Origin of the sequence: Microcoleus sp. B9-D4 (assembly GCF_036705105.1) — a bacterium.
In the GTDB taxonomy this organism is placed as follows: domain Bacteria; phylum Cyanobacteriota; class Cyanobacteriia; order Cyanobacteriales; family Microcoleaceae; genus Microcoleus.
This window is the reverse complement of record NZ_JAUBTS010000011.1, coordinates 1-111,957: the sequence shown is the minus strand read 5'-3', so window position 1 is coordinate 111,957 and position 111,957 is coordinate 1. Positions and strand designations below refer to the sequence as shown.

The 111,957-nt window shown below is 45.2% G+C and carries 128 protein-coding genes, 2 pseudogenes and 1 CRISPR repeat array (1 of these 131 only partly in view); of the genes and pseudogenes, 48 read left to right on the top strand and 82 right to left on the bottom strand.

The window, feature by feature from the left end; genetic code table 11:
• The 19 genes from QUB24_RS09700 to QUB24_RS09610 all read right to left on the bottom strand — a co-directional run.
• Positions 1–62, bottom strand: the 5' portion of a protein-coding gene (locus tag QUB24_RS09700; protein ID WP_333152855.1) for a hypothetical protein. 172 nt of this gene lie to the left of the window's left edge; the window shows 62 of its 234 coding nt (coding positions 1–62); it begins with the start codon at positions 60–62; its stop codon lies beyond the left edge, outside the window.
• A gap of 4 nt (positions 63–66) precedes the next feature.
• Positions 67–663: an SLOG family protein gene (locus tag QUB24_RS09695; RefSeq protein WP_333152853.1), complete on the bottom strand. Its 597-nt coding sequence runs from the start codon at positions 661–663 to the stop codon at positions 67–69.
• A gap of 43 nt (positions 664–706) precedes the next feature.
• On the bottom strand, positions 707–1,060 hold the full coding sequence (locus QUB24_RS09690; RefSeq protein WP_333152851.1) for a DUF4326 domain-containing protein: 354 nt from the start codon (positions 1,058–1,060) through the stop codon (positions 707–709).
• Positions 1,061–1,128: 68 nt separating this feature from the next.
• Positions 1,129–1,731: an alpha-ketoglutarate-dependent dioxygenase AlkB gene (locus tag QUB24_RS09685; protein ID WP_333152850.1), complete on the bottom strand. Its 603-nt coding sequence runs from the start codon at positions 1,729–1,731 to the stop codon at positions 1,129–1,131.
• Between the two features lie 138 nt (positions 1,732–1,869).
• Positions 1,870–2,379 carry a hypothetical protein gene (locus QUB24_RS09680; protein ID WP_333152848.1) on the bottom strand — a complete coding sequence of 170 codons (510 nt, stop codon included), beginning with the start codon at positions 2,377–2,379 and terminating at the stop codon, positions 1,870–1,872.
• Between the two features lie 167 nt (positions 2,380–2,546).
• The gene (locus QUB24_RS09675) at positions 2,547–2,843 is read right to left on the bottom strand and encodes a hypothetical protein (protein ID WP_333152846.1); all 297 of its coding nucleotides are present in this window, start codon (positions 2,841–2,843) and stop codon (positions 2,547–2,549) included.
• Positions 2,844–3,049: 206 nt separating this feature from the next.
• Positions 3,050–3,457 carry a hypothetical protein gene (locus QUB24_RS09670; RefSeq protein ID WP_333152844.1) on the bottom strand — a complete coding sequence of 136 codons (408 nt, stop codon included), beginning with the start codon at positions 3,455–3,457 and terminating at the stop codon, positions 3,050–3,052.
• Between the two features lie 171 nt (positions 3,458–3,628).
• Positions 3,629–4,051: a hypothetical protein gene (locus QUB24_RS09665; RefSeq protein WP_333152842.1), complete on the bottom strand. Its 423-nt coding sequence runs from the start codon at positions 4,049–4,051 to the stop codon at positions 3,629–3,631.
• A gap of 233 nt (positions 4,052–4,284) precedes the next feature.
• Entirely contained in the window at positions 4,285–4,671 is a 387-nt protein-coding gene (locus QUB24_RS09660; RefSeq protein WP_333152840.1) for a hypothetical protein, read from the bottom strand.
• Between the two features lie 109 nt (positions 4,672–4,780).
• On the bottom strand, positions 4,781–5,077 hold the full coding sequence (locus QUB24_RS09655) for a hypothetical protein (protein ID WP_333152838.1): 297 nt from the start codon (positions 5,075–5,077) through the stop codon (positions 4,781–4,783).
• A complete protein-coding gene (locus QUB24_RS09650) occupies positions 5,074–5,502 on the bottom strand; it encodes a hypothetical protein (protein WP_333152835.1) in 429 nt (142 codons plus the stop codon). The genes QUB24_RS09655 and QUB24_RS09650 overlap by 4 nt, the downstream gene beginning before the upstream one ends.
• Before the next feature lie 75 nt (positions 5,503–5,577).
• Entirely contained in the window at positions 5,578–5,943 is a 366-nt protein-coding gene (locus QUB24_RS09645) for a hypothetical protein (RefSeq protein WP_333152833.1), read from the bottom strand.
• 62 nt (positions 5,944–6,005) lie between these two features.
• A complete protein-coding gene (locus QUB24_RS09640) occupies positions 6,006–6,419 on the bottom strand; it encodes a hypothetical protein (protein ID WP_333152831.1) in 414 nt (137 codons plus the stop codon).
• A gap of 812 nt (positions 6,420–7,231) precedes the next feature.
• Positions 7,232–7,390, bottom strand: a complete 159-nt coding sequence (locus QUB24_RS09635) for a hypothetical protein (protein ID WP_333152829.1) — start codon at positions 7,388–7,390, stop codon at positions 7,232–7,234.
• 74 nt (positions 7,391–7,464) lie between these two features.
• Positions 7,465–8,160, bottom strand: a complete 696-nt coding sequence (locus QUB24_RS09630) for a hypothetical protein (RefSeq protein ID WP_333152827.1) — start codon at positions 8,158–8,160, stop codon at positions 7,465–7,467.
• A 275-nt stretch (positions 8,161–8,435) separates the two neighbouring features.
• Entirely contained in the window at positions 8,436–8,618 is a 183-nt protein-coding gene (locus QUB24_RS09625) for a hypothetical protein (protein WP_333152825.1), read from the bottom strand.
• A gap of 147 nt (positions 8,619–8,765) precedes the next feature.
• Complete coding sequence (locus QUB24_RS09620; RefSeq protein ID WP_333152824.1) at positions 8,766–8,888, bottom strand: hypothetical protein; 123 nt, start codon at positions 8,886–8,888, stop codon at positions 8,766–8,768.
• Positions 8,879–9,196, bottom strand: a complete 318-nt coding sequence (locus QUB24_RS09615) for a hypothetical protein (protein WP_333152822.1) — start codon at positions 9,194–9,196, stop codon at positions 8,879–8,881. The genes QUB24_RS09620 and QUB24_RS09615 overlap by 10 nt, the downstream gene beginning before the upstream one ends.
• Positions 9,197–9,252: 56 nt before the next feature.
• Positions 9,253–9,666 (bottom strand): hypothetical protein, encoded by a 414-nt coding sequence (locus tag QUB24_RS09610; RefSeq protein ID WP_333152820.1) that lies wholly within the window; start codon positions 9,664–9,666, stop codon positions 9,253–9,255.
• Positions 9,667–9,758: 92 nt separating this feature from the next.
• Between QUB24_RS09610 and QUB24_RS09605 the strand changes: the two genes are divergently transcribed.
• Together QUB24_RS09605 and QUB24_RS09600 are read left to right on the top strand one after the other, a co-directional pair.
• On the top strand, positions 9,759–10,577 hold the full coding sequence (locus QUB24_RS09605) for a DNA cytosine methyltransferase (protein WP_333152818.1): 819 nt from the start codon (positions 9,759–9,761) through the stop codon (positions 10,575–10,577).
• Positions 10,578–10,603: 26 nt separating this feature from the next.
• On the top strand, positions 10,604–11,737 hold the full coding sequence (locus tag QUB24_RS09600) for a hypothetical protein (protein WP_333152816.1): 1,134 nt from the start codon (positions 10,604–10,606) through the stop codon (positions 11,735–11,737).
• Between the two features lie 24 nt (positions 11,738–11,761).
• Here QUB24_RS09600 and QUB24_RS09595 read toward each other — a convergent pair whose 3' ends face one another.
• Complete coding sequence (locus QUB24_RS09595) at positions 11,762–12,193, bottom strand: hypothetical protein (protein WP_333152814.1); 432 nt, start codon at positions 12,191–12,193, stop codon at positions 11,762–11,764.
• A gap of 108 nt (positions 12,194–12,301) precedes the next feature.
• On the opposite strand from QUB24_RS09595, the gene QUB24_RS09590 reads away from it, so the two are divergent.
• From QUB24_RS09590 to QUB24_RS09575, 4 genes are all read left to right on the top strand, one after another.
• Positions 12,302–12,739 carry a ribonuclease H gene (locus QUB24_RS09590; RefSeq protein WP_333152812.1) on the top strand — a complete coding sequence of 146 codons (438 nt, stop codon included), beginning with the start codon at positions 12,302–12,304 and terminating at the stop codon, positions 12,737–12,739.
• Between the two features lie 92 nt (positions 12,740–12,831).
• Positions 12,832–14,250, top strand: a complete 1,419-nt coding sequence (locus QUB24_RS09585) for a hypothetical protein (protein WP_333152810.1) — start codon at positions 12,832–12,834, stop codon at positions 14,248–14,250.
• A 1-nt stretch (position 14,251) separates the two neighbouring features.
• On the top strand, positions 14,252–16,945 hold the full coding sequence (locus QUB24_RS09580; RefSeq protein ID WP_333152808.1) for a hypothetical protein: 2,694 nt from the start codon (positions 14,252–14,254) through the stop codon (positions 16,943–16,945).
• A gap of 152 nt (positions 16,946–17,097) precedes the next feature.
• Positions 17,098–17,673, top strand: a complete 576-nt coding sequence (locus QUB24_RS09575) for an HU family DNA-binding protein (protein WP_333152806.1) — start codon at positions 17,098–17,100, stop codon at positions 17,671–17,673.
• Between the two features lie 127 nt (positions 17,674–17,800).
• Here the strand turns inward: QUB24_RS09575 and QUB24_RS09570 are convergent, their stop codons facing one another.
• From QUB24_RS09570 to QUB24_RS09535, 8 genes are all read right to left on the bottom strand, one after another.
• A complete protein-coding gene (locus QUB24_RS09570; protein WP_333152804.1) occupies positions 17,801–18,640 on the bottom strand; it encodes an ATP-dependent DNA ligase in 840 nt (279 codons plus the stop codon).
• 15 nt (positions 18,641–18,655) lie between these two features.
• A complete protein-coding gene (locus QUB24_RS09565) occupies positions 18,656–19,486 on the bottom strand; it encodes a hypothetical protein (protein ID WP_333152803.1) in 831 nt (276 codons plus the stop codon).
• Positions 19,487–19,494: 8 nt separating this feature from the next.
• Positions 19,495–21,645, bottom strand: coding sequence for a hypothetical protein (locus QUB24_RS09560; RefSeq protein WP_333152801.1), 2,151 nt, complete (start codon positions 21,643–21,645; stop codon positions 19,495–19,497).
• A 135-nt stretch (positions 21,646–21,780) separates the two neighbouring features.
• The gene (locus tag QUB24_RS09555) at positions 21,781–22,326 is read right to left on the bottom strand and encodes a hypothetical protein (protein WP_333152799.1); all 546 of its coding nucleotides are present in this window, start codon (positions 22,324–22,326) and stop codon (positions 21,781–21,783) included.
• Between the two features lie 116 nt (positions 22,327–22,442).
• Positions 22,443–22,739: a hypothetical protein gene (locus QUB24_RS09550; protein WP_333152797.1), complete on the bottom strand. Its 297-nt coding sequence runs from the start codon at positions 22,737–22,739 to the stop codon at positions 22,443–22,445.
• A gap of 47 nt (positions 22,740–22,786) precedes the next feature.
• Positions 22,787–23,080 (bottom strand): hypothetical protein, encoded by a 294-nt coding sequence (locus tag QUB24_RS09545; protein WP_333152795.1) that lies wholly within the window; start codon positions 23,078–23,080, stop codon positions 22,787–22,789.
• Positions 23,081–23,084: 4 nt separating this feature from the next.
• Positions 23,085–23,573, bottom strand: coding sequence for a hypothetical protein (locus tag QUB24_RS09540; protein ID WP_333152793.1), 489 nt, complete (start codon positions 23,571–23,573; stop codon positions 23,085–23,087).
• Between the two features lie 200 nt (positions 23,574–23,773).
• Positions 23,774–23,998, bottom strand: a complete 225-nt coding sequence (locus QUB24_RS09535) for a hypothetical protein (protein ID WP_333152791.1) — start codon at positions 23,996–23,998, stop codon at positions 23,774–23,776.
• A gap of 451 nt (positions 23,999–24,449) precedes the next feature.
• Here QUB24_RS09535 and QUB24_RS09530 point away from each other — a divergent pair, with 451 nt between their 5' ends.
• From QUB24_RS09530 to QUB24_RS09515, 4 genes are all read left to right on the top strand, one after another.
• Positions 24,450–25,004, top strand: coding sequence for a GIY-YIG nuclease family protein (locus tag QUB24_RS09530; RefSeq protein WP_333152789.1), 555 nt, complete (start codon positions 24,450–24,452; stop codon positions 25,002–25,004).
• A 58-nt stretch (positions 25,005–25,062) separates the two neighbouring features.
• Positions 25,063–25,536, top strand: coding sequence for a hypothetical protein (locus tag QUB24_RS09525; protein ID WP_333152787.1), 474 nt, complete (start codon positions 25,063–25,065; stop codon positions 25,534–25,536).
• A gap of 82 nt (positions 25,537–25,618) precedes the next feature.
• Entirely contained in the window at positions 25,619–25,981 is a 363-nt protein-coding gene (locus QUB24_RS09520; protein WP_333152785.1) for a hypothetical protein, read from the top strand.
• A gap of 235 nt (positions 25,982–26,216) precedes the next feature.
• The gene (locus QUB24_RS09515) at positions 26,217–27,437 is read left to right on the top strand and encodes a hypothetical protein (protein ID WP_333152783.1); all 1,221 of its coding nucleotides are present in this window, start codon (positions 26,217–26,219) and stop codon (positions 27,435–27,437) included.
• A 103-nt stretch (positions 27,438–27,540) separates the two neighbouring features.
• On the opposite strand, the gene QUB24_RS09510 is transcribed toward QUB24_RS09515, so the two are convergent.
• Both QUB24_RS09510 and QUB24_RS09505 read right to left on the bottom strand, forming a co-directional pair.
• Positions 27,541–27,669: a hypothetical protein gene (locus QUB24_RS09510; protein ID WP_333152781.1), complete on the bottom strand. Its 129-nt coding sequence runs from the start codon at positions 27,667–27,669 to the stop codon at positions 27,541–27,543.
• Between the two features lie 119 nt (positions 27,670–27,788).
• Positions 27,789–28,559, bottom strand: coding sequence for a hypothetical protein (locus QUB24_RS09505; RefSeq protein WP_333152779.1), 771 nt, complete (start codon positions 28,557–28,559; stop codon positions 27,789–27,791).
• A gap of 146 nt (positions 28,560–28,705) precedes the next feature.
• Between QUB24_RS09505 and QUB24_RS09500 the strand changes: the two genes are divergently transcribed.
• A complete protein-coding gene (locus tag QUB24_RS09500; protein ID WP_333152777.1) occupies positions 28,706–28,903 on the top strand; it encodes a hypothetical protein in 198 nt (65 codons plus the stop codon).
• A 108-nt stretch (positions 28,904–29,011) separates the two neighbouring features.
• On the opposite strand, the gene QUB24_RS09495 is transcribed toward QUB24_RS09500, so the two are convergent.
• On the bottom strand, positions 29,012–29,761 hold the full coding sequence (locus QUB24_RS09495) for a hypothetical protein (protein WP_333152775.1): 750 nt from the start codon (positions 29,759–29,761) through the stop codon (positions 29,012–29,014).
• Positions 29,762–29,916: 155 nt separating this feature from the next.
• On the opposite strand from QUB24_RS09495, the gene QUB24_RS09490 reads away from it, so the two are divergent.
• The 4 genes from QUB24_RS09490 to QUB24_RS09475 all read left to right on the top strand — a co-directional run bounded on the left by QUB24_RS09490 (position 29,917) and on the right by QUB24_RS09475 (position 33,162).
• A complete protein-coding gene (locus QUB24_RS09490) occupies positions 29,917–30,114 on the top strand; it encodes a hypothetical protein (protein ID WP_333054159.1) in 198 nt (65 codons plus the stop codon).
• 289 nt (positions 30,115–30,403) lie between these two features.
• Positions 30,404–31,837, top strand: coding sequence for a transposase (locus tag QUB24_RS09485; RefSeq protein WP_333152773.1), 1,434 nt, complete (start codon positions 30,404–30,406; stop codon positions 31,835–31,837).
• Positions 31,838–31,866: 29 nt separating this feature from the next.
• Complete coding sequence (locus QUB24_RS09480) at positions 31,867–32,298, top strand: nuclease A inhibitor family protein (protein WP_333152771.1); 432 nt, start codon at positions 31,867–31,869, stop codon at positions 32,296–32,298.
• A 54-nt stretch (positions 32,299–32,352) separates the two neighbouring features.
• Positions 32,353–33,162: an SAM-dependent methyltransferase gene (locus QUB24_RS09475; RefSeq protein ID WP_333152769.1), complete on the top strand. Its 810-nt coding sequence runs from the start codon at positions 32,353–32,355 to the stop codon at positions 33,160–33,162.
• Between the two features lie 41 nt (positions 33,163–33,203).
• Here the strand turns inward: QUB24_RS09475 and QUB24_RS09470 are convergent, their stop codons facing one another.
• From QUB24_RS09470 to QUB24_RS09400, 15 genes are all read right to left on the bottom strand, one after another.
• Positions 33,204–34,109 carry a DNA/RNA non-specific endonuclease gene (locus QUB24_RS09470; protein WP_333152767.1) on the bottom strand — a complete coding sequence of 302 codons (906 nt, stop codon included), beginning with the start codon at positions 34,107–34,109 and terminating at the stop codon, positions 33,204–33,206.
• 485 nt (positions 34,110–34,594) lie between these two features.
• Entirely contained in the window at positions 34,595–34,843 is a 249-nt protein-coding gene (locus tag QUB24_RS09465; RefSeq protein ID WP_333152765.1) for a CopG family transcriptional regulator, read from the bottom strand.
• Positions 34,840–35,430: a ParA family protein gene (locus QUB24_RS09460; protein ID WP_333152762.1), complete on the bottom strand. Its 591-nt coding sequence runs from the start codon at positions 35,428–35,430 to the stop codon at positions 34,840–34,842. Before QUB24_RS09460 ends, QUB24_RS09465 begins: the two co-directional genes overlap by 4 nt.
• A gap of 212 nt (positions 35,431–35,642) precedes the next feature.
• Entirely contained in the window at positions 35,643–36,128 is a 486-nt protein-coding gene (locus QUB24_RS09455) for a hypothetical protein (RefSeq protein ID WP_333152760.1), read from the bottom strand.
• 138 nt (positions 36,129–36,266) lie between these two features.
• Positions 36,267–36,452 (bottom strand): ParA family protein, encoded by a 186-nt coding sequence (locus QUB24_RS09450; RefSeq protein ID WP_333152986.1) that lies wholly within the window; start codon positions 36,450–36,452, stop codon positions 36,267–36,269.
• 260 nt (positions 36,453–36,712) lie between these two features.
• Positions 36,713–37,273, bottom strand: coding sequence for a nuclear transport factor 2 family protein (locus QUB24_RS09445; RefSeq protein WP_333152758.1), 561 nt, complete (start codon positions 37,271–37,273; stop codon positions 36,713–36,715).
• Positions 37,274–37,422: 149 nt separating this feature from the next.
• On the bottom strand, positions 37,423–38,253 hold the full coding sequence (locus tag QUB24_RS09440) for an oxidoreductase (RefSeq protein WP_333152757.1): 831 nt from the start codon (positions 38,251–38,253) through the stop codon (positions 37,423–37,425).
• 280 nt (positions 38,254–38,533) lie between these two features.
• On the bottom strand, positions 38,534–39,433 hold the full coding sequence (locus tag QUB24_RS09435; RefSeq protein WP_333139682.1) for an alpha/beta fold hydrolase: 900 nt from the start codon (positions 39,431–39,433) through the stop codon (positions 38,534–38,536).
• 68 nt (positions 39,434–39,501) lie between these two features.
• Positions 39,502–40,371 carry an alpha/beta hydrolase gene (locus tag QUB24_RS09430; protein ID WP_333152754.1) on the bottom strand — a complete coding sequence of 290 codons (870 nt, stop codon included), beginning with the start codon at positions 40,369–40,371 and terminating at the stop codon, positions 39,502–39,504.
• Between the two features lie 29 nt (positions 40,372–40,400).
• Positions 40,401–40,958 (bottom strand): thioredoxin domain-containing protein, encoded by a 558-nt coding sequence (locus QUB24_RS09425; RefSeq protein WP_333152752.1) that lies wholly within the window; start codon positions 40,956–40,958, stop codon positions 40,401–40,403.
• A gap of 111 nt (positions 40,959–41,069) precedes the next feature.
• Entirely contained in the window at positions 41,070–41,645 is a 576-nt protein-coding gene (locus QUB24_RS09420) for a TMEM175 family protein (RefSeq protein ID WP_333152750.1), read from the bottom strand.
• Positions 41,646–42,165: 520 nt separating this feature from the next.
• Positions 42,166–43,212, bottom strand: coding sequence for an NAD(P)-dependent alcohol dehydrogenase (locus QUB24_RS09415; protein ID WP_333152748.1), 1,047 nt, complete (start codon positions 43,210–43,212; stop codon positions 42,166–42,168).
• A 375-nt stretch (positions 43,213–43,587) separates the two neighbouring features.
• A complete protein-coding gene (locus QUB24_RS09410) occupies positions 43,588–44,055 on the bottom strand; it encodes a cupin domain-containing protein (protein ID WP_333152746.1) in 468 nt (155 codons plus the stop codon).
• 389 nt (positions 44,056–44,444) lie between these two features.
• A complete protein-coding gene (locus QUB24_RS09405; RefSeq protein WP_333152983.1) occupies positions 44,445–45,074 on the bottom strand; it encodes a response regulator transcription factor in 630 nt (209 codons plus the stop codon).
• An 8-nt stretch (positions 45,075–45,082) separates the two neighbouring features.
• A complete protein-coding gene (locus tag QUB24_RS09400; RefSeq protein WP_333152744.1) occupies positions 45,083–51,064 on the bottom strand; it encodes an AAA family ATPase in 5,982 nt (1,993 codons plus the stop codon).
• A gap of 115 nt (positions 51,065–51,179) precedes the next feature.
• Between QUB24_RS09400 and QUB24_RS09395 the strand changes: the two genes are divergently transcribed.
• The 9 genes from QUB24_RS09395 (at position 51,180) to QUB24_RS09355 (ending at position 60,084) form a co-directional block, all read left to right on the top strand.
• Positions 51,180–51,515: a hypothetical protein gene (locus QUB24_RS09395; RefSeq protein ID WP_333152742.1), complete on the top strand. Its 336-nt coding sequence runs from the start codon at positions 51,180–51,182 to the stop codon at positions 51,513–51,515.
• A complete protein-coding gene (locus tag QUB24_RS09390; protein WP_333152740.1) occupies positions 51,512–51,919 on the top strand; it encodes a hypothetical protein in 408 nt (135 codons plus the stop codon). The genes QUB24_RS09395 and QUB24_RS09390 overlap by 4 nt, the downstream gene beginning before the upstream one ends.
• 531 nt (positions 51,920–52,450) lie before the next feature.
• Positions 52,451–52,576 (top strand): hypothetical protein, encoded by a 126-nt coding sequence (locus tag QUB24_RS09385; protein WP_333152738.1) that lies wholly within the window; start codon positions 52,451–52,453, stop codon positions 52,574–52,576.
• A 141-nt stretch (positions 52,577–52,717) separates the two neighbouring features.
• On the top strand, positions 52,718–52,843 hold the full coding sequence (locus QUB24_RS09380; RefSeq protein ID WP_333152736.1) for a hypothetical protein: 126 nt from the start codon (positions 52,718–52,720) through the stop codon (positions 52,841–52,843).
• A 145-nt stretch (positions 52,844–52,988) separates the two neighbouring features.
• Positions 52,989–53,114, top strand: coding sequence for a hypothetical protein (locus QUB24_RS09375; RefSeq protein WP_333152734.1), 126 nt, complete (start codon positions 52,989–52,991; stop codon positions 53,112–53,114).
• A 137-nt stretch (positions 53,115–53,251) separates the two neighbouring features.
• Positions 53,252–53,380, top strand: a complete 129-nt coding sequence (locus tag QUB24_RS09370; protein WP_333152732.1) for a hypothetical protein — start codon at positions 53,252–53,254, stop codon at positions 53,378–53,380.
• 428 nt (positions 53,381–53,808) lie between these two features.
• On the top strand, positions 53,809–55,353 hold the full coding sequence (locus tag QUB24_RS09365; RefSeq protein ID WP_333152730.1) for an HlyD family efflux transporter periplasmic adaptor subunit: 1,545 nt from the start codon (positions 53,809–53,811) through the stop codon (positions 55,351–55,353).
• A 243-nt stretch (positions 55,354–55,596) separates the two neighbouring features.
• A complete protein-coding gene (locus tag QUB24_RS09360; RefSeq protein ID WP_333152728.1) occupies positions 55,597–57,756 on the top strand; it encodes a peptidase domain-containing ABC transporter in 2,160 nt (719 codons plus the stop codon).
• 384 nt (positions 57,757–58,140) lie between these two features.
• Complete coding sequence (locus tag QUB24_RS09355) at positions 58,141–60,084, top strand: tetratricopeptide repeat protein (protein ID WP_333152726.1); 1,944 nt, start codon at positions 58,141–58,143, stop codon at positions 60,082–60,084.
• Between the two features lie 137 nt (positions 60,085–60,221).
• On the opposite strand, the gene QUB24_RS33585 is transcribed toward QUB24_RS09355, so the two are convergent.
• The 13 genes and pseudogenes from QUB24_RS33585 to QUB24_RS09300 all read right to left on the bottom strand — a co-directional run bounded on the left by QUB24_RS33585 (position 60,222) and on the right by QUB24_RS09300 (position 75,068).
• Positions 60,222–60,533: a transposase gene (locus tag QUB24_RS33585; RefSeq protein WP_445300394.1), complete on the bottom strand. Its 312-nt coding sequence runs from the start codon at positions 60,531–60,533 to the stop codon at positions 60,222–60,224.
• 36 nt (positions 60,534–60,569) lie between these two features.
• A complete protein-coding gene (locus QUB24_RS09350; protein WP_333152724.1) occupies positions 60,570–60,935 on the bottom strand; it encodes a hypothetical protein in 366 nt (121 codons plus the stop codon).
• A 135-nt stretch (positions 60,936–61,070) separates the two neighbouring features.
• Positions 61,071–62,717, bottom strand: a complete 1,647-nt coding sequence (locus QUB24_RS09345; protein ID WP_333152722.1) for an IS1182 family transposase — start codon at positions 62,715–62,717, stop codon at positions 61,071–61,073.
• A 341-nt stretch (positions 62,718–63,058) separates the two neighbouring features.
• A CRISPR array of direct repeats spans positions 63,059–64,388; the repeat unit is 36 nt; unit sequence GTGCTCAACGCCTAACGGCATCAAAGGTTTAGGAAT.
• 262 nt (positions 64,389–64,650) lie between these two features.
• The gene (gene cas2, locus QUB24_RS09340) at positions 64,651–64,944 is read right to left on the bottom strand and encodes a CRISPR-associated endonuclease Cas2 (protein ID WP_333054142.1); all 294 of its coding nucleotides are present in this window, start codon (positions 64,942–64,944) and stop codon (positions 64,651–64,653) included.
• Between the two features lie 9 nt (positions 64,945–64,953).
• Positions 64,954–66,624 (bottom strand): type I-MYXAN CRISPR-associated endonuclease Cas4/Cas1, encoded by a 1,671-nt coding sequence (locus QUB24_RS09335; protein ID WP_333152720.1) that lies wholly within the window; start codon positions 66,622–66,624, stop codon positions 64,954–64,956.
• A gap of 128 nt (positions 66,625–66,752) precedes the next feature.
• A complete protein-coding gene (locus QUB24_RS09330; protein ID WP_445300395.1) occupies positions 66,753–67,283 on the bottom strand; it encodes a CRISPR-associated protein Cas5 in 531 nt (176 codons plus the stop codon).
• Positions 67,284–67,307: 24 nt separating this feature from the next.
• Positions 67,308–67,415, bottom strand: a pseudogene (gene cas5, locus QUB24_RS33580) (CRISPR-associated protein Cas5); the annotation flags it as partial.
• The gene (gene cas7i / locus QUB24_RS09325; RefSeq protein WP_333152718.1) at positions 67,415–68,275 is read right to left on the bottom strand and encodes a type I-B CRISPR-associated protein Cas7/Cst2/DevR; all 861 of its coding nucleotides are present in this window, start codon (positions 68,273–68,275) and stop codon (positions 67,415–67,417) included. The gene cas7i and the pseudogene cas5, both read right to left, overlap by 1 nt.
• Positions 68,276–68,314: 39 nt before the next feature.
• Positions 68,315–69,799: a type I-MYXAN CRISPR-associated Cas8a1/Cmx1 gene (gene cas8a1 / locus QUB24_RS09320; RefSeq protein WP_333152716.1), complete on the bottom strand. Its 1,485-nt coding sequence runs from the start codon at positions 69,797–69,799 to the stop codon at positions 68,315–68,317.
• Positions 69,800–69,802: 3 nt separating this feature from the next.
• Positions 69,803–72,052 carry a CRISPR-associated helicase Cas3' gene (gene cas3, locus QUB24_RS09315; protein WP_333054136.1) on the bottom strand — a complete coding sequence of 750 codons (2,250 nt, stop codon included), beginning with the start codon at positions 72,050–72,052 and terminating at the stop codon, positions 69,803–69,805.
• Positions 72,042–72,698, bottom strand: a complete 657-nt coding sequence (gene cas6, locus QUB24_RS09310) for a type I-MYXAN CRISPR-associated protein Cas6/Cmx6 (RefSeq protein WP_333054135.1) — start codon at positions 72,696–72,698, stop codon at positions 72,042–72,044. Before cas6 ends, cas3 begins: the two co-directional genes overlap by 11 nt.
• Positions 72,695–73,675, bottom strand: a complete 981-nt coding sequence (locus QUB24_RS09305) for a YafY family protein (protein ID WP_333152713.1) — start codon at positions 73,673–73,675, stop codon at positions 72,695–72,697. Before QUB24_RS09305 ends, cas6 begins: the two co-directional genes overlap by 4 nt.
• Positions 73,676–73,988: 313 nt before the next feature.
• Positions 73,989–75,068, bottom strand: coding sequence for a competence protein CoiA family protein (locus QUB24_RS09300; protein ID WP_333152712.1), 1,080 nt, complete (start codon positions 75,066–75,068; stop codon positions 73,989–73,991).
• A gap of 52 nt (positions 75,069–75,120) precedes the next feature.
• Between QUB24_RS09300 and QUB24_RS09295 the strand changes: the two genes are divergently transcribed.
• The 4 genes from QUB24_RS09295 to QUB24_RS09280 all read left to right on the top strand — a co-directional run bounded on the left by QUB24_RS09295 (position 75,121) and on the right by QUB24_RS09280 (position 78,108).
• The gene (locus tag QUB24_RS09295) at positions 75,121–75,945 is read left to right on the top strand and encodes a tyrosine-type recombinase/integrase (RefSeq protein WP_333152710.1); all 825 of its coding nucleotides are present in this window, start codon (positions 75,121–75,123) and stop codon (positions 75,943–75,945) included.
• Between the two features lie 76 nt (positions 75,946–76,021).
• The gene (locus QUB24_RS09290) at positions 76,022–77,065 is read left to right on the top strand and encodes a GIY-YIG nuclease family protein (RefSeq protein ID WP_333152708.1); all 1,044 of its coding nucleotides are present in this window, start codon (positions 76,022–76,024) and stop codon (positions 77,063–77,065) included.
• 177 nt (positions 77,066–77,242) lie between these two features.
• A complete protein-coding gene (locus QUB24_RS09285) occupies positions 77,243–77,614 on the top strand; it encodes a hypothetical protein (RefSeq protein WP_333152706.1) in 372 nt (123 codons plus the stop codon).
• 11 nt (positions 77,615–77,625) lie between these two features.
• Positions 77,626–78,108 carry an Hsp20/alpha crystallin family protein gene (locus QUB24_RS09280; RefSeq protein ID WP_333152704.1) on the top strand — a complete coding sequence of 161 codons (483 nt, stop codon included), beginning with the start codon at positions 77,626–77,628 and terminating at the stop codon, positions 78,106–78,108.
• Between the two features lie 122 nt (positions 78,109–78,230).
• Here QUB24_RS09280 and QUB24_RS09275 read toward each other — a convergent pair whose 3' ends face one another.
• From QUB24_RS09275 to QUB24_RS09265, 3 genes are read right to left on the bottom strand one after another with little or no spacing between them, the layout of a single operon-like run.
• The gene (locus QUB24_RS09275; protein ID WP_333152702.1) at positions 78,231–78,494 is read right to left on the bottom strand and encodes a hypothetical protein; all 264 of its coding nucleotides are present in this window, start codon (positions 78,492–78,494) and stop codon (positions 78,231–78,233) included.
• On the bottom strand, positions 78,491–78,832 hold the full coding sequence (locus tag QUB24_RS09270) for a HepT-like ribonuclease domain-containing protein (RefSeq protein ID WP_333152700.1): 342 nt from the start codon (positions 78,830–78,832) through the stop codon (positions 78,491–78,493). Before QUB24_RS09270 ends, QUB24_RS09275 begins: the two co-directional genes overlap by 4 nt.
• A complete protein-coding gene (locus QUB24_RS09265) occupies positions 78,829–79,137 on the bottom strand; it encodes a nucleotidyltransferase domain-containing protein (protein ID WP_333152698.1) in 309 nt (102 codons plus the stop codon). The genes QUB24_RS09270 and QUB24_RS09265 overlap by 4 nt, the downstream gene beginning before the upstream one ends.
• Positions 79,138–79,313: 176 nt before the next feature.
• Here QUB24_RS09265 and QUB24_RS09260 point away from each other — a divergent pair, with 176 nt between their 5' ends.
• Positions 79,314–80,108: a tetratricopeptide repeat protein gene (locus QUB24_RS09260; RefSeq protein ID WP_333152696.1), complete on the top strand. Its 795-nt coding sequence runs from the start codon at positions 79,314–79,316 to the stop codon at positions 80,106–80,108.
• 229 nt (positions 80,109–80,337) lie between these two features.
• Here QUB24_RS09260 and QUB24_RS09255 read toward each other — a convergent pair whose 3' ends face one another.
• The 3 genes from QUB24_RS09255 to QUB24_RS09245 all read right to left on the bottom strand — a co-directional run bounded on the left by QUB24_RS09255 (position 80,338) and on the right by QUB24_RS09245 (position 83,040).
• Positions 80,338–81,342, bottom strand: a complete 1,005-nt coding sequence (locus QUB24_RS09255) for an NADP-dependent oxidoreductase (RefSeq protein WP_333152694.1) — start codon at positions 81,340–81,342, stop codon at positions 80,338–80,340.
• Between the two features lie 106 nt (positions 81,343–81,448).
• Positions 81,449–82,432 carry an aldo/keto reductase gene (locus tag QUB24_RS09250; RefSeq protein ID WP_333139762.1) on the bottom strand — a complete coding sequence of 328 codons (984 nt, stop codon included), beginning with the start codon at positions 82,430–82,432 and terminating at the stop codon, positions 81,449–81,451.
• A 158-nt stretch (positions 82,433–82,590) separates the two neighbouring features.
• Complete coding sequence (locus QUB24_RS09245; RefSeq protein ID WP_333139764.1) at positions 82,591–83,040, bottom strand: pyridoxamine 5'-phosphate oxidase family protein; 450 nt, start codon at positions 83,038–83,040, stop codon at positions 82,591–82,593.
• Between the two features lie 728 nt (positions 83,041–83,768).
• On the opposite strand from QUB24_RS09245, the gene QUB24_RS09240 reads away from it, so the two are divergent.
• From QUB24_RS09240 to QUB24_RS09225, 4 genes are all read left to right on the top strand, one after another.
• Entirely contained in the window at positions 83,769–84,119 is a 351-nt protein-coding gene (locus tag QUB24_RS09240) for a hypothetical protein (RefSeq protein WP_333152692.1), read from the top strand.
• Between the two features lie 12 nt (positions 84,120–84,131).
• Positions 84,132–84,329: a hypothetical protein gene (locus QUB24_RS09235; protein ID WP_333152690.1), complete on the top strand. Its 198-nt coding sequence runs from the start codon at positions 84,132–84,134 to the stop codon at positions 84,327–84,329.
• On the top strand, positions 84,311–84,547 hold the full coding sequence (locus QUB24_RS09230; protein WP_333152689.1) for a DUF6753 family protein: 237 nt from the start codon (positions 84,311–84,313) through the stop codon (positions 84,545–84,547). Before QUB24_RS09235 ends, QUB24_RS09230 begins: the two co-directional genes overlap by 19 nt.
• Before the next feature lie 152 nt (positions 84,548–84,699).
• Positions 84,700–85,287, top strand: coding sequence for a hypothetical protein (locus QUB24_RS09225; protein ID WP_333152687.1), 588 nt, complete (start codon positions 84,700–84,702; stop codon positions 85,285–85,287).
• Between the two features lie 181 nt (positions 85,288–85,468).
• Here QUB24_RS09225 and QUB24_RS09220 read toward each other — a convergent pair whose 3' ends face one another.
• Positions 85,469–85,606 carry a hypothetical protein gene (locus tag QUB24_RS09220; protein ID WP_333152685.1) on the bottom strand — a complete coding sequence of 46 codons (138 nt, stop codon included), beginning with the start codon at positions 85,604–85,606 and terminating at the stop codon, positions 85,469–85,471.
• 278 nt (positions 85,607–85,884) lie between these two features.
• Between QUB24_RS09220 and QUB24_RS09215 the strand changes: the two genes are divergently transcribed.
• From QUB24_RS09215 to QUB24_RS09175, 9 genes are all read left to right on the top strand, one after another.
• Positions 85,885–86,187 carry a hypothetical protein gene (locus tag QUB24_RS09215; protein ID WP_333152683.1) on the top strand — a complete coding sequence of 101 codons (303 nt, stop codon included), beginning with the start codon at positions 85,885–85,887 and terminating at the stop codon, positions 86,185–86,187.
• 210 nt (positions 86,188–86,397) lie between these two features.
• Complete coding sequence (locus QUB24_RS09210; protein WP_333152681.1) at positions 86,398–87,087, top strand: VWA domain-containing protein; 690 nt, start codon at positions 86,398–86,400, stop codon at positions 87,085–87,087.
• On the top strand, positions 87,087–87,833 hold the full coding sequence (locus QUB24_RS09205) for a PP2C family serine/threonine-protein phosphatase (RefSeq protein WP_333152679.1): 747 nt from the start codon (positions 87,087–87,089) through the stop codon (positions 87,831–87,833). Before QUB24_RS09210 ends, QUB24_RS09205 begins: the two co-directional genes overlap by 1 nt.
• Complete coding sequence (locus tag QUB24_RS09200) at positions 87,830–89,227, top strand: protein kinase domain-containing protein (protein ID WP_333152677.1); 1,398 nt, start codon at positions 87,830–87,832, stop codon at positions 89,225–89,227. Before QUB24_RS09205 ends, QUB24_RS09200 begins: the two co-directional genes overlap by 4 nt.
• Positions 89,227–92,559: an AAA domain-containing protein gene (locus QUB24_RS09195; RefSeq protein WP_333152675.1), complete on the top strand. Its 3,333-nt coding sequence runs from the start codon at positions 89,227–89,229 to the stop codon at positions 92,557–92,559. Before QUB24_RS09200 ends, QUB24_RS09195 begins: the two co-directional genes overlap by 1 nt.
• Positions 92,522–94,111 (top strand): hypothetical protein, encoded by a 1,590-nt coding sequence (locus QUB24_RS09190; RefSeq protein ID WP_333152673.1) that lies wholly within the window; start codon positions 92,522–92,524, stop codon positions 94,109–94,111. Before QUB24_RS09195 ends, QUB24_RS09190 begins: the two co-directional genes overlap by 38 nt.
• Positions 94,112–94,135: 24 nt before the next feature.
• Positions 94,136–96,523, top strand: coding sequence for a hypothetical protein (locus QUB24_RS09185; protein WP_333152671.1), 2,388 nt, complete (start codon positions 94,136–94,138; stop codon positions 96,521–96,523).
• A 2-nt stretch (positions 96,524–96,525) separates the two neighbouring features.
• Entirely contained in the window at positions 96,526–98,637 is a 2,112-nt protein-coding gene (locus tag QUB24_RS09180) for a hypothetical protein (RefSeq protein ID WP_333152669.1), read from the top strand.
• 259 nt (positions 98,638–98,896) lie between these two features.
• Positions 98,897–99,247, top strand: a complete 351-nt coding sequence (locus tag QUB24_RS09175; protein WP_333152667.1) for an HNH endonuclease — start codon at positions 98,897–98,899, stop codon at positions 99,245–99,247.
• Here QUB24_RS09175 and QUB24_RS09170 read toward each other — a convergent pair.
• The 3 genes from QUB24_RS09170 to QUB24_RS09160 all read right to left on the bottom strand — a co-directional run bounded on the left by QUB24_RS09170 (position 99,210) and on the right by QUB24_RS09160 (position 101,291).
• Positions 99,210–100,067 (bottom strand): 3'-5' exonuclease, encoded by an 858-nt coding sequence (locus QUB24_RS09170; protein WP_333152666.1) that lies wholly within the window; start codon positions 100,065–100,067, stop codon positions 99,210–99,212. The two genes, QUB24_RS09175 and QUB24_RS09170, sit on opposite strands and share 38 nt — an antisense overlap.
• 268 nt (positions 100,068–100,335) lie before the next feature.
• Positions 100,336–100,521 (bottom strand): hypothetical protein, encoded by a 186-nt coding sequence (locus QUB24_RS09165; RefSeq protein ID WP_333152664.1) that lies wholly within the window; start codon positions 100,519–100,521, stop codon positions 100,336–100,338.
• Complete coding sequence (locus tag QUB24_RS09160) at positions 100,518–101,291, bottom strand: hypothetical protein (protein ID WP_333152662.1); 774 nt, start codon at positions 101,289–101,291, stop codon at positions 100,518–100,520. Before QUB24_RS09160 ends, QUB24_RS09165 begins: the two co-directional genes overlap by 4 nt.
• 571 nt (positions 101,292–101,862) lie before the next feature.
• Here QUB24_RS09160 and QUB24_RS09155 point away from each other — a divergent pair.
• The 4 genes from QUB24_RS09155 to QUB24_RS09140 all read left to right on the top strand — a co-directional run bounded on the left by QUB24_RS09155 (position 101,863) and on the right by QUB24_RS09140 (position 107,353).
• A complete protein-coding gene (locus QUB24_RS09155; protein WP_333152661.1) occupies positions 101,863–102,105 on the top strand; it encodes a hypothetical protein in 243 nt (80 codons plus the stop codon).
• A 3-nt stretch (positions 102,106–102,108) separates the two neighbouring features.
• Positions 102,109–102,630: a hypothetical protein gene (locus tag QUB24_RS09150; RefSeq protein ID WP_333152659.1), complete on the top strand. Its 522-nt coding sequence runs from the start codon at positions 102,109–102,111 to the stop codon at positions 102,628–102,630.
• Between the two features lie 261 nt (positions 102,631–102,891).
• Positions 102,892–105,882, top strand: coding sequence for a DUF3854 domain-containing protein (locus tag QUB24_RS09145; protein ID WP_333152657.1), 2,991 nt, complete (start codon positions 102,892–102,894; stop codon positions 105,880–105,882).
• A gap of 139 nt (positions 105,883–106,021) precedes the next feature.
• Positions 106,022–107,353 carry a Rieske 2Fe-2S domain-containing protein gene (locus QUB24_RS09140; protein WP_333152655.1) on the top strand — a complete coding sequence of 444 codons (1,332 nt, stop codon included), beginning with the start codon at positions 106,022–106,024 and terminating at the stop codon, positions 107,351–107,353.
• A 199-nt stretch (positions 107,354–107,552) separates the two neighbouring features.
• On the opposite strand, the gene QUB24_RS09135 is transcribed toward QUB24_RS09140, so the two are convergent.
• Entirely contained in the window at positions 107,553–107,717 is a 165-nt protein-coding gene (locus QUB24_RS09135) for a DEAD/DEAH box helicase family protein (protein ID WP_333152652.1), read from the bottom strand.
• 122 nt (positions 107,718–107,839) lie between these two features.
• Between QUB24_RS09135 and QUB24_RS09130 the strand changes: the two genes are divergently transcribed.
• On the top strand, positions 107,840–108,052 hold the full coding sequence (locus QUB24_RS09130; RefSeq protein WP_333152650.1) for a hypothetical protein: 213 nt from the start codon (positions 107,840–107,842) through the stop codon (positions 108,050–108,052).
• 145 nt (positions 108,053–108,197) lie between these two features.
• Here QUB24_RS09130 and QUB24_RS09125 read toward each other — a convergent pair whose 3' ends face one another.
• From QUB24_RS09125 to QUB24_RS09080, 10 genes are all read right to left on the bottom strand, one after another.
• Positions 108,198–108,428, bottom strand: coding sequence for an HNH endonuclease signature motif containing protein (locus QUB24_RS09125; RefSeq protein ID WP_333152648.1), 231 nt, complete (start codon positions 108,426–108,428; stop codon positions 108,198–108,200).
• A complete protein-coding gene (locus QUB24_RS09120) occupies positions 108,425–108,688 on the bottom strand; it encodes a hypothetical protein (protein ID WP_333152646.1) in 264 nt (87 codons plus the stop codon). Before QUB24_RS09120 ends, QUB24_RS09125 begins: the two co-directional genes overlap by 4 nt.
• A gap of 81 nt (positions 108,689–108,769) precedes the next feature.
• Positions 108,770–109,087, bottom strand: coding sequence for a hypothetical protein (locus tag QUB24_RS09115; RefSeq protein WP_333152643.1), 318 nt, complete (start codon positions 109,085–109,087; stop codon positions 108,770–108,772).
• Complete coding sequence (locus QUB24_RS09110) at positions 109,087–109,455, bottom strand: DUF7694 domain-containing protein (protein ID WP_333152641.1); 369 nt, start codon at positions 109,453–109,455, stop codon at positions 109,087–109,089. Before QUB24_RS09110 ends, QUB24_RS09115 begins: the two co-directional genes overlap by 1 nt.
• Before the next feature lie 34 nt (positions 109,456–109,489).
• Entirely contained in the window at positions 109,490–109,747 is a 258-nt protein-coding gene (locus QUB24_RS09105) for a hypothetical protein (protein WP_333152640.1), read from the bottom strand.
• A 58-nt stretch (positions 109,748–109,805) separates the two neighbouring features.
• Complete coding sequence (locus QUB24_RS09100) at positions 109,806–110,045, bottom strand: hypothetical protein (protein WP_333152638.1); 240 nt, start codon at positions 110,043–110,045, stop codon at positions 109,806–109,808.
• Between the two features lie 5 nt (positions 110,046–110,050).
• Positions 110,051–110,293 carry a hypothetical protein gene (locus tag QUB24_RS09095; RefSeq protein WP_333152636.1) on the bottom strand — a complete coding sequence of 81 codons (243 nt, stop codon included), beginning with the start codon at positions 110,291–110,293 and terminating at the stop codon, positions 110,051–110,053.
• A 32-nt stretch (positions 110,294–110,325) separates the two neighbouring features.
• The gene (locus QUB24_RS09090; RefSeq protein WP_333152634.1) at positions 110,326–110,715 is read right to left on the bottom strand and encodes a hypothetical protein; all 390 of its coding nucleotides are present in this window, start codon (positions 110,713–110,715) and stop codon (positions 110,326–110,328) included.
• Positions 110,716–110,729: 14 nt separating this feature from the next.
• Positions 110,730–110,954: a hypothetical protein gene (locus tag QUB24_RS09085; protein WP_333152632.1), complete on the bottom strand. Its 225-nt coding sequence runs from the start codon at positions 110,952–110,954 to the stop codon at positions 110,730–110,732.
• A gap of 37 nt (positions 110,955–110,991) precedes the next feature.
• Positions 110,992–111,201, bottom strand: a complete 210-nt coding sequence (locus QUB24_RS09080; protein WP_333152630.1) for a hypothetical protein — start codon at positions 111,199–111,201, stop codon at positions 110,992–110,994.
• 1 nt (position 111,202) lies between these two features.
• Between QUB24_RS09080 and QUB24_RS09075 the strand changes: the two genes are divergently transcribed.
• Positions 111,203–111,328 carry a hypothetical protein gene (locus tag QUB24_RS09075; protein ID WP_333152629.1) on the top strand — a complete coding sequence of 42 codons (126 nt, stop codon included), beginning with the start codon at positions 111,203–111,205 and terminating at the stop codon, positions 111,326–111,328.
• 42 nt (positions 111,329–111,370) lie between these two features.
• Here QUB24_RS09075 and QUB24_RS33575 read toward each other — a convergent pair.
• Together QUB24_RS33575 and QUB24_RS09070 are read right to left on the bottom strand one after the other, a co-directional pair.
• A pseudogene (locus QUB24_RS33575) lies at positions 111,371–111,451 on the bottom strand (HNH endonuclease); the annotation flags it as partial.
• Positions 111,452–111,492: 41 nt separating this feature from the next.
• Positions 111,493–111,957 (bottom strand): helix-turn-helix transcriptional regulator (locus QUB24_RS09070; RefSeq protein ID WP_333152627.1); only part of this gene is annotated, 465 nt, incomplete at its 5' end.

The window sequence follows — 111,957 nt, the reverse complement described above, 5'->3', positions numbered from 1 at the left end:
GCATCGGCTAGCTTTTTGATTCGACCGTGGATGTGTTGGGTGATTTTCTTTTTTGATTTCATGTCGCTAAAAAAGGTTTAGTTGTTGATAGGCGGGTTCAATGATTACGAACTCGGATTTAGCTGGGATGTACTGATAAATGAGGAGATTGCGATCGCGTGCCATCTTGAAAGTTGTGGCAGTTCCGCCCCCAACGCCGTGAGGATCGCCGGAGAAAACTGCTAGGCAAATATCCGATCGTTTTACCATCCACTGATTGCGAGCTTGCATAACACCAGGGCTGTACTCGTCATAAAAGCATACTCGTTTAGTTGCCTGATCCAAAAGTTTCTTGTAATGGCTTTGTTGATGCGGTTTCCATAGCTTATGCTGATCAGCGCAAGGAATCACGGCTGTCCATTTCAGTTTTCGCCGAACTAAAATCTCTGCTGCAATTTGGTCAGTGCCGAGTGCCATTCCACACAAGAATTTAGTCACACCTTGATTGATTGCCATTGTGATAAGTTTATCGATCGGAATGTTGTAATCAAACCAGCGATGACCCGTAATCATTGCTGTGTTGTACTCTTTTTCGTCAAATGGTTCAGAGAATTTGTACTGAATTTCACGATTCAGAGTTCGATTGACTCGCTGAAGTAACGCTGGAATTTTGCTTGCTGCCATGAGTTGTTACCTTGAAAAAGAATCAACAACTCACAGCGAAGCATTACTTTAGTTTATCTGAAACTATCCAATTAATACACTTAACAACGACATCACCATGACAATCTAATGGCTTGCAGTAACAAATAAGTTTGATTGTTTCTCCATTGTTAACTCTATGGGCGATCGAAAATAATTCCTTGTAAGTGTCATTGGGATTATTGTGACCCATCACTATTCTCTTCCATAGCCATTTTCTGTAAAGTGCTATTACTTCGGCTCGATTTCCGTCTACACCAATTTTGTAAGGATTAGCTAAAGGACTTGATTCTAGTCCGAGAGATTTATTGGCTCTACCAATATAGATTTTATTTTCACCAACAAAACCATGTTGTTTACCGTTCACTACTTCAATCATAAAAACCTCAAATTAGATAAAAAAGCTAATAGAATTGCTGAAGTTATCAGCAGTTCTATTAGCAGTGGCTAGTACACTTGGCGGAAGGTGAGGTTGAGTCTGCCGTGGTTTTTCAGCAAGTTAGAAGTTCCTGGGATTATCTTCTTTACTGCGTGAAAAGCTAGTCGGCTTTTGCCATGCAGGATCAGTGCGTCGCCCGATCGGAGGATCAGCTCCGTTGTTGGATCTTTCCTGTTGTTGCCTCCGATGCTGAAGATGCAGTCGTCACCAAGCGAGATCGAGATTATGCAGGGCTTGAGGTTGTGCTCTGTGTTATCTTGATGCAAGCCTAGTCTGCTCTTGCTATTGGCAGCGTAGAAGTTGATTAAGCAGGTTTCGGGCTGGTAGTCAGGCTCGTCTACTAGGATGGCTAGTTTTCGAGCAATCTCGGTCAGTTGAGGAGGCATTGCAGCAAAGGGCTTGTTGCTTTCAGGGTTTAGCTTAGAGTAGCGATAGCCTTTGCGATCCGAGATCCAGCCTACTTGTCCGCAGCTAGTTTGGCTGCAATTGTAGCGAGCGCCGTTGGGCATTGTAGGAGTAGTCATCCCACCGTTAATGGCGGCTATGTTTCGAGCAAGTTCAAGGAGTTCTTCCTGTTGGGCGATCGTGAAGTAGTTCTGGAGATGCAGCATTAGTATGAAAAGAATTAGGTCGGCTCTCTATCGCGAAGCGCACCTCACCAATAACTTCCTGGTGCTTTCTGTGTTTACGAAAAGAGTTGGCGGCTTTAAAAAAAAATCCCTAGCTGATGCTAAGGATTTTCTTTTACTTTATTTGCAATCCTTATCAGTTCGGATTACTACTTCGCCAAGATTGCCAGCAGCTCCGCCTCTAACTAAGCAAAATCGCTTTCTAGTCCAGGGGTGGCTAAAAGTTATAGTTCCATGCTGGCCGTAGCTACCACCAATTCCGCTGTTAGTTTCGCTACTCCAGCTAATCAAGGTTGCTCGATCGCTACCAGCTTTACCTGCTACTTTCGCATCAATGCCTCTAAAGGTTGATTTGATGTTTATACCGCTGGGTAGTGGCACTTTAGCTCCGCAAATTCCACTTAAGCATTCAGAAATTGCTGGCTGATCACCTGTATAGATTGCTACACTTCGGATTTCGCCATAATTGATAATTGCATCGTATCTGCTTTGCTTAGCTGTTTGGATTAATTGCATATGGGCTGCTGTTACTTTTGCATACCCAATGACTGGTGTGGCTGCTAACAATGCAAGGGCTGCTAATTCACCAGCAATTACGATCGATACCAAAGATTCAGTTAAATTAGCCATGAGAGATACCTAGATAAGGGATAGTGAGTTGCAAATTTACAACTCACTCTCTTATCGCGAAGCGCCCTCCCCAACAAACTTCAATTGCTCTTTCTCTTAATTTCAAAGCCCCAATATCCCTGACAGATACTGAGGCTTTTCTTTGCTATCGATCGGTATCGCTAGAACTAAAATTCATCAGTTCTGTTGCTGTTGTATTCTTTCTTGTTGGCATAATATTCCGATCGAATTTGCAACAATTCGTTAGGTGTATATCCAAGGTGACTAACGAACTTATGGATTTCTGGCAGAAGCATTGTATGAATTTTGTACTCTAGCCATTCAACTTTGAAAAGCTCGTACAAATCTAAGCCTTTGAGATCGGTATCATTTTCAGATTTGAACTGTGACCAAGCTAGAATACGAATTGCATCTCTCAAATTGGATGCTTCTTTCTCTGATTTGGTCAAGATATTGATAGCCATGGTAAACCTCTAGGTAAAGTACACAAAATCTAACTCAATCCCTAATGGCGAAGCCCTACAAAACGGTTAACTTCACCATTGTTTCTTCATTCAGCGATTAGTAGATTAAGTCAAATACTTTCGATGGCTACGCCTCGGCTTACGCCTACGAAAAGAATCAAAAACATTTAACTTAATCTTACAATTGGCTGATGAACTAACTCACGCTAAAACAAATCGCCAACATCAAATTCTTCGTCAGGAACAGGAACATTGGTATTAGCAGATGAATCGTTGACTTTCCGAGTAGGAGTAGCACTAGCCGTAGCCGTAGAAGTAGCACTCGTAGTAGCACCAGAAGAATTGTTCTTCTTTGCATAGTAACTCGATCGAATGCTTAACAATTCTACCTCGGTAAACTCTAAACTTTTGGCGAAAGCGATAAGTTCTTCATACGTCATGTCATGAAGTTTCTCATCTTTCCATTCAGCATCAAACACTGCATAACCGCCATACTGGAGATCTTTCAGTGATTCTTTGTTGGTAGATTTGTATTCTTCCCAGGCAAGAATACGAAGCGCATCAAGCAATAAACTACGCTTTTTGGCAGTCTTGGACATGAAAACGATAGCCATGATAAATTCCTTTGGTGTAATGTACAGTGATTTTGGAAATAAGCAGAAAGCCTATCTCATTTCCCTATCGCGAAGCGACCCTAACAGAAAAACTACTGTAGGTTCTTTCAATTGAATTGATTGTTGAAAGTAACAAAGGCTGGATAGAATGTGTTTCTATCCAGCCTTTATCTACCATTCGATCGGCTCTATCATTTGCGATTTGTAGCCTTTCTTCTCGTTCAAAGTCCAAAGTACCAGGGAAAAGCGTTCAGGGGTAAGGATTCGTGGTACTGAATGGGTAAGCTTGCAGTTAAATTCGCAGATGTCGCCATCATTGAGTTTATGAAGCTTGCCATCGATCACAAATTCAGCTTCGCCAAGGTTTATGCTTACTGCGCGAGGCATTGCGTAGCCGTGATCTTTGTGAGGTCGGATTAAGCCGCTGCTGCCTCCTCTCTCAGAGCCGTGGTAGGTGAGTAAGCCTATGTTACTGCCAGGGTAGATTCGTTGGCAGAAGTTATAGAGCCGATCGTCAAAGTAAGCTGGTTTTACTTTGCCGTTGCCTAGATGTACTTCGTTAAAAAGCCAAAGCTCTAATCGCCGAGTGGTCAAGGTTGAATGGCTAGTCTTCATTAAAGGGATTAAGCTCCGGCAGTAATTGCGAAAAAGCTCAAGGTTTGGAATCTGTTTCTTTAGTCGTTTCATGCTAGTTACCAGTAAGGATCATTTCCTTATCGCGAAGCGACCCTCGCCAATAACCTCATTCTGCTTATTTTGGTTTTAGTCCAATTGCCGATGCACTACGTGCCCGCAAGCTACGTACAAGTTCGATCGGCAATTGGATATCAACGAATAACTCTTAACTTTGCATTTCGGGGTAATGTGATTATGCGAACTTTTGACGGGTGCATTCGTTGGATATTCGCTGATACTCCCTTAGTGCCGTTGTGAACTGCAAGCATATAATCAGCAATTCTTGCCATGTGTTCGTCCATTGCTGGATACTTCCCGACATACTTAAGCGGATATCCGTAGCTTTCAGTATTAATGGTTTGATAGACTGTAACTTTTTGATAGCCGATTTGTTGAAGAAACTGAAGCGCTAGTTTATCAAATCCCGAATAGTTTCCGATTACTATTTCGGCATTGAGACGACAAACATTTTGAATCCGCCATTTAATCTCATCGTTTAGTCGATCGATGTATTCGGTTCCAGTGAAAAATACTATCATTGTTTTCGAGGATTTAGATTGTTTCCTTACGGCGAAGCCCCTTCGACTAGCTTTCGGTTGATGATGGAAAGATAAACTTGCCATCATCAATCACTGTTTAGGTTAGCCGTTAATCATCAGCAAAAGTATTTGGATAAGGTTGTGCGATCGAGTAGTAGCATTCTCTGATAGTCAACAGTTGTTCGATGGTAAAACCTCTTTCTGTGGCTAATTGAGTAAGTTGACTCAAATCCATCAATCGAATCTTACTTTGTCTCCAGCGACTGTAAAATTGGGTGTAACGCTGGTTTAAATCTTCACGAATCGGAGGATTTGTGTCAAACACCTCCCATGCGAGCACCCGGAACGCATCACGCAGGCGTAGAGTTTTCTGATCAATTTCAATTTGTGTATCTACTTGCATCATTGTTTTGTCATCTCGTTACTTGTGGTGTTAGTTTTGGTGTTACTGGTGTAGAAAAGGTCATTGAGAAGCTGGATGAGAGTTTCTTTGTTGTCGATCGCGACCCTGAGTGCGTAAGGAAACAGCAAATCGCATTCAGTTTCAAAGTGAAGTTTTCCACTGAGACTATACGGTGCAAACGATACCTGAAGAAAACTCGTTCTAGGAGTTAGCACCAGTTGATATCTTCTGTCGCCTTTGTTTTTGTAAGCAACGTACTGCTGTTTGTTGAATCGCTCTAATTTGGTATTTTTTGCTATCCAAGACTCTGCGATTAAGAACAAACTTGTCCCACCTTCGATGCTTTTAATTTGGCTAGATACCAATTGAGGTAAACCGTCCACAACTTCAAATCGTTGAATCAAGTCGTAAACTATCCTGTCAGTCATTTTGATTCCTTGTGTGAGTTGGATTGTGTAAGTTTCTCCTCAAATAGTGAAGAGAAACTTACGTTTAGTAGATAGCTACTTTTTCTTACAACGAATTACTTCAGCAACAAACTCAGGACTTAACCCACGGACTTTGATTTCAAATGGAAAAGCGCTAACACGTTTGGATTTTCTCGGTTCGGCTTCTTTCTTCAGTGTGTAACCGCCAACTGTAGCTACCAAGTTTAGATATGTAGTAGCCTCGGTTTTCGATCGAATCCCTATGTACGTGATAAACGATTCAAATCCTGAAGCAGCATCCGGCATTTCTTCCCAATTGAATTGATTATTGGTGGTGCCGACAATCGTGATTCGATCGCTCAATTTTACTACAACGTAACTGCCGTGCGGTGATGTTTCGATAACTTCACCTTCAACACCTGCGAAATTGACCTTTTCCATGATTCAGTTTCTCACTAAATAAATAACTCAACACTTCAAAGCGAAGCAAAACATTAACAACCTTAGAAACAGTTTCTTGATTTTGTTTTCTTGATTGCTAGTGTTTCTGATTCTCTGTATGTTGTAGTAGCAGAAACAGGGAATAGAACAAACGACTTGAAACGGGCTTGATGTTGAATCCTGTGCTGATTACCGATCCAATTAAACACCTTTTTGATATACTTAATCCGCAGATGTTGAAGATTGATGGAACCTTGCGAATATTCTTGCCACAATCCTTGCTGTTGAAGGTGCAGACACAAATAGAAAGCGTAATCTGGTAAAACTAAAACTGGACATTTGATGCCTGTGAGGTAAGGCTGAAATTCCTTAACTGGTTCCCCTAACTTATGTGTGCTACCTTTATTTATCAGCCAGAAATCCGCTTCGGGGAAATTGTTTTTCACAATCCAGTCAAACAGTGATACGTTTTCCATTTCGTTTTGGGAATAACATCACTTCCCCAAAACGAAGTATTTTTATCTGTCTTTCTTCAATTTAACTCTCACATCTATAGCCTATGGGTACCTATATGTACCTGTACATAACGCACATGAGCATCACATAAGAAAAGCCAGAAACAGAAACGGGAGATGTTTCTATTTCTGACTTAAAAGTTAGATGGCGCTATAGATTTCCCAGGACAGAAGTTTTTCTGTAGTTCCTTGTTCAGTTTCAACAATATACTCAAAATACTGAGCAATGGTTACTGAAAGTACGATCGATTTAACTGTAACTACCCCGCAAACTGTCACATAACGGCTACCGACATGGATGCGGTCGCGGTTGACACATAACGGGAGTTCGCAAGAGAATTGACGCTCTCAGGGCTAAAGCCACTGAGATTCTGCTGACAGAATAGCTTTAGTTATTACTAAAGTTTGATTCTCGCTACGGTGGTCAAACACCGTCTACTTAGTCACCCAAATCAAGTTTAGGTTTCTAGCTACTTTTCCGTCTTAACGTTTTCTGAACCATCACGCTTGCCAAGATGCGGTACGCTCAACAACCTGCTATTGCTTGCCCTTTACTGTCATACTGTCATCAAGCTTGCACTTGACCGTTGTTTCCAGGGGCGGGAATTTCTCCGTACTAGGATGTCTCAACACGTAGATGTTTGTTCTTACTCACTTCTCAAACATAATACAATACTTCAGCCAAAATAGAAATAAAGAAAAACACGGGGACTGAAGTCCCCCGTGTCGCTTACCTCTCAGGACTAAAGTCGCTGAGTTTCCCGCATCCCGTATTAATTTTTATGATATTCCTTCCTACCATCTACGAAAACATAGACACCGCCTCGCCAAACCAAATTCTGGCTAACCGACAAATCAAACTGAGACTGGTCAGGGCGGGAAATCTGTGCAACTATCTTCTTACCTGTTGGTGTAACGGTAATTAAACTCATATCAAAACTCCCTGTGGCAGAATGTGGGCATAACTCACGTCCTTACCGCAAAGCGTTTTTTGTTACCGTTTCTGTTACGCTCCCTGTTTTGTTTCTGTTTTTGTTTCTGTTACTGCTTTTGTTTCTGAGGGTTGAGAGTTTTTCCAGGGTGCAAAGATTTCGGTATCCTGGAAAAGCTCTTGAGGACTGATGGTAGAGTTAGGACGTTTGAGGATGCCTTTATCTCGATAAACTTGTTGCTCATCCAAAACATACGCAACAAGTTCGCTACAAATCCATTTATCAGGGTTATCAAGCAGGTTGCCTAACAGTTCCTCAAACTTTCCGGTGAGCAGTCGATCAAGCACTCGACCAGGAAAACTGCCTGAAAGTGCTTGGGTTAAGATGGCTCCAAAATCGTACTTTTTGCCGACTTCGAGACTGGCTTTGTGTGCGATCGCATTACCTACCGCATCGTTGAAAAGTATGGGTTTGCGGAAGAAGATTTGACAGTTAGGGTCATTGAAGTATTTGCTTAAGGTGCAAACTTTGACTGTGTTATTTATCTTGTCTGCTTCTATACATTCATCCTCATCGGTGACAATCAGAGTATGAGTTGTGTGGATATCACTGATGGTATCCCAACCTGTAAAATAAGCGATACCGATCGATGTTAAATCCGTTCCTTTGTTGAGAAATCCAATGTACCCAGTTTTGTAATTCACTTCATAATCTGGGGCTAAGTCTGTTACTTGGATTGCGGGTTTTTCAGCAGATTTTGGTGTAAACATGATAGCTATACTCCAACTAATTTAGTTAGAGTATAGCAGTTTTAACTATGGATTATCGGGTATTCTGACCAATACCATTCCAAGAATCTTTTGATGAATTGAGCAGTAGGTAAGTCGTATGAACTCACATACCAAAGAAATAGAGGCTCATCTCTATGTTTCTCACAGAAACGAAGGAAGTGTCGATTAACTGTTTGAGTTTGAATTTTATGCCAAATAATCTGGCGCTTTTCCTCAACACTGTTGCCCTCGAAGTAAGTTGCTAAATTGGTCAATTACTTGCTCTGCTTTCTTGACCAAGTAGATAACGCAAATTCTTTGCCTTCATAAGCAACGCAGTAATGATTGTTGAGAAGGTCACTATCAACTCGCTTGCCATTTCGATCAAAATAGGTTCCTGCCCGACGGTTAACATCATAAGGAAAAAGGCTCATGGGATTGATGTGAATTTCTGACATGATTCTCCTTGATATTAAATTGCGGTTTTCGATGTTGCGGGTATAATAGCGATGACAGCTTCTTACCAAAGACTAAATTGTGGTATCGCTGACAAAATTCGGCCTCTTACCAGGAAAGGAATTAATCAATTTCCTGGTACAGCCGAGCTAATTTAGAACTTGATTTGCCACATAATCAACGCATCTGGCGATAAGTTCAGCATGGGAACGATCGGAAATATAAATCAGCTTCAAGTCACCGTTATCTCGGTAAGCATGAGCTAATTCCATAATCGTAGGCGTAAGCCGGGGCGTAGCCATCGAAAGATATCTGAATCAGGCACTAAATTAGGCTCGTAGAAACCTTTTAATCTGACTTTGAAATATCTGGGTAAATGCTTCTGGATTTGTTGCCATAGCATTTGCCTATATTCCTCAACAGAAAACTTGCCTCGCCAAAGCGGAGAATTGTCTAGTTGGTCATACTGATCGGTTAGACCTTCACTGACATTGAAAACTTCACGGTCAATATCGATCGCAAACTTAACTTTTTCAGTCGTGAATTTGTCGAAATCAAACTTTTCTACGGCAATAGTCATAATAGTTACAAGTGACAAGTCACTTCCTTACCGCGAAGCGACCCTCACCCGCAACTTTAACTACCTCCTATTCTGATGATTTTAGTTTTGTTTCCAGTTCGATGGCGCGTTCGCGCCCCGCAAGCTACGATATTGTCTTTGGTTCCGCGACTGATGCCGTCCCAGAGGGCTAAACCGTAATCGCAAACTGCACACATTGCTTTGTCCCGATCTACATAACTGCCTGGAACTCCAACTGTCTGAAATCCAGTAACGTTTCTTGGTTTCCCGTTTCCCGACCAGAGAGCGAAATAGACCTGAACATTTAGATAATTGCTGTTGCGGAGATATTCTTGAACTAGCTTATCAACTCCTGACGCATCACCTAGAATTATGGAAAACTTAAGCTCCATTATGCGGTTGAGAGATGCCACTCCAGGGCCGATATCTTTGATTAAGCGACTGCCAGAAATCATTACAATTTTAGTCATACTTTTGCCTCAAAACTACTTCCCAAACACGAAGTGAAAATGATAGAATTAAAATAAAGTCACTAACATGAAACTGAAATGCGTTCATTTGTATGCAAGCGATTAGTTTATTTTCAGGAATTGGAGGATTTGAGTTAGCAGCACAATTAGTTTTTGGCGAGCGATATCAAACATTTCAATTTGTCGAAATTAATTCTTATGCTCAAAAAGTCCTGCAATCCCACTTCCCTAATATCCCCATCTGGTCAGATATCAAAACGTATCATCCACCCAAACTCAGACAACTCGGCTTTCCTACGATGGTCATTGGCGGTTTTCCTTGCACAAATACATCAAACGCAGGAAAGAAAGAAGGATTGGCAGGCGCTGAATCAGGATTATGGTGGGAAATGTACAGAGTCATCGTTGAAGCCCAGCCAGATTTTGTCATTATTGAAAACCCAAAAGGAGTCATTCATAGAGGCTTGCGAACAATCTTGGGAGCCTTGCAAATGGCAGGATTTGACACAGAAGTTGAAGTTATCAGCGCGTCGGAGTGCGGTGCGGTACATGAGAGGCAAAGAGTCTTTGTCATTGCCTACCTGCACAACCTTGCCCTCCAGCAACGGAAAGGGTGGCAGGGCTGGTCAGAACAGATTGGAAGAAGTATTGAAATTGCAAGGTCGTTTACCAGCTACCCAGAAACTGAATCCAGAACTGTGTCTGTGGATGCTAGCGTTTCCCCTTACTTGGCTGGATTGCATTATGAAAACTGGTGGAGAATGAATCCGTCACCAGTCAGCCCAGGAGTAGAACCAAGGACTCCGGGGAGAGCACAGGCAATAACTCTGACGGGTTTATCAATCTGCATCCCACAAGCCACAGTTCCGCTGATGCGTCTCCAGTTCTTAGCTCACTTACTTTTAGGATGAAACTCATGGTTAGAAAGAAGAGAAAAATGAAACAGAAACCAAAAACATTTGATATGAGTTATGGTCGGACACTCAATCTACAGTGCATCATCGACAAATCACAACAGAGTGACGCTCATGGCATTTATTTAGAAATCGATCGAAGAAAAGACAAACAATATCGCCTAATCTCCGTTCATGCCAAAATCGTTGATGCGTGGAGAATTGCTTTGAATGGAAACTCGCTCTTAGAAAGTTCCAGCTTCAGTTACTCCAAAACTAACGATGAAATTACTCAAGAGTTCATCCATAAGTTAGTCGAAACTTACGGTGACTATGATTCAGATGATGCTCAGTATCTGCCCAAGGGTGATAATCGAATTATTTTACCGTGGCTGTTGTCTGGTGGAAAACCAGACGACCCGAATATCCCTGAAGGAATCACGATCGAAGTAATTAACCCGCCTGTGACTAAAAAGTGGAAGATTTACCATCGGGAGTGCAGCCATCCTGATTATGCAAATGGGATGTATGCGATCGGCACGTCAGACACAGAAGTTTTGCTAATTCAAGACACAGAATCTGTGATTATCAGCAATACTTACATCCTGGCTGCTTATCTGGCAGATCACTTGAATGATACCGACCACAGTGAAAGATACTTGGCTCAGGTGGAAGTCGATCGACTATATGCAGAAGCACAGACAGTTTTCTGTGTGGATATCCAAAAGGTAGACCTTAATGGCGAAAAAAAGTTTAAAAATAATATTTCGAGATTTGATAGTTGGAGGGGTCTTTTTACCACAGATGGAACTCCAATTACCAGAGCAGCAATTTGGGGATGCGATACCGCTTTAATCTGTGGAGATTATATCAGATTTGACAAAGGAGTGTTAGCCGGAAAAATTTATTATCCTACCTCTGTCGAAGGCACAGAATTCTACTTTAAAATGCCATATCCTGCTTGGGAGGGGGTTGCTAAACATAATGGTGTAGCTATGCCTCTATTTCCCAAAATAGAGAATGATGTCGCAATTGAATTTTGGGATTGGGTACGTGATAACAATATTGTCCCTAAAAAAGTTGATTGTCCCTTTGAGGCGGGTCGTCTTCTTACTCAAGGAATTGTTGCAGTATTTGTCTATCCACACACAAATAGACCAAGAATGGATTGTAATTAAACCCAATTCTGTAGCTAAGATTTTCTACAATGACAAAACCCGTTGAAATTCCTTAAGCACATATTTCAAGAATTTTGGATTTTGGCTAAGGATTCTTAAAAATCTGTCAGGCAAAGTAGTAAAACCTTGTTGATATAACGTTTCTACCAGAAAGAACACAGCATATCCAAAGTAAAACAGCTTAGGAGCTATATCACCCTCTGGCGTAAATCCTTCAGTAGATATGAACGAATTGCCTTTAGTATCGACATACTGAACAAGATAGAGAACTCCGCCACCATTTAGGTCTAAGGGTTCTCTATTATTTTCTCTCAAGTTTCCGTTGGGTCGATTAAGTCTAAACTCATAATACATTTCTCTAGTTAGATTTTTCATGTGGTCTAACTGTTGGGTTAGTCTTAAATTTTCTGCTTTAATTTGCAAGTTTTCTATCAATAAATTGGTGTATTCTGACATACTAATTTGCTGATTTATTTGCTATATTATACCAAACTATAAGTAACAACTGTTCATAAATAAACTGCTTCGCTATGGAGTTTTGATGTCTTTTTTTGGGAAAGTCTTATGGTTGCCGTACAAAATTCAACAGAAACTCAAACAAAACCTGTAGTCAATATTCATTGTGATGGTGCTTGCTCAGGAAATCCAGGGCCCGGTGGCTGGGCTGCAATCCTCACAATTCCTGGTAAGTCAACTAAAAAAGCGATTAGTGGTAAATCTGACACAACTACTACTAACAATCGCATGGAACTAACAGCAGCGATCGAAGGGTTAAAAGCTCTCAAAAAGCCCTGCACGGTTACGTTATTTTCGGATTCAACCTATGTCATCCACACTATGACCAAGAGTTGGAGACGTAATGCTAACCAGGATTTGTGGGAGCAAATAGAGCAGCTAGCTCTTACTCATGAGATTACCTGGATTTGGCTACCACGGAATTCAACCGCTGAGCTAGATGAGTGCGATCGATTAGCCAAAGAACAAGTCATCAATTCACGGTAAAATTACGATTAAAGCTCTCAAAAAGCATCTTTGGCAGTGCTTAATGTAGTGCTAAAGATGCTAAAATAGAGTTATTTGTAGTGGACAAAACCATGAGTCAATTTGATTATCTGCAACAACAACTGGCTAACAGTGTATGGGCAGGAAAGGAAATATTAAAAGTAGCGGATGTAGTGAATGAGGGGGTGGCGAGAGGAAAAGAGTGGTACTTTAGTCTGCCTCAGATCCAATTTATAATGAGCACTCCAGTAATGGGAGGAATCAAAGCTTTACTAACGGCATCTCAAGATATAGGAGACACGGTACAGGATTGCTGCTTAGTATTTCTGGAAACGGTGAATGGAGTTAACCGTGCCTACAACAGCAAAGCATTCACGAACTTAGCAGGGAAAGGTCAGCAAGAATTATCAAGTCTCCTTCCGAGTACAAGACAGCGACTGATTTATGAAGCATCGGTGAGTGCGTACAACGAATCGCTGAATTTACCAGAGTTATCAGTAAAAATTGCAACGATCGAAGCTGAAATTCGAGCAATTCAATCAGGTGGACAACCAGCAGAAGAACAACTAAATACATGGAAAACTGAAGCAATTAGTAGAGTAGAGCAACTTAAAGCTGAGATTTTAGCAACGATCGAATCACTGACCGGGAATCCACGCCGGAACGCTCGCACACGTATCCGACGGGCCGAAGCGGGGCGCATCGCTATGACAACAGGCACAATTCCTAACATCATTGCTCACAATCCATACACCATCACCTCCCTCTACAATCACTCCATCAGTTCCATTTACCGTCATCCACCCGTGTTGAACACTGCATTAGTGCCGATCGCAGTGGGCGGTGCAGCTACGATTACAGGAGCAGTCGGTGTGCTTACCAGTATAGCAAGTTGGTTACTCAGTAGCTTTTTCTTGAAATCGTTCAATATTCCCGCAGTTTTGTTACCAGCTTTGACGAATACAGTGGTGTCGATCGTACTCAAATTATCAGGAAGTGCTGGCGGTGCTGAAGCAGTTCGTTATTTTGCAGCCTCGGCTCTGAAAGCTGGAGCAAGTCTGTTACCTAAGATTTTCGGAGTGACAGGAATGCAAGCAAGCGGATGGGCATATCTGATGGCTTGGGCTTTGCCTATAATTGGAGCTGCCGTGATTATTGCCACCGCCATGAGAAACCGAACCGATCTCGCAGAATTCCTTTATGTTTTTGCTGATATTGGGAATGCAGAACCAAGAAAATTTAACTTGTCCGTAGCTCATATGTATGACACGAATCAAGTTGAAATTCTTGAACAGTTAAAAACCTTAGCAAAATCATTGATAGAAAGAGCTGTTGTGCCGATCGAAAGTATCATTGGAGTCGGCTTAAACAGCAAAAGAGAATATATCATTGCCTATGATTTGATGCTCCCAGATAATCCAGTCCTGATTCCTAAAGACGACATTCAAGCTAGGTTAGGGACGGATAAAGCTGCTAGAATAACATCAGGAAAATTCTTTTTTACTGATTGATATGCCGACGGATTACCAATTACAATATTCTTGGGTAGACGAAAGCCTAGGTCAAATTGAAACGATCGCCGTTTGGTCAGTTTGGGATTGTGTTACCAAACAATGGTCAAATGCTCCTAAAGTGACTCTTAGAAATACTCTCCTTTCTGGCTGGCATCAAGATGCTGGTCGAGAGCGTTTCTGCATTGGAGAAGTCCCCGAAGATACCAAAGATGCCTCTCTTTTAAACCCTTTTGTAGCTAATAAGAACGATCGATACACCTTAGACTTAGCCAGCAACTCTCGCAACCACGGACGCTTTACTTTTAATCTGGCTCCAATCGGTTCTAACTATTATGGAACCAAAGGAACCGAACAATGGAAACGCATAATTTACGGTAGCATTATGCACACCGGATGCAAACTATTAGTCGGTCGCGAGTTCAGTTTTATTATTGTTGATGACACCAAAAAAGATGAGAATGGAAACCCCCAAGATGACCCCACAAATGGAAGACACTGGAATAGCGGAGATAGTCATGGCAAAGCTTCCAAGGAATTTATGCGAATACTTGGAACAGGTGATGTTCACTTGCCAAATGACGAAGGAATTCCCCTTCAGTTTCGGATTGCATCGTTTAAGAAATGGGTAGCAAAGGGGACGATCGCCTACAATCCAGAACTAGACGACTCTGGCTATGATTTAGTCATTCCTTGGAGTTCTCTAAAAGGTAATAAACCAGCCCTCGGAAACTACAAAGAGAAACTGTTGTGCGGACTGGTCTTTGAAGCCGAGCAGCGCACTGCCAAAGCAGGTTGGATGCTATTCCAATGGTTCAAATTTGAAACTCTGGAACAAGACAAAATTATTAGCCGACTCCGAGCCAAATGTGAAAAGCTAGTAGCAGCAACTAACTCAATTCAAGCTCTCGCTAAAGAGTTAAGAATCCATCAGTTTGAAGCAGAACAGGAGCGCGAACAGGGGGAAAGCATTCAGTCAGAGGCAGAGTATGTAAACACAGCAATGGAGATAATTAAATATGACATAAAAGGTAGACTATTGTTGCATCCATATATCACAGGGAAAGTAGCAGAAAGACTGCGAGCAGTTTGGTTGAATTTAGCAAAGGCTGCGGGGGTTCGTTTCTGGTCACTGATGTCGCAACCGGATGAATATTTCCAAAAATATGAAAGTACCAGTAACGGAAAAACTACTTTTACAGAGAAAGTTTTTTGTGCACCTGGGATGGCTCCTGGCGAGTACATCGTATTTTGCAACCCCATGAGGCATTGGGGCGATTGCCAACTCTGGATTAATCGCCATGAGGGAACCTATGCCACAGGTTACGGTCTGATGGCAGCATCGACCAAACTCATGCTGAATTTGGGGAGAGATTTTGACGGCGATTTTGTTCAACTGATTCGATCGAAAGAATATCCCGCACTCCGAGATGCGATCGCCAACTTTGACAAACCGCCCGAAGTCGAAAAACTTCCCAAAATGGCACTGCCGGGAACTTTGCAACAGGTAGCCATCAATTCGATGAATGACAGCACCGGGATTGTGGCTTCACTTCTCGGTCGCGCCAGAGGTGCAGGTGCTGAAAATATCGTTCTCAATATCCCACCAGGAGGAATGCAAACTGAGCCAAAAGAGATGGCTATCATCAATTTCCTGAGTCAGGAACTTCAAATCGCGGTTGACTCCCTCAAATCGGCATATCCCAACAATGACAAGGGTTTACAGGCAGTTACCGATTATCTCAACAGTCTGGGAGATGCAGGTAAAATTCCGTGGCTCAAAGACTTTAAAGAAAAGGATGTTTACCTAAGCCGACCCTGTGCCGTTACCGATGATGCGATCGACACTATTTCCAGACTCGTCAAAGTGGTTAACTCCTACTGGCGACCAGCTCAGCTAGAAACTAATATTGATATCAACTCTTTTGAGAATGCACTTTTTGTGGGAGTTGAAGTTACCAAAGAACAGCTCGATTTTGCATTTGAACAGCGCAAAGGATATGCAAGAGAAATGCAAGGTGCGATCGCCTGGAAAGAGCAAAACGATGGCGATACTACCAAAATCCGCGAGGTTTCTGCCAAATATCAAGCTCTCAAAGAGTCAGCACTTGAACAATTTGCCGATGCTAACGGTCAGCCCTACACCGATAAATCCTGGGCTGCTGCTTACTGGCGCGCTGTTCATACCGGAGCCGGAGAGCTGAGCACCGGAGCGCTGGTGTTTAACCTATTTAGAGAAGAAATCGTGACTGAATTGCAAGAAAACCCTGATACTTTGCCGTATTTCAATGTGTTCAACGTTCACAAACAAGAACCCAATGTCTGGAGCCGAGGTGAATGGACTGGACAAAATGTACTCATCCGCATTGTCCAGCGTCTTAAACCTGCTGTGGGTCAGCAAGCCGCACGGATGGAATTAGCGATCGATATGAGGTATCCCGAAAGTACCAAAAATATCGGCTATTTCCCCCTTGGATGGGTTGGCGAAAAGTATCGGAGTAAAGTTGCGATCGGTGAAACTCGTGAAATGCGGATTTACACAGATGGCAAATACATGGATGAAGCGGGTAGAACTATTACCAAAACCGCTCGTTTATTCAATCAATCCATGACTCAAGAACAGATTGATTTCTTAAATGGCAAAATGCCCGCAGGTCTTTATACCCCTGAAGATTTTGGTTTGCCACCTAATTAATTATGAGTGGTATTTACGATAATTGGTAAATACTACCAATTTCATGCCCATTTCATGCCTAAAAATGAGAAAAATGTTTGTGATTTATTGTGCTTTTAAAATAATTAAGGCATAATCAAATCAAGCGTCTATCTCAATCCCAATTTTGAATTATGACTTCAGTTGTTGAAAATCTCCCATTTGGAGAAGTTATCTCCAGTGTCGTAGCTTCTCTAGAAAGCGGAAAGGATATCAAAATCGAAGGGTTTGGCACTTTCTCATTGATTGAAAAACCAGAACGGGAAGGACGAAACCCCAGAACAGGTCAACTAACCACTTACAAGCCTACTCGCCGACCGAAAATCAAGTTTGACAAGAAGTTCCTTGAAAGGGTTTATTCGGGTGCAAGACCTTCTGAAACTTCGACTGAAACTTCGACTGAAACAACTTCAGTAACACCTCCTGTAGCAAGCCCCGCAACGACTCCATCTCCCACAGCAGCTCCGGTAGCAGCTCCCACAGCAGCTCCGGTAGCTCCTGTTTTGCCTCCTCCAATTCCAGCAGAATTGCTTATGCCTGCTCAACCACCGATGCTGTGGCAAATTAAGGCTCCCGATAATTCATTTGTCGAAGTTCCGAGCAAGGAACTATCTAATTGGGGAGTTGGTGCAAATACTCCAATTTACTCCGTTGCTACTGGCTGGAAATTAGCAGGTCAAGTCCCTGAACTTGTAGGGATTGTCAAATAAGAATAGTTTTCGCTCAACTGAATCGGCGACGAACGAACTGCACAAAAAAAACCTGAGTGACTGCACCCACGCTCAGGTTTTTTTCATGTTTCTTGTTTCTAAAAATTTCTAACAATTGCTAAGAAGTTTAAACAAAAGCAGAAAAAACAGGATGTCTCAAAGCTCCAGTAGCAGTAATCCCAAGATGGATGACCTCGACTATTCTGCCCATATAATTAGCTTGGTTAGCCCAGATAGTCGATCGCTCAGCATCCGTAAATCCAGTCCCGACTCTGGCTTTGACAATTCGCTCGTTGAGATTGCCGCCAACTAATAGATTGCCCAACGACGCAGAATATTTCCCTGAACCTTTGGTGAACCCGGTAACGGGCAAGCGGTCTTTCACAAAATTCTTGACTTTCAAAAGTGCGATCGATCGACCCTGGAAATAAACTGAGTTCGGATTCCTCAACATTATCCCTTCAGCCGATTGCCCCGAACTCTTGACAAAATCTGCTTCAGCTTGGATAACCAAAGGCTTATTTTCAATCAACTTCTGAGGAACGTAGCTAACCTTCCCCATTGCCGGAAAGATTTGCTGAACCTGGCTATATTCGTCTGCTGCTAGGATGTTGGGATATTGAGTGAACCCGATCGCAAAGATGCGGAATTCCACCCTCTGTTTTGCTTCGACAACGGTTGCTGTAGTTTTGGTCGAGCGGACAGTTCCAGAAATTCTATCGAAAGGCTCTCCGGGAATGTACAGCTCACCGTCCAAAAATGACAAATTGTTGGCTAACCGGATGCTTTCACAGATTTGCTCAATTTCGGTCAATCCTGAATATCGAGTTAATCCCGATCGACTCCTCAATCCATTTGTCGGGTTTTCGTACAGACAGCGCACTCCATCCAGTTTGGGGCTACTGAGCCATTCAGCAACACCATAGTTTTTGGTGGGACTGTAAGTATTTGCTAATTGCAGTAACATCTTTGTTATTCCTCATTAAACAAATCGACCCAAAGCAGGGCTTCGGAGATTGCCTGTTGATGTCAAACCCATGTAAACTATTTGAACTTGTTTGCCGATATAAGAATCTCTGTTCATCCACAAATCCTGTTCCTCTTCATCGTTCAAACCATAAACACGGGAAACTTTATTAACTCCATCCACTGTTCTTTCAACTGACATATAACTGACGTAACCCACTATTAGATTTTGTGTAAATCCAACAACAGTAAAGATTCCGCTTGTTATGCCCTTGACTTTGAGAAGATTATCCGATCGAACTCCAGAATAAACTGAGTCCAGATTTCTGAGGATGATTCCTTCAGTTCCTCCAGAATTAAGAACGGTTGCTTCATCCAGAACGCCTAGAGGTGTGTTCCGAATTAGTTTTTGAGGAATCCGACTAATCATTCCTTGTGCCGGAATGATTTGTTGCATGAGATTCATCATCTGTTGGGCTGTTAGGGCGGGATTTGTTGCCGAACCAACAGCAGAAACTCGGAATTCAACAGCAAATTTTTCATCAAGTTCGTATGTAGATCGATCGCGAATTAATACCGTAAGTTCTGGGAAACTTTTACCAGGAATGAACAACTCACCGTCAATGAAAGACAAATTGTTAGCGTCACAGAGACTGCGACAGGCTAACTCAAGTCGATCGAATCCTACAAATCGCGTGGTCAAAGTCTGGCTTCTTAATCCGCGTGAGATGCCGTCGCGTGTGTAAATACAACGAACTCCGTTGAGTTTAGGAGTGCTTAACCAAAATCCAACCATGTATTCTTTAGCTGGATTGTAAGTATTAGGAACTTCTGCAACAAAAGTCATGGTTGTTCTTAGTTAACTGCCATTATGAAATTGCTAACACATCGAATTTGTTCATTGATAGTTTTGTCAAACATCAACGCTAAGTCTCGGTTATTCGGCTGGAATCTCATCAAACCCCATTGACCAGTAGCAGCAATTGTTAAGTCAGGCTTGAAAATCATTGCTGTAGAATGGAACCAGGTGTTAAAGACAGTAGCTGGCATATTTCCACAGATAATCATGCCGGAAATGTTGGCGTATTGGATAAGCACATCTACGTTAACTCGAACTAATTTGCCACAGGTTTGATAAGTTACGTTACCTGTAACATTCCACGATAAAGGCAAAGAAATTGGTGCTGACCAAACAATTCCGGCTGGCCCTGGCTCTCCTTTCGCACCTTGAGGCCCAACAGCACCCGGAATGCCCTGAATTCCTTGAGGGCCAGTTGCACCAGTTGCACCAGTTGCACCAGTTGCACCAGTTGCACCAGTTGCACCAGTTGCACCAGTATCACCTTTAGCTCCGATATCACCTTTGGGGCCAGTCAAACCGATCGCTCCAGTGGCTCCGACATCACCTTTAAGACCTTGAGGCCCTTGAATTCCAGCGGGGCCGGGTGTACCTTGCAAGCCTTGAGGGCCAGTCAAACCAGTGGGGCCGGGAGTTCCGGTATCACCTTTGGCTCCGGGAAGTCCTTGGATACCTTGGTCGCCTTGTTTTGCTCCTAAAGTCCAGGCGAGAGACGGCGGTTGAGAGTTGATGTTTGGAGCATTGGCAATGTAAGAACTCCCACCATGTGCAACGGAATCGAACATGGCGTAGTTGGTGGTTGCGTTCCAATTTCCACGCCAAATCAAACCGGGTCGCCCTTGTTCGCCTCGGATTCCTTGAGGCCCTTGAGCTCCTGTTGCACCTACCCCACCAGTAGCGCCAACGGGCCCAATTTCACCGACTGCACCGGGGATACCTTGTTCACCACGAGGGCCAGTAGCGCCAACTAAACCTTGCTCACCTCGATCGCCTTTTTCGCCTTGAATCCCTGGAGGCCCCACAAAACCTGGTTCACCGGGAACGCCTTTGGGGCCAGCAGCGCCGGGAATTCCTTGCACACCTTCTGGCCCTGGACTGCCCGGAGCGCCTGGTAAACCTCGTTCACCGGGGACGCCTTGAATGCCAGAATTTCCTTGAGGGCCGGTAAGTCCGATCGGGCCCGGTGCGCCCTGTAAACCCTGACTACCTTGAGCTCCAGGCTCGCCTTTTTCACCTGGTAAGCCTGCTGCACCAACAGCACCCGGAATTCCTTGAAGTCCTTGAGGCCCGGTGTCACCACGATCGCCTTTATCGCCTTTAGCACCGGGGATACCGGGGATTCCTGATTCACCGCGATCGCCTTTGTCACCAGCGGGGCCGGGGATACCGGGTAAACCATCAACACCGGGAACGCCTTGAATGCCTTGCATCCCTTGAGAACCGGGAATCCCTGGAATTCCTTGAGCGCCAGCAGGGCCAGTCGCACCGGGAACGCCAATATCACCACGATCGCCTTTATCACCTTTCGGGCCGGGTTCACCAGGAGGGCCAGCGGGGCCGGGTTCACCAGGAGGGCCAACAATGGCAGGTTCTGGGGGAATGAGAGCAACATCGCGAGTCGCGGTGGCAAGAACGCTGGTACCGAGCATGATGTCCGCTCGGAGAGTTCCATTTTGTGTGATGGGTGCCTCGAATGGAACCCAGGGACTTTCTTTGATAATTGCGCCATTCAAAGTGAATCGAACAAAACCGTTAGTTGGAATGTGTTGAGCATCAGCAACTACGACGGTTTGCCCTGAGTAAAGAACAGGAGCGCGTAAGGCAATTGTAGGAACATTGACCTTGACTTCAAAATTGAGTTGAGCAGTCGATCGAACTATAACAGGAGCTGTACCGCTGATGTCTTCAGCTTCAATGACATGAACACCTGCGGTATTAATTGGAATTGACATTCCAAATTGATAGATAGGTGCAGCAGTAGTTCCTACATTTGTGGCTGTGGTATCTGTGCCGACAACTACACCATTCAATTTGAAACGAACATCGGTATTGGTGTTGGTGGGAGTAACTGCTGTAACTGGGAGAGAATAGGGCAATCCTCCAACTTGAATGCTGGGTTGAGTGGGAGATGTGATTCTAATTGCCATTAGCTTAACCGCCTAAAATTTGATAGACAAACAATCCCTTTCTTGGTATCGGCATACCAAGAAAGAGATTATGGAAGCGAGACTGAACCTAGCTTTGAGAGAAAAGAGTTTGAGTTTCGCGCGTCTGGTAAAGAATCAGGTTTGAATCAACACAGTCTGAGCAATAATCAACTCAAGTTCCATTGACTCTCCGACAATCATGAGACTGGTGTAAGCGTCGGGAGTTGGACTAGCATCATCAGAAACCCGGATAACTTTGGGATTCTGTAACTGGCTGAAAACTTGGTAAAGTTCAGTCAGATATTCGATCGCTTCGATCGGCATTAAAATGCCAAAAACCGCCTCTGCCGGAACAGTTCCCTCCATCGTCAGCCCTTGATTTTGGGTGACAGTCGCTAACTCAGTCAGCGCATTTCTAATCAAAGGCTGGAAGAGTTCATCAAGGGTTTGATAAGAAATTGCCCGATTTGCCGGAGCTTTGTAAGTAGGGGCTTCGGGATTGAGTGCCTTGATTGCAGCTCTCCGCATTGAAGCATCTCTGGAGAGGATAGCTACGTCATCAAATGGCAACTTCGCCCTTCTAATCGCCAACAATGAATCGCCTTCGGATTGAGGCCAGAAATTGTAATCGGCAATTGTCGCTCGCAACAATTTTGTGGCTAAGCCTGCTGTTAACACCATGTCAGTAATCAACTAATAAATTATTTTTTAGCTTATATCCCTTTTCTGTTTTTGAGTTTATACACCAAAAACTTGACTTTTATCCCCATTTGTTATAGAGATAAAAGCCAAAAGTGTTAATCGGATTCTGACCAATTGACTAGAATAACAGAAACAGAATCTGTGGGAAAATTATTAGCTTTGAAGTTTTGCTGTAGAGTCGCAACTACTTGTTCTGCCTTTTCCTTAGACTCAAAGAAATAGGCTTCTTCAAAATCAGTAATCCATTCAGGATTTTCATAGTCAGCCAAGAACACAATGCTACCATGCTCGGTGGCAGCACCCAGTGAATAATAGGCGTAACAGATAACAAATCTGTGCTGAATCAAAGAAGAAGCATCAGCATTAGTGTCGGGAACGGGGGAATTGAGCATAAAAAAACCAGTAGCGAACTGGTAAACCGCTGCTGTCGGGTAAAAACTTAAGAAATAAGAGGCTGGAAAGTGTGAATTCTTGTCCAATCGAAACTGTTTCCGATGTAACTGTCGAACAAATGACTGTCACCGCGAAACAAAACCTTGTTGGCAGGAAACCAATGACTTTCGCCAGTAGAATCTCGAACTAAGGTAAAGGAACCGGAATAGCAGGGGACGATTGGAAGTTCAATTGCACCAACCGCCCAACCGGGACACCAAACATTTCCATAGTGAAAGAAACAGTCTTTTGGTTCAGGAAACCAAGTAATGTGTTCTTGAGTAATTTTTAAGGTTTCCATAGAGTTACCAGACAATTGCACTGAAAGTATGAATCTTTGTCCAATCGAAACAATTCGCTGAGTAAGTATCGAAAAGGTGAGTTTGACGATGATTGCCGTCTCGAATGGCAACATTTTTAGTAGAAACCCAATGACAGCCACCTTCAGCATCACGAACCAAAGTCAGGCAACGGGAATAGCTAGTAGGAATCGGGAGCTCAATTTGACCCATTGCCCAGCCAGGACACCAGAGAGAGGGATTGTACAAGAAGAAACAATCTTTGGGTTTCAGAAACAAATCAATGTGTTTCTGAGATGTTTTCTGTTTTTCCATCGTTTCCACTGTTTCTATCGTTTTTCCTTGATTCAACTTCTGCAACAGCTTGATTGAAAGCTTCATCGGTGGGTTCTTCAATGATACCGAGAGAACAAAACCATCGATCGTCCGTGATAGTTCGTCCGCCTCGGCAGATGGTTTTCTCTGCGCTATGGCATAAGTGCTGGGAGCCGCCATTGAGAAGTTGATCGTAATAATATGTGAGTCGTAGCTTGCGGGGCGCGTAGCGCCATCGGGGAGAGTTCGATTGGTTCTCTTCCAGCAAACGGGCAGGAATAGCAGCAGTTTGCTGGTACATTGTAAGCACTTAAATCTCTTGCCATGTGTTTTAGGGTTAGTATGAGTTCTGACCTCTCATTAGAATGAGTGGTCAGTAGTTAAACAGATTCTGCAATTTTATATGCTGCTAGATAGATGGCATCGGTACTTTGGGGGTGTTTGCCTTCTATCTGGTCGCTTATGGCTAGGGCTATTTTTATTCTTTGAGCTTCGGTTGGCGAAGGAAGCAGTTGGTTCTGAAAATAGTACCCCGCAGTGGAATCAAATAATCTGTCGAGGTCAGTTTCATATTTCAGAAACTTTACTAATTCCTCTGGATTCATGAGTTTTCCGATTGAGTTTCCGAAAGTGGGGAACAAGTCGATCGTCCCGATATTGTGCATTCAACTGTTTCTGGGATTGATAAAGAATGATGAGGATAAATTCTCATAGTTAGGGAGTTAAAACATCATCACCCCAAAGCGAAGCATGATTTTCCTTGTTCATGGATTGTCAGCCCGTAAGCGCAAAAGGTAACGTAGCATTTCTTTATGAAGAGCTAAGAATCGATCGAATAGAAGGGCAAAGTGAATCCGACAGTTTCCGAACCGCCAAGAAATCTGTGACAGAATCTCAAGATTGTGGTGATATTTTCAACAACTGCTGTCATCAGTTTGGTATAATTGTGACACTATCAGTTCCATATTTGGAAACATTACTACTGGGAGCGTGGGGTTTGGCAGAATTTCCTTGAGCTAAACTTACAGCAGCGATCGTCCAACAATCTTTAAATCCGTGGCGCAACTCGAACTCTTCCCTGAATTCCAACCCAAATCCAGAGTCCCGAAATCTCCTCAGTTAACGATGAGTTGTGAGGCTCTGCATTCTTGGAAACAGCGCATCCTTGAACATCAACAATCTCAAGGTGCTGACCAACCGCGACAGGGAAGTCTATTCGATTTAGCGCCAAATCTCTGTAATGCTGATAGCATTGACCCGTTTACCTTGGAACTGCACAATCTCTCATTCTGTGAGAAACCGGATTGGGGCGATCGCACTTGCCTCTATTTTGTCATTGACAACGCGCTTCCCCTGCTGCTGTACGTAGGAGAAACGCACCGAACACCGAAACAGCGCTGGGCGAACCACTACTGCTACAACTACGCTGGCAATTACATCGAACTGCATCGGCGTTATTCCTTGGATGTGGCTGTGGGTATCGCATTTTGGTACGGAGCACCGAGTAATCGAAAGCAGCGGTTACAGTTAGAATCAGAGCTTATTTATAAGTGGAAGTCGCCTTTTAATAAGGAGTGCTGGCAGTGGTGGGGACAACCGTTCGGTAAGTAAAACTGCTGGAATTTGGTATTTTAAAGTTAGAAACCGTATAGCCATCCCCGAATAAAACATGGATCGATTTGAATTTCAGCTAACCATGCTGCAACAAGGAGCAGAGGAACTAGAGATAAAAATAGCTAACTTCAGTACAATTTTGCAGCAATTAAAAACTGCTGCAATTACTATTTGGGTAGCATTAATCGGTTGGGTGTTTGCCAGCAAAATAGATGCGTTAGTTCCGCTGGGATACGTTATAATTTTTGGTTTTTGGTTTTTAGAAGCTACATATTGGAGGGTACAATTTTATTATATGCTAAGAGCCGCTGCTGTTACGGAATTCTTGAATGACGAAAGCGCCTTAGATAAAAGTTTTAATGCCCGTTCGATACCAGAAGGTCTAGTTCACCCGCTCGGTTCTTTGAAAATATTTAAAATGCCTTCTTTAGGTCGAGCTATGTGCGCTCCATCACTGTATATTTTTTATACGTTTTTGTTGGCTGTTAATTCGATCGTTTGGTTGATAAGTTTTAAAACCGCTCTCTAAGTGGGCGAGTTCCGAACGTGCGATCGACCGAACAATATCTTTCCTCCCAACTAGCTAGAAGTAGACGCATCTCCATCGACCCATGAAAAAGTACCTCAACCTCGCCACCGCCATCCTCGCATCACTCAAGCCTAAATCCAAAATACCCATAATCGACACCTACGGTGAATCCACGCTTAACCAAGATGAGCAGCAAACCCTGATAGAATCCTTGTTTGCCAGTTTGATGGGCGTTGGGTACTTCGGCAAAGCTCACCTCATCTGGGATGATGGCAAAGACAGAGAGCGGGAGATATTCACCGCATTGATGAGAAACGAGCCGATATTCCTGTACCGCCAAGGGGTGCGGCCTACCCCAACGGTTGAAGGATACTGTTGGCGGCTCATTGGCGAACATCCGAGTTTGAGGGTGTATGAGTTAGTGGTGGAAGTTGAGGGAGATTGATGGCGATCGATAGCTTACTTGAGAACTTGACAAAATTGCTGTTTTAACCTTTGTTGCCCATTATTAATTTTTATTAGGAACTAAAATCACATTCGGAGCTAGCTTTCTCATAAAAATAGCTTTGACTCTGTTAAGAAATAAAACAAGAGAGAATAGAATAATGTAAATTCGGATACAAATATAAGGGATAACATCTAACCTACTTTGATTTGTTTCTTCATTCTGAGGTTTTCCTATGGCGATCGAACTTTCAAGTCTAACGTTTACAAACGGGGCTGATGTTGTCCCAGCGTCGGGGGTAGAGGAAATACTCAATACAGGTGTTGCTAATACTCTGGGTGGCAACGACATAATTGCTGGTACAGGGAAAATTGTTACCGGAGTCTACAGCAACAATTTTTTCTTTGTTAATATTAGCGGACTCTATAACAAGGGCACGCTTAATACCGCCAATGGTAACGACATAATCACGGGCACCGTCAATGGCGATGACGTATTCCTTTACGATTCCCATGCTGGTATTTTAAACAACTATGGAACTATTTATACCGATGATGGTAACGACATAATCACAGGAATTCTCCAAACTTCCGGCTCCTATAACTCTCCTACTGCTGGTATTTATAGCCACTATGCTACCATAGATACCGGGGATGGGCATGACATAATTACTGGCAGTGTTGAGGAAATAATTACTGATAAAAGCCAGGTAAGCGCGGGAATTAGAACCGAGTATGGCACTATCGATACTGGTAATGGTAACGACACAATTACGGGTACTGGCATCAAAGATTTGGGTATAGCTATTAATTACGGCACCTTTGATACGGGAAAGGGCAATGACATAATCACAGGTATTGGCAGGAGTGGCATCAACAACTTTATGGCCACCTTCAATACTGGGGACGGTAACGATATAATAACTGGCAGTACCAACGAATTATATGGCTGGGGTATCCGCAACTCTGGCTCTATGGATACTGGCAATGGCAATGACGTAATCACTGGCACTAACATTATCGGTGGTGGTGTCGGTATTTGGAACGAGGAAAACGGCAACATCGATACTGGTGATGGTAACGACATAATCACTGCCATTAGCCAGGGAGGTCTTTACAATTTTGGTAGCATTAATACTGGTAATGGTACCGACTCCATCATTCTTGAGGGATATAATCAGATTGGTAGCGTATTTTTAGGAGATGGTAAAGACTATTTTAAGGGTTTTGGTAGTGGTGTTTTAAATGGTGGAAACGGTAAGGACATACTGGAATTAACGTCGGGGTCGGGAAGTTATATCGTTGGTATATCGGGAACAACGGTGAAGTTCACTCAGCTTAATGACGTTGGGATAAATGACATTTTGATAACTTCCGAGTTTGAAGAACTCATAGCTGGTAGCACAACCTATGACTTCAACCGTCTAACCAACGGTCAGATAATTAGTGTCGCCTAGCAGTTTATGTGAGGAGAAGTAGAGGACAGCTAACAGAAAAGTTGGGCTGTCCCACATTTCTTGTCCCTCACATGAGTGAGCGATCGCCTCTACACACCACAACTCACCCAGCGTCATTACCACAAACAGTTTCAGGAGTTTCAGGAGTTTCAGAATTTCCAGAGCGATCGCCTCTAAGTCCGCTGTCCCAACGCAGCAATCGGCTATGCCACCTTTGTAAACTCTGGTTCATTGTCCAGTAGCCTCGGCTCAAACTGATGAAGTTGCAGGTATAATTTGAAGGGAATGGAGGGCGATCGATAGCTATAAAAACAAGAAAGCCCCAGCCTTAAACCGAGGCATTATAAACCATTATTTCAGCTTCAAAGCTCTATTTTGCACGCTTATCAGCAACCTTTCAGCAGTTTGTTGGATGGCATCATCTGGGTGCATATCCTGAATGTCAATCAATCGGATAGCCGTATCTTCTACTTCCTGAAGCAAAATCAATTCATCGGGAGTCAGCGCATTTCTCAAATCATCTCGATGAACGCCCAAATCGTCAGCTAATTTCTTGGCTTTGCGTCCGAACACAACTAAAGTTACTCGTTGACTGGCATTGACGTAAAGCCATTTACGGTTGTTTTCAGAGAGTTCGGGATGGCGATCGATGTAGCTTTTGATGGCATCTGTGAGTCTGCGTCGTGTTTGCTTGCCTGCAAGTCGAGCGATTTGCCATTCTGCTAAAGCTTTGGTTTCTTGCGGTTGCCAACCCGTGATAGTTTGAATCCAAGAGCGCACCCCAAGCTTGGCAAATCTGCGGTAACTGTACCGCGCGGTGTCGTTTGGGCGCTGGGATTCAAAAGCGTACCACTCTAATACGATCGCACAGACCTCATCTTTGACGATGGTTGCGTTCTTAAACTGTTTGACACTCGTTGTCACTATCAACTCTTTGCCCTGTAAAGGTTTTAGGAAATCAGGACAGTCACTCGTTGACACTGAATTGATAAGTTTGTCTATGGCTTGACGAGTAACACCGCAGAGGCGAGCCAGCCCCGCTTGACTCATCCCTGACTCGCCCGTAGCCTCAACGGTAAAAAACTCTACGCCATCTTCGACAGCGCGGATAATCTGCATCATAATAAGGATTGCTCCATTTGAACGTGTGAGCAAATACCTGCAACGTTGACCGTCCAAAGTAAGCGTTGCGGGTATTCTATTTTAGGTCTTAACCTTTATGTATTATAATAAAAAAGCTGTACAAGTACAATTAAACAGAAACTTTTATGACAGTTAGGCGAGCAGGGCGCAAGGAATACGGGGAAAAGAAAGTTTACATGAACAATGCGATTACTCCAACGGCTCAAGCGGGACTGGATGCACTTGCTAAATCTTGGAACGTATCGCGCTCTGAGCTATTGGAGAGGATAGGGCGCGGGATGCTGCAAGTGAGTTCGGTGAACCAGGAAACATCTGAAGATTAGGGCGATTTGATTGCTAACAATTGCAAACATAGAATGGATTTGAGTTTCAGTTGCGCTTGTCAATCTCGGTTATAAAAAAGCCCCAGCATTGACCGGGGCGTTGATGGCTTATTTCAGTTTCAAAGCTCTATTTTGCACTTGAATCAACAACCTTTCAGCGCTCTGTTGAATCGCATCGTCCGGGTGCCTATCCTGTATGTCAATCAACCGCACTGCCGTATCCTCTACTTCTTGGAGCATGATTAATTCATGTGGAGTCAGCGCATCTCGAAGATTGTCAGGAGCAACACCCAAATCTTCAGCTAGCTTCTTAGCTTTGCGTCCAAACACTACCAAAGTTACTCGCTGGCTGGCGTTCACGTAAAGCCATTTGCGGTTGTTGTCTGATAGTTCGGGATGGCGGTCGATGTACGCTTTGATAGCGTCGGTAAGTTGGCGGCGAACTTGTTTGCTCGCCATCCGCTGTTTGATAAACTCTTGCCGTTCTTCCTCTGCTCGCTGCACTCCAAACGCACTATCGGCACGCCGTTCGATCGATTCGGCAGTGCAAGCGCCGAGCAAACGAGCAGCAGTCACGTTCCCTACTATTGCCTCTTTTGTCCAGTATGCACTTGCCACATCAATGGGAATAGTATTGATTTTGATATTATTCCCTTTTATTGAGAGTTTCGCGGGACGAAAACCCTTGTACGGTAAAGCTTCTGGACTTTTGGATGTCACAAAGTCGCGGAACGAAACTTCTGTTTTGCCAACAGCCTCAGCCACCTGAGTCTGGCTCAGCACGTACCGACCGTCGGGCAGCATGAAAACCTCTAAGGGAATGCTCCCCAGATAAATTGTCGCTCTTTCTGCTAGCATATTTGGTTGCACCTTTGCGAAACGGTGTAGAGCGGTCGCTTCCTCAGATTTGCCGTCGTAGGAGCGATCGCTTTTAAATTATACTATAATTGTATGTCATACTTGTTCAATGCTTGGCTCGTATGACTTGAAACAATAAGGCATACTAAATAAAAATGAGAAAGAAAGGGCAGCCGCTTACCGAGTACAACGAAATGAAGACGCGCATTACGGTTTCCATTACGCCAACTGCGGTCAACGGCATAGATGCGATTGCAGATTCTCTAAACATTTCCCGATCGGAATTACTCGAAAGGATAGGGCGCGGGATGCTGCAAGTGAGTGCGGTGAACCAGGAAACATCAGGGGATTAGGGCATTCGTATTTTTTCTTTAACTCCCAGCCGGGAAGTCCCTCGGTATATTTAGAGGGGATTAATCTGAGCGCTCGCGAAGTACCCCGACTAAATTACCGAGCGTGATGTCCAGAAGCGTTGGGTGGAGGAACGGAAACCAACAATTAAGCTCGCCTATCACGAATCAATCTTCGGGAACATCTTGATTTTAGATGCTTTTTCCAAGTGTTGAAATAATATTTTTTGGGGTGGCATTTTGGACGCACATAAACTATACTATTCAAAGGTCGAAAACAGGAAGTTTAGAAATGCAACTCACTTACAAATACCGCCTCAAACCCACGAAAGCTCAATCAACAACGATTGTGGCTCACTTAGAACTTTGTCGGCGGCAGTACAACTACCGATTAGGCGAAAGATTCAGGTGGTGGGAAACCACGAGAACACCCATAAACGCTTGTCCATTGATTGTTTCGATAGTCCCCGTTGAGGAGATTTATCGAAATATTCCTTTGACGAGAGTCCAAACTAGGGATGGCAGGAAAAAGGATGAATCAGGCAATCCTTTGACTAAAAAAGGTGATGTTTTCTCAAACATTGAAGGCGGATATGTACAGTGGCAGACAATTCAACTTGCTGACTTGAAAAACACAAAAAAACTGTTTCCTGATTACAAAGTGTTGGATTCTCAGGTTTTGCAAGATGTGGTCAACAGAGTTGAAACTTCCTTTTCAAACTTCACCACGCCCGATAAAAATGGCAATCGTAGAGGCAAGCCCAGATTTAAGGGGCTTCACTACTACAAATCCTTCACTTATCCTCAGTTAGGCAATTTAGATATTATCAAGGATGAGCCAAACAGGATTTGTATTGACCTCGCGAAAATAGGTCAAGTGCCGATGGTTTTCCATCGTCCAATACCAACTGGTTTTAAAGTTAAGACGGGTACAGTCATCAGAGAAGCGGATGGGTGGTATATTGCATTGACGCTAGAAGATAAGACGGTTCCCGTAACGGTTGCAGAAATTCAACCGACTGACAAAAACACTCTTGGTATCGACTTAGGAATAACAAATTACGCCTATCTTTCCAATGGCGAAAGAGTTGAGAATCCTAGATTCTTGAGAAAGTCAGCCCCAAAACTGGCAAGGCTTCAAGCGAAATTAGCCAAAAAAGTCAAGGGTTCTAAGCCTTGGAAAATTATCAAGGATAAGGTTTCCAGACTCCATCAATTCGTTGCCAGAGCCAGATTGGATTTCCAATTCAAAACGGCACATGAGCTGTTCGGTAAGTGTGATGTTTTAGTTGTTGAAGACTTGAGTGTCAAAAACCTGACTAGACGCGCCAAACCCAAGACTGATATTGAGGATGGCAGTTTGGTTTATTTGCCCAACGGTCAGTCGGCTAAAAGCGGTTTGAATAAATCCATGCTTGATGCTGCTCATGGGCAATTTACTAACGTCCTCAAGTATGTCGCTTGGAAGCTAGGCAAAAGCGTTTTGTTTATTGACCCGAAGGGAACTTCCCAACATTGCTGGAACTGCCTCAACAAAGTACCGAAAGAATTATCGGAGCGGTGGCATTCTTGTCAGTGTGGAGAATCATTAGATCGAGACGAAAACTCAGCCAAACTCATAAGAAAGATTGGTCTGAATTACGAAAGTGGCGGGGGAACTCCGTCACTCAAAAAAGCCTTTAAAAAAAAGGAAAAAGAAGCCTGCGGTCTAACTGTACCCAGTTGACCGTCAGGTTAGTTCACTCTCAATGCAATTTGCTAGCATCAAACTCATTTAAAACCACCGCCACCATGACCGACTCGATCGCCCACCAACTTAAACAAGCATCAGAAGGCTTACTCTTCGGAAGCGAAACCGATGCTCCCTTTGAGGTCATTCATTGGCCGGCACAGGCAGAGCTTACCCCAGCGAAACTTCTGCAACTCACCGAACACCCACCCGATGCTCCCGTAGAACTACGGACGGTTGACGACTTCTTTGCGATCGCCACCCAGGAAGAAGATTGGCACGATGAAGAAGAACGGGAAACAGTGAAGCGCTTTCAGAACTTGGTGAGCGTGTTGAAGCAGAACCTTTCCCAGTTGCAGGTTTTCAGGGTAGGCAACGTTGAGATTGATGCTTACATTGTTGGGGTGACGGATGGCGGTGATTGGGCTGGATTATCTACTAAACTGGTGGAGACGTAGTATCTGATTGTATCAGTGTTCTAAGTTCTAATAAATAATAGTGTTCTAATAATTATGTCACATAATACGGAAGCCCAAGTTAGTTTTACAGCTCGATTGATGGCCGCCAGTCGAGCATTTGAGAGCAAACGAACCAATCGGCTGTTTAACGATCCGTTTTCCGAACAATTGGCGGGAATCGAAGCAATGGAACTAATGATTCCCAAAGCAGAAGAATACGAAGCGAACGGCCGACCTTACATTGCAGTGCGAACTCGCTTTTTCGACGACTTCCTCATGCAATATAGCCACACCATCCGCCAAGTCGTGTTGCTGGGGGCCGGAATGGATACTCGTGCATATCGGCTAGATTTGCACCCGGAAACGCATTACTATGAAATTGATAGAGCATCAGTTTTAGATTATAAAGAAAGCATATTGAAAGACGTAACGCCAAAATGTCACCGGCACGTGCTGGCGATGGATTTGCGAGAGGCCTGGGTGCAACCGTTAGTCGAAAGCGGTTATCGAGCAGACGAACCCTCGGTATGGTTGTTGGAAGGATTGCTCTACTATTTGAGTGACGGTGAAGTGAACGAGCTGATGGCAACTATTGATGCCATAACCTTACCAGGCAGCAAATTTGGAGCGGATCTTATCAACGAAGCAATCCTCAACGGTTCCGACGAGCTAGCTTCATATTGGCAATCGAGTTGCAATCATCCTGAATCCTTTTTTGCAGAGTATGGCTGGAACGCTGTTGCCATTCAACCCGGTGAAGATGGAGCTTCATTTGGACGTTTTACCTTTCAGTTTCCACCGCGTTCTATTATTGATGGCCCTCATATCTTTTTCATTACCGCTAACAAAACAGGACACGTTTAATATCAATTGTTGCATTTTGCTACTGCCATACTTTTGGCTAACTATTGACTGTCAACCTTGTTCTCGATAACTTGCTGAATTTGAGGTGGTACGTTCGAGAAGAAATTCAGTCCCGTCTCTCGCTCTACTTGGTTCACCGAAACTCGAAAACTTTTCCATCCCCTGCCCTTGACGCTGGCATCGTTGGGCATCATCACAGCGATCGTCCTCGTGTCGGCTGTAACTCCCTGTATCCCCAATCCTTGTCTATCCAGCACCACAATAACTTTCCAATTTCTAGCCGGCACTGCAATCTTTTCTTTTCTGCCAATGCTGCCTTTTCTTCCCACGGGCCCGGCAATGATGTAAAGTTCCTTGCCCTGTGCCACCAATTCCCGGCAATACTCTTCCAAGTCACCCCACACGCCTCTGTTAACTTCTGGTACTTGCGGCATCATATTGGTCATCAAAAAAGTAGCGCTGTTGTCCGCTTCGTTGCGGGTACGATCGGCACTCGGTGCAATGTGTCCCCGGTCATAGCCGCTTCCGGTGTAATCTGTTGGTCGGACTTTGTACCAATCAGCGGGGAGGGAATCGTCAGGGCGGAAGTTGTCTTGGCGATCGGCTGCTCCAATCCAAGATTTGTTGAGCTGCCATGAAACCCAGTTGGCGGTCTTAGTTTTGCTGTTGTAGCTCATCACGTACTGCGGCTTCACCATTAAATAGTTGTCGGTGCTGGCAACACTGGAAGCTGCATTGCTGGGATTGCCCAGGAGTAAGTTGCGGTTATTGATCGCTGAGCTAATTGGTTCTCTGGTTCCTGGTTTGGGCGTTGGACGTTGAACGCTTGGTTTTTCACGACCCAGTTGAGGAAGCCGAGAGGGCGGTGATGGCTCAGTCAGGTTGCAGCCGCTAACAATCCCTACCAACATCAGAGCGATCGCCCACCCCCGATAACCTTGCCTCATTGCCGCTACTCCTGCACTTGCTTGTCTTCCCTACTCTGCAAGCTTACAGCGGCATGAGGTACAGGTTATTACCAATTACCAATTACCAATTACCAATTAATTAGATTGCAGCCGCTAACCATTCCCCCCGCTGCCAAAATTTTCTCACTGTCAGTCGCTCCCATTCTCATCGTCCATGCCAAGCTGGCCAGCAGCCGGACACTAAACCGAATGAATGCAGCAACCGCCTAACAATACGGGATTCTGTACGTTTAGCTATCTAGATGTTCAAACATTCAAATGTCTCTTTAACCTTTCCCATTGGAGTCGAACTTTTCGATCGCTCGACTGAAAACAGAGATAGTTGCGGCGATCGAACACCGTAATCCAAAACCGGTAGACCGTTCGTGCGGGCGACTCAAAAAGGAATCGGAAATCGCAGGGCGAGACAGTTTCTTGTTTTTAGAGGAGGACTCAAATACTTAAACATTCAAACATCTAAATGTTTAATTGTCATTGGGTTTGAACTGCTGGAGGTATTGAGCGACGGACTTTTCAACCAGCTCGCTGATTTCTTCACCTGACTGTGCGGCAGCAGATTTGAGGTCCCGGTGCATTTGTTTGGGCAGGTAAACAGTAGCCCTGACAAAGTTTGGGTCTTTGCTTTTGGGTAACGCCGGAGCGGGTGCAGGGGCGATATCTGGTTCACCGGGTTGGAGTTTTTTCGCCTTCAGTAAATCATCAAAGCGGCTCATGGCAATATCTCCTTGCCGACAGCGGCATAACAACCCCAAGCAGCTTTGGCGTAGGCATCTTTGACAGCACTTACGGGAACCCCGGCAAGCGCTGCTTTTTGAAATACTGCTAATCGCCTGACCTCAGCTTTGAATATCGGCAACTGGGCTTTCTCGATCGTTCTCCGAGACTCTATCCCGACTTTGCTAGGAGCGGGTGGGATGAGGGTGAGCAAAATGCGGTAATTCGATTTTAGGGAATGCAGAGCTTCCACCATTTGCACCATCGCAGTGAGGGCCATCGCATCGGGAGAACTCGGCAAAATCAGCAAGTCACAACCTTCTGCTACAGTTTTGAGTTCATCGGGGTCTGGTCGGGCAGGCGTGTCTATCACGATGTGTTCGTAATCTCTGGCAAAGCGAACTCCTTGCTTTTCATCCACCACTTTGAACGGGAGGGAACCCCGCGCACCCCAATCCAAAGCACTGCGGTTAAGGTCGCCGTCTACCAAAAGCGTAGGTGCTTTGGTTTGCAGATAAGCCGCTAAATGCAGTGCTGTAGTTGTCTTGCCGACTCCGCCCTTGAATGAGGCGATTGTCACGATCATAGGTGTACCGATACGTTGATTAACTCAACTTTATCCTTTAATCATCTAAATGTCTAGACATTTGAATGGTTGAATGTTTAAAGTGATGTCGTATTGAGCGAGTTATAGGGCGGGTTGGCTCGGCTAATTAACGATAACAACGTAGCGCTCGGTTGCAGATGATTGGAGGCGGTGGAGCTTCCCACAAATCAAAGCAGCTACATCGTTCTACCTCAATGTGGATTCGGATGGTAAAAGTTGCCCTTTTTGTGCCATGCTCTTGAACCAGGATCACGCCGTTTGCTCCATTCAACAAAGGAAGTGCTGCCTTGAGCAGCAGCACTTTCAATAGTTTCGGCACTTACTCCCAACCGTTTTGCTAGGTCAGCAGCTTTCAGGGGGCGCAGCGTTATTGGGGGCTGTTCTGCTCCAAAGTTTTTGGGAGAAGTTTTATTGAATTGGCGTTGAATTTCTGCTGTTTCCAAAGCTGCGACTCGCCCATGTAAATCGGCAATTTCCGATCGCAGTTGGGCGAAAGTTTCCCTGGTTTCGGAAGCTACCGTTTCGACCGAAAGCGCTGGGACTGCTTCAAAGAATTGCTTGATGATTTTGGCGAGCGCTGCACTTTCCGTTAGAGATTGCTCTACCATGTAGTCGCGCAACTTTTGGTGGTAGTCGGGTGGCAAATAGCCCACAATTCTGATGTTCTTGGTTGCCATTGGCTCTGGTTCGGGATGGAAAAGATGCTGACCGGAGTATGCCGTTACTGTGCTTTAAAGGCATACTGTAAGCGACGCTATTTTTTTTAAGGTATGCCTGTGTGTGCTACTATAGCACAATCAATTCTTAGTATGGTTTTAACGGTTGTCATCCGTCATATCTACTTTGAACGGCAAGGAACCCCGCGCTGCCCAATCCAAAGCGCTGCGGTTAAGGTCGCCATCTACCAACAAAGCGGGCGCTTTGCTTTGCAAGTAAGCCGCCAAATGCAACGCTGTGGTAGTCTTTTCGACTCCGCCCTTGAATGAGGCGACTGTTACGATCGTAGGTTTAATCCTGAGTTCAGCACCTAAATTTTATAGCTAAAACATCTGGATGTCTAGATGATTGAATGTTTAGATGATTTAAGTCTAGAAAAAGCTATATTCTCTACGCTCAGGAGCTTAGCCAGAGCGATCGATTCCTTCTACTACCTCGGCAGCGGTGGAATGCCGTCCAAAGGGTGTTGCGATTGGTGTCATTTCCACCGCATTATTGCTTCGTTTTCAAAATGTTGGCGATCGTCTTGAACTTCAATAGTTTGTCAATTCTTTTTACTTACAGGAATGCGTTGCCACAGATCGGTAAGCTCAATGGTATCGAAGAATGCGACTACCTTGACAATACGCCCGTTTTTCATGGTCATATACCAGGAATAGGTGTTGGTATAGGGTTTGCCGTCTTTGGCTGTAGCTGTTCCATCCCATAAGGCAATTACCGTGTCACCTTCGGCATAAATACCTCGGACACTGGGTACTATTCTGACGCTCAATCGCTCGTTAATTGGTACTATGGCTTCCTCCAAAAATTGCTGGCGGCTGGTGTAGGTTTTGGAAATTGGACTTCTGCCTGTAATCGTCCATTCCACATCATCAGCCAGCAGATCGAAGATACTACCAGTGTTATTTGCCCATTTGGCAAAGCCTTCGCGTACTATTTCTTTATTCTGACTCTCATTAGATTGCACAATCTGGCGAATCTCTGCTTGCTTTGGCTCGGCTTTAGCACTAGACACAGGTGCTGCAGTGGCTATCATCAAACCAAAGCCAATTAATCCAAAGCTAATTAGTAATTTATGGTGGGGAGTGATGGTGTCTTTTTTCATAAATCCTCTTTCTGGATTAAGTTTGTGTAGAAAACGCTATTTTGTCTTTGTTATCGAATCGAAACATCAGACAGCCCGAACTATCAGTATTTCTGCAATCAAAAACACCAGAGATTAGGCTGCCTTTTCATGGCTGAGTCTTCCACTCCTTATCTGAAATCGGTAGACTCAGCTAGAGTTCGCCATTTTGCCGTCTCTTGCTCGACGTAAGCATTCTTCTCGGCTATTGTCTGAAGTGTATCTGTGCCTAGAGGTAACCGCAGAGGTGGTTCGTCTGCGTTGACAATCTCCAAGAGGGCTGGGGCGAGCTTAGTCGGATCTCCTGGCTGTTGGTAGTTAAGTTCAGTCGCCACGTCACGGATTTTCCCGACCGTCTGGGCATAATCAGGGATTTGCACTGCACTCGGACGTAGCGAACTGTTATCGAGAAAACCGGTGCGGAAGTATCCTGGCTCAACCACCGTCGCGTGAATCCCCAACGGGGCTAACTCCCCATGCAGAGCTTCGGTAATGCCTTCGACGGCAAACTTAGTTGAGCCATAGATGCCCCATCCTGGGGAGGAGCGATAGCCACCGATCGACGATAAATTAATGATGTGTCCAGATCGGTGCTGACGCATACTAGGTAGCACAGCACGGGTGACATTCAGCAGCCCAAAGACATTGGTGCGATAAACGCTCTCAACCTCTTCGGCACTGCACTCTTCGACAGCTCCTAGCAAACCGAATCCAGCATTGTTGACCAACACATCGATTTGTCCAAATTTTTCTAGACTTGTGGCGATCGCTGCTTTCACTTGATTTTCATCAGTTACATCCATGCTCAGTGTTAATACGTCTTTACTGGTTGCGAATTGTTGCAAATCAGCCTGATTGCGGGCAGTGGCAATTAATTTGTCACCTGCTGCCAAAACTGCTTTCGCAATCTCGGCACCCAAGCCCCGTGAAGCACCAGTAATGAGCCATGTTCTCTGAGTCATCATCTATCTCCTGAAAATTCTTAGGGTTAGTAGCAAAGCTTCGATATGCAATATCCCGTATCCAGCAAACTTGAATTTTGTAACTGATTTGCTATTGGTGTTTGTAGGAATTCAATATAGGAAATTGACTCGAACTTGTCGTCCACTCAAGGTTGATAGTTTTACTCAATAGAATGAGTGATGAATTAGTCAATCTAAAGATGGTAGGGTGATTCCAACTTAAGTTGGAATCTACATTCATCCGAAGGCACAACTCTGTTACAAAACAGGTGCTTCAGGTTTATTTCAAATATTTCTCGAACCATCTCAAGGCAGTTGTACTTGCAATCTCGAAGCCCGCTCCCTGGAATGCATCAAAGTGTCCGCCTTTCAAGATTGTGAGAGACTTTGGCTCCATCGCCCGCGCATAGACAGCGGCGGCTAAGTCGGCAGGTGCAAGAAAATCCTTCTCGCCAACAATCAGGCATAGCGGGGTGGGAAAGATTGCCTCTATGTGAGGAATCGGTTCGTAATAAAGACAGTGTTCAACCGATTCAAAGGTGAGTCGATTCTCCCATCTTCCTTCGCTGGCACTCTTAGCCGATTCAACCCAATCGAAAGCGTCGGGTGTCGGTAGCAAGCTGGGTTTACCGGGTGGAGCAACTAACGGGAAGTAGCCTAATTCTCCGGTTTGATAACGTTTTACCCGGTCTTGTGAAAGCAATTTCGTGAGTTCTTCGAGTTCTATTGGGGAGGTCTGGCGGCGCGAGTTAAGAAACCCACTCACTGTAGGCATTTGTGCCACGATCACTTTCACACGCCGATCAAATGCGGCTAAATGCAGCGCGTGACCGCCGCTATAAGAAAAGCCCCAAACACCTATGCGCTCCGGGTCAACTTCGCTTTGTAGTTGAGTCCAAGTGATGGCATTGCGGTAGTCTTCCTGCTGCTCGGTAGGGATAATTTGCCCACGAGGTTCTCCCTCACTAGCACCAAGGTAGCGATAATCGAACAGCGTGACGACGAACCCAGCTTGAACGAATAACTCAGCGAACTCAGGTAGCCCCATCTCTTTGGTCAAGCCAATTCCATGAGCCATAACAATTGCGGGATAGCGATCGCCAGATCCGATTTGATCCGGAGTATAAAAGGTGACGGAACAATGAAGACCTTTACTTTCAAAACGGGTTCTTCTTTGCATAGCTGCTGTGGGAGTTAGTAAATTTGTTGGAGATTGCTTGTTTTGAAGTGAGTTCCTTATATGCTTTGTTATTGCCCGGTATATCCACTTTTTGTCATAAAGCGAATGATATCGTTAGCGATCGCATTTCCTTCTTCTTCCAGGGCAAAATGCCCCGTATTGAGTAAATGAAACTCAAGGTTTTGCAGGTCGCGCTTGTAGGGATAAGCACCTTCGGCTGGAAAGATAGGGTCGTTCTTACCCCAGACAATCAGGGTAGGGGGTTGATATTTGCGGAAATACTCCTGCCATTGCGGATATAACGGTGGATTAGTGCCATAGCTATAAAACAGCGCGAGTTGAATCTCATCGTTACCGGGGCGATCCAGTAGGGATTGATCGATATTCCAGTTGTCCGGGCTGATCTTCTCAAGATCGCTTGCGCCCTGGGTGTACTGCCACTTTGTCATTTCCCGTGTTAAAAAGGGTCTGAGCTTATCGGCATTCTCAGGAGAAGGGTCTTGCCAATACGCTTTAACCGGGTTCCAAAATTCGCCGCGTATACCTTCTTCATAGGCATTCCCGTTTTGGACAATCAATGCTTCCACTCGCTCTGGAGCTTTAGCTGCAATCCGAAAGCCAATGGGCGCACCATAATCCATGACATAAAGGCTATAACGCTGGAGATCGATGGCGATAATAAATTTCTCCACAATCTGCGCTAGACGATCGAACGTATAGTCAAACTCATGCACCGTTGGCATAGAACTGTTCCCGTAGCCCGGATAATCAAGTGCAACTAAATGGAAGCGATCGCTAAGTGCGGGAATCAGATTGCGAAACATATGAGAGGATGTGGGGAAGCCATGCAACAGCAGAATTGTGGGATTACTACCGGAGCCAGCTTCTCGGTAAAAGATATCTAAACCATCGATCAAAACTGTGCGATATTTGGTCATAAAATTACTCCAAGAACTCATCTTTGAGGTCAATTATTTGCAGTAGTAATGGCTGTTATCAACGGAGCGAAATTCCAGCGATCACTATACCGAATCCCATTAATAAACAAAGCTGGGGGAGCCGTTATTCCGCTGTGGATGCCACTTTCGATATCTTGATTGATGCGCTCAAGATGTATATGGTTAAACATATCTTGCAGAAATTTGGAGATATCGAGTCCTACATCGTTGGCATACTCTACTAAATAACCGTTTGCTAACTGTTGTTGATGGATGAACAAAATGTCATGTATTTGCCAAAACAGACCCTGGACAGCAGCAGCTTCAGCAGCTTCAGCAGCACGTAGAGCTTGAGAATGAATTTGTATCTGCGGAAAATGACGGAAAATAAAGCACAAATAATCCTCTCCAAACGCAATACTTAGTTGTTGCCCAATGACTTTTAGTAACCGATAAACGTCCGCACTTTGTTGACATTGATAATCTCCATACATCACCAGTATCACGGCGGCTCTTAACATACCGTGGTGATGATCCTGGGTTGAAGGTGGGACAAATAATAAACGGTGATTAGGGTCATTGTTCACTGAAACCTCCAAGGGGAAGTATCTTTACCACAAGTGATACCTACAGAGGGCTACGCTTACATTAGGCATCTCCAAAAATTAAGCGATCGCTTTCCTTGATATCTGCATTTTTTACAAGGCTAAAGCCCTTTCAATACGGCGATCGGGGATAAGCCACATGATTGCAACTAGGACATACAGCAGACAAGCCAGTTCCGGGTTTACAAAGGAAAGCAGAATTGCTACGGCATAAATCACGAGTGATATCTTGCCTTTAAAGTCTCGACCCAGCGCAACTGCAAGAGGGGAATCTTGACCGTGGCAACCAATGAGGGTGCGGGTAAGAATGTAGTAAGCGATCGCCGAAAACAACAGCACTGTGCCATAAAAGGCAACTGGCAAGGTGGCGAAGAGGTTCTCGCCCGCCCATGCCGTGACGAAGGGAATGAGCGACAACCAGAACAGCAGATGCAGATTTGCCCACAAGACGCTACCACTCACGTGCCGAGATGCTTGTAATAAATGGTGGTGATTAGTCCAATAGATGCCGAGATAAATAAAACTCAGCACGTAGCTCAAAAAAACCAGGATGAGGGGACGCAGCGCAGCTAAATTCGCTTCATGGGGCACTCTCAATTCCAACACCATAATGGTGATAATAATAGCGATCACACCATCGCTAAATGCTTCTAACCTGCCTTTGCTCATCTGTATATATGCTCCTTTTTTGCTTACTTCAAAGATTGTTTTGCTGCTGACAGCTTACGAGTAGATCGCTCGTAATGCTCAGACCTGTTGCTTCAATACTCCGGACAGTTTTTGAGACAGAGGCTGAAACCCTCATTCTACCGTTAGCATTTGACCTCACTGAGAAGGCTGAAACCCGCATTCTGCCGTTATTGATTGAAAACTGTCCGGACTATTGTTGCTTTATAAGCTTAAAAAAGCTGTGAAACCTAACCGTAGTAAGAATTCCGGGCGTTTTTTTCGATCGAGGGCTGTCATTCTTGCACCGTGGGATTTCCAGTGATTTTTTCCGTTATAAAGCAAGACATCTATTAACGGCCAAGCTCACCTGCCCGAACCTTCGATGAGGCACGAACTCCGAAAAGCTTATCGCCTGGGTCGGATGCAGCGCTGGGTTCGGACTGCTTTAACTGCTCAAACGCCTACACTACTTCGAGATCCAGCCCTGCGATCGCAAGTGCTTCCTGCGCTGCAGAGCCAGTCAGTATTTGATAACGGCCCGGCCGAGGATGTCACCCGCCCGCAGGAGGTCGATGTTTTCGTTGATGTCGTCGAAGCGAATAGTCTTGACGGCATGCCTGATCTTGCCTTGCTGCGCCAGTGAAATCACCTCGCTGAGGTCGTTGTAGTTGCCCCAGAATGAGCCGTGGTAGGTGTGCTCGCGAGCGACGAAGGGAAAGAGCGGCAGGCTGATCTTGTCTTCGACAAGTCCCACGGACGAGTAATGACCCGAAATGGAAAGCAGATTGAATCCCAACCGGATCATCTCTTCGACCCCAGCGCAATCAATGACTGCATCGACCTCACCTTGACCGGTGGCTTTGCTCAACTCCTTGCGAACGTCATCGAGCGACTTGCCCCTCGTACTGATTGCATGATCTGCCCCAAAGTCCTTGGCTACGGCAAGTTTCTCTTCATTGCGGGCGAAGGCAACAACCGTCGCCCCACCGCCGAGCAACTTCGCGTACTGAACAGCGTAGGAACCGAGTCCGCCGATTCCAAAGACCGCCAGGATGTGGTTTGGTCCGAGGGCACCGGCGTCGCGCAATTTCTTGATACCGCGGTATGGTGTTAGTCCGGCGTCGGTGAGCGGAGCGAGTTCCTCGGCTTTCAGTCCGAAGCGCTTGTCCACCTTGATGATGTACCTGGGGGGTACGGGTACGTATTCCGCATAACCGCCATAAGGACCGAACCCAGGCCAATTTCTATGTGCACAGATTTGCGTATTGCCCTGCTGGCAATGACGGCACGTTCCGTCGCCCCAACCGCCTACAATGACCACTTGGTCGCCTTCCTGAAGTCCGGCCGACTTGGGCACCCTACTTCCGACCTTCTGCACCTCGCCCGCGATTTCGTGACCAGGTGTCGTGGGAAAGGTTAACTCAGCATACTTCCGAAAGTAGCCGTCCACCAGTTGCACGTCGGTTCGGCACATCCCTGCAGCCGTGACTTTGAGTAGGACCTCATCGGCTCCGATGTCTGGAACCGGGACATCTTCGAGGACAAGGGATTGGTTGTAACCGTGCATTCGCGCTGCTCGCATGGTGTGCCTCCTTACTTGTTTGTCAGATGAACTATTATTGGGTGTGTCGCAAAAATCCTTTGATGACAAACCAACTTGATCGTTCGCGTTCTTTTAAGCCGTCACTCTAAAGATTGCTTCGATAAATCTGGCTTGAGAGACATTTGTCCCGTTGTTAGATGCCTTGCACTTGCCGTTTCCCCATCACATTCATTGCTTCGATGCCACTCAAGGTTCGTTTCGCACTACTTAATGTTTTGAATCCCGTCATTGGCTTCACAATTCACTCGATCGCTCGATGATCCTGCTCAATCACGTTATTCAAATATTTGCTTTGTTGTAATTCAGTGCAGGTTCAGTAGCAGCGTTGAAAGATGGACTTTAAACGGAGAGGGGTTCTCCAACAATCCAAGTGTCATGCTGAGATGAAAGCTCAGTCCAACCTTCGGGCGGTGTTTGACCGATTTGGGGGAAAAAGTCATCAATTTCGCCTGGTACAAAGAGGAAAAGCATCCGAGCCACTCCCGGCCCTAGGTTCACCCATCCATGCACGCTGTTACGGGGTACAACAACCGATGTTCCAGGCCCGACCTCGAACTCTTCACCCGCGCAATGAAAGCGAAATCTGCCTTCAATTACTTCAAATATCTCTTCCCTCTCTTTATGATAGTGAAGTGGCGGGCCTGAGAACGGTGGGGTACGCACTTCGAGGATTGTGAAAGCCCCGCCGACATCTTTGCTGTGTACGTGGATAGCCATTTGCTCACCAGGCATTGTATCGAACCAATTGAGGTCTTCGCCCCGGCTGACAATTGCAACTTTGTTTTTACTCAATTCGGTGTTCATCATTTTATGTCTTATAATTGTGAGACTGAGGATCAAAGCACGCCATTACTTGCAACGATAATTGCTGCCATCAACTCTGTTTGCAATCCTGGGGTGAAGGTGAAACAAATAATTAACAGTGTTTCTGAGGAGAAGTCTGTTTACCACAAGTGATACTTGGGTTAGACTACACCTACATTCCTCTGTGTGCCATCTGTATTCAGCAAACTTAAATCTTGCAACCCAATTGCTATGTATGTTTGCATAAATTTAATATAAGAAATTGACTCTGGGCTGTCGTCCACTCACAGTTGGCATTTTTATTGAATCGCATGGATGATCGCATAACCCATCTCATTATGGAAGACTAACTCCAACTTTAGTTGGAATTGAAAGTTAACCGAAAGCACAGCTTACAAAGTGATAATTCCTCGTTTAACTGCAACAATCACGGCTTGAGTGCGATCGCTTACTCCCAATTTACTGAGAATGCGATTGACATGGGATTTGACAGTGCTTTCTCCAATAGTTAGAGCAGTTGCAATATCTGAATTACTCATTCCTTGCCCCATTAAACGCAGTACCTCTAGCTCTCGATCGCTCAGTTCAGGGTTACTCATGCGCTGCACTAGCTTTGCCCCCACTTCTGGCGGAATGTACTGCTGACCGCGATTAACCATGCGAATGGCATTGAGAAGTTCGTTGGGTTTTGCATCCTTGAGCAGATAGCCTTTCGCACCTGCCTGCAATCCGCGATAGATATCTTCATCGCCATCATAGGTCGTTAGCACAATAATTCGGGCAGGTTTAAATTGAGCACAAATCGCAGTAATGGCTTCCACTCCTCCCATCTGCGGCATTCGTAAATCCATCAAAGTCACATCCGGTTGATGTTCGCTAAAGTAAGCGATCGCCTGTTGTCCATCTTCTGCTTGAGCAATTACCGTCATTTCAGGATCTCGGTTAATGATAGTTGTCAATCCTTGTCTCACAATGGAGTGATCGTCAACAATTAAAATACGAATTGTAGCGGATTGGTCGATCATGGTTCTTATCCTCGATTGACGATGACAATAATTTCTGTTCCTTGCCCGAGTTGGCTTTCTATTCTCAATTGCGCTCCAATTCGCTCGGCTCGTTCGCTCATGCCTAACAATCCAAATCCCCCAACCGAGGGAATGCTACCGACACCAAAGCCTTGTCCATTATCTTTGATGCACAATGTAGTTTGTGCATTTCCATAGACTAACTCAAGGCGAATTTCGCCAGCATTTGCATATTTAATTGCATTTGTCAATGCTTCCTGCCCAATTCGCAGTAAGTTATTCTCCACTTCGGCGGGTAAAGGATAAGCTGTACCCTGAATTTCGTAGATCAAAGCCGTATCATCGGTAGCAGATCTCATTTGCGTCACCAGGCGATTGAGGGCACTCGATAAATCGCCTTCTTCTAACAACTGAGGGCGGAGTGCTGTGACAGATCGACGAGCCTCAGTCAGTCCGATTCTTGCTAATTCATCGATCATTTCCAAGTGTGCCTGTGTTGCTTCTAAATCATCGGTTAGCACTTGGGTTGCTGCACCTACTTGAACCAAAATGCCTGTAAATGCTTGAGCCAGTGTATCATGAATTTCCCGTGCCATACGGTTGCGTTCTTCTAAAATTGAGGCTTCTTGGGCACGTTTGCGTTCACGCAGTGCAGCGTTTCGCTGTTCGCTGATGTCTGTGTTTAGAGCATAAAATCCTATGACTTGAGCATTAACATCGAAATCGGGGATTAAGGTTGTACTGAGATACTTTTTGCCCGATGGCAAGGGGATTTCTGCTTCAAAGGTTGTAATTTGTCCGGCTAACGCTTGGTTGATATAGGGTTCAACCATTGGATAGGTCATATCATCCACAATTTCCTGAATAGACTTGCCTAAAATTTCGTCTCGACGACAGCAACACCAAACCTCGTAGGTGTGGTTGACAAATCGATAACATTGGTTAGCATCCATATAACCGATACCAACAGGCAGAGCATCTGTGATCAGCCGTAATTCTTGTTCTCTATCGCGCAGTTCGGCTTCACTTTTCTGTAAAGCTGCTGTTCGTTGGGCAACCTGCTGCTCTAAGATGCGATTGTAATCGGCTAACAATTTCTCGGCTTGTTTTCGCTCGGTAATGTCTTGAAAGGTAGCGATCGCATAAGTCACATTGCCCTGCTCGTCAAAGACAGGAGTTGCCCACACCTCAATGGGGATTGTGGTGTTGTTGCGGTGAATTTCCATATCATCAACTCTAGTGCGTTCACCTCTTATCGCTCGGATAATTGGCATTCTTTCAGTTAAATATTTTTGATCCGTTCCAGCTAGATAAATTTGATACTCCTGTGCAATTTGATGGGGTGTCACAGAAGGATCAATATCTTTACCCAATAGCTGAGTTGCTCGCTGGTTGAAGTAATAAGGGCGACCCGATGTATCTGCAACTGCAACACCAACTGGAATTGCTTCCAGAAATTGAGTCATTTTACTTTCGCTCTCACGTAGCTTTGAGTAGAGCCTAGCATTTTCGATCGCAGTGGCTGCTTGAGTTGATAATAGATGTAAAACTTGCGATCGCTCTGGTGTAAATGCCCCAACCGCTAATTGATTTTCAAGATACAACACGCCAACTAGCTTGCTTTGATTCAGTAGTGGCAAACACAGGACTGATTGCGTTTGATAACGTTGAATGTAAGAATCATTAATAAAGTTGCCTTCATGAGTTGCATTATTGAGAATGACTGATTCATTAGTCCGAATTACATACTGAATAATTGACTCAGGTAAGCGATTTGCTATTGGAATTGATTGCAGCACTTGTGTCGTGCCAACTTTTTCACCTTCCGCCAGTTCACAGTTCGCTTCGATCGTCCATTCTCCTGATTTTTCCAGAATTAGGAATCCAATTTGTGCACCAGCATTCTCAATTAAGATTTGCATCAAGGAACGAAGCAACTGCTCCAGTTCAATTTCCCGAGAAATGGCTTGTAATGCTCTTACCACTGTTGCTAAATCGAAAGCAATATGTGAGGTGTTAGAAGTATTTCCAGCAGTGGTGCGAACTGGTGTGGGAACCACATTCATCTGTTGAGGAAAGAACTGTGGATAGCGGATTTCTAAATCTTTGACTTTTGCAACTGCTCCCCATCGCTCATAGCAATAGTGAGCCTCTTTCATGTAGATCTGAGCAAACTTTTCCAAACCTCGCGCCAGATAATGCTTGGCTGCCAATTCATATGCTAACGCCTCTTCCTGGATGTATCCATTTTCTCTGGCACCTTGAATCGCCTGTTCATAAAACCTTTCTGCCTCCAGCAACTGACCCAAAACTCGCACTTTCTCTGCTTGCACCAAATTATATTTATGCAAATAATTCATTGGCGCATAATGTGCCCACAGTTTTATTTTTTCTTGAGCAACAAACACTTTTTTAAGGATTTCTTCCTGCGCTTCGGTGCTGCTTTCAGAATATGTAGCGAGTCTTGCCAAAGAGTCATAGAGGTAGTACAAAGGTTCAATAGGGGTCGCTGTTATTTGGATTAAATAACGTTCAGCTATGATTGAGTTTTCAACTGCCTGAGAATACTTAGAGAACAGATAGCATAGGAAGAGTTTGTTGAAATAGACGATAAAGATTGAGGTTCCATTATTTGATGCTTCCTGTTGTGGCAATCCAATTTCTTCATTGTAAGATTTGCCAATGAGACAGCATGGATTGACCGAGTATCCCATCAAATTTAAGACAGTCTGCTGCCATATTTGAGTCCCGGTGAGTGCTGTTTCCTGTTTGATCTGACAGATTGCTTCAATGTATGTCGCCATCTCGCGTTCAACCTCGGCGAGTTCTTTTCCAGCGACAAAGGCATCGACGCAGTAATTGTGAGCGCAATAGCTAGCAAACTCTAAGTCCCCAGTTTCTATCCCGCTTTGATAGCCTTCTAGTAATGGCTTTAGTAATTCTCTAATATGTTTTTTCCAGAGATTTATAAACTCATTCACGATGAACAATGTCCTAGCTCTGAGTGAATGGGTATTCGACTGCGACAACAACCCCAAAGCAAGCTGTCCAAACTGGTAGCCAGACTCGATATCTCCGATCGTCCCACAAAGAATTAACCCAAAGTTGGCATATACAAAGGGAGACACAGAAGCATTGCCATACTGAATTAACAAGTTGACCTGTTTAGACACAAGCAGAGGCATCAAATCGGGAGCAGCAATATAGGCAGCAAGCGTGATGCTTGACAGGATTCGCATCGCCGCCAGATGGTTCGGCTCGGTCATTTGGGACAAATAGAGTAAGTCCGCGATCTGTTTCTCACTAAAGAGCGATGTGATTGTGTTTAGTTCAAGGCGAATATCTAATTGACTTGGTGTTTCGGGAAAACTAATCCCCATCTGCTGCAAAACTTGCAATGCAATATTGATTGCTTCCAATGGCAGACTCTGCGCCATGAATGTTTGAATTTTGACTTCGTAAACTTTTACAATGTCGAGAACTGTTTTAGCTTCCTGTAAAACGATCGCTGCCAAGTATTTCACCTGCTCAAAATCGCCACACAAATAGGCGACTTCTGTTGTTTCTGTATATAACTCTAATGTTAAATCATAGTTTATTTGCCAGCTTGAAGCTGCCAGCCAATCTCTCCCAGTAGCTAAATATTTTTTTGCCACACCATAGGCGATCGCAGCCTTTGCCTTCTGACCTGCCAGCAGATTCAACTTGACAATTTCATCACGTTCTGATCGATCGGTAACCAGTTCGAGCCCATGATTGAGATGATCGACAATTTCAAATAGCCCGTCTGATAGCGATTCTGATCCAGTCTTCTCAAGTAAATTGCGCCCAATTTGAAGATGAACTGCCTGTCTCTGCGCCTGATCAATTAAGACATATGCCGCTTGCTGGACGCGATCGTGCAAGAATTTGTAATCCTGAACCAAGAGTTGTTCATCTAACTGGGATGTCGGCACAATTAAACCTGACTGAGCCGCTGCTATCAGTTGCGGGAAAATTTCCCTAGATGGGCTTTCACAAATGATAGAGAGGGTGCTTAAATCAAAATCAGCACCAACACAAGCGGCGAATTGTAAAACTTGCTGGGTTTCTGGAGGCAGCTTTTTCAGTTTGCCAAGCATCAAGTCCACCACATTATCGGTGATGTTCTTGGCTTCAATGTGAGTAATATCCCATCGCCAACTGAGATTTTCTAGGTCGAAGCTTAACAAGTTCTCTGCATAGAGCGTTTTCAGAAACTCATTGACAAAAAACAGATTCCCCCCGGTTTTTCGCAATACTAATTCTGCCAGCGAGATGATTGTACTGATGTCACTGTGTAATGTGTCTGCAATCAGTTGTGCGATCGCGTTTAGTCCCAACGGTGCTAACGTAATTTGGCTGATAGGTGCTCCCTCTTTTCTGAGCCCCTCCAGCATTATCGTTAGTGGATGTGAGTAGTTCACCTCATTATCTCGATAGGCTCCAATCAGAAACAGATATTGCATCTGGGCATCCGTCATTATCAACTCGATCAACTTGAGTGTTGCTGAGTCTGCCCACTGAAGATCATCCAGAAAGATCACTAACGGATGTTCTGCTGAACCAAATACCCGAATGAACTGCTGAAAGACTCGATTAAAACGATTTTGAGCTTCCGTTGCTCCAACTTCCGGTACAAGGGGCTGCTTGCCAACAATCAACTCAACTTCAGGGATCACATCAATGATGATTTGTCCGTTGCTTCCCAAGGCTGTGAGGAGACGCGATCGCCACTGTTGCAACTGCTCATCGGGTTCACCCAGCAGTTGTTGCACCAATTTTTGTAGGGCATGGGCGATCGCACTGTAGGGAATATTGCGCCCAAATTGATCGAATTTACCAGAGATGAAATAGCCGCGCGTTTGGGTAATTGGTTTATATATTTCCTGGACTAACGCTGACTTGCCAATTCCCGCATAGCCAGACACTAACATCATTTCGACTTTGAATTTTGTTTCTGTATTGTTGGGTAAAGCAGCGACCCGATTGTACTCTGGACATCCTATGCGAACGAAAGCCGCTAGTAAGAGTGCAAGTTCTTGCTCTCGTCCATATAGTTTTTGGGGAATTTGAAACTGACTAGAAACGTCTTGAAGCGCCAGTTGAATGGTGTCAATTTGACCTGTTTCTGTGAACTGACGAAGACAGATTTCTAAATCGGCTTTGATTCCCCAAGCACTTTGATAACGCTCTTCAGCATTTTTTGCCATCAGTTTCAAAATAATATCTGAAACTGGTTTTGGAATCGTTGCATTCAGTTCGTGAGGTGGAATAGGCTGTTTGGCAATATGACAATGGACTAGCTCAAGGGTGTCTGTTATGGGAAACGGCAGATGTCCAGTTAAAAGCTCGTAGAACGTCACACCGAGCGAGTAAAAATCGGTGCGGTAATCGAGGAAACGGTTCATACGCCCGGTTTGCTCAGGAGAGAGGTAGGCGAGGGTTCCTTCTAGAACATGAGGGCTTTTGAACGTTGGATTCGTGCGGTTAAATTGGGTAGCAATTCCGAAGTCAATAATTTTAACAACACCAGTATCTGGATTGAAAACAATGTTTCCAGGGTTGATATCCTTATGAATGACATGGGCGGCATGGATTTTGCCCAGAATATCTGTGAGGTCGATCGCCAGCCCCAGAAACGTGGATAAGGGCATCGGACAGAAGTTCTCTGGACGCTTGTGCTTCCATTGCTCTAAGGACTCTCCGCCAAAGTCTTCTAAGAAAATAATGAGTGTGCGTTGATAGTCTTGCTGACTGTATGCCTTGACCACTCCTTGCAGGTTGAGGGAGCGGGTAATTTTATATTCCTGTTTGTAGCGGATTAATTCTTGAGGGGATGGATAATCTTGTTTGAGCATTTTTATGACGATCGCTCGATCGTCTTGGACGCTGATGCCCCGATACACTAGAGAATTAGAACTTTCGTAAATTTTGCTGAGAATAGCAATACCCGGTAGAGCAACCATAGAGCTTCTCTGGATGAGTACGATGGGAGATACCTCAAACTATAGAACCCATTGAAGATTTTTAGCGAGATCGGTTGAGCAGCCGATCGCCCCGCCAAAGCTTTTTTTAGCCGTGATGCCGGTGCAGCCGAGCGGTATCGACGTACAATCAGCCGCCGATGCGGTGAGACTCATCAAACAAGCGCAATCAGTGAGACAAGGCCCGCCCCAAGCGGTGATGTTTTTGAGTCGGGCAGTGAAGGGGACAAAACTCAAAACTGAAGCAATGGAGTTGTTGGGAAAACTTACACCTACTATCAAAGTGCTCAAATCAGTCATTCACCAAAAACAAGTAATTGCTGATTCTTCGGGGCAAGCAGCTACGGTGTGGGATTTGGGCGGTCAACCTGCCAAAGACTCTGGCAAAGAGTACAGCCGATTGTTTAAGGAAATCACGGGAGCCTTGAAATGAGTACCAAAAAACGCAAACCATTGGACAGCGCTCTCGAAGCGTTTGTCTTCGGCAGTCAAGAAGCTGCATCAATATCAACAGCACCAGAAGCTGCACCGCCAGCACTAACACCCGCAGCATCACTAATAAGGGAAACACCGCCAACACTCGAAGCTGCATTGCCAGCGCTAACACCACCGAAGCCAGAAGCATCAGCATTAGAATCAGTCCCCGCTCAATCAAAGGAGAGCAGTCTGACTCACCGACTCCAAGTACCCGACAAAGAAGCAACGGTCAGGTTTACCGTGGATATGTCCGAAACTCTGCACCGCAAACTGTCAATATTGGCAGCCAGGACGGGGCGCAAGAAAGTGGATATAGTGCGGATGCTGTTGGAGGATGGGTTGAGGGAGGTGGAGGGATAAAAGCGATCGTTCTAGCCCGCATCAAGGTGTTCAAGAACTTCTTCCAACTCTATCAAAATCTTGTAGCGGGTTGGTGACATAGTGGCTAGCAAACTAACCGCCCGCCCCCTCATGGATGGAACCCTACACATCAGGGCAAAGAGAATACGCTAGTTTCTGTGGAAGGGTACTCGTGCCTATCCAGCTCACGATCGCATGGATGCGCCTTCAATCTATCAATACTGCGGACTGTTTCTGGAACGATACTACAAGCTTTACAAGGCAAGGATCGTAAAAAACTCGAATCAAATGCCGCGTCACGGGTGGAGCTGGCGTTGACTTAATGTTCCACAGCGGCTCAAAGTCCCAGAGAGCAAGCCATTGGGCTATATAGCAACTGTCCTGACTTTTGGGTAAGTTAGGCGGACAATTACCGGTGAGGCTCTCTGAAAAAAATATTTAGCAAACAATCTGGCGAATCATCCGGACAAACAAAATGAGGAATGTATCTCTTGACTAATGTAGATATTGCTCAGCTCAGGAGAACTAACAGTGAAAACCAAGAAGCAATCCCAAAAACAAGTAACAACCCAGCTACAGGTACATTTACCTATTGTCGCTTTGACCGAAAAAGATATGTCTTCTGTCAACGGCGGCGGACAACTCAATGCGATTTAGAGGTTGAGAAACCTCTAAGGTTGCTCGTAGGACGGGCTAAGGAAATGAAGCATTAAACTCTAGTCCTGAAATAATTAGTTTTTTAATACTTCCCTTCCCTTCCAAGTGGTTAAAAGTTACTCAAACACCGAGGATTCTACAATGCACAATAAAAAGTCAGACCAAAAACAAGCCAAAACATTGCCTTTGACACAACTGCCAATCGTCACCCTGACCGAAAAAGATATGTCTTCCGTTAATGGCGGCGGACAACTCAATACGATTTAGAGGTTAAGCAACCTCTAAGGTTATTGGCTGATAGGAAGGGCTATAGTAACGAGGACGTTAATCCGAGTTATAAAAATAAGGAGAAACCAACGAATTCTTTCCCTTCCAACTTGTTACAATTCATTTAAGTTTGGAGGATTATACAATGGACAATCAAAAGCCAAACAAGAAACAACCCAAAACACTACCTTTGGCAAAATTGCCAATTGTTACCCTGACCGAAAAAGATATGTCTTCGGTCAACGGCGGTTACATATGGAATGGTGGTTAGTAATCAACCTCTAAGACAACTGTAGGAGGGACTAAGGTAACGAGGGCTTAAATCCTAGTTATGAAAAGAAAGACTAAAAAACGACTTCTTTTCTCCTCCACTTTGTTAATTTTCTATAAAACGCGGAGGATACTACAATGGACACGAAAAAGCAAGATCAGAAACAAGGCAAAACCTTACCTTTGGTAAAACTGCCACTTGTAACCTTGACCGAAAAAGATATGTCATCCGTCAACGGCGGAGGTTACAATTCATGGGCTGGTTAATCAACCTCTAAGGTTAGTGGTAGGAGGGGCCAAGTAAACGGGGAATCCAACCCGAGTTCTGAAAATGAGGGAAGTAGTGAAAATTACTAATCTTCCCCTCCAATTTGTTAAAGTTAACTAAAAGATGGAGGATTCTAGAATGGACAATAAGAAGCAATCCCATAAATCAGGCACAACCTTACCTTTGACCAATTTGCCAATAGTGACCCTGACAGAAAGAGATATGTCTTCAGTTAACGGCGGAACTAGCCATCATGGTTGATGGATAGCAACTGATCGAGTAAAGATTGGCGCTAGTTAGTAGCTGTTCAAAAGTCTAAAAAGTTAACCCGGAGAGGATTGCCCTAGTAACAAAAGAGCAATATTTCTATTTCCTCTCTGGGTTATTTGTTTATTAGCCAGCATCCTGGTGCTCTACCCTTGTAAGTATGTTTAGTGACCCCAACCCAGACCTGCTCCGCCCAGCCAAAAGCGATGAATTTCTGCCTCCCATCAGTCTTTGGACAACCCTAGGCGGTATATTGCTGATGGGAAGCGTTGGTGCAGCCATCGTCCTCACTGCCGTTACGAAATACAACATCACCGTCAAAGCTCCCGCCACCATTCGACCTGTTGGAGAAGTTCAGATAGTACAAGCAGCGACAGAAGGAAGGGTCGAAAGTATTCCGATCAAAGAGAACATGGCGGTAAAACAGGGAGAGACGATCGCAGTTATCGACTCATCCCAATCTTTGACTAAAAAAAGTCAATTACAAGGCAATATCCAGCAAAATCAACTGCAACTGCGACAAATTACAGCTCAAATTACCGCTACAGACGAGCGAATCGCAGCAGAAAACTGGGGGATGGAACGGGCAATTGCTTCCGCCGAAGCCGATTTAAGTCGCAATCAACAGGAATATCGAGAACGAAAACTGACCACAGTTGCCGAAGTTGAAGCAGCCGCAGCTAATTTTCAATTAGCCGAACTGGAAAGACAAAAAGCCCAAGAAGAATTGCAAAAAGAACAGGCTTATTTACTGAAAATAGGGGCGAATTTAAAAGCAACAGAGGCGAGTTTAAAAGCGGCAATCTCTAAGCAGAATCGCTATCAGCCGCTGCGAGAATCAGGAGCCATTTCCCTCGACTTAGTAGAAGAAACCGAACGAGCTGTTGAGCAGCAAGAACAAGCCGTAGCTGGGGAAAAAGCAGCGTTTAAAGTCCAACAACAAGCCATTGAAAGCCAAAAAAAAACCGTCGAAAGACAACAACAAGCGGTTGAAGTAGCTGCCGCTAAATTAAAAGTCGTTCAAGCTGCCCTTAATCCTAGTGCCGCACCTGTAGCCATCGCTTCTGAACGAATTGCCCAAGAAAAATCTAAGGGCGAAGCAGGTTTGGCGATGTTAAAAAAAGAACGAGAAGCGCTAATTCAAAGCCGCCATGAAATCCAAAATCGAATCAACCGGGATCTGCAAGAACTCCAACAAATTGGTATCGAACTCAAAAAAACGGTAATTACCGCCCCCGCCGACGGTACCATCCTCAAACTGGAACTGCGAAATTCGGGTCAGGTGGTACGCCCTGGAGAATCCATTGCCCGCATTGCTCCAAGTAATGCCTCCCTTGTCATTAAAGCTCGTGTGGCAGTTCAAGATATTGGCCACGTTCGAGTCTGCAAAGAAGAAAAAGTGTCAGACTGTACGCAGGGCAAAGCTCAACTGCAAGTTTCTGCCTATCCTTATCCCGATTATGGCACACTCAAAGCTGGGGTAAGGGCGATCGCTCCCGATGCGATTACAGTTCCTAGCAAGGATACAAATGCAGCTACTCCTTACTACGAGGTGACACTTCAGCCTGAAAAACTTTATCTAGATAAGAGTGGTCATCAGTATCCCATCCAATCGGGAATGGAAGTTACAGCCGACATTATCTCCACAGAAGAGACGGTACTTACGTTTATTCTCACCAAAGCAAGACTGCTGATAAATTTATGATTTAACAGTCTAACTATTCCTCAAATTGATGAAGTTCTGTTAATTTGCCCAAAAGAAGATTAACCTACAAAAATTTATTACTTGTCTCAACCAATTAAATTCTCTCCGACTCTGTTTTAGTATTTGATTGAGTAGGATGCTTGTGACAAGAAACTAAGTGTCACTAAGTTTATCGGAAAGCTAGAGAAACATGATGAAAATAATGAGTCTACACTAGCATATTCTGTTGGATTTGAAATAAGAATGCTTAGATTTGTTAAATATCCTTGTGTTTTACAGCTTACTGAATCTGACTGTGGGGCAGCTTGCTTCGCTACCATTGCTAAACACTACGGGCGTACCTTAGCAATCAGCCACATTCGGGAACTGGTAGGCACGGGGCAACACGGAACCACTCTACTAGGGCTGAAGCGGGGGGCGGAGGCGCTAGGTTTCAACGCTCAAGGCGTCAAAGCCTCACCAGAGATTATTGACCAAATCGACGCTCTCCCCTTGCCTGTAATTATTCACTGGCTGGGCTACCACTGGGTAGTTTTGTACGGGCGACAGGGCAAGAAATATGTCATCGCTGACCCCGCCGTTGGTATCCGTTATTTGTCCCGCCATCAGTTAACCGAAGGCTGGCAAAACTACATCATGCTTTTGCTAGAGGCAGACCCAATTCGCTTTGCCGAGCAGCCCAACGATCGAGTTAACAGCCTGGGACACTTTGTGCAGCGCATCTTGCCTTACCGAGCCCTTTTATCGGAAGCGTTGCTGCTCAATGTTTTTTTGGGTTTGATTACTCTGGCTTTCCCATTCCTAATCCAAATTCTCACTGATGATGTGCTAGTGCGGGGAGATACCAAGTTGCTTAATGGTGTCATTATTGCCACTGTAATCATGAGTTTAATTGGTAGCGGAATGAGACTGGTGCAGTCAAATTTGATTGCACATTTTAGTCAACGGCTGGAATTGGGGCTCATTCTCGAATTTATTCGAGCAATCCTGCGCTTACCGCTCACTTATTATGAAACTCATCGCAGTGGTGAAATCATTAGCCGACTGCGCGATATTCAACGTCTTAGAAATATAATTTCTCAGCTATTAATTACTTTGCCCAGCGATTTTTTTATTGCTGTGGCGTCTTTGGGTTTCTTAGGGTTCTATAGCTGGAAACTTATGCTGCTTGCTACTTCAATTGCAGCGGTAATGACGCTATCGACGCTTGTGTTCCTGCCAGCTCTCCGGCAAAAAACCCGAACTGTATTAGCCGAAGACGGTGAGAACCAAGCAATTCTGGTAGAAACCTTTAAAGGAGGACTCACGCTCAAAACAACCTCTGCGGCACCTCAACTGTGGGAACAACTCCAGAGTCGCTCTGGCAAGGTAGCCAATCTGACTTTTCGCACTATCCAGATTACCGTTATTAACCGCAGCTTTTCGGATTTAGTCTCTAATCTTGGTAGTGTCGGTATGCTTTGGGAAGGGAGCCAACTGGTGATTGCTAAAGAAATCAGCATCGGTCAACTGGTCGCTTCCTATACCTTAGCGCAAAATGTAATTCGCTTAATGACTGATTTGATTATTATCATCAATGAATGTGTCTGGATTAGAACGGCTATTGAACGCCTGACTGAGGTCACTGATGCCCAACCAGAAACGCAACTAGAGGATGTCAAAAAGCCTTTTGCCACAATTTCTGAAAATGCTGATATTGTTTGCAGCAACATTAACTTTAATTATCCCGGTCAAGTTGATTTAGTTGAAGATTTCTCTGTGACGATTCCTGGGGGAAAAGTCGTTGCTTTAATTGGAGAATCGGGTTGCGGTAAAAGTACCTTAGTCAAACTCATTGCAGGGTTATATCCCTTGCAATCGGGCAATATTCGCCTGGGAATTTATAACAGTCAAGACTTGGCTCTTGATTGTTTGCGCCAACAGATTATTCTAATTCCTCAAGAACCTCACTTTTGGAGTCGATCGATTCTCGCCAACTTTCGTTTGGGTTCACCTCATGCTACCTTTGAGGAAATTGTTACCGCCTGTCAGCTAGCTAAGATTGATGAATTTATCAGTAAATTACCTGATAAATATCAAACTGTTTTAGGCGAGTTTGGCGCAAATATTTCTGGAGGACAGCGACAACGACTCGCCATAGCCAGAGCAATTGTCACCAACCCACCAATCCTCATTTTAGATGAATCAACAGCTAACCTTGACCCAGTAAGCGAAGCCCAAGTCCTAGATGGACTCTTGTCTCACCGCCAAGGTAAAACTACGATTTTGATTAGTCACCGCCCTAGAGTCATCATGCGGGCTGATTGGATTGTGTTATTGGAACAGGGTAGAGTAAAACGGCAAGGTTCTTTTGATGAATTGCACAAGCAGGCTGGCAACCATTTAGACTTCTTAACTCCTTGACAACTATGGAGTGGATGGCTAATTAGGACTTGCTGAATAAGTGCTAAACGGTGACGGGTTTGGGTGATTTGATGGCGCGAGCAACACAAGTGTGCAGGATAAATAGGAGGTAAAAAAGGTAAACGAAGATTTGGTCTGAATCGGGTCACAGCCAAACTTGACAATACCTCGCAAACAGCCGTTGCGCTTTTTCTGCTAGTTGTAAATTTCTGGGTGGCAGGGGGTATTTCGTTACAGTGCTTGGCATCGTGTCCTGTGCAAGTCCGTATTCCGGCTTTATACTTACAATGGGGGTAGCCCCGAATTTCTGGTGCTGTTGGGTAAGTTCTGGTTGCCTGGGGGGTGTCAGAATACGGAAGTTAATAATAGTCCTTTCTTTTTGGCATGATGAGCGTCAACTATGACCCTAAAGACCACAAGAACGTAGAAGCCTCGTTCCGAAAAGCTGTGGAGGTTAATCCCAACGAACCAGAAGGTTACATTAACTTGGGAATTGTTCTCTACGATTGTGGCAAGCTAGAAGAGGCGATCGCTCAGTACCAACAAGCCATTCATCTCGACCCCAATCGCTCCGACGCTCATTATCATTTGGGAATAATTTTTGCAGAACAAGGTAATTTAGAGTCGGCAATGACTTGTTATGAACAAGCAATTCGGATTAATCCTGACGATGCACAGCCTCATGTTGGCATAGCCGCAGTTTTCAGCCAACAAAGCCATCGTTCTGCAGCTATTACCAAACTTCAAGAAGCCATTCGCCTTAACCCTAACCTCGTCCATACTCATACAAACTCCATACTAGCTCTCAAAACACCAGACCAATTAGAATCTGAAATTTCCCAACTTCAGAAAAATATCAGCCTTTATCCTAACGATGTCGAGGCTCATCTGAATTTAGGGAACGCACTAGGACAACTTGGGTTGACCAAACAAGCTATCGCAGCTTATCGGCAAGTAATTCGGTTTGATGAGAATAATGCGATAGCTTACTGTAAATTAAGTACAGTATTGATTAAGCAACGCCAGTTTAAGGAAGCGATCACCGCCTGTCGCCGAGCCATTCAACTGGATGCCACACTCGCCATTGCCCATAATAATTTGGGAATTATCCTCGATCTCCAACGAAAAACCAACGAGGTGATCGCAGCCTACACCGAAGCCCTACAGCTCGATCCGAATTTAGCGCCAGCTCACCATAATATTGGAGCTATCTTACTCCAGCAGCGCCAACTATATCTCGCTAGTATTAAGTTCAGGCAAGCAATTCGATTTTCTCCAAATCTTGTCTTTGCTCACTATAGCTTAGGATGCGTTTTTTTTCAACAAGCCAAAAGCGCTCAAGCTCAAGCTAAATTTCAGCAAGCACTTTGCTTTCATCCTAATCTAAAAATCGCTAAACAGGGTTTGTGGCTAGCGCAGTTGCAGCAAAACAAAATAGCCAACGCTGTTTTTATCGGAGTAGGAATCCTTGCTTTAAGTGTGTTGATTGGGTCACTACCGGTGGTTATTTCTCCATACGATGCCAATATCGCTCGTTTTGTTCTTTCGTTTAATCCTAATGATGCTAACCTTCATGTTTATTTAGGATTGGCTTTACAGGATAAAGGTAAGCTAGAAGAGGCAATGGTTCACTACCAAGAAGCTATTCGGCTCAATCCTAACGCTCCCTTCGCTCACTTCCACTTGGGGTTGGCTTTACACAATCAAGGTCAATCTCAGCAAGCTATTTTTCAGTATAAAGAGGCAATTCGTATTAATCCTCAGTTTATAGAAGCTTATAATAATTTAGGAAATATTTTATATAAACAAGGTCAAGTCGAAGAATTGATCGCCCTACTTAAGGTAGTAGTTCCGCTCAATCCCCGCGATGCAATTATTCGCAAAAACTTAGCAGTTCTTTTCTATAACGCAGGCCTTTATTTAGAGAAGCAAGGAAAGGCGCAGGAGGCTATTGCTGCATATCGTGAAGCGATTCGTCTGACTCCTAACTATACACCCCCCTACAATACTTTGGCGTTAATTCTCGCATCTCAGGGTAAAAGCGATGAGGCAATTTTACTATATAAAAAGGCAGTTAAAATTAACCCTGACCTGTGGGGGACTCAAATTAACTTAGGAAATACTCTCTGGCGTCAAGGGCAATTAGACGAAGCGATCGGACACTATCGAGAAGCTATTCGCAGCAATCCCGACTATGTTAAGGCTTACTATGGCTTAAGCTATGTTCTGTCTCAAAAAGGTCAACAAGAAGAAGCCAAGGCCCTTAAACAAAAAGCACGAGATTTGGAGAAACAGGGTCAGAATGTTCCAAATAATCCACCATATTGAAAGACATAATTCAATCTATGGGTTAAACGAATATAGGGTGATAAGTAGCTAAGCTGGTAGTATTATTTGTCTAATTATATTTCTTCAAGCGGCTGTATAACGTTTGCAGCACTTCTAATTTGTGGGATTATACCAATTTAATATGAAGTTGTATAGAATAGGGCTTCAAGAATAAACTTGTAAGATGACAACGAACTAATTTGTGAGCGGGTGATTTTTTCAAGAACTTGTTTCAATCGCTCTCGTAATTGCTCACGTGTTGTAAAAACCTCTCCAACAAGTTCCTTTTTGATATATTCCCAGACCCTTTCAATTGGATTAAGTTCTGGACTATGTGAAGGTTGACAGACAGGAATTAAATTTTCTGGCCATGAGAGTTCATTAGTGGGGTATAGCCGAGATACGATACTGTTGGCGAAATATTTCTTAACATTCTTGGCGATCGCCAAGAGGCATCTGTTTGGTCATAAATAAGTTAAGGAGATCTAATCTTCTGCCTGTGGTGACTCCGTAGAAGATGTCAGAAAAGCGAGCAATATTTTTACATCTAGATAAGTAGCTTTGCTTTTCTGGTTATGCCCTCGTAGTTTATTGAGTAGCTCCTCAGCATTCGGAAATGGTTTGGGTAGTGAGTTTAAGTTGTTAACAGGTTTATCGGAGCGGGGATTAATCTTGTTAACAGGTTTCTCAAAAAGCAAAATCGGAGGAGAAAGTGGCTCACCACCTTCAGCTATATATTCTTGATAGCGTTCCACCAACTGATTAATTTGTTCAGCAAGGGGAACTGGGATACGTGCCAGCTTTGTGTCGTAGGGAGCTTTCTTACCTCTCCCGCCTTTAGGTTTGGGCATCAGAGTCGAAAAAGTCGTAAACAAGTTTATGATAAACAAGTTTACAGCTAATAAACCTGTAAACAGCTTTGTTCAGCAGCCCTGATGCCGATTTATACTTGTTAACTGGTTTGACATACCTGTAAACAGCTTTAATTAATCGGGTGCTAGTTGGGCGAACGATGATTTACGGGTTTGAGCCAAAGGCTCTCCTCGCAGCCAGGCCGTCAAACGTACTACATTAATCGCAGCGGCGGTGATGATATGCTGCAATGTGGTCTTTTTAAGACCAATGTACCGACAACGGCGTAGTTCAAATGCCCGCACTGCCAGGGATATAGTACCCTCAATTCCGGCCCGGTGGGCATAAATCGCTTTGAACTCATCCGTCTGCTGATAGGCGCGGGCTTGCTGTAGAACCTGCCAATCTGATTGTGTCCTCCGTGTTAGCGAACGACCAGTTTTTAAGGAACGGGTGCATTGGTCTCGGACAGGACATACCAGACAATCTTTTTGGGCAAAAGCGATATAAATTGTAGAATTTCCATTGGCGTCATGGCTGGGCTTCCAACGTTGGCTGGTTTTGCCGATTGGACAGTACACCACTTTCTTGTCCCAATCAATATTAAAGTTGTTAGTATCGAAGCCTTGTTCAGCCTTTGCCTGCCAATGATGATTATTAGGCACTGGTCCAAACAGTTCAACCTCATACTCCTGCTGGGCACTAACCATCAGAGATACGCTGGTATAACCCGCATCAACCAGATGTTGTTGAGGTAAGAGTTCTTTGTTTTGTAGAGCTTGGTGGATGATGGGTGTGGCGAGTTGGTCTCCTACAGGAGCATTAGTTGTTTCTACATGGGTGATCAACCGAGGTGAATTTTCATCACAGCTCTCACTCAGATGAACCTTATATCCCGTCCAGTGCGTAGTTCTCTTAGTCCCGTAACGGGCTTCCATGTCATAAGGTGAGCGAATCTGCTGCACACAAGGAGGACGATCTTCTTGTGAACGTAGACGGACTGTGGACTCCGGTGCATAAAACTGTTGTAGCCATAGTTGGCGCAAGGTCTGTACCTCGGATAACTGCCTCAATTGGGGCGGTGCCTTGCTACTATATATAGCTTCCATTAACTTGAAGCCATCAGCCCCCACTAGAGATGCGAATTCTTCCCGTTCCATCGGCTTTCTCGGCAGATGAGATTCCTCAACGCGCTTAGAGTAACGCTCGTACCATGCAGGAGAGGCTAAATTGGATAACCAGGTTGGGGCAACTTTAGCTACAGCATTAAGAGCATAGCGTAGGGTTTCAGTAATACATTCTAAACGCCCCAAATCTCGGATAGCGGCTACTATATTTGTCGAATCAGTGCGTTGACGACCACGAGGTTTTAATAAGCTCAGTTCCTGACATTTACACAGTAATTTATTTAGCATAATCTCTTGAGCACTACCATCAATTAGACGCTGGCGGAACTCGCACAACACTGAGAAGTCAAAGCCTGGGTCAGTTAATTCTAGAGAGAGTGCATATTTCCAATCAATTCGACTCCGCACTGCTTCTGCGGCTTGACGGTCAGACAGACCTGCGACAAATTGCATGATAGTTACTAGAGCTAGTCGCCACGGAGATAAGCCAGGTTGACCTCTGTCGGGAAAGAGTTCAGCAAAATCCCCATCTGTGAAGATAGTACCCAAGGCGTCGCGCATGAGCATAAAGGTGTTGCCTTTAGGGAAGGCTGCTTGGGCAACGCGAACTGTGAGTTCTGGAATTGGTGTAATGAGGGTGGGTTTAGGTAACATAGCCCGATCCTGTTTATAGAGCGCATAACTTATTTATGACCAAACAGATACCTCTTGCGATCGCCAAGAATGTTAAGAAATATTTCGCCAACAGTATCGAGATACGGGCAAAATAGGCCATGACGTAAGGTTTTGTAAATATAAGACAAAATGACTTGAAGTAGCAAAGCCTGAAATGTTTAGCAGTAAAAGATTGCGCTTTTTAAGTCTGTACGAGAGCAGAGTATTACTACTACTCTGCTCTCGCTGACTGAGTGTTGGCAGCTTCTTTCGGCGGAAGGGACATTGGAAAGCTAATATTTTTACAAAACTTTATGTCTGGTTCTATTTTGCCCGTAGTGCGGCTATACCCCTAACGGCATCAAAGGTTTAGGAATAATCAGTGCTGCGGTGTTTCCTGGATTCGTGGCGTAGTGCTCAATGCCTAACGGCATCAAAGGTTTAGGAATGCTCAAGAAAGTTTGCGACATCGACACAACATCTATTTGTGCTCAACGCCTAACGGCATCAAAGGTTTAGGAATTCGCCATTGCTGCGACTGGCCCTTGAAAGCAAGGTGCTCAACGCCTAACGGCATCAAAGGTTTAGGAATTATCAGACGGCAATTCACGTTGCAACAGCGATAATTCAAATGTGCTCAACGCCTAACGGCATCAAAGGTTTAGGAATGTAAAATATCTGTATCTTGACATTCGTCTACGGCGATGTGCTCAACGCCTAACGGCATCAAAGGTTTAGGAATCCCGGTACAATCCGGCGAGCACTGGCAAGTCTGAATGGTGCTCAACGCCTAACGGCATCAAAGGTTTAGGAATCTGTATCGCCGGATCTGTTTAATGTCGGGACAGAAGTGCTCAACGCCTAACGGCATCAAAGGTTTAGGAATAAACAAGAGGAGCAAGCCCTAATATTACGGGATTGTGCTCAACGCCTAACGGCATCAAAGGTTTAGGAATATTGGGGACGGTTGGGGTTCAATCACAGGGCGATGTGCTCAACGCCTAACGGCATCAAAGGTTTAGGAATTATTGAATGAGGTCGGCATAGTAACGAAAATCCATTTGTGCTCAACGCCTAACGGCATCAAAGGTTTAGGAATTCCAAATCGACAGGAAGTAGTTCGCCCTCCTCGTCTTGTGCTCAACGCCTAACGGCATCAAAGGTTTAGGAATATCAATCAGCGAGCATCCCAAGAAGTCCGGTCGAACGTGCTCAACGCCTAACGGCATCAAAGGTTTAGGAATAATTTTGCAACTAGAAAACGGAGAATTGATGAACGGTGCTCAACGCCTAACGGCATCAAAGGTTTAGGAATAAATTTCCATGTCTTCCCCTGTCCGAGGAAGTAGGTGCTCAACGCCTAACGGCATCAAAGGTTTAGGAATCTTACCGTACCCTTAATTTTTTGTAGCCAGCCCAGTGCTCAACGCCTAACGGCATCAAAGGTTTAGGAATGCAGCAATCTATGAATCTTGCTAGGCTGTCGGGTGAGTGCTCAACGCCTAACGGCATCAAAGGTTTAGGAATCGTCCCAAACTTCGGACAATTTTTCGAGAGCTAGTCGTGCTCAACGCCTAACGGCATCAAAGGTTTAGGAATACTTAGCTTTGGCGGGTGAATGCCAAGGTGATCAATGTGCTCAACGCCTAACGGCATCAAAGGTTTAGGAATAGCGGTGGCTGAATACCTAATACAGCAAAGGCTCCCACCTAATTTTACAAGTACCTTAGCAAAAAAGAAACTGGAGATAGCCCTTATGGTAAAAGAGGTAGTCAGGGAAGGAAGAAAGCAAGGCTCAAAAGCTCGCACAGCTTAGGTTTTTTCAAAATGCAAGTATCCCCAGCCGGATACAGATGCCAGCAAAGCCAATCAGGCAGGGATTTTCAAGCTAACGAAAGCCGAGTTAGGAGTTTCACAACCAGAAGTGCTTGCATTAGAGAATACGGTAAGAGTTTTCATCAACAGACCAAGTACCCGGACGGTTGTAAGCGAGGAGGCCTTCAACGCACTGGTGGGACAAGCGAACCAGGAGCAAATTATCCTCAGCAGCCAGGACTCGTTCAAGTTCCCAACGCAACTTTTCGCGTTCGCGCACACTAAGCCAGCAACGGAATATAGAAAGCTGAATGCGTTCGCCATAGCCAGCAACGAGTTTAGAAGCTTTACGCCAGCGCTGGGAATCTCGAATGTCGTAAGCAACCAAGTACCAGTTTTTGAGTTCAGCCACAATTATTCCTCACCGCACGACCAACTGAGCAAACAGCCCGCCTTCACCAGACCATTCTTTTTCTAATAGCCGGACTTCTAATTCAAACAAGCGGCGGTAACTAAGAGAATAACCTGTGACTGGGTGCTTCCAAGTTTCCTCTTTGCGACGCTCGTAAAGCTCAATGAACTTGTGTCGCCCTGCATCGCTGAGCCACACTTGTTCACCACGAATGTCAAAATCTGGCTGTGCGTCCCACTGTCCCCGGTTAATGGAAGCCATCACCACCATGTCTACCAATGGCACTCGGAAGATTTCTAGCAAGTCGAGTCCCAAGGGCGAAGCTTGAGAGCGTGGCTGGTGGTAGAAACCCAGAGCGGGTTCCAAACCGACTGCCAAAATTGCATTCATTACATCTTTGAGCAATAAGGCATAACCAAAACTCAACATCGCATTAAATCGATCTTTTGGTGGGCGGCGGTTTCGTCCTGCAAAATGCAGCCGCGCATCAACTTCAGAATGGATCAGATGTGGCAAAGCACCAAAGTATAAGGCCGCGAGGTTGCCTTCAAATCCCAGCAGCGATTCTAAAGATTGTGCCTGTGGTACTTGTTTGAGGATGAGTTTCATTTGGGCAATCGCCTTTTGTAAAGCTTCTGGTACATTCTTAGCTTTCCTCGTTCCCCGCATTAAGAACTTGCGCTGTCCTTGACCCCGGCAAACTACCAGTTTTCGGGCTAGTTGCAAGCACGTCTCTGCTTGAGAAAGGGCTGCATACTGGCGGATGCGCCGCTGGATACTCCCCCGCCGAAAATCAAAACTACCGAGATAGCGCCCACCGCCTGATATAAAATGTACTCCAATCTCTTTGTTTGCACAAAAGTACAGTGCTTGAGTAGAGATTTGAGAGAAACTGTGCAATACGAGCTGTCCTACCTGTTGAGCAGGAATCTTTTCCACAGCTTCGCCCCGGCGAGCAATTTTAATTTGTTCTCCAGTTCTCCCGACAGCAGTTCCCGGCTCTAAAACGTGAATGACTTGTCGCTCGTCATCTTGGGGAAATAGTCGAATCGGCTGCCATTCTCGATTGTGAGACAATCTTGCTTCTTCGGGCAAACACACTGGTGCAAGGGAACAACGGGTACACAGGCGCTCGTTTTCTGCAACAGGGGGTCTATGGGTGGAAATGCGGAGCGATCGGGCTTCCTCAATCGCTTCTGTTACAGCAGTTCGCCCCGCATCATCGAGCGGAACGCGCACCATGACGTTATCCGCGTGATAGCGGATGCGACCTTCTTGGACTCGAATGTCTAAAGCTGATTCAATTAGGCAAGCATAACTGAGAATTTGGATGCGATCGCTCTCCCATGCTTGTGGTTGATTGTTTTCATCCCGGTGACAGCGCCCCCGCTTATGTTCGTAAGGGATGGTTTGACCGTCGCGAGTACGGAGTGCATCTAGGCGACCGCGTAACCCCAATTCTTCACTTTCGAGGTACAACTCTTCCCAATCTTCATCCTCTTGTTTTTCAAGTTCTGCGTGCAGCCGACGACCCGCAAAAACGGCCGCATCTTGGGTGTAAAGTTCCTCTACTTCTTCTAGGTAAAAAAGGCGGGGACAGTAGGCAAGAGCATGCAGCGCAGAAACACGAATTGTACTGTGTTTTGGCGGTAAAAAAGAGTCAACTTCAAGTGTTTGCATAGTGAAATATAGCTTGAGTTCAAGTTTTCAACCTGATGATTTGTCAGGTTGAAATTACTCTAGCTATTTATCCCGGCAAAAAAGTTTCCGCTTCTCTGTATGGCAAACGCAATTGTTTAATTTCAAATTCAGTTACTTTTCACAGATTTACTTGAGCGTTTTGGAGTAACTTTAAAAGGTGGCTGGATTTTTACCCAACACAAGGCTGATAACTCGCCAAAGCTAAAGCGCTGAAAAGTGCCTTGCCCAGTTTGGCGATCGATCCAAATAGGTAGACCAATCAAACCACGCTTATCTGTTACTAACCAACGAATTTCTCCATCACTTTTACGATAAGTTCTCACACCATTAACTAGCGCCCAAGATTCTCCTAAACTCAAGCCACCAAATCGAGTAATTTGTTCTGGAGTAGAGAGAGCGATCGCTACCCTTTCTTCTAATGTGACTGAGGCAGAATCTTCACTAGAATCAATTTGGACTACAACTTGTAGGTCGGTTAATAACTCATGGTGATTAGGTTTCGAGAATTTACTCGTTGGATAAGTACCTAAGTGAGCGCGGCTAAATTTGTGATGCCGCTGTTTGCGGACAACTCTAGAGATCGCTGGTTCATTACCAATTAGCCCAATGGCAAGCTTTACACCTAAATGAGCAGCCATATCTACTTCACCAATCAGGGACAGTAGGAAACCATAAATCGTTGAAGGGGGGGGATAGCAGTAAGTTTCTTTATAATCTCGTGCAAAGCTGCGAGGAAAACTGGTGCAGGGGCACTCAAGGTAGAGCAGCATTAAGCAGCCACCCCCGTTTTGAGCAAGGCTTTAGCAGCAGCGATCGCTTCCTTAACTCCACGAACAACCATCACATTCAACTTCTTTAACTGCTCCCCATAGAGGGTATCCGCAATCTCACCTGCCACAATCAATTCACTAGCTGCCACATCACCAACTTCCACCAAGCGCAGCAACTTCGGACACCCTACGGTGTCACCCATCCGCTTAAAGCTATCCATAATCCAGGGGCTAGGATCTTGCGTCACTCGAATCACAATCGATTCTGGACGGAAGTCGTAGAGAAACCGGGCGTGGTTTCCGCCAACATGCCGTACTGCGCCAATGGCATCAAGTATCAAAGCTGCACGACTAGCATCCTGGAGACTTTCGGGTGTAAGGGCGATCGTGTATTGATAAGCAGTGCAATGCACTTCTGAACTATGGATCGAAGTCTTACCTTTTGTACCTCCCTTAGACCCAAAAGCAATATCACCCCAGAAAGGATCGAGGCTAATGGCACGGCTTACTTCCAATGCTCCACGCCGTTTTGTGGTCGCATTTTCGTTATCTTTGCCTTTCTTGGCATCCATATAGCCAAACAAATCATCATCAATGAAATCTTTAGCACTGAAGCGTTCATTTTTCAGGTTATAGGCTTCTTTATCTGGATCGAAGGTGCGATTTACTTGAGCTGCATCCAAATTTTGCAAGTATTCGCGCAATCCCCAGCGAATTGCTTCAGCACTCACAGTCGTGTATTGATCGTTGCCACGGGTAATTTTTTGCAACGTAGATAGGGTGCTGCCATCGCCTTCACCACGATTATTGGCAGCAACAGCAGTAGAGGTGACAATAGTTGCGAACAAATGCTGAGACATGATTGATAGTCCTTGATTTAGAAATAAGTTGTGAACAAGTTAGGAGGCAAGTAAATCATCGCCGTAGCTCTCAGATTCTGAAGACGTTTCGAGCGGTACTTCAGCACCATCCAGCGCATCCCCCTTTTTGCTGGTATAGGTTGCAATCGCTAACAACACCAGATCTCGCGCTTGTCGCCAATTTGCTTCGTCATGATGAAGCCAGTGATAAATTTGTGGTCCGACAGCTCTTATTTCTTTGCTGCGATATTGAGTCAAGACATCAACCAAGGTTTGAGCAAAGTCTTGTTGGGTGCTGGGGCGTTTCAGGCGATTGAGCAGTTTATCTGTGACTTGCCCGTAATCCAATGGACGACCTTGCTTTTCAGCCTGCAAAATTTGCCCACGCAGATACGCACTAAATGCACCTTGCACGGCATCAAACAGCACCTGTTCCCTAGTATTGAGATACTCTGTCATTTTCACTAATCCTTTGCGTTCATAAAAACCATTCCGCTTGCAAAACTCATAGAATCCCCCATACCAAGCATTTCCAGTCACTAAGTTGTCACAAATCCACGGCAGCACCTTGGAAATCGCCAACCAGGTTTCTCCCTTGTCAGTCTTTTTCACCTGCGACGGGAACAGCACCTGGGCAGACCGATATAGAGCCAACACGTCCTCATCCACTTGCACACGATAGACTGCTTGTTTAAGGTAGTTCTGATTGGCATACCAGGTTTGCTTTCCTAGTTGATAGACCTCGCAGTAATCTACTTGTGCTAGACCTATATCGCCCAAGGTCTGCTCTCGCCATAGAAAATTCAGTGCTGATTCTCCCGCCCCACTGCTACGGAAATCACGGTAGGTGCGCCCTGGAAAATCTTGCTTGTGCTTCACCCATTGCTTCAGGTTTTGCACTTCAGGAATCACAACGGCTGAGCGCAAATTCGGTAGCTTGTAATAGCCACACGCCAAGGGCAAAAATAGCAACGCTAGAAATCCTGTGGATGACTCTTGATAGGCTCCATTGACGAAACACTCAATCAACCCAGGCAGGTGATGTCCCTTGAGCGAAATCTCTTTTTTGAATGCACCTTTGGTATTGAAAGCCTCCTTAATATCTTCGGTGTAATAGCAACTGAGCAATGAACGAAACTCTACCCGAATTTCAGGTTGCCCTTCATCAATCTGAAAGGTCTTTGCCACTGCATTAGAATCACGACTGCGTTGCTGACTGTGTTGCAAGAATGTAGACAACACTCCTTCAGTAAACGTATAGTGCCCCTGGTTATCGAGCTTTAAAGCTGGTACATCTAGATAGCCGTCGGCTGTAACTTGATAAGTCTGCTGAACTAGCCACGTCACAGCATCGCGATCGCTGACCTTATCCCATGCCAACTTCACCTCATCGTCTGTTACCTCCCAAGTTAACGGTGCATCCTCACGCGGCATCACTGACAATGCCAGCGCTAAGCCTGCAATTCCCGCTCGATGGGGCAGCAATGTATTCGGATCAAAGATTGATAGTGTAAATTCAGACATTTTCTACTTCACCTCCTTTGCGCCAATTTCTTTTGAGTAAGTCCATTCCTCTTTGGGCGCAATCAAAAATCCCTTCTTATGTCGTTGCCAGTGCTTTGTCTCTTTCGCGGTCAACGGCACTGTGTAACGTGAGAGCTCACTGGCTTTGCTTGAATTCACTGTCGCTATATCTTGCTCCAGTAAAGCTGTCACCGTGTAGCCTGCTTCCCGCAGTGCAGCCGGATAGGTACGCCACTTACCATCTAATAGAACCATTTGGGTTTTAGGCTTGCCTTGGATGCCCATTTTTTCTAACCACGCAGCAAGCTGCGCCTGGTTCACTTCTCCATCAAATGACTGAATTAATATCCTGCCCTGAGCAATTTCTTCTTGCTCGTAGGGGTATCGGTTTGGTGGTGGATAAAACATTGCATCCAGCGCATGACCGCAGTATTTCCGGTTCAAACGTCCTAGCCGCTGAATCAATCCTGCTGGGTCAGCAAGCTGCGATACTAGGAGCGTGGCAGACAAATCCAGTGACATTTCAGCAACTTGAGTGGCGATTGCAATCACTGGCTCATCTTTTTTGAACCCATCTAACACCGCCCGATGATGCTCAACGCGATCGCTATACCGAAATCGACTGTGATAAAGCACCGCATTGAGGTTCTTGCTTTTGGCTGTTCGATAAACCTCAATTGCTTCATTTACTTGATTGCAGACCCACAGAACCTTTCCACCCTTAGCAAGCTCTGCTTCAACTCGCTCCCAATTTGGCGCCTCCACAAGATGAAACTGATAACGGTTATATTGCTCTAGCTCTGCATCTCCCGGAATGATTGGGACTTTTTCACCGGCTGCTTTTTCGATTGCTGCAATCTGCCACGGCAAAAATGATGCTGACATCAGCAGCACTGGAGCCTTCACCATTTCCAGAAACCGCAGCAATGCCCCAAACAAAGCATCATCGTAACAATGGACTTCATCAAATACGAAAGCAGCTTGGGCGATCACCGGGAAACAGTACAGCGGACGACGATTGCACTGAAGCAAACCTAACACAGTATCAACGGTGCAAATGCTCACCTTCACCCCCCAAGCCTTGAAGGAATCCAGCTTCTTTGCCGTTTCATTTTCAAACGCTTGCATCAGTTTGCCTGCGTCATCAATGAAAAGCTCAGTGCCGTTATCCTCTTCCTCGCGGGTTCTCGCCAGTTCTAAATCCACATCCGCCCGCGAATGCAGCAGCACCGATTCAACTTCATCCTGCACATAGTCCAGAAATCCCTCGGTACTCGTGCCGGTTGTGGGATAGCAGAAAAATAACTTACGTCCTACGGCATGGGTTTTCGCCCAGTTATAGGCTCCAAGGGTTTTTCCTGTGCCGCACCCCGCCCTAGCTAACGTGACTCGCGATGAGGCATTACCCAAGTCAACCTGAAACGGACGCATTGCATTACCCTTAAGCCGTTCCTTAATCACATTCTGTAAATCAGGTTCAGTGAGCGTGCTTTTCAAGCCCTCCCAAACTTTTTGGATATCCCTGCGATCGTTTTGTCCAGATGCAGAGCCGATAGAGTCAGATGCAATTAACAGTGATTTCACCACTGCCAATAGCTTTACCTCTGGTTCCCAATCGGCAAAGGCTCGTTCAATCCGCGATCGCCGTTGGGTAATATCAGCTACCGTCCAATTACTGGGTAAATTTCGCACTGATTGTGGCAGTGATCGTGGCAATCCCAGTTTCTTTACACCGTATTTAAGGATGTCTTTGAAATATTGTGGTGCCGTATACAAATAAATACGATCGTCTCCACTGGCGCGAATTTCAAATAAGTCCGGTGCCAGCTTTCCAGCCTTTCCTCCAAGCTTCAAATGATGTCCACCTGCTGCGGCAACTGCCGTAAAAAAATCGCCCTCGCCCTGTTCTAGCCACTCGCGAAATTCCAGCGCCAATAAAACCGACAGCGCTTCATGCCGAACCATTTGCGGTTCATTCAATGCTTGGCGCTTGCCACGAACCATCTGCTGAAAGTGATTATTTGCTTTACCCCAGTCGTGTAGGTAAGCAGCCAGTCGAACCGTTGCTAGTAGAAATGTGACATTGCAGGTCAACCCAAACTGAACAATCAGGCGATCGCCCAAAATTTCCACTAGGGTTGTCATGGCATTCACCACATCTGCCGTATGCCCAATCAGACTGTAGGAACCCTTCCAGCCATTCTCAATTGATTTTGCTAATAACCGTTTTGGCTGTTTGAGTTCAGGCGACATCCGGCACCTCTTTGACGGGATAAAACCAGCCACAGCCAAAGTGTTGTCGCCCACCTAGTCCATGCCATTGCAGCTTTAGGGAATCTTCCTGGCTTAATCCTTCTACTACCACACCATAGCCAAGAATTTTCTTATCCTTTACCTGTATTGTGCGTCGCGCTAAATCGCCATTAGCATCACTGGGAATAAATGCTTGTCCCTTGATTTCTAATCGTTCCAATCCCTTTTGACAAGACTCCAAAAAATACCGGGGCACATCCGCATGATCGATCGCATCTAACTTAAACGTCACCAGTCTTGATGTTAAAGTGTCACTTGCTTCCGGCAAAGTAATTCTTGGCTGAACTAATCGAATTAGATGACCTCGAATATCAAAGACTTGGTTTTGCAGGAATCGATACCAGATTTGCATCAGATCCGATGGGCAACGCAGTCTCAATCGTGAACCCCTATTCAGATAAATCATGCCAGCCTGATCGGGAATGCCGGGGATGCTGCACAAGCGAACCTCTGACGGTAAATCCTTTGGAATTGATTCATTTTCAGCTTCTTGTAGTAGTTTCTTGATCGCGGAATACAGCGCATAGCCATGATCCGCAGGCAACGTTTTACCCCGTAGTGCAAATTGAATCTCCAAAAAATTCATGGTTCTAGCCCTCTAATATATTGCTCGCTCATCCCCTCAACTTCCTCTCGCATCATCTCTACTAACTTTGATGGTTCCTTGACCACAGCCCCCTTCCCATAACCCAAAATCCAACGTTTCAACTCATTGAGTCCCCCCACAATTAATTGCAATGTCACCGAACCATCAAGATGTTCTTGAATTTCTTGTGTGGGATGCCAGCGGCGTTCTCGGACATAGGGAGCAGTTGAGGCATCAAACCAAATCGTTACCGGGACTGGCTTGCCTCCGACTTCACTTTGAAAAATCTTGCTTAAATGCTCTTTGGCATTAAAGTTAGGGTCTTGGACAAATTTCTCTTTGAGTACCTGCAACTCTCGAATACGGTCTATCCGAAACCAGCGAATAGCTTGGCGTTTGTGACAAAAGCCAATGATATAGGGGTTAGTCCCTCTATAGATATGAAGAAGATAAGGGTCTATTACTCGTTCTGACTCAGCATTCCGACTCGCGGTGAAATACCGCATCGACACCCGATGAGAGTTACGACACGCCTCTATCAGCCGTTTCCAAATTTCTGGATCAGGATAAGTCTCTGCTCCAGTTCTAAAGACAACTCTTTCGTCGGCGATTTGTTGCATATCAACCCAAGTCGGCTCTGGTAGTCGCTCACTCAATCGCTCGACAGCAGAGCGTAACTCCTCGGCATATGTAAAACCAGCGTAAGCTTCTAGCATCCTAGCTCCCAAGGTCAAAGCAAACAGCTCTCCTTGGGAAAGGGAAATACTCGGCAACCGCCATTCCGGATCGGTGTAATAATGACCCTGCTTGGGGCTGTATTCTAGTGGGGCGTTAAAGCGATCGCGCAAGAACGCCAAGTCACTACGAATTGTTCGTTCGCTAACTTCTAAGGCTTCAGCTATTGTTGCTGTTGTTTGCCGCTGCGCTGTCCGCAGTAGCGAGTCAATTTGCAGCAATCTTTCCAAAACACGGGCCATAAACCTAATTTTTGTTGGATTATGCCTATATTAAATGGTTAACCCGGCAAAAAACTTTCCGCATTAACAAAAAACTCATACACTCTTACCTTACTCTCAGCTTTCCCCGTACCCAGAAGGGAAAAGCTCAGTACATCACGTTTTTGCTCACTACTTTCCTTGTGGGTTCACGCCTCCTCCCTAACTCCCGCGTGATTGTCACTCACGTCTGTATCACAGTACGCTCTGCTGTGGGAGTTCGCTCACAGCGTGTTACCGACAGTGTGACTCTGCAGCTCGGCGAGCCCTCTAACCTGTGGTTAATACTATTCCTTCAATTGCAAAAGCTACCTGTGGGTGAATAGCACCAATGAGGTCGTGAATTCAAATTAAGGGGAGGATTTAAACTTATTTGCAAATCCTGTTCGATGGTAGGAATATAACCATACCAAGCTTCAGACATAGCCTCAAAATAGAAATGGTCGCCCCAAATGGCATCGCACCCAGGGCATCCAAATGACATATAAGAGCGCCTGACTGTCTTGCTGTACCGTTTCTTAATCTCTCCCATGCGGATTGTTTGACCTGCCTCTGTTCTTAAATAGTTTTTGACTGCTTGGATAAGTTCAGGTCTAAACAGCCAAAAGTCACTGTCGAAAACCCCAAAAGCTCCCTCATCTAGTTTTATTCCGCATTCTGAATAATAACCAGCATTGGGGATGTAATAAAGGTAGTGCTGTTGTTGGCATCTCCAACAAATCACCGCAAAAAAAACTACCTTAACTTGCTGAATTTGACGGACTTGGTAATGAGAAGAAAATTTAAAATGCCTTGACAGCAGAGCTGCCATAAATTCAGAAAGCGTCAGGGTTGTGGTAGAAGCATCAACCATTAGAGCATCCTTTGATTCCAGCCATAACTTAAACATAGGTAAGTCTTGGCAACTAAAATCAGGAGATGTAGGAAGTTTACGAAACAGCCAGCAGCAGCGGATGCCATCCCGCTGATATTTCGCTTGCCTTGCAGCAGTTTCTTCTAAAGTTTGCGGACTCCACTGCACCTCAAAAGCTAGCTTGATTAACTTTCCCCGGTCTGTTTTGGTGGCTAAAACATCCGCTCTCCAATCAGAGCCTGAAACTTCTGTTTTTGCGTCGTAGCCGAATTGCTGGCAGACTCGAACAATTTCAGTCTTGGCTAGTAGGTGCTGCCACGTTTCCGGTGCCCAATTACAAATCCTGTCCTTGCCGTGAACAAAATGCTTGGTGCCGAGTTTAGACGTGCGTAAGTATCCAGTTGAGTTGCAGCAGCACAGTCTAACTTTTGGGCGCTGAGCTTTCAAATTGAGCCATTCTTCATCGGACATTAGAGGGGCTAATAGCTCTCGGTCTGCAAAAAATGCTCTCAATGGCATCATTTCACCTCAAACGCAGCACTTGCATCCTTACCAAACATATCAATAAACTGGAGTGCGATCGCCCTTTCTTTCCTCCCTCTCGCTCAACCGCCGCATTAAGAAATACCCGCCTACGGATGCAGCAATGCAGTATTTGCGGCAAACTCTCAGGTGTCGGGTCGAGTATACACCAAGCATGAAAATAGAGGGACACGGACAGGCCAAGATACTTACCCAAGAGGAAATCGAACTCTTGTTCAACGAAGGTTTGCAGAGCGACCGAGATCGCGCTCTCTTTGGGATTTGTCTGTACACCGCCTGCCGCATTGCCGAAGCGTGCAGCTTGAAAGTCATCGATGTTTTCACCCCAGCGGGTGCCATCCGCTCCGAAATGATTATCCGCAAAGGCAACACCAAAGGCAAGCTCGGCACCCGCACTATCCCGATCATTCAAGAGTTGAGGCTGCTGTTAGAAACTTACGAACATCCCTCACACCCCTACCTGTTCCCCAGCCGCCACCTCAATCACCGCTGGAAACACGCGAACCCGGAAGCCGCCTCTCACCTGTTCCAAGAAGCCTGCGATCGAGTTGGCATCATCGGCGCTTCCACTCACAGCCTCAGAAGGTCGGCACTCACTCAGATGAGCAACGCGGGTATCCCATTGCGGATTATTCAAGAAATCAGCGGCCACCGCAACCTAGAACAATTGCAGAAATACTTAGAAGTGCGGCCCGACCAAGTAAGGGGAGCCGTCTCTGCACTCTCTACCCTTTCTTACGTCAGGAAACCCACTTATCCTGATTTAGCACCCCCAACGCCACAAAATCCGTTGCCCCCTCACCAACTGTCACAAGCCCAAGCAGACGACGCGGCCCAAGAAATTCCCGACTGGTGACGAGCAATTTTAGATTTTAGATTTTAGATTTTAGATTTTGGATGCAAGGATTAAAGTCACGCATCAAGAGCATCGAATGCCGATCGCTTTCTTTCGATCGGCAGAAGCCCTAACCCCTGGATTTGTTAGAATCGTTGGTCATGTGGAGCGGGTGCATCTCCAAAACCTGCTTTTAGGAGAACTTTTGACTATGTGGCTTAAATTTGGTGTTGCTCCCAGTGGCGAACTGACGGGCATTGATGAAGCTGTGCGCGGAAAAACTCAGCTAACTTGCCTCTACTGCGGTGGCGGACTCACAGCAAAAAAGGGCTCGGTGAAAGAGCACCACTTCGCGCACACCGAGGAAACTTGTAAACCAGTCTCGCAGCGGATTAAAACCAAAGCATTTCCCTCGCTGCCCCTCTACGAGCATTTCAATATCGAACTCAAGGGTGATGAACTAGAACAGTTGAAGGTGCTGTGGAAAGAGTACGGGGCCCAAAAGCGATCGATTCCCAAAGACTTGGTAAACTTTCGATGGCAGTTGAAGGGATTGGTGGAGTCGGAAGGATCTCGCTCTTATCAGTTTACCGACTTGGGCAAAATCCCAGTGGGTGCTCTTCCCCTGGCGCTGTTCAACAAAGTCCAGGAACCATTGCTGGTGTCGGAGCTGGCTTCATTGGAAGGCTCTGTAGAGATTGCTGAAGCTGCGGGTTTATCCTGTTTGGAAGAACGGCGGGCTGATTTGCTGATTTATCGAGCACAGCTTCGTCGGATTCTGGTGAACTCGCTTTATTTTCTTGAAGTAAAAGCGGATGGCAACATTTTCTACAAGATTGGCGTTACTACCCGATCGATCGAGGAACGAATCGCCGAGGTGCAGCGGGATGTGAAAGCGCATTACTCGGATGTGACCGTCAATTTGCTGGGATTGTGGGAACACCGGGGGAATGTCGAGCTGTACTTCAAGCATCGGTATCAACCCTTTAACTACCGCATTGGGAAACTAACGGAATATTTTGTGTTTCCCAATGTCAAGGTTGTGCTGAACGATTTGTACGGGATGAAACCCAAAATGCTGAGTGATGTTGAGGTGGAGATGATCGGCGGCAGCGTGGAAAAGGACGTGAGTCAAAATTGAGAGAGCAGCGGGTTAGATAAGTGCGTCGGAAGGGCGTGTAGCCATCGCTCTCAAGTACAGCCATTGACTCTTACACATTTTAGAGAAGCGCTTTGAGCTCTTACTACTTGTTGAACTAACGACACATAGCCTCTGGGGCGATCTGGTTTTTAAGAAGGGGATTATGCGCTCGCACTCATGAGCGCGAGCGATGGCTATTGGAAAGCAGCTCACACCCGCTGTGCACCTCCTTACACTGCTACACATCACCCGCACCGTGCTATTGGTACGGTTAACACCAGCGATACTTTCCCCGACGCTCACGCCGTGCAAAGTTCGCTCGGCCGGGTCATCATGGCGTTGCCACAGCATTTTTGGTTTCTAGGAATAACTTTGTACGGTTTTCTTCAATACCAACTCCCCTTAGTTATTTCACGTTCATTCTGGCAAATACGACCAACAGAGTGGGGTTTTCCTGACTGTTCCTCCCACTTAGGAAACGGCATCATAATAACTGTAAGCAACGAGCTTCAACCCAAACTTTTCTTAGAAAGCTTTACCAATCTTTGAGGTGACAGATTATGTTGATGCGCTCTTGGCAACCCTTCACAGAAATTGAAACGATCCGCCAGCAGCTCGATAAAGCTTTTGACCGACTGGCAACAGCGAGAGATAATTCAGAAGCCGCTTGGATGCCCGCTCTAGAATTTGCTGATGCTGGGGACAACTTCGTATTAAAAGCGCAACTGCCCGGAATTGACCCCAAAGACATTGACGTTCAAGTCACTCGCGAAGCAATTTCTATCTCTGGGGAACGCCGCTACGAAAACACAGACGAGAAACCTGGGTACGTCCGCTCTGAATTCCGCTACGGCAAATTCCACCGGGTGCTTTCCTTGCCCGCACCCATTCAAAATGACTCCGTGCAAGCTGAATACAAAGATGGCATTCTAACGCTAACTCTCCCCAAAGTGACTGAAGCTCGCAATAAAATCGTCAAGATTAACTTGGCCGAAATTGCTGGAGCTTCAACGAATCCGGCTTTGGAACAGGCTAACCAATAACGATCGGCTGTGCTTAATCGAGTGAGGCAAATTTTCCTTTCATTGAGCCTGATTGGATTTACTCGCGCAACAACGGAACTGGAAAAGTTAATACCGGGAGCTAGGATTGCTCTCGGTATTCTTTATTTGGGAAAGCCGATCGAAAAACCACTTGAACCCGCAGTGAATTCAGTAACGCTTACAAGGCAAGCTTCCAGTAAATGCAGTCGATGTGCAGAATACCCAATCGATCGTCCAGGGGCATTGAAGTCCCTCAGTCCTCCGTTCCACCTCCTTCTGTCGCGAATAAAGATGCTTTTACGGTCATCAGAAATCTTTGGGAAAAACGCTGCTGCCAGAAACGCTGCTGCCAGAAACGCTGCTGTCAGAAACGCTGCTGAACTCACGTATCTAGCAACTCCTGTAAAATCTGTTCTACTGTTACCTTCAGCGGAGGTAAATTATTTTGTACGATCGCCCAAACTAGGTTCAGCGAAACTCGGAAATATTCATGGACTACCAGATTCCTAAACGCTACAATTTGCGCCCAAGGGACTTGGGAATATCGACCTGTCAACTCGGAGGATAACGCATTTGTTGCTTCTCCAATAATCTGGAGGTGATGAACAATCCAAATTTGGATTAATTCTTGGTTATCAAATGCCTGCCTGCCTTGGCTTGCATACCGCTCAATTGCGGCTATTGCATCTAATATATCTTGCAGCCGTTCCGCTTCTCGTCTCAAAGTGGTACAGCCTCCTGCAACACGCGCTCCCGAATGCGTTCTTTCAACATATCTACTGTGGCGATATCGACCTTGCGATTGAGTAGTTGTTCCAAATCAAGCAATAGCCCACCTGGAAACCAAGGCGTGATTTTGTCTAAATCGTAATCCACTAACAAATCAATATCACTTTCTGGGGTCGCTTCGCCCCGCGCTACAGAACCGAATACGCGCACGTTGTAGGCTCCGTGTTTTTGGGCAATGGCGAGAATTTGCGATCGCTCACAATACAGTAATTCTTGAATGCCTAATCCTGTTTTGGTCATCAAACCCTCCTCAACGCCTTAAGATGGTGCCTCCCACATTGGGGTCATTGCTAGTTAATCAGCGAAAGTCCCCTAAATCTGTAAGCATTCAAAGCCAAGCTATCAGACATTGTAGAGTATTGTAGTATGCTCTCATAAGCTTTCAGAGTTAACAGGAGTTCATCTGGGAATGCAAATTGAACCCTACGACCCTCACCACCAAGATGGCTGTTATTGGTCTTTTGCATGGGAGAAAATTTATGGATTTGGAAAAACTATTTCAAGCCGGAGATTTAGCACAGCAAGCTGGTGAATATGTTGAGGCTGAGTCAATATGGAGGCGTTTTCTGAAGCACGATCCTGATAATGCGTATGTCTACCTCAAGCTAGGAATGGCTTTGGATTATCAAGGTCAAGGTGAGAAAGCTATCTGGGCTTACCAAAACGCTATTAGGATTGCACCTAATTATTCAGCAGCTTACCTGAATATGGCTGCCACACTAGCAGAGCGGCAAAGATTTTCCGAGGCTATGACAGTCTATCAAAAAGCGATCGAGATTGATTCGAGCCAACCACAGGCTTTTGTTGGTATTGGTATGGTACTTGTAAATCTAGAGAGATACGGCGAGGCAATTACTAATTTTCAACAGGCAATTCAGGTTGCTCCTCAATCAGCAGCAGCACATTACCATTTAGGTGTTGCTTTGAATAAGCAGGGCAGAGACGAAGATGCTATCACCGTACTTCAGCACACCACAGAACTAGCACCCAATTCTGCTATTGTATATCAATACCTCGGACAAATACTTGGTAATCAAGGTCGATTTGATGCAGCAATTACAGCATTTGAAGAAGCGATCGAACTCGATCCAAGCTATGCGGCTGCTTACTATAACCTGGGATTTGTACTCAATGCTGTAGACAGAACGGAAGAAGGAAAAGCAGCCATCCAAAAAGCTTTGTTATTAACAGGTGAACAGACCGAGCAGTAAAAAGAGCAGTAGAGTCCTGTTCGGAACCCTATTTATAGCGGTTCTAATTGGAACTTCTGGAAATTGCAGGTACGACCAATGCTGGGAAAGTAAAATGTACCGCTAGATTTATAGTTCGCAATCTGATGCAAGCGATCGCATCCTATCCTTCTACCAAATAATGTCTAAGCGATGTCGGATTGCAACTTGCTCAAATAATGAAGTAAGTACCCACTCAATTAGTGTCTACCTAGTCCAATTTTACCACCATTTTACCAACATTTTTGCCTTCAAAAAGACCGATGAACGCATCCACCGCTCGCTCGATTCCTACCACCACTGTTTCCTTGTTCTTCAGTTTGCCAGCTTGGAAATAGCCGCCCACTTCTTGTTCAAATTCACTCTGGCGATCGAGCCAATCCCTAACGATTAGCCCTTTCATCGTCAAGCGTTTGCCAATCATATTAAATAGATTGGAAGGGCCCGGCTGCGGTTTTTCATCGTTATAACCGGAGATGCTGCCACAAGCGATAATCCGGCCATGCACCCGTAATGCCGAGAGCGCCGCTTCCAGCGTTTCGCCTCCTACATTATCGAAATAGACATCAATTCCGTCCGGTGCTGCCTGATTCAGTTGTTCGAGGACAGGGCCGGCCTTGTAATCGAAGGCGCTATCAAATCCGCATTCTTCTCGCAGAAACTTGATTTTTTCCATTGACCCAGCAGACCCGATGACATGGCATCCGCGCAATGAAGCCAGTTGTCCGGCGACATTTCCCACCGCGCCTGCTGCTCCCGAAACAAAAATAACATCGCCGGCTTTGACTTCTACCAAATTCAACCCAACCCAAGCAGTCATACCTGTCATGCCGAGAGCACCGAGGTAAACTGAGGGCGGTTGAATCTCGCGGCTAACCTGATGCAAATCTTTTGGTGCAGCTATGAAGTATTCCCGCCAGCCATAGTTGGAAGTGACAACATCACCCGGCTTGAATTCCTGGGCACGCGACTCGATTACAAGGCCGACTGCGCCGCCTTCGAGTGCTTTTCCTAACGCGAAGGATGGAACATAGGATTTCCCCTCGTTCATGCGACCGCGCATATATGGATCTACCGAAATGTAGAGATTGCGAACGAGCACTTGCCCATCTTGAAGTGGCTCTAGTTTGGTCTCGGCGATCGCAAAGTTATCTGCGGTAGGAATCCCCTTGGGGCGAGAGACTAGCTGAATCTCGCGGCTCACAATCTCTGTCATAATTTTCTCCTTATTGGGTAGATTTTCAGAACTCAATTGACTTAAGTTTTAGCGGTTGTTTTTATTTACTAAAGGCATGGATGCCACACATCACTCGCGCCAAATCCTAACGATTGACCGTACTCATATCGGGGTAGCGATCGCCCAGGGCAATTCCTAATGGCAGCGCTTTGGCAATTTGCTCTAGTTCTGCTTGAGTCAGCGTCACAGCAGCAGCCGCAATGTTTTCTTCTAAATAGGTGCGACGTTTAGTGCCTGGAATTGGCACAATGTCTTCGCCCTGCGCCAAAACCCATGCCAGCGCCAACTGTCCGGCTTTGATACCCGATTCGGCTGCCATCTGCTCGATTTGCTCGACTAGCTCCAGATTTTGCTGGAGATTCTCGGCTTGAAAGCGAGGATATCGCTCGGCCCGATAGTCTCCCTCAGATAATGTATCGAGGCTCTTGATTTTGCCTGTGAGAAACCCACGCCCCAGAGGGCTATAAGGCACAAATCCAATCCCTAGCTCTCGGCAAGTGGGCAAAATCTCAGATTCTGGCTCCCGACTCCAGAGCGAATATTCAGTTTGGAGTGCGGAAATAGGATGCACTGCCATTGCACGGCGGATCGTGGCGCTCGCGGCTTCGGATAGGCCAAGGTAGCGAACTTTCCCGGCTTGGACGAGCTGCGCCATTGCGCCTACGGTTTCTTCGATGGGAGTGTTTGGATCGACTCGGTGCTGATAGTAAAGATCGATCGTATCTACGCCCAGACGTTTGAGACTGGCATCACAGCAAGAGCGGACATATTCGGGTTTGCCATTGACGCCCTTAAAGCTGCCGTCGCTACCGCGCACATTGCCAAACTTCGTGGCAATAATGACTCGATCTCGACAGTCTTTAATCGCTTTGCCGACCAACTCTTCATTGTGACCGACACCATACATATCAGCCGTATCGAGCAAAGTCACGCCTAACTCTAAGGCGCGATGAATAGTGGCGATCGATTCTGACTCATCGGTTGTCCCGTAGAACTCGGACATCCCCATACAGCCCAGTCCTAACTCTGAAACTACTAATCCTTGATTGCCGAGTTTTCGCTGTTTCATGATTTTTTCCTATTAGTCTAAAGTTCTTGACGTGTCGGACGGAGGATGATTTCATTCACATCAAAATTACCGGGATGCTAAATGACATAGGCGATCGCACGGTCAATGGCGATCGCATAATGTTCATTCATGCTAGAACGTTTGAGGTATCTCGGTTCTTAGCGACTGCTGACTCCATCAGTCGTGCGTCCGCTCATTTCACTCACGTCGATGCGGTAGATTGCGATCGCTTCTGAACGTCCCTGAGCATCAATCCAGGTTCGATTGATAGCTGGTGACAGCGTGGGATTGCGTTCTTCGATCGAGTGCATTGCCCGATCAATGTCTTCCTGAACTGTGAGGCGGGAGGCTCGACCATTCACAATCACGCTGCGCCAATGAAGCGGCTCGCGTATTTCTTCAATCTGCAAACAAATTTCTGGATTTGCATCAAGATCGTGAGTCTTCATGCCTTCGGTTGTAAACAGGTAAATATCCGAATCTTCGAGATAATAATTCATTGGCATCACGTAGGGTTTGCCTTCGTGTATGCAGCCTAGATGACCGTATCCTACTTGGTGTAGCAGCTCCTGTATTTCTTGTGAACTCATTTCATCAATATCTAACATTACTATTCTCTTAAAAATTCAGTTGATTGGTATTATTGAACAGAAATAAGCCCGGCTTTACATCTGTCGTTAGATGGAGTCGATATGTGAAAGTCAATGATCCGAGTCAATAGCCTGTTGAGAAAACGAGCGCGTCACAAATCTTCTGCCCGCTTATTTGATGCTTTTTTACCTGCCGCTATGCTAGCAACAACCAAACAGGCCGTGACTAGGGCGATCTACTCGGTGAGTTTCACCAAGCAAACTTGCCGAAGCCATAATCGTCAAAAATGGTTGCAACAACTGAATTTGACCTACCTATGTAACTTCACCCAGTGTTCTACTATGATACCAGGAAAAAAATGCGATAAATTGACTAAAAATACTCACATAAGCCAAACCAAACCAGGTGCTCGGTGAAGCTATTAACTCTTGTTTTTAAACAACAAAAACTGTTGGTAAAACCTAGAAAGAATCGAGAATCACCAATGCCTAACCAATAACTTGCCACCCACCTAAAACTTTAGCTAATCGCCCACCTTCAGCATAGCCAAAATCAGCAGCAATTATCGAACCCAATAGTGCTAAATCTCCGAGCTGAAGCTGTCGGGCAGCGCTAATAATTCAAAAAAAGACAACCGTTATACTACCGACAATGCTAGCAATCCAAAAAGTGAAGTCACGGCGCTCGCCACTAACACCCCCATTTGCGAGAAACTAAACCCAGACCAAAACCCCACACCCCCGCCATGCCCAAACTCCCTGAGTGCGATCGTTGCCTTTTGTACGCCCGCAACCCATACCTCATCTGTGCCGTGCATCCCACAGGCCCTAACACCGACACTTGCATTGACTTTCGAGAAAACCCCGACGCCGAACCAGAGGAATTGTGGGAACCCGAAGGTGCAAGCTACTACAACGGCGAACTCATCCTGCAACCACAGCAACGGTGGACACGAGAGCAGCAGTTAGAGCTGTTGGACACGCACCCACTGTTTACTGGTCGCTGTCCCCGGTGTGAGTTCCCGTTCCCCCAATATGAAACGCCGCCTGTTCATTGGGATTGCGTTTGTTGTGGATGGATGGATGATTCGGTTTGAGAGCTGTTGGGATTGGGCGATCGTTGGTTTTATTGGCTACGGTGCAATGAAAAGTTAGTCGGGGAAATTGCTTTTGCTGTCAGTTCTCTGGTTCGTCAGACAGAATTGACGAGGGTAGCCACTTCTGCGCGTTCTTTGGTGGTGGCGGCGGGTATTCTGTTGACGACGTTGTGTGTTGGTGCTTTGATGAGATGGGTGGGTTTACTTTAGTCCCAGGGGGATTTGCGCCGGGGAAAGCGGTTCATTTGACTCAGGAGCAGGCGGAGGCTTTGCGGTGGGCTAGCGTTGAGGGAAAGTTTGCTAATTTAGAATGTAAAAAAGATGTTCGACATTTGGGGGTGACTCTGGAAGTTGCGGGAAGGCCCGCGACTTCAGGGTTGTGTACTATTTGGGTGGAACCTGGAGAAAAGCGTAAATTTAAGGATTGAACCGTTGCAGTTTTATACAGTCTAATGGCGTGTTAGATCGCAGTTGCAGTCAAATTAAAAGTCATACCTCAAAGGGATTGCTCAGGGTAGACTTCAAGTTTATTTGTAACGCGGCAGAAATTTAAGAATACGAGTGTGCTTAAAATGAGACGATGAACCTAGAAAATATTTCAGACAAACAACTTGACCTTCTCAAAACCGAGATGAATATCCTTGCAACCAAGATTTCTGACGCTATTGATACGTTATGGAAAGTTCGGACTGCGGCTATTACACTTTGGTCAGCCGTTCTGAGTATTGGTCTAGGTTCTCTCTCTCAAACGAAGGAACCCAGTATTATTTTGCTCGTTCTAACGTGTCTCTTACCTACTCTTTTTATAGACATTGATGCGCGTAACAATCGTTGGTATAGAAAACTCATTAATCGTGAAAATGCCATTCAAAGGTTTTTCAACGCTCCCAATGATCGCAACGCCTCTTCGTTTCCTATTTATGATATTGCTGGTAAGTACACATTTCAAGGCGACAAACACCTTGCCTGGGAGTTCTCGCAACTGCGGAGCTTAATTGATCCAATTCCACTTACTTTTTACGGAAGTCAACTAATCTTTTCATCTGTTACCTGCACAATATACACACCAGTTCCGTGGCGATATATTTTTCTGCCAGCAGCCTTCCTTGCTATAGTTGGGTTATTACTCGTCGCCAAGCTGCAAAAGCGAGCTTACCTTGCAAAATAGTGGTATTTGAGGTCTAACAATTTGGTAGGAGCGGACTGAAGAAAGTCATTGGTGTAAATGCAGACCTTACTAGGAACTGCTCAACTTTAGCGTTAGACTACCAGATGAGTTGGTGAGCAATTCGGGTAAAACCTCAAGAATCTTCTCAACCAAAGCATTACCCAATTCCCTCAGCTCCAGCTTATGCAATCCACCCATACACGCGACCCTCACCCATCAGCGTCTCATCAGAAATGCGATCGAACCCCTGCCACACCTCTTTAAGCAATTCTGGCTTATCTAAAAGGACTTTGGCAAGAGCGGGTTTAGGATACAGCATTGAATAAACATTGGTAGCCGTCGCCCTTGAATGATTCCGAATAAATCGAAAAGACCTACCAGTAGGACAACTTGAGGATAGCAAGTTAAAAAACCTAGGGGAGCGGGACTGTGTGCGATCGTCAAGCGAGTTTCTGCTGCTGTGTATTTTGTGTGCTCTGTGTGGCGATCGCTCTCCAAGTCAGACCAACGTAAAATGATGGGGAAGCACTAAGAAATATGGAATGCAGAGAATGACTGACTGGTCGCTCGAACAAATCAATTTGCTGGACACGGACTATGCCGACATCCTTGCCAGCAGCAGCCATCCATGATTTGAACTACGACTGGCGGGGATTAACCCATCAGAAGCCCGCATCAAAACCAATTTCCTCACCAGCCGTGCGCCAAAAACCTGAGACTCCCGAACAATGGGCTACTTTAACCGAAGCATGGGAAATAGCTTGCGAATATAAGCCCACCGTTGAAGATTTTCGCTTATTGGCAGAATTCCTGTGGGAGAATCAAGACAGTGTTGAAGTTGACATTGACCTCACATTCCGCACCCTCAACGGTCACAATCGGTTTTTTAGGAATTTTTAGAACCAACCAAGTTACCTTTTATACAACGTACAAGAAAATCATTGTGGCGATCGCCAGTCAAAATGCTCAAAGACCCGCTATACAGGCGGAAGAAATCCTGTCAGGAACTTGAGTTAAGGGAAGAAAAAATTATAGAACCCTATATTTTGGAGGTTTATTGACAGGTGTAATGCAGCACATTAAAATAACTTATAAGAATTTATATTGATTATGAGCAACCTCAGAGATTTTTCCATCGCCACTGCCAGAATGATGCCCGTTATTATCCTGGCCGATGTCAGTGGCAGTATGACAGCCTATGGCAAATTGGCAGCCCTGAACCGAGCGATCGCGGAAATGATCGCAATTTTTGCCTCGGAACAGGATGCACGGGCCGAGATTCATGTCGCTGTCATTACATTCGGTGGAGATGGAGCCAACTTTCACCAGACACTACAACCAGCCTCCCAGATCCAGTGGACAGATATGGAGGCGAAAGGACCAACCCCGATGGGTGCGGCATTTGAACTAGCGACTCGGTTTCTGGAAAACAGAACAGAAATTCCCAGTCGCTCTTACCACCCCAATCTCATCTTAATCTCTGATGGACAGCCCACTGATGAGCGGGGACGCCTGGACGATAACTGGAAAAAACCTCTCGAACAGTTGTTAAATTCAGACCGGGCTTCTAGGGCTTTACGCTTTGCAATGGGTATCGGTCCTGATGCAGATGAAGAAACGCTCAAGGCATTTCTCATTGGGCAACATCCCGAAATTCCGGTATTTCGGGCCGACGAAACTAGAATTCAACAATTTTTCCGCTGGGTCACAGTAACGGTTTCCAGTCGCTCTAGAAGTGTTAATCCCAATAGCGTTTCTCCAATTGACTTCGATAATCTTGAAGAACTTTTGGACTTCTGATGTTAACTCCACCTCAGCCTGGTTTAGAATGGTTTGGAGCATCAGTCCGAGGGCGATCGCACATCCAACAGAGTCGCCCGAATGAGGATGCCTGGATGGGAATGTCTGGTGCGTTTGGCACAGCCATTGTCATCAGTGATGGGATGGGGTCAAAACCGAATGCTCGGATAGGAGCACAAATGGCTTGCCGAGCTGTCAGGGATGCCTTGAAGCCTTGGGCGAAGTCTGAGAACGCACCTGCTGCAACCCTGCTCCGTTTAGTTCATCTTTTCTGGGGATTGCGTGTCCTACCCCAGAAAGAAGAGGACAGCGCAGCAACCTGTCTTTTTGTCGCAGTATTGCCTTCAGGTGAATTAACAATCGCTCAGCTAGGGGATGGTATTGCTGCAATTCGGAATGCTGATGGCAGCCTGGAAATTCTGCAAGGTGAACGCCAGGGATTTACCAACCAGACTACTGGGCTTGGCATTGCCAAAACAACCAAGGATTGGACAGTAATTACAAAACCAGCCTTATCACCCAATGCAGCAGTATTACTGGCGACGGATGGTATTGCTGATGATTTAGTAGCCGATGGCATTGGAAATTTCATTCATACCCTCGTTACTGAGTTTGGATCAATGGCTCCGACGGCTCGCCGACACGCTTTACATCGGGAGCTCAGAAATTGGGCTACTCCCAACCACCTGGATGACAAAACCCTGGCAGTGATCTGGCGCAAGCAAGCAGAGGATGAACACAAATGAATCTTGAAGGCAAACGGATTACTGATGAACGCGGGCAAGCCTACGAGCTAGAGCGAAAATTGGGCGTGGGTGGACAGGGAGCAGTATATTCCGCAAAAGGCGGAAAACGAGCGATCAAAATCCTATTTAATAGCTCTAGCAACAGTCCGCGTGAGTTGCTCCGAGGACAGTTGCAGAATATCCGTCGAATGCCTGAGCTACGAGATATGGCGATCGCCAGACCCCTGGAAATGCTCCAAGCACCTTACCTGGGATATGTAATGGAACTCATTACGGGAATGGTTCCCATATCACTGCTGAGTAATCCTCCTCGCGATCTCGACCATCTGACAAAGTGGTATTTGAGCGGTGGAGGATTGCGTCGTCGCCTACTGTTACTAGCAGGTTGCGCTGAAGTTCTTGCTCAACTACATGGTCAAGGGTTAGTTTACAGCGATCCATCACCTAACAATATTTTCGTCTCCACTGATTTAGATGCCCACGAAATTCGTTTGATTGATGCAGATAACCTTCATTACGAAAGCTCCTCATCTACACAAGGTTTATATACACCTCGTTATGGTGCGCCAGAATTAGTTTTGGGAAAATCTGGGGTTAATAGCTTAACGGATGCTCATGCTTTTGCCGTTATTGCTTTCAAAACACTCTGCTTAATTCATCCTTTAATGGGGGATTTGGTTGAGGAGGGTGAACCAGAGTTAGAAGACAAAGCATTACAGGGTTCTTTGCCCTGGGTGGACGATCTAAGCGACCAAAGCAATGCCACGCATCACGGCTTTCCCAGAGACATCGTGTTATCTCCCAAATTAAAGGAACTGTGCCGGCGCTGCTTTAGTGAGGGGTTACGAGAACCAGTAAAACGACCAGGAATTAGTCAATGGGTTGAGAATTTGTATTCGGCGGCCGACTTCACAGTGGAGTGTCCCGATTGCGGTAGCACCTACTACGCCAATCAACAATGCTGTCCCTGGTGTGACTACCCTCGTCCACTTCAGATGCAACTGCTAATCAAACGATGGGAATCGCTGCCAGATGTGAGAGAATGTCAAAGGTTTCTCTCACAGCAGAGAGTTCTGGCGGCTCTGGCACTGACAGAACGCCAACCGTTAATCCTGACGAATCGAATTATTAATGGCAGAACAGGAGCGGATCACCATATTCCTGCGATCGAACTCCAAATCGAAAGAACTAACGTTCGTGTTCGCAGTCTCAATGGGCAATGTTTCTGGCTGTCGTCTTTTGATGGCGAACAACGAACGGTTGTAGAAGTGCAGGATGGATGGAAACGATTTCCAGCCAACGATCGACGTTATACGTGGCTGCTGCATTTTGCCCCTACCGATCGCCCACACCGTCTTGCAACATTCAGGTTTGTCTCTGGAGAACAATCATAATGAGAGTCAGCGATATTCAAAGTGGACGCATCCACACCATTGAAGTTGAACGGAGCGATCGCACCTCATTTGATGGTCAAGAATTCCTATCCATCAAGAATGAAGTTTTCCTACACAGAGATGAGATCGGGAATGACATTCTTTTGGTTCATGGCTCAGATATTTGGAATATTCAAGGTAAAGACCAACAGAACCAGACACAGTTAGAAAGCATTCTTGAACGTAATCTACCTACCTTATGCTGGTTGCTGGAAATCCGTCCGAAACAGTCCCCCAATCAACTTTCCATTAAAGTACATGAGTTTCCAGATAAGCTCTACATCCCCAATGAAATGCAGTTTGGTGTTGATGAAAAAATTATTGAAGATATTCGTACTCGGCATCGGGGCCGTTCCGAGCCAGTTGATAAAATCATCGAGTGGCTGACTCATGAACTCATTCTACTTCCAACAAGTGAAAGCCCAAAAGCACGAATATTAATCCGAACTGGTAAAAACTACCAGGATGGACTGGAAAACTCATTCCAGCTATGCGGCAACAGGATTACAGTTGATGTGCGGACTGATGACAGTCGTTTGCGGGTTGAACGAGTCACCAAGTCACGATCGCCAAAAGATGCTAGCCAGCAGCGTCCTCTAATTTTATTAGAAGCACCAATGTCATTCTGTGATATGTCGATCGCCGGGACACTACGAGGAAGCATCCAAACAGAACTAGACGCACTTACCAGAAATGCAGATACTTATCTGTCCTTATGGCGGGAATATAACGAATTGGAGGAAACGGCGATCGTCCAAAAAGCAAATGAGGTTGGCTGGATCGCTTATTCCTCTGAAAAAATGTTAGCGTCGGGCGATCATCGCTTCCACCTTGAAAAAAAGGCGAATTTGCAGGAAAGGTTGCAGGGATTGAGGGATCGATCTGAGTTTTCTCTGGAAGCGAGCGAGCGAGAACCTGACTTGAGCAGTTTAGAAAGTGTTGCTAGCGGCCAGAAGTTTTTTGGACAAATCAGTGATATTGATCCTCAAAATCTGACTCTGGACATCCGCCCATCTAATCCAGATGAATTGCTCTCTCCACCACCAAACGGATTTCTGTTTTTTTCTCTTCAAGGCGATCGCACCCGCTTAAATCGGCGTAAACGTGCCGAAGAGCTGATCCGAACAGCAACCTGCCCTATGCCTCAACTGGGGCTGATCTTACAAGATCAAAAAATTCCCCTTTCAAATTATCGCCAGCATAAGTTGCTGGATAAAACCGTAAGGGAAGCTTTTCAGGGTTCCCCCACTCCCCGCCAGAAAGAGGCACTGCGGGTCGCTATTAATACGCCCGATATTGCTTTAATTCAAGGCCCACCAGGAACAGGTAAAACCAAAGTTATTACTGCGATTCAAACCTGTCTGTCTGAAATTGAAAAAAACAGAAATGGCACAGTTTCCCATCGTTTGCTCCTGACCAGTTACCAGCATGATGCAGTTGAAAATGTGGCAGAACGAACCGTCATATTTGGGCTTCCGGCAGTTCGGGTTGGAGGTAGATCTAGTCGTAGCGATGCCCCAGATAATGTCGATCGCTGGCGTATAGAGCGAATTGATGCACTTAAAGCTGAAGGGGCTGAACTGCCAGAGACAGCTAATTTGCGTAAGGTACAAAATCTCGTCACGGGTTATGTACTAACTCCAGGAAATTTGCAGGAAACAGCAAAATTGCTAGAAGAAATTTACAATTTGACAAAAATTATGATTTCTGGAGAACTTAGCGATCGCCTTTTAGAACAAAGCCGTACCCTTACATTAGGAAATTCCACCAATTATTCAATCAATAACGAAGCTAGAGAATTAGCAATTCAAGCAATCCAATCGCTCCGCATTGAACCAATTTCATTCTTAGATGACGGACCGACTGCGGCCTACAAAACTCTGCGTCGTCTTGAATCATTAAATTTGTTATCGGATGACGATCGCCGCCTTCTAGAAAAAGCAGCCGATTGGGATAATTTCGAGTTTCCTGGTGAGCCTCCTTTTCTCAATGATTTGGCAAACCTCCAAATCAGAATTTTAGATCAACTCACTCCTACAGCAGGCGATTCAATAACCGCACCTGTTGCCAATCCTGATATCGAATCTCTATTAGAACAAGTGCGAGAGGCACTAACAGAGCAAGTGCGTCAATCCCAGTCTGGAGTCGAAGCTGTTGTAGAGGAATACCTGAACGACTTGAGAAGCGACCCTAATGGCGTCCGGCAAATGCTGCGAAATTACACCGTTGTTTTGGCAGCTACTTGTCAGCAGGCAGTAGGCAGAGAAATGGAGTCCACAACTGGGAATGTTAATAGTGTTTTTGAGACAGTCATTATTGATGAGGCAGCCAGGGCCAATCCCCTAGACTTATTTATTCCAATGGCTAAGGCAGAGCGACGGATTATTTTAGTCGGCGACCATCGCCAGCTACCCCACATTCTGGAAGAAGATGTCGAACGTCAACTGAATTCATCGAACCAGACAACTCAAGATGCCCTGAAGAAAAGCTTGTTTGAGCGGCTATTCAAACAGTTGCAGGAATGGGAAAAACGGGATGGCATTAAGCGCACCGTGACGCTGGATACTCAATACCGGATGCACCCCATCTTGGGTGATTTTGTTAGCCGCACGTTCTACGAATATCATGGAGAGCCTCCCATTAAGGCTGGTAGACCAGAAACGGAATTCTTTCACGAGCTTCCTGGTTATCAAGATAAAATCGCTGCCTGGATTAATGTCCCCCTCAATTTAGGAAGTGAAACCAAAGGACAGAGTAAGTCTCGTCCTGTAGAAGCTAGACGGATTGCAGAAGAACTAAAACGCCTCATTGAACACGACTCTCGTCTGACATTTGGGGTGATTGCCTTTTACAGAGCCCAGGTGACAGAACTCTGGCAGCAACTTTGCAAGCTGGAATTAGCAGAAGTTACAGATGACGGTAACTATCAGGTTGCTTCAGCATGGCGAGAAACAACAAATCATGATGGTAAACTCGTTGAGCGATTGAGAATTGGCACTGTTGACGCCTTTCAGGGCAAAGAATTCGATGTCGTGTTTCTCTCTGTGACCCGCAGTAACAATATTCCAGCAACACCCGATCGCCCAGAAACTTATCGCCGGAAATATGGCTTTTTACTGTTGGAGAATCGTCTTTGCGTGGCCATGAGCCGACAACAGCGGTTGCTGATTGCTACAGGTGACTTGGAGATGGTCAGAGCAGAAGCCGATCTGCCAGAGAGCGAACGTCAGGCAATTCGTGAATTAATTGCCTTTTATGAACTCTGTAAAACACCTGACGGAAAAGTTTTTTAGGACAACTGCCATGCCTTTCCGCAAAGATACTTCTGTTCTCTATTACAATCCTTTACCCAAGGCCCGTTGGAGTCAGCGACAATATTTGCTGTATCCCGTTCGTATGTATCGAGTTGTGGCGCCCCGTGTCTCATCTCGTAAAGTCAATATCTTAGAAAAAGCAGTTTTGGGAATGTGTCGCGCCGGCATCACTGAAGCTGCTAAAATTGGTCATCACCTTGATATTGGCACAGATCTAACAGCCCTCATCATCTCTCAACTTGCCGATCGAGATTACGTTGACTCACGTGGAAACCTTACTCAAAAGGGGCAAAAAGTTCTGGAAGACGAAACTTCTTCTATCGCCCAGGAGGCTACTGCTGGGTTTATCTTCCAAGATCCGTGGACAGGTGACTTATTTCCACGCTTTGCAGAGCGCGAAGACTACGCTGATGTCCGCCTCAATAATTCAGGGTTTCCAGAATTAATCCTTGGTACAACTGGTAGGCCAAATTACCAACGGGCTTTTATGCCGCAAGTCAAAAATACGATCGAACAGCAACCTTCTCCAAATGAAATTATTAAGGCGGTTCGAGAGCATGAAAGAACTCTTAAAAATGTCAGTCGTATCAAAGACGATGATGATGATGATACCTGGGTTTTTGAGAAACTTCCGACTCTCGATCGCGTAAGTTTTATTAATGAGGAACCAACCGATCTATGGCTGGCAACTTGTATCTATGTACCTGAAGATATTTCAAGTGGGAATGTCTGGAAAGTTTATGATCCGTTTGGCTTAGGAGATAGCCCCTGGTTACTCCGCAAGTTAGAGAAACACCGAAAAAATCAAACAATTCAGGGATTAGAGAATTTTTTGCTTAATATGCTGGGCGACCAACGAAAGGAGCAATTCAATAACCTTGATGATTGGCTAATCCTGGCCGATCGGGAAGCCTGTTTACAGGTTGAGGATAAATTGACTCCTGCAATTAGAAGGTGGGAGGAGTTATTTGATGATATTGTCGCCCTTGAGCGATTATATATTGAGGCGAAAGAGGTGACAGATTCTCGAATTATTCTTGATAAGATTAACAATATTTTGATCGCCTCACAAAACGCCTCTGAGAGACTTTTTAAGGTACTTCAACAAGAATATTCCACACATAATGTCTGGACAAGACTCTCACAAAGAACACAGCATAACCATGAACCACTTAATCAGTTTGCTCAAAGTGCAGGATTCACAATACCACTACCTCCCGGATTATTAAGTGTCGATCGCAATAAAATTCGTATGGCCGCCGTTCACGGAAATGGCTCTTTGCGATCGCTGATGTTGGCTGCACTTCTGGCAACTCCAGATCATTCAACCCATCCTTTAAAGGTTGCAGCGAAAAAATACCCCGATCTGCTGCATCAGTTAGATCAACTAGCTCAAAAGCGCAATTCCTATGCGGGGCACGCGACAAGCCAGCACACTACTCAACCATTAGGGCTTACACACGCGGTGCAACAAATCGATACCGTGTACAGGTTAGTCGCTGGAACATTGGAACTGTCTTATCAACCGTAAAAATTTACCTTTCTCAGGATTAATATGGCTCGCAAAAAACCATTTTCAGGTAATCAAAATCAAACCGGAGTTAAAAACCCAGGAAACAATGGAAAAAGTGATACTAATGCGGGGATAAAAACATCAAATTCCCAAAAAATAGACTTTTCTAATGAGCGGATTAATGCCTTGTCTGGCAAGGCTTCAGGACAGCTTACGAAAGAGGATTTAGAAACATTAGGCTCATCCCCTCCAGAGAGTTTTGACCTTAAGCAGCTTTGGGAGAAAGCAGAAATTTTTGATTTAGCTACCAAGCGCCTGGAATTGGAAAATCAGCAACTTGAGAGCCAAAAACAAGAGTTACAGGTTAAGCAGACTGATTTAGAAGACCAGAAGCAGAAATTGACGGAAAGATCTAAACGTTTAGGAGAGCATCGAGAGCAACTGAATCGACAACTGGCAGAAGTAAACCAACAAGAGCGCCAATTTCAAGAACGCGAAGCTAATGCAACAGCCGGATTTCTGACCCAAAATCGAGTTGCCCTATCCCAATTGGAACAACAGATTGCACAAGTCAGCCAAGAGATCGCGCAAGCTCTTAGCAAGAAGGTCGAGATCCAGCAAGAACTGACCGAAGAAATTGCTCATAAGTATGCTGAATTTGAGCAGAATATTTTTACAGAAAGACAGGAATTTGAGCAAGAGCGGCAACAACTAATTGCAGAGCGCAAATCATTGAGGAAGGAGCAAAACCGGTTAGAGATTGACCGTGAGTTACTGGATGAAGAGCGGCAATATTTGGAAGAAAAAGTAGAGCAACATGCAGTCGCAAAAGTTGAGAGCCTTGAAGCGAATTTGCGAATTTGGAAAGAACGGTATGAGGAATCCCAGAAACTACAACAAACCTTAGAAGTAAATCTACGCAAAGCTGTTGATGCAAATAAGAGATTTGGGCAACGTAATCCAGAAGAGATTTTGGCTGAGTTAGAAGACTTGCGCCGACGGAATAATGAATTAGATCAAAAATTATCTGAACGTCCCACAGAAGCTGCTGCGAGACGCTTGGAAGATTTGGAGGCTCAGAAAGAACAGTGGGAAGCAGAACATTTTCGACTGATCGTAAAAGTACAGCAATTAGAGCGTTCAGCAGCCACTAATCGCATCGCAGTTCTTAATTTGGAAACGTTGCGGGATGAAAAGGAAGCTTTAGAAGCTAGCAATAATCGTCTTCGAGCAATGCTGGAAGAGTTAAGGGTAAACGTCAATGATGCGATCGCTCAATCTAAAGAGCGTAGCCCCTTTGAGAAATGTGTCCAACTGGACAAAGATGAGAAGTTGCAAATTGCTCCCCCACTTTCACAGGAATCAATTGATCTTGCACAGTTTGCTGAAGACCTTCGTTATCGTATTGCTATATCTCAGAAGGGTAAGCCGTTGTACTACTCAGAACAGGACATCCGAGCATTCTTGGGTGGGATTGCGATGAGTAAAAGTAAACTCCACATCCTACAAGGTATCAGTGGCACGGGTAAAACCAGTCTCCCTATTGCCTTCGCACGTGCATTAGGACGGCGAGGCAGAGAGAACTATAAATTGGTTGAAGTACAAGCAGGATGGCGCGATCGCCAGGATCTAATTGGCTACTACAACTCTTTTGAAGGGAAATTCTATGAAACAGAGTTTCTCACAGCTTTGTACGAGGCTCAGTGCCCCGAATTCCGCGATCAAATTTATATCATCATTCTAGATGAAATGAATCTATCTCGTCCTGAACAGTATTTTGCCGACTTTCTTTCCAAATTAGAACAGGATGCCCCTGAACTGATATTAAATACCGATTTAGAACGCCCCTCACCCAAACTTTTCAAGAAGAAGGACACACTTATCATTCCACCAAACGTCTGGTTCGTGGGAACTGCTAACCAGGATGAAACAACTTTAGAATTTGCCGATAAAACTTACGATCGCGCTCATGTGATGGAACTTGAACGCAGTCAGGAAAGCTTTGATATTCCTCAACTTTCACGAAGAGAGCCGATCTCTTATAATGCACTGACAACTGCTTTCAAGGAAGCTCAGAAACAACATCAGAGTCAAGCTACTAAAGCATTCGACTTTCTGAATGACAACCTATCTAAGATATTGGAAAGTAAGTTCAAAATTGGTTGGGGAAATCGACTACAACGTCAAATTAATGATTACATCCCGGTTGTGATTGCGGCAGGAGGTTCCCTAACTGAAGCGACAGACCACATTCTGGCAACTAAGATTTTGCGAAAAGTGCGCGATCGCCATGACATCCAACCTGGAGATATGACCGAACTTAAGGAAACGATAGAAACATACTGGTCTGAACTAGACGCAGGTCAACCAGTCAAGTCATTTAACATTCTGCAATCGGAGTTGCAGCGGCTTGAGCGAGGAGCGTATTGATCATGCAGTTTTACAATCGCTTAACTGGACAAAGTTGTAAAGAAATGCCTGCTCAACTATTATTGGGTCAATGGCAGATTCATACTGAAACAGAAACAGCTACAGTCAATGCTGTCCCCATATCACCGCAATCCAGACTATATGTTTTTCCTGATACTGGGAAACGCTTTTCAATAATAGTGTTAGATGAAAGTAGAAAGGAACAATCTTTTCCTGATTGGCAAATTCCTTCTGATTTGCTGTTGGAAAGCCTGGGCTTTTTTGCGGGAACCCTCGATAACCTCGATAAACTCGATAAACTCTCAGGTGATTTATGGAAGAAATGGGTAAATACATCGCCACTGGTGCATGATATTGGAGAAACTATTCGTCCCCAAAAATTAGAGGAACTTCTGGAGAGACATATTGGACATATTGAGGAAATTTGTCATCGTCCAAGAACTTATCTCAAGATGGAAACCGACAGATTACCTATCTCCCGCGTGCAAAGAATTTCGCCCCATGCTACGGAGTTTTTGTCGGCTCATACAGAAGACTGGGAGAAACGAACGTTTCGGAATGTACGTCCGAAGAGAGTTTTATGTCTGATCCGAGAAGACCTGTTAGATATTTATGAGAACAAAGTTACCGCTCGATTAATTGATCATCTGCTGGAATACCTCCAGAAACGAATTATCGAAGTGAAGGCTCTTCAAAGAGAGTTAGAGCAAGCAGATGACTTCTCTAAAGACACTACTCAAAAAATTTATTGGCGAAACCGACACCGAATTTGTAGCCTTTGGGGCGATCAGTTTCAAGACGGAACTGCCCTGAAAACAGCGGAAAAGACACTCAAACTATTGAAACAGTTGCAATACAAGCTACGAGGATTGCTAGATACGGAGTTATATCGTGCTATCCCCAAACAGGCAACAGTTGGCAATACCCTCAAACGAACTAATATTCTGATCAACGATCAGCATTACCGCTATGTGGACAAGTTGTGGCAAGCTTGGATGCCCTGGAAGCGTGACCACACACAGACTCCCCAACAGATATTTGAAACCTATAAACAAGGCTTTAAGGGGTTTGAAGCTTTCTGTTTACTTCTAGTTAGCCGTGCTTTAACAGGTAACGGAACAGATGATCGAGGGATAGGATTTGAGGTTGATGATCTGTCTGATTTGCAATTGGGTAGCTCGATTCAATTCAACAGCCCAAGAGGTAGCATAACTTTGAGCTGGCAGCATGATGGAAATATTTTATTGGAAGCAGACAAAATTCAACATCTGAAATTAATTCCATTAATGCTCCCCTTAACTGCTACAGAAGATGCAAATGTAATTAATCCTATTATTGACGAATTTCGTTCCGCTTGTTCTGAAAATCCGAACGGCACAGTAATAATTCTGTATCCAGGAACTGAGGATGAGCGACAGAAGTTACCTCAGTTACTTCAACAAGAAATTAATAGTTTAAAAAAGCCATTGGCTGTATTACCTGTTAGCCCACTAGATATTCTCAGTGTTGAGCGTATTGCTCGTGCTATCCAATGGTGGCTCTATAGCCAATACTGTCAAATCTATCCTTTCACAATTGAGGAGAAAATACCTGCGTCACTGCTGGAACAAAATTCATGGATTATTCAGGAAGGACGACATTATAAATTACTTTGTTCACCTAAACCTGAAGAACAGGTGGATTTTGAAAATCGTCTCTCACAACTAATTAATCAAGCTAAAGCTCATGGACCGAAAGCTAAAGGAGAACTACTTGAATTACAGACTCTGGATAACTTCCCGGCTCGAACAGAAGAACGATTTAAGCCCTTGTTAACTTGTCCAACCTGTTACAAGAAAAGCGATCGCCTTGAGCCTCTAGATAGCCAGTGCTTCCGTTGTGATTGTAAAAGTGGCAGGGATTGCGGAACGGAGTGGGGAATGCGAATTTGTGGCACGTGTAGCGAGCATTACCCATACATCAAACTCTCTGATTCAGGTATTCTTAACTCATGGTACGATCGACAAGTAGAATCTGTCGATCGCATTTTCGGTAGAAACGTATTAGCAATCCCTTGTCGGAGAGATAAAGATACTAAAAGCTTTATCTGTCCAGCCTGTGGGGCTTGTAGTTGAAACCCATCTTCGGCACTCGATGGCGTGTCACACCAGGAATTTTGGGATAAGCGAGTATTTTGGACTGGCGATGGCCACAATGATTTCCTTGTACGTTCTCTAAAACGTAACTTAATTTGTTCTCAAAATTCCGAAAAAACCGATTGTGACAGTAGAGGAGGCTGAAGGTGGGTTGATTGCTGACAGCTTTGAATCGAATTTACTTTCACTTCGATAACAGAGCGATCGTCATATTTTGAAAAAATGAGCTTTTACCGCTATGCCTAAACCAAAGAGGTATCCCGACAATTGGCAACAAATTGCGCTCTCGGTGAAAGAAAACGCGGGCTGGCGTTGTGCTAAGTGTCGCCAACAGTGTCTCAGACCCGGTAAACCCAGCGGCTTAACTAAATCTGAACGCTTAAAAGTAACTTTGACTGTTCACCACCGCAATCGAATACCGGAGGATAACCGTCTCGAAAACTTAGTCGCCCTGTGTACCGCGTGTCACCTGTCGTACCACAATAGAGGTCAGTCCAACGTATCGCCGGGGCAATTATCTTTGTTCCCCGATGACGGTATTGATTGGGAGCTCATGAGTTTTTCTGAGGAATTGGCACGGGGCAATTGATTCGATCCGAATCCGCTGCCATTTTCTTAATTAATTGGAGGGCTGCTATGCAATCTTCTAATGCTCGGTGTCCGCCGTTGAGAGGGAAATACTGATAATCTTTGTAATAGTAGTTCCAATCTCCCCTCCACTGTGCTACCCATTCCATGAGGCACTCGGAGCGTTTTTTGAGCTTTAAAATTGGCAAGTTGTGAAGGCGACAGCAGTAATTCAAGATTTTAATATCGAATTCGGCATTGTATATCAAAATCTGTTTATCTTTAAGGACTTCAACAATGCGGGGATAGATTGTGGGAAAACTCGGAGCACTCGCTACCATTTCATCTGTTATCCCGTGAATTTCTGCTGCTTCTGCGGGGATGGGAATTGAGGGTTTGATGAGGGTATCCAGCAAGGTTTCTTCAGTGCGATCGATAATTGCTATCTCTACAATTTCAGCATCATCTAGCCCCGTAGTTTCAGTATCCAGAATCACTAAATCGTTCTTGCTTAATTGTTCTCTTGCCCAAAGAACAGCACTCACCCTATCTCTTTCGATAAAACCAACTTCCCGATACCACTCTTGATAATCCCGCTTTATTTGAGCTTTGAGCCGATTAGCGGCTAAAGTTTCCAATTGTTTGGGAGATGGCTTTCTTTTGGGTCGGCAACATTCGGGGTTGTTGGGGTCGTAAAGGAACACATCGTATTTTCGGGTTTCGATGATGCCTGAAGGTTTTAGAGGCGAGAGTCCTAATTCACCGAGTTGCTTTTTAGTTTTCAGGTGCGGTGGCGGTTCGTTGGATTCGCCCCACCAACTGTACTTTGTGAGTTCCACCATTGCAGTTTCCCCATCTCTGCCATTCTATTATTGCATCATTGAGGAGAAACAAAGCAACTACGAATACCGTATTTGTTGGTAATTAAGCGTCTGATTTTTACCTCTGATGGCGAAGGAAATTCGATGGTTCCATTGACCGCATCGGCTGTTAAAAATAGCTACGTCTACAGGCTTTTGATTGCCAAGAAGTGCCATGACCCGAAACTTTGATTCTTTCGTTAGCTGTTTTCGGAACCCCCCGAAGTAGCTAACGAAGAATCAAAATAAATTATTTCCTTTCTGGAGCGCTAAATGATTTGGCATCCCAGATACCCCAGACTTCCCGTGCAGAAGATACGGCTCCTTGAAGCGCTTCTGCTGCCGATCGCCCGAACACTACGATTTGGCGGGGTGGATTGTACTTGCGGGTAACGGTAACGCTCCACCGAAATTGATGGCTTCTGAGTGCTCTCATCGATCGTCCCTCCCGTCGCCTGGAGATGGTGCTGTCGGTGCGTTGGATTCGCTTGATATTCGCCAACACAATGCGCTTGCTAGTTGGTTTTGTTCGACACGATCGAGAACTCGCACTGTCGGGAACCAAGCCTGCAAGTGAGATAAGTCGCTGTTGACGCTACCCGAATATGCTTGAAACGGGTCGGCTTCCAAACAAACAAAGGTTCGTAAAGTGTAAAGCTCATCCAAGTTGAGTCCGTCCAATCTGTTGATTAAGGATTCGAGAGAATATTTTCGGGGCGTCGTGTGTCCCGCAATCGCTTGTTCTCCCAGTTCCCACCAACTCATCATGTTGGCTCGTTCGGTGTCACACAAAATCTCATGTTTCCGAACGCAGATGTAAACTGGCTGTCCGTCTTCCTCTAGCGGGTTGTCTCGGTCATTTAGCAGGCGACCAGTGACTGTTTCAGGGCGAACGTCGGTCACTTCCATGCGTCCCATTGTGGTTGTGACGCGGGGATTGGGTATTTCTACAAAGCTTGGTCGGGCGGGTTGCGATGGCTGTCCGTAATCTGCGAACATAAAGGAAATCTCCCGAAAGTGAGTGCCAAACCCCGCCCTTTGAGATTGCGAGTCATAGGGGGCGGGGTTTGGTTTTGGGTTTTTGACGCTAACAAAGCTAAGTAAAGCAACCACATCGGGAGTACAGATAACTGTTTCATGCTTCTGCTTGGTTTGTCGGCGTTCGTGAGTGTATGATAACTCATACGGGATAGTTGATGCAAACATCCCGTATGCACCTATTAACCCATTAAGCAAAAAACGAGCTTTAACGGGTAGTCTGGGATATATAAAGTAATTGCGTTAGATATCCCAGTGGCCGACCGAAAAACTACAGAACCAGTACCCACCTTGAAAGTCACATTTCCTTCTCGAACACTTCGAGAACGGTTCAAGGCTATTTGTGCGTTGAACGGAAAAAACATGAATGAAGTGCTTATCGATTTGGTCAAACAGTACATAGAACAGAATCAGCAGAACGATCGCCCTGAAACTGAAAGCGACACAAGCGGCTGAGCCTGTAAAAGTTCAGAAGCTCGACAGGAGTGTAAGTTATACGTCTCGAATTTCTGAGCGATCGCAAACACTCACAATCTCGTCGAAAGTACACTCCGACCATCGGTTTGGGTGCGACACTCAAAAGATTCCGATACGCCGAAAGCTTCATAAAATTGCGATTTTAGGCACAACCATAGCAAGCGTGAGGCGTTTCAAACTTTTTGAGTTTACAAACGCTCAAATGCTTACTAGGAGAAGCTGGAGGCGTTTCAAAACACATCAATTTAAAGGAGTGACCGCAATGATTGGATGGCCATTTAGCAAAAGTGAGGATGACGATTCGGAGCAGGAAAACAGACATTCGGCATCATCTGAAGAAGATTGCAAGGAGATGGAAAAGAAGTACGGGTGGGAACTCAAAAGAATCGAACAAAACGAGGACGATTCAGACCTCGAAGTCGATTGCGTCTTCAAAGGCAAACAGACGAGTTTTTGGGATATGTGGGGCGACCACCAAGACGAGCGAGATAAAGATGAGGTATAAACCATGACATTACTCGAACAAATAACACCAACTGAAGAAATCGAACTCTACGACCCATTGGCAAGCAAGTCTACGCTGAACCTTTACCTAGTCAAAGAGCAAGAAAAATGGGTGCCGATCGAGAGCAAAGAGCTTGTGATTGGGAAACAGTTGACTCGACTGTTACAGCTTTCTCACGATTCGCGTCCACTACTCAAGCGTCAGGTCAAACTTGGCGAACGGCTCACCTACCACGTAAAAAAAGAGGGTAGCCCTTGGAAAGCTTACCTTGTCACTCCTTCGGACTGGGTAGTGGTCAGAGTGTTTCGGTACGAAGCTGACCTATCAGAGGTTGAAGGGGATATGCCGGAGTTTCGGGATGTACAGATTGCTTACTGCGAACGCCAGCCTTTGACACCAGAGGAAGCTGAAACAATGACTTATGAGATTGTTAGCCAGGTTTCTGTGGATTCATGCGGTGGCGATAAGGAAGCTTATCAACAATTCCTTGCCAGCCAGCAATCTAAGCCATACGTCCGCGTATAGAATTTGAAAAGGCTGTTGCCGACAAGCGATCGCCCGCATCGATTAGACCAGACCAAAAAAAAGAGTCCGCAGTCTTTAGAAGAGACGGCAGACAAACAAATTTCAAAAACTTTAGATTCATCATAGTCTATTTCTGCCACTACCGCATCATTTGCACCTTTGCACCTCAGCGGTAGTTACAGCAGAGCCGTCTCTTCTACATTTAGCGGGTTTTTGTACAAAAACCAGTTAGCACCGCTATGAGTAGCGAGAGAGGCATCTATGAATGTTGTACAGCAAATTCAATCTACCGCGTACCTTTGCCCCAAACACAAGAGCCACATTGAGAGCCGGGGGTTGTTGAATGATTGGAGTTACGCCAACTGTCGCACCGTATCTGCGGATGAGGCATCATTTTACTTGGGGTACACGGCAAAGTCTGGCGGTATCCTGTTTGTGGGAAAAACAACACAATTCCAATTCAGACCGGACAAGCCTTGGAAATCAGAAAGCTGCAAGAAAGCGCCCAAATATCGGACTCCCGTTGGTGAATACGACGCATTCTTGCCCCAGCATCCCACCGACAAAAACTACTGGGATACCGAAAATCTCAAGCAGCACTGCTACCGCATCAACGACCATCCGTGCATTGTCCTCACTGAAGGCCCGTTCAAAGGAATCGCCGGGTGCGCTAACGACATCCCAACTATTGCACTGCTGGGCGTTTCAATGGGTCTTACCTCTAAAAAAGGAGACATTCAAGGCAAGCGCTACTTGGTCGAAACTTTAGAAAAGTACGCCCGTGCCGGCTTCGGGTTCATCATTTCCTTCGATGCCGATGCCACCACCAACCCAAACGTCACCTGGGAACAGAGGAAACTCGGTCTACAGTTGCTCAAATTCGACGTTCCGGTCTACAGTGCAACTGGAGGTTGGGATGCGGGCATCGAAGGCGAGACAAAAGGCATGGATGATTTGATTCAACGAAAGAGCATTGAAGCTTTTAGGAAAGTGCTGGCCACGTCCGTTACTTTTAAGGACTGGGAATCAAAAACCTTTGGAGGCGACGGCGGCAGTGGTGGAACTAGAGACAGATACTTAGTCCCCAAGTCCACAACGTTTGAGGTACATTGCCTCAAGAATTTATTCGGAGATGATTGGATAGTCATCAATGATGCTTTCTACCAATGGAACGGGCGCTATTGGCAATTCCAAGATGAAGCGGATGTGAACAAACTCATCGGCGACTTTACTGAGAATTGCTACGAAACAGCAGAAGTCGGCAAAAAGTTTAAGTTCGGCACTAACAAATTCTTAGATTCGGCTTTTAAATATTGCCGGAAGGTGCTGCACCAGAAGGTTGACACTTCTCGGAACCACCTCAAATCATTCTCAAACGGCACTGTGGATTTGAGAACTGGCGAACTGTTCCCACACGACAAGGAACATTACCTGCTTTCTTGTTCCCCCTGCGATTATGTGCCGGGGTCAGAATGTCCAGCCGAATTTAAGAAATTCATACTTTCTGCCTACGGTATCGAGCAAGTAGAAGTCATCAGGGCTTTGACTTCGATGTACTTAGACCCAACCGCACCTTACGGGAAATTTGCTTACTTGATTGGGGATAGCGGTAGCGGGAAAGGCGTGATGCTGCGGACTTGGGCAAACTTACTCGGCGAAGAAAACAGCGTTAGTTCCAATAGCTTGACCGAACTGACAAAACCTGAAGGTCGGCATCAATTATTAACTGGTAAATCCTTGTTTTACATCCCCGACGCGGGCGGATTTCTTAGCGGACTCAAAGCTTTTTACGAATTGGTAGACAATGGCGGCATTTCGGGACGGGCTCTATTTTCGGCATCGGCTTACCAGAAAAAATGGAACGTGCGATTTGCGATCGCCTCCGTCGAACACATCCAAACGGAGAACAGTGGCGATGGTTGGGACAGGCGCTGCATTCCGTTGCAAACCCGCGCCCGCATCGCCAACATTGAAGACCCGGAGCTAGGACGCAAGTTATCCACTGAGTTAGGTTCGATCGCCAGTTGGGCGTTATCAATGGACAAGACAGAACGCGACCGCATTTTGCTCGTACCGTCCACCAATCCATCAATTGTCGCGTTGAAACAGGATGGCGCGATTCTAGGGGATAGCGTCCGTTCGTTTGTCGATCGCTGTTTGAGAGCGGGTGGCGATAGTTACGTTGGTAGTGATCTGCACAGTTGGTACGTGGCGTACTGCAAAGCCCACAATCTCTCGCCAAGCGGTTACAACAAGTTCGTTCACCACTTGCAGCGAGTATTGTCAAATCACTGGAAAGCTTCCGAGGTTGTGCGAGAAGGCGACAAAATCAAGCGCATTCCGGCTCAGTGGCAGGGACTTCAGATTTTACCGTGCTTTGTTGATGTAGCAATCGCGGAGGATGAAGATGGCAGCAACCGCCCCCACATCCCGAACTGGGCTTGCATCAAAACTATTTGCTGTGATGGTGGATTGCAAGAATTAACTCAAACCCGCACGGTTACAGGCACTTCAAAGATTGCAGAAATTCCAGCACATTCTCAAATAGCTCAAACCGTTGTGGTTACAGGCGTTACCAGCAATTCTGAAATTGTTACAACATCTGAAAACGCTGAAACCCGCATGGTTACAGACGTTACAGCGTTACAAGATGAAAGTAGCCAATCTGAAAAAACACCATCACCTGACATCGCCCAGAGTGTTAATCATAAAGTCGAGTCTCAGCCAGTAACTGATGTAACGCCTGTAACAGCGCCTGTTACACCCACTTTTGACCTGGAACCCAAACCATGTAACAACTCAAAAACTTGTAACAATTCGATCGCCCCTCCACTCGAATTCACCCCCGGCGATCGAGTGAAAGTTTCGGCCCAGTATCCCGGTGCCGAGGAGTACAAAGGCGAGGGAGCGACCGTAGTTGAGGTGTGGAGGGATGGGCGGGAATGCCTGTTGGTTGAGCTTGACCGCGAAGTGACAATTCTGGGTCAATCAAAAAAACAACTCTACCTTGACCGACGTTATTTAGTTTTAGAATCCGCTGCCGACTCAAATCTCAACGAAAACGAACTAGAACTGGTTGAACGTGCACTCCAAGCAATTGCGGACAACAACCCCGCAGCAGCCCATGATGTCTACTGCCAAGTGCATGAATTGGGAGTTAAGGAAGCGGTCAAAGCAGTGCTGACAAACATTGAAAATGAGGATTTTAGACGGCTAGTTAAACTTTGGAAGAAAAGGAAAAGTCAACCTTAACCTAATGTCGGCGTTGCTCCCGAAGGTCTGGGGTAGAATATAAGGACACCTCCATTTCTTGTGTGAGCGCGCATAATAACCCAAGGGAACCTGGAGGTCTTTTCCTTTCCCTACCCCCGGTACCTTAATTTTTTGTCAAATGAAACCAGAATTCAATTTTTTTGAGCATTGGTATCCTGTGATACCACTCGAAGACTTAGATCCCAAGCAACCAACTTCAGTAACACTTTTGGGGCTGCGTTTAGTGATCTGGAAACCCAAATCATCTGAAACTTTCCAAGTGTTTTTAGATCGATGTCCCCACCGCCTTGCACCCTTAAGTGAGGGGCGCATTGATGACGAAACAGGGAATTTAATGTGTAGCTATCACGGTTGGCAATTTGATGAGCAGGGAATTTGTACTCATATTCCCCAAGCGGAAAATCCAGAACTTGTAAGCAAGAATAAAGAAAATCTGTGTGCTGTAGCACTACCAGTTCGTCAGCAACAGGATTTACTCTGGATTTGGCCAGATGCAAAATCAAGCGAACAAGCTGCAAATACACCCTTACCTCTATCACCGCAAATAGATGCAACTAAAGGCTTTGTTTGGTCTTCTTTTGTACGAGATTTAGAATATGACTGGGAAACCCTTGTAGAAAATGTGGCAGATCCGAGTCATGTTCCTTTTGCTCATCACGGCGTGCAGGGCAATCGCAAACAAGCAAGACCGATTGCGTTCAAAATCGTGCAATCAACACCCAATTTGATTGAAGGGGCAATAGTTGGGCCTTTTCAAACAAAAATCACTTTTGAACCACCTTGTCGCTTAGAGTATGCGTTCAGTTTTGGCGATGGCAGCAAAAAGTTTGGATTGCTCACCTACTGTATACCTGTGTCTCCTGGGAAGTCTAGAATTGTCGCTCTATTTCCCCGTAACTTTGGCAAAACACTCTATCGTCTCAAACCCCGTTGGTGGGATCACATCACCAATCGCAATCTTGTTATTGAGGGAGATATGATTCTTCTACAGCAGCAAGAGTATTTTCTCCAACAAGCAAAATCTACCCAAAGCTGGAAAACTGCCTATCATTTACCTACAAGTGCAGACCGTTTCGTAATAGAGTTTAGGAAGTGGTTTGACGGCTATTGTCACGGACAACTCCCCTGGATCGAAGTTGGAATCAATGTTCCACCGACACGGAATATCAATAACGATCGCCAACAAACACTCGATCGCTACAAACAACACACCCAACATTGTAGTAGCTGTCGAAAAGCACTTTTGGTCGTGGAACGCTTACAAGCATTGCTTTTAGGCTACTTTGTAATTACTGTTTGCGCGGTTGCTCTCTTTCCTGATGAATTGCGACTTTATGTGGGCTTACCCTTAATTGTGATAGCACTACTAGGTCTAGGAGCATACACTTGGCTGAGATTCTGGCTGCGTCCTAGATTTAACTTTGTGGACTACATCCATGCACACAGATAAAGGCAATTTTCAGGCACTTTTGCCGTAGTTTCCTGCTAAAAATCAATAAATGAGCCAACAGATGCTCACAAGATAAATATACTAATTATCCTACCTAAATTTATGTTTTTAATCATTTTCTGGCGTTGCTGAGTTATGGTTTGAAAAGCTAAATGCCAGTCATATAAACCAGTAGCCACAAAGCTTCTGGATATTCCAATTATTTTTTCAGACCCTGATTAAGCAACGCCGATTCTTTTAGGGCAATCGCAGCAAGTCGCAGTGTGGTACTTTTCCCACTTCCGGCAACTGCATTGCAGCATCCGTGTCCTACTCCCTTTTTTACCCAGTCGATGATTTTTTCTTGGTATGATGAAAGCTGCATATATTTAAACTTAAGCTTATGCTGTAAACTATTTACAGTATAGACTATAAAGCACAACGAGTTTCGTTTCATCAGGGGTGTATTGATACAATCAACCAGTAAAAATAAAGAATAATAGACTGATGGAAGACAATAAGATTTCCCAATTCATTCAAGCGCTTAAATTCTTCGAGCTAGAACTAGAAGAAATAACGGGACAACCTGGTTATGAAGATAGGAGAGGCAAAGTGATTGCGGTAAGGAAAAAAGGCGATAAGTCACGAATACTGTGCGCTTATTCCACCTACGACGAACTGTTAGATTGGGCAAAACAACAATTCCGCAACCACAATTAACGCTTGAGTTGAAGATAATTTTACCCTCTTTTAGAGAAAGCTGGACTGCCAACATTTTCGTATTCATGGGTTTTTTCCTCTTTTTCGGATAGCCCGGTTCCGGCAGACCCACGCATCCGTACTGTGAGGGATGCGTGGACTTTCCTCAGAACCACAAATCGCCTTGTCTAACCAGTCGCTCGACTTCCATTCTCTGCCTCGCAGACTGGAGATGATACAGGCGATGCACTGATGCGCTTGAACAAACCACCAGATTGTCTGGTGAGTTATTAGATTTATCTTCATCAAGGTGGTGGACAACTTCACCGGGTCTGAGTTTGCGCCCGATCGATTGTTCAGCAACGACGCGATGCAAGTAAACGGTTTTGTAACTCATGGTAAATAAATGGGGAAAATTGCTTGAGATGGGTCTAAAGTTTTGATTAGTGTAGCATCATGAATTTCTTGAAACCAGGCTAGGTCAGCTTCAAAAACTGCTGCCAGTGCCGGAATTAACACTTGCCAATCTTCAGGGGGAATATCAATGCAATCATTTTCTATTCGGCTGAATTCACAGAAACTTCCATTTTTTTCTGTGCGTAGCTTGCGGGCGCGTAGCGCATCGGTCAATTTCTGAGCCAGTTCCGTTTGACTCATTGATTGATACAATCGGGCATTTTTGATTAATCTGCCCAAGGTTATTTTTCAGTTCATAAAGCTTGAATTGATTGCTAAAATTTAGTCATGGGTTGTTGACGTTGCTGATTCCTTATTGTTCAATGCCCACTCTACTGCTTCGTTGAAAGCTTCATCAGTCGGCTCATCTAACATTCCTACAGCACAGAGCCATTTTAATTGAATGTTTCGTCCACCGCGACAGATTTGTGTGTTATTCGTACTATGACAAATGTGTTGCCCGTTTCCCATCAAGTTTTCGTAATAGACGGTCAACTCTGATGGAGATAGAGGTAATGGTTTTTCTCCACTAAAAGGACAAGTTTTGCACGGTTTGTCTTGAACTGGATAAGTTCTTAAGTCATTTGGATTTAGTGTCATTAAATTGTTCCTAGTTTACGAAAGTCGGGAATTGGTCGTTGGTCGAGGCATTGGTAAAGATGCAGGCAGAACTCATGAACATTTACCCATTCTGATCGAGGAGGGAGAACCTGAATTGCCAAAGCGTCTGCGCCCAAGAAAATCTCCTTGACTTTGACCAAATCTATCCAAGTCGGGACAGATTTCTTTCGCGATAAGGAAAGATGAACCCAGGATTTGCCGTCTGTTTCGATCGAACAAGAAATTATTACAACCAAACCATCGCGACTTTTATAAGCTCCGCCATCATCACCGATCGCCTGAACTGACCAATTACATGGCAATTCTTCAGCCGTGGGAGGATTCCACTCAACAGTTTTGGGTTTCATGAGACTGCCGGGAGCGACCCGGCGACAGCGCGTATTAGTATCCTAGTAAATCAAACGGATCGCGAGAATCTGTAGCTGGTTCTGGAGGATTGACTAAATCGCATTCAGATTCAGTAATTGCCTGATAAACTTCACTCAGTGCCTGAATAGCATCTGCCAAAACTAACTCGTTTTGCGTAATAAAATTCTCACTGCTTTCGATTTCCTGGTACTCTGGCTGTTTCTGCAAAAGTCGCAGTGTTTCTTCAGCACCAGCAAGGATTGATTTGATTTCTTCGACTGTGATTGTCATGATTCGTACTCCTTAACTGATTAAACTCATTAACTCAACGAATCAAAGCGAAGCATTATTAGCTGAAAAGATTTTTCAAGTAATAATTTTCATCAATTTTGTTGTCGCACACAACCATTGACTTAGCTGCTTGTTCGGCTAGCGTTCGATTCCACCCTTTGAATTCTGATTTAGCTACCAATTCAAGTTCGGGCATAACGATTGCCTCTAGATGAAATACATTTTCTGGTGAATCGTCGTAGTAGCATGAGCTTTCTATCGTAAATTTCCAATTTGACCAGTAAAATGTACTTTTCATTGCTATTAATCACGGTACAATTCAACTTCAACAATGGAGATATTCTGATTTGCAGGATGACGTTTTTCTTCAGCTAAGCGTTGTTCAGCATCCGAGCGAGTATCGAAGAATTCGGCTGCTTCAAATTCTTCAGTCCATTTCCCTTTCATTTCGAGAAGCCAATAAACGCTGCCATATTCAGTAGCATCACCAACCCAATAACTCGCCTTAAGAATCGCAAACTTGATTTCAGACTTAGGCTTAGACATAATTAAAGACCGGGAGCGACCCGGCAATCGCGCTATTCACTACACAATTGATAGGCAAATACTAAGCACAGGATGAAATTGCTTTCTAATCCGTAGCCTTCCCAACGACTATTTTTGATTCCAACAATGTGACGGCATCGCTTAAGCCATTCAACACCGCCTCGTTTGGTAATTTCTTCAAACAGTCGTGGATGTTGCTGTAATTTGCACACAATAATTTCCGTCATAATCTCGATCGATTCCTGCATATCAGGGCTTTTGTACTCTTGATAGGCAGATTCAGCATCACGGAAATTCACGCCCCTGAATGTTACCGGGTAATGATTTTTGATTTTGTTCTTTCGGAAAGCTAGCTCTGTGGGATTGGTCAAGGCTGCACCAATCCCAATATCAGAGCCAGACCAAATATTAATGCCTTCCATCTTATCAGCTCCAACTAGATAGACTGAGCGATTTGATAAGCTTGTTGATAGAGTGGATCATTACTCTTTGGTTGCTGACCTTCTTTTTGATCGCTGACGGCTAAAACTACCTTGATTTTCTGAGTTTCAATCTCTGAAGGTAGTTTCTGATTATGATAGTAATAGTTGGCAGAAGTCTGGAAAAAGGTAGGGAGATCGGCTTCATATTTCAGAAACCGAACTAAATCTTCTAATTTCATAGCATTGAAAAAAACAACACTACCTCAAAGCGAAGCATTACTCTGACTTGTGACGGTTGCCTTCAAATTCTTCGATTTGAATGCCGATCGGATATGACTCTTCATCATATTCCGCAAGATATGGATCGACTTGGCTAGCTTCAGTTACTTTGCCGGAAGTAAATAGAGGACTGGTTGCTGCTAGTGCGACGGTCAAAGCTGTTGTAACGGCAAGAATCGTGTGTTGTGTTTTCAGGGAAATACCCAAAATGGTTTACTGGAACTGGAATAACTTATTTGAGCAAGCTGTTGATTTAAAGCCACAAATCGCCTACTTGAATCAGAGGTCGATGGCGTACCGCCCCGCAAGCTACGGCTTCAAGTTTCTGTCTTAGAGAACGGACATGGTATCGTCCGTGAACAGAAGGACTAGAACAAATCACCAGGTTTTCTGGCGCATTATTGGATTTATCCTCATCCAGGTGATGAACTACTTCACGCCCGTCTGAGTTTGCGATCGAGAGTTTGTTCCGCCACCACCCGATGCAGATACACTGTTTTATAGTTCATAGTGTTGTTGATTGAAGTAAACGGGAAATACGGCTAGTGCTTTGCTGAAATCGAAAGGTTCGACTTCGGTTTGCTGACGGATTTCTTCAAGCCAACCAATCTCACAGGAGAATATTTCAGCAAATTGGGGCATAAGCCAGTCATACTCAGGTAATCGCACATCAACTCGGTTGTTTTCGATTTTTGATAGTAAGCAGCGGTCGATCGTCTCAAAACTGTCTGATGGCACAATCAGCAATTTACACAAATCTTTCTGGCTCAACCCGTAGTGTTGCCGAGCATTTTTAATGGTTTTGCCCAGGGTTATTTTGCATTGCATAGTAAGAATTCTGGGAGCAACCCAGATATACGCTCTTAAAGTGTTAAATCTCCAAAGCGAAACATTACCAGAAACATTACCAGAAACATTACCAGAAACATTACCAGAAACATTACCAGAAACATTACCAGAAAC

Bases quoted from the DNA above. Each gene is read 5' to 3' on its own strand.
- QUB24_RS09100 (WP_333152638.1), bottom strand. From the start codon at position 110,045: ATGAAAAGTACATTTTACTGGTCAAATTGGAAATTTACGATAGAAAGC.
- QUB24_RS09285 (WP_333152706.1), top strand. From the start codon at position 77,243: ATGAGCGCGAGCGATGGCTATTGGAAAGCAGCTCACACCCGCTGTGCA.
- QUB24_RS09195 (WP_333152675.1), top strand. From the start codon at position 89,227: ATGAGAGTCAGCGATATTCAAAGTGGACGCATCCACACCATTGAAGTT.
- QUB24_RS09090 (WP_333152634.1), bottom strand. From the start codon at position 110,715: ATGGAAGGCATTAATATTTGGTCTGGCTCTGATATTGGGATTGGTGCA.
- QUB24_RS09415 (WP_333152748.1), bottom strand. From the start codon at position 43,212: ATGCACGGTTACAACCAATCCCTTGTCCTCGAAGATGTCCCGGTTCCA.
- QUB24_RS09380 (WP_333152736.1), top strand. From the start codon at position 52,718: ATGCACAATAAAAAGTCAGACCAAAAACAAGCCAAAACATTGCCTTTG.
- QUB24_RS09115 (WP_333152643.1), bottom strand. From the start codon at position 109,087: ATGACACTAAATCCAAATGACTTAAGAACTTATCCAGTTCAAGACAAA.
- cas8a1 (WP_333152716.1), bottom strand. From the start codon at position 69,799: ATGTCTGAATTTACACTATCAATCTTTGATCCGAATACATTGCTGCCC.
- QUB24_RS09160 (WP_333152662.1), bottom strand. From the start codon at position 101,291: ATGTTTGCATCAACTATCCCGTATGAGTTATCATACACTCACGAACGC.
- QUB24_RS09170 (WP_333152666.1), bottom strand. From the start codon at position 100,067: ATGGTGGAACTCACAAAGTACAGTTGGTGGGGCGAATCCAACGAACCG.
- QUB24_RS09375 (WP_333152734.1), top strand. From the start codon at position 52,989: ATGGACAATCAAAAGCCAAACAAGAAACAACCCAAAACACTACCTTTG.
- QUB24_RS09400 (WP_333152744.1), bottom strand. From the start codon at position 51,064: ATGGTTGCTCTACCGGGTATTGCTATTCTCAGCAAAATTTACGAAAGT.
- QUB24_RS09485 (WP_333152773.1), top strand. From the start codon at position 30,404: ATGCAACTCACTTACAAATACCGCCTCAAACCCACGAAAGCTCAATCA.
- QUB24_RS09635 (WP_333152829.1), bottom strand. From the start codon at position 7,390: ATGAGTTTAATTACCGTTACACCAACAGGTAAGAAGATAGTTGCACAG.
- QUB24_RS09355 (WP_333152726.1), top strand. From the start codon at position 58,141: ATGATGAGCGTCAACTATGACCCTAAAGACCACAAGAACGTAGAAGCC.
- QUB24_RS09335 (WP_333152720.1), bottom strand. From the start codon at position 66,624: ATGCAAACACTTGAAGTTGACTCTTTTTTACCGCCAAAACACAGTACA.
- QUB24_RS09685 (WP_333152850.1), bottom strand. From the start codon at position 1,731: ATGCTGCATCTCCAGAACTACTTCACGATCGCCCAACAGGAAGAACTC.
- QUB24_RS09675 (WP_333152846.1), bottom strand. From the start codon at position 2,843: ATGGCTATCAATATCTTGACCAAATCAGAGAAAGAAGCATCCAATTTG.
- QUB24_RS09165 (WP_333152664.1), bottom strand. From the start codon at position 100,521: ATGAGAGCACTCAGAAGCCATCAATTTCGGTGGAGCGTTACCGTTACC.
- QUB24_RS09215 (WP_333152683.1), top strand. From the start codon at position 85,885: ATGCCGACATCCTTGCCAGCAGCAGCCATCCATGATTTGAACTACGAC.
- QUB24_RS09110 (WP_333152641.1), bottom strand. From the start codon at position 109,455: ATGAAACCCAAAACTGTTGAGTGGAATCCTCCCACGGCTGAAGAATTG.
- QUB24_RS09435 (WP_333139682.1), bottom strand. From the start codon at position 39,433: ATGCAAAGAAGAACCCGTTTTGAAAGTAAAGGTCTTCATTGTTCCGTC.
- QUB24_RS09620 (WP_333152824.1), bottom strand. From the start codon at position 8,888: ATGGAATTAGCTCATGCTTACCGAGATAACGGTGACTTGAAGCTGATT.
- QUB24_RS09230 (WP_333152689.1), top strand. From the start codon at position 84,311: ATGGGTGGGTTTACTTTAGTCCCAGGGGGATTTGCGCCGGGGAAAGCG.
- QUB24_RS09365 (WP_333152730.1), top strand. From the start codon at position 53,809: ATGTTTAGTGACCCCAACCCAGACCTGCTCCGCCCAGCCAAAAGCGAT.
- QUB24_RS09185 (WP_333152671.1), top strand. From the start codon at position 94,136: ATGGCTCGCAAAAAACCATTTTCAGGTAATCAAAATCAAACCGGAGTT.
- QUB24_RS09135 (WP_333152652.1), bottom strand. From the start codon at position 107,717: ATGCAGCTTTCATCATACCAAGAAAAAATCATCGACTGGGTAAAAAAG.
- QUB24_RS09250 (WP_333139762.1), bottom strand. From the start codon at position 82,432: ATGAAACAGCGAAAACTCGGCAATCAAGGATTAGTAGTTTCAGAGTTA.
- QUB24_RS09585 (WP_333152810.1), top strand. From the start codon at position 12,832: ATGAGTCAATTTGATTATCTGCAACAACAACTGGCTAACAGTGTATGG.
- QUB24_RS09505 (WP_333152779.1), bottom strand. From the start codon at position 28,559: ATGATGCAGATTATCCGCGCTGTCGAAGATGGCGTAGAGTTTTTTACC.
- QUB24_RS09350 (WP_333152724.1), bottom strand. From the start codon at position 60,935: ATGCCCAAACCTAAAGGCGGGAGAGGTAAGAAAGCTCCCTACGACACA.
- QUB24_RS09660 (WP_333152840.1), bottom strand. From the start codon at position 4,671: ATGATAGTATTTTTCACTGGAACCGAATACATCGATCGACTAAACGAT.
- QUB24_RS09470 (WP_333152767.1), bottom strand. From the start codon at position 34,109: ATGAGGCAAGGTTATCGGGGGTGGGCGATCGCTCTGATGTTGGTAGGG.
- QUB24_RS09605 (WP_333152818.1), top strand. From the start codon at position 9,759: ATGCAAGCGATTAGTTTATTTTCAGGAATTGGAGGATTTGAGTTAGCA.
- QUB24_RS09570 (WP_333152804.1), bottom strand. From the start codon at position 18,640: ATGTTACTGCAATTAGCAAATACTTACAGTCCCACCAAAAACTATGGT.
- QUB24_RS09140 (WP_333152655.1), top strand. From the start codon at position 106,022: ATGAAACCAGAATTCAATTTTTTTGAGCATTGGTATCCTGTGATACCA.
- QUB24_RS09595 (WP_333152814.1), bottom strand. From the start codon at position 12,193: ATGTCAGAATACACCAATTTATTGATAGAAAACTTGCAAATTAAAGCA.
- QUB24_RS09210 (WP_333152681.1), top strand. From the start codon at position 86,398: ATGAGCAACCTCAGAGATTTTTCCATCGCCACTGCCAGAATGATGCCC.
- QUB24_RS09410 (WP_333152746.1), bottom strand. From the start codon at position 44,055: ATGATGAACACCGAATTGAGTAAAAACAAAGTTGCAATTGTCAGCCGG.
- QUB24_RS09390 (WP_333152740.1), top strand. From the start codon at position 51,512: ATGAGTACCAAAAAACGCAAACCATTGGACAGCGCTCTCGAAGCGTTT.
- QUB24_RS09500 (WP_333152777.1), top strand. From the start codon at position 28,706: ATGACAGTTAGGCGAGCAGGGCGCAAGGAATACGGGGAAAAGAAAGTT.
- QUB24_RS09515 (WP_333152783.1), top strand. From the start codon at position 26,217: ATGGCGATCGAACTTTCAAGTCTAACGTTTACAAACGGGGCTGATGTT.
- QUB24_RS09440 (WP_333152757.1), bottom strand. From the start codon at position 38,253: ATGACTCAGAGAACATGGCTCATTACTGGTGCTTCACGGGGCTTGGGT.
- QUB24_RS09245 (WP_333139764.1), bottom strand. From the start codon at position 83,040: ATGTTAGATATTGATGAAATGAGTTCACAAGAAATACAGGAGCTGCTA.
- QUB24_RS09490 (WP_333054159.1), top strand. From the start codon at position 29,917: ATGAGAAAGAAAGGGCAGCCGCTTACCGAGTACAACGAAATGAAGACG.
- QUB24_RS09225 (WP_333152687.1), top strand. From the start codon at position 84,700: ATGAACCTAGAAAATATTTCAGACAAACAACTTGACCTTCTCAAAACC.
- QUB24_RS09610 (WP_333152820.1), bottom strand. From the start codon at position 9,666: ATGACTAAAATTGTAATGATTTCTGGCAGTCGCTTAATCAAAGATATC.
- QUB24_RS09220 (WP_333152685.1), bottom strand. From the start codon at position 85,606: ATGCTGTATCCTAAACCCGCTCTTGCCAAAGTCCTTTTAGATAAGCCA.
- QUB24_RS09645 (WP_333152833.1), bottom strand. From the start codon at position 5,943: ATGGAAAAGGTCAATTTCGCAGGTGTTGAAGGTGAAGTTATCGAAACA.
- QUB24_RS09535 (WP_333152791.1), bottom strand. From the start codon at position 23,998: ATGAATCCAGAGGAATTAGTAAAGTTTCTGAAATATGAAACTGACCTC.
- QUB24_RS09105 (WP_333152640.1), bottom strand. From the start codon at position 109,747: ATGACAATCACAGTCGAAGAAATCAAATCAATCCTTGCTGGTGCTGAA.
- QUB24_RS09690 (WP_333152851.1), bottom strand. From the start codon at position 1,060: ATGATTGAAGTAGTGAACGGTAAACAACATGGTTTTGTTGGTGAAAAT.
- QUB24_RS09555 (WP_333152799.1), bottom strand. From the start codon at position 22,326: ATGGTGTTAACAGCAGGCTTAGCCACAAAATTGTTGCGAGCGACAATT.
- QUB24_RS09175 (WP_333152667.1), top strand. From the start codon at position 98,897: ATGCCTAAACCAAAGAGGTATCCCGACAATTGGCAACAAATTGCGCTC.
- QUB24_RS09290 (WP_333152708.1), top strand. From the start codon at position 76,022: ATGCCGATCGCTTTCTTTCGATCGGCAGAAGCCCTAACCCCTGGATTT.
- QUB24_RS09455 (WP_333152760.1), bottom strand. From the start codon at position 36,128: ATGGCAACCAAGAACATCAGAATTGTGGGCTATTTGCCACCCGACTAC.
- QUB24_RS09155 (WP_333152661.1), top strand. From the start codon at position 101,863: ATGATTGGATGGCCATTTAGCAAAAGTGAGGATGACGATTCGGAGCAG.
- QUB24_RS09465 (WP_333152765.1), bottom strand. From the start codon at position 34,843: ATGAGCCGCTTTGATGATTTACTGAAGGCGAAAAAACTCCAACCCGGT.
- cas6 (WP_333054135.1), bottom strand. From the start codon at position 72,698: ATGAATTTTTTGGAGATTCAATTTGCACTACGGGGTAAAACGTTGCCT.
- QUB24_RS09360 (WP_333152728.1), top strand. From the start codon at position 55,597: ATGCTTAGATTTGTTAAATATCCTTGTGTTTTACAGCTTACTGAATCT.
- QUB24_RS09525 (WP_333152787.1), top strand. From the start codon at position 25,063: ATGGATCGATTTGAATTTCAGCTAACCATGCTGCAACAAGGAGCAGAG.
- QUB24_RS09650 (WP_333152835.1), bottom strand. From the start codon at position 5,502: ATGACTGACAGGATAGTTTACGACTTGATTCAACGATTTGAAGTTGTG.
- QUB24_RS09495 (WP_333152775.1), bottom strand. From the start codon at position 29,761: ATGCTAGCAGAAAGAGCGACAATTTATCTGGGGAGCATTCCCTTAGAG.
- QUB24_RS09475 (WP_333152769.1), top strand. From the start codon at position 32,353: ATGTCACATAATACGGAAGCCCAAGTTAGTTTTACAGCTCGATTGATG.
- QUB24_RS09130 (WP_333152650.1), top strand. From the start codon at position 107,840: ATGGAAGACAATAAGATTTCCCAATTCATTCAAGCGCTTAAATTCTTC.
- QUB24_RS09545 (WP_333152795.1), bottom strand. From the start codon at position 23,080: ATGGAAACCTTAAAAATTACTCAAGAACACATTACTTGGTTTCCTGAA.
- QUB24_RS09255 (WP_333152694.1), bottom strand. From the start codon at position 81,342: ATGACAGAGATTGTGAGCCGCGAGATTCAGCTAGTCTCTCGCCCCAAG.
- QUB24_RS09305 (WP_333152713.1), bottom strand. From the start codon at position 73,675: ATGGCCCGTGTTTTGGAAAGATTGCTGCAAATTGACTCGCTACTGCGG.
- QUB24_RS09280 (WP_333152704.1), top strand. From the start codon at position 77,626: ATGTTGATGCGCTCTTGGCAACCCTTCACAGAAATTGAAACGATCCGC.
- QUB24_RS09630 (WP_333152827.1), bottom strand. From the start codon at position 8,160: ATGTTTACACCAAAATCTGCTGAAAAACCCGCAATCCAAGTAACAGAC.
- QUB24_RS09640 (WP_333152831.1), bottom strand. From the start codon at position 6,419: ATGGAAAACGTATCACTGTTTGACTGGATTGTGAAAAACAATTTCCCC.
- QUB24_RS09695 (WP_333152853.1), bottom strand. From the start codon at position 663: ATGGCAGCAAGCAAAATTCCAGCGTTACTTCAGCGAGTCAATCGAACT.
- QUB24_RS09190 (WP_333152673.1), top strand. From the start codon at position 92,522: ATGAACTCTGTAAAACACCTGACGGAAAAGTTTTTTAGGACAACTGCC.
- QUB24_RS09370 (WP_333152732.1), top strand. From the start codon at position 53,252: ATGGACACGAAAAAGCAAGATCAGAAACAAGGCAAAACCTTACCTTTG.
- QUB24_RS09670 (WP_333152844.1), bottom strand. From the start codon at position 3,457: ATGGCTATCGTTTTCATGTCCAAGACTGCCAAAAAGCGTAGTTTATTG.
- QUB24_RS09125 (WP_333152648.1), bottom strand. From the start codon at position 108,428: ATGAGTTACAAAACCGTTTACTTGCATCGCGTCGTTGCTGAACAATCG.
- QUB24_RS09565 (WP_333152803.1), bottom strand. From the start codon at position 19,486: ATGACTTTTGTTGCAGAAGTTCCTAATACTTACAATCCAGCTAAAGAA.
- QUB24_RS09205 (WP_333152679.1), top strand. From the start codon at position 87,087: ATGTTAACTCCACCTCAGCCTGGTTTAGAATGGTTTGGAGCATCAGTC.
- QUB24_RS09590 (WP_333152812.1), top strand. From the start codon at position 12,302: ATGGTTGCCGTACAAAATTCAACAGAAACTCAAACAAAACCTGTAGTC.
- cas3 (WP_333054136.1), bottom strand. From the start codon at position 72,052: ATGTCGCCTGAACTCAAACAGCCAAAACGGTTATTAGCAAAATCAATT.
- QUB24_RS09560 (WP_333152801.1), bottom strand. From the start codon at position 21,645: ATGGCAATTAGAATCACATCTCCCACTCAACCCAGCATTCAAGTTGGA.
- QUB24_RS09655 (WP_333152838.1), bottom strand. From the start codon at position 5,077: ATGATGCAAGTAGATACACAAATTGAAATTGATCAGAAAACTCTACGC.
- QUB24_RS09625 (WP_333152825.1), bottom strand. From the start codon at position 8,618: ATGTCAGAAATTCACATCAATCCCATGAGCCTTTTTCCTTATGATGTT.
- QUB24_RS09460 (WP_333152762.1), bottom strand. From the start codon at position 35,430: ATGATCGTGACAATCGCCTCATTCAAGGGCGGAGTCGGCAAGACAACT.
- QUB24_RS09240 (WP_333152692.1), top strand. From the start codon at position 83,769: ATGCCCAAACTCCCTGAGTGCGATCGTTGCCTTTTGTACGCCCGCAAC.
- QUB24_RS09510 (WP_333152781.1), bottom strand. From the start codon at position 27,669: ATGAACCAGAGTTTACAAAGGTGGCATAGCCGATTGCTGCGTTGGGAC.
- QUB24_RS09680 (WP_333152848.1), bottom strand. From the start codon at position 2,379: ATGGCTAATTTAACTGAATCTTTGGTATCGATCGTAATTGCTGGTGAA.
- QUB24_RS09330 (WP_445300395.1), bottom strand. From the start codon at position 67,283: ATGGCTGCTCATTTAGGTGTAAAGCTTGCCATTGGGCTAATTGGTAAT.
- QUB24_RS09550 (WP_333152797.1), bottom strand. From the start codon at position 22,739: ATGCTCAATTCCCCCGTTCCCGACACTAATGCTGATGCTTCTTCTTTG.
- QUB24_RS09200 (WP_333152677.1), top strand. From the start codon at position 87,830: ATGAATCTTGAAGGCAAACGGATTACTGATGAACGCGGGCAAGCCTAC.
- QUB24_RS09445 (WP_333152758.1), bottom strand. From the start codon at position 37,273: ATGAAAAAAGACACCATCACTCCCCACCATAAATTACTAATTAGCTTT.
- QUB24_RS09265 (WP_333152698.1), bottom strand. From the start codon at position 79,137: ATGACCAAAACAGGATTAGGCATTCAAGAATTACTGTATTGTGAGCGA.
- QUB24_RS09430 (WP_333152754.1), bottom strand. From the start codon at position 40,371: ATGACCAAATATCGCACAGTTTTGATCGATGGTTTAGATATCTTTTAC.
- QUB24_RS09180 (WP_333152669.1), top strand. From the start codon at position 96,526: ATGCAGTTTTACAATCGCTTAACTGGACAAAGTTGTAAAGAAATGCCT.
- QUB24_RS09145 (WP_333152657.1), top strand. From the start codon at position 102,892: ATGAATGTTGTACAGCAAATTCAATCTACCGCGTACCTTTGCCCCAAA.
- QUB24_RS09150 (WP_333152659.1), top strand. From the start codon at position 102,109: ATGACATTACTCGAACAAATAACACCAACTGAAGAAATCGAACTCTAC.
- QUB24_RS09300 (WP_333152712.1), bottom strand. From the start codon at position 75,068: ATGATGCCATTGAGAGCATTTTTTGCAGACCGAGAGCTATTAGCCCCT.
- QUB24_RS09580 (WP_333152808.1), top strand. From the start codon at position 14,252: ATGCCGACGGATTACCAATTACAATATTCTTGGGTAGACGAAAGCCTA.
- QUB24_RS09345 (WP_333152722.1), bottom strand. From the start codon at position 62,717: ATGTTACCTAAACCCACCCTCATTACACCAATTCCAGAACTCACAGTT.
- QUB24_RS09095 (WP_333152636.1), bottom strand. From the start codon at position 110,293: ATGTCTAAGCCTAAGTCTGAAATCAAGTTTGCGATTCTTAAGGCGAGT.
- QUB24_RS09520 (WP_333152785.1), top strand. From the start codon at position 25,619: ATGAAAAAGTACCTCAACCTCGCCACCGCCATCCTCGCATCACTCAAG.
- QUB24_RS09540 (WP_333152793.1), bottom strand. From the start codon at position 23,573: ATGGCGGCTCCCAGCACTTATGCCATAGCGCAGAGAAAACCATCTGCC.
- cas7i (WP_333152718.1), bottom strand. From the start codon at position 68,275: ATGTCTCAGCATTTGTTCGCAACTATTGTCACCTCTACTGCTGTTGCT.
- QUB24_RS09615 (WP_333152822.1), bottom strand. From the start codon at position 9,196: ATGACTATTGCCGTAGAAAAGTTTGATTTCGACAAATTCACGACTGAA.
- QUB24_RS09085 (WP_333152632.1), bottom strand. From the start codon at position 110,954: ATGAAATTAGAAGATTTAGTTCGGTTTCTGAAATATGAAGCCGATCTC.
- QUB24_RS09575 (WP_333152806.1), top strand. From the start codon at position 17,098: ATGACTTCAGTTGTTGAAAATCTCCCATTTGGAGAAGTTATCTCCAGT.
- QUB24_RS09395 (WP_333152742.1), top strand. From the start codon at position 51,180: ATGCCGGTGCAGCCGAGCGGTATCGACGTACAATCAGCCGCCGATGCG.
- QUB24_RS09075 (WP_333152629.1), top strand. From the start codon at position 111,203: ATGGTTTACTGGAACTGGAATAACTTATTTGAGCAAGCTGTTGATTTA.
- QUB24_RS09120 (WP_333152646.1), bottom strand. From the start codon at position 108,688: ATGAGTCAAACGGAACTGGCTCAGAAATTGACCGATGCGCTACGCGCC.
- QUB24_RS09600 (WP_333152816.1), top strand. From the start codon at position 10,604: ATGAAACAGAAACCAAAAACATTTGATATGAGTTATGGTCGGACACTC.
- QUB24_RS09420 (WP_333152750.1), bottom strand. From the start codon at position 41,645: ATGAGCAAAGGCAGGTTAGAAGCATTTAGCGATGGTGTGATCGCTATT.